Genomic DNA, 114710 nt, shown 5'->3' with positions numbered 1-114710 from the left:
AGGTGACACAGCTCTGCCATGGCGTAGATGCCGCGGCAGAGGCCTCCGAAACGTCTCGCCGCATGTTCGAAGACGGCGAAGCTGCCGCAGGGCTGCCTACTGTCATGGTGACCGGCGAGGCGCTTCGTGAAGGCCTGCCACTGCCGGACGCGCTTGTGACCGCCGGGCTTGTTAAGTCGAAAAGCGAGGCGCGCCGGCTGATCCTTGGTGGCGGGGTTCGGGTCAACAGCCGCGGCGTTGACGATGAAACCATGCGGCTCGGTTATGCGGATATGGAGGGTGGCGTCATCCGCCTATCGGTCGGTCGGAAGAAGCACGTGCTGTTGCGGCCGAAACCGTGATGCGATCGGGGGCGGGCGCCTATGTCACGTAGGCGACCGCTCCCCGATGTTACAGGGCATTATGCGCGCGGAAATGCTGCTGCAGGAAAGCCTGGGCCTTGAGGAAGCTCCACGTTTTGGCGGAGCCGGGCATGAAATCCTCGTTGTTCAGGATGTCACTCAGCGGTGATGCGAAGAGTTCGGCTGCCTCGTTACGGTCGGGCGCATGGCGGGCGCCGTCGAGGATTTCGGCGGCGGTAGAGCGGCTTGATGCCATCAGGAAAAGCTCCGGATGGCAGTAGACCGGATCGTAGGCGAGGCCGATGGCGAAGGCTGAGGAGCGCGCGATATCGGTAACGGCAACCTCCTCGGCAAGCTCACGGGCCGCCTCCTCGAAAAGATCGATCTCTTCACCTTTCGCTGGCTCCGCGTAGCCGCCGATCAGATAGAGAGCGCCGGGATTTTGCTCGGCAGTGAAGCTTCGCCTGGTGACGATCACGTGCTGGTCTGCGGTGACAAGAACGACGGTGAGTCCGAGCGGATCGGCGCGCTCGGACTGCGGGTGCTCCTCGGCAAAACCGGCATGGCGGGTCGCCACATAGGCGGAAAAGCAAGTGCTCTGCGCCGTGATGGTCAGCCTGTTATCTTCGATGCGATGCTCTGCCATGCGCAGAAGCTGTCCGTCGAAGGCGGCGGGGTGTCTGGCGAGGAAGCGATCCCAGACCGCCTTCCGCAGCACCTCGACCGGATCGGAGAGGTGGAAGCTTCCGGTAAGGCGGCAATGGATATGATCGGCCGATATCGTGAATGCCTGGTCTGCAAATATCATATGCGCAATATCTTTCTCAGCAATTCGATGGTTTCGGTAATGGATGGCCCCTTTATCGGTGGCGGCTCGGCCCGCTCGCAGAATTCCCGCCAGACGAAGAAGGTCAGCTCGGCACCATCGGTCGGGGTTTCGCCGGGGCCTTCGGCGAAGGTATGGAGCAGGCGATAGCGCTCATCCTGCCAGAAGAGGTCTTCCACCCATTGATAGATCGGGATGATATGGAAATGGATGGGGTAGCCCGGCGCGTGGCCATAGCGACCAATGTAGACGCGTTTTGCGCCGAGCACCGTGCCGAGAGCCGTCTGCGCCCTTGCGATTAGCGGGCCGAGTTCGGCGAGGGCTTCGGGCGAGAGTTCCGACAGGTCGTTGGTGAAGCTTCGCGAGCTGACCATGAGATAGCCGGGCAGGGCGGAATTGATGCGATGGTTCACCAGCCAGCCTGATGTTTCGGATACATGAAACTGTTCGGGAATTTCCAAGGACTGTTTCTCCATCGCGTGGCGCCTGCGCGGATTCGCACAGTGGCCGACGATGACAAGCTTCGGCAAGGCAAGGGGACGTGACTTTCACCTGTTGTCGAGACAGATTGCGGACGCATCGAAGGGAAATGTTTTTGACTGATATTGCATGCGCCATCTTCTGGCGGGAAGGCCGGGTTCTGCTTGTCCGGCGTGCCGGGCACAAAGAGCGCTTTCCGGATTGCTGGGATCTGGTCGGCGGCCATGTTGAAATCGGCGAAAGCCCCGAGGCGGCAATGGTGCGTGAGGCGAAAGAGGAGATCGGCCTGACCCCATTGCGGTTTCGAAAGGTCGCCAAGCATGTCGAACACGGTACCACCTACCATCTCTTTCTGGTGAGCGAATGGCAGGGCACAGATCCGATATTGCTTGGTGATGAACATACGGCGATGCAATGGGTCACGCCTGGGGAGGCCGAGGCCCTTCACGATATGGGGCATCCGCAATGGTGTTCGATCTTCCGCGAGCTTCAGGGACAGTCTCTGCCTGGCGACATGGATTGACAGCTGAAGCCGTCGTCCAGGGCGCGGAAATACATATAAATAAAACTATATTTAAAATGTGGGCCGGGTCCCCTAATGAACCCGACCCGCATTCTCTCATAGGCTCGTTGCCAAGTTCCAGTTATAGACGCAGCGATCAAGGCCGATGGCGATTTCGAGGACGAGAACGTCGTGCTCGACGGCCGGACCCTTTTTCGGCTGCGTCCTGTAGCGTTCGGGAAAATCCGTGCGGCGGGAGATCGAGCAGACTTCCATCCACTTGTCGCCGTTATCCACTTCCACATCGACTGTCGTCTGCGCGTAGGCAGGCAAGCGGTCTGAGGGCACGATGCGGGTTGGCAGCGGAATGAGCGAGGCAATCATGCGGCGCACGGGCTCCAGCGAAGCGGCGTGGTAATCGTTGCCGCTGTCGGCCGTGTAGGCGCACTGGAATTCCAGCTGCCAGAATTCCTTCAGGCGCATGTGCTTGGTCGGCTGCTCCTGCTCGCGCCGGTAGGATCGACCGGCCTGCCAGACGCAGAGAGGCAGGCGCGTTCTGGAATGATTGCCGAGAATGTGCTGCATGTAGACGTAGCTGGAGGGCGTCGTTTCCGGCCGCAGTACGAGCGGTGGATCGGTTTCGGAAAGCTGTTCCTGCACCCAGATATCGGCATTGCTATAGGCATCCGAGATGAGGGCGCGCGGCGTCAGCGCCGGCGCCTCGACCCGTCTGATATCCCAGGCCGGATTTGCTGAGCGGAGGAAGGTTCGCACTTCCTCGGAGAAGAAGCGGACCATATGGTCGCGCATGTTGATTTCACGCTCCTCCCAGTGGACGAGCGAATTGACATTGAAAAGATTGAGCACGGTGCCTGTCTCCCTGACAGCCCTGAGAACTTTTCCGTCTTCTTCGAAGAACGGAAAAGCTCTGCCTATTTGCTTGACGCAATTCCGGACGCAAAACCGCTGAGCACTTTTGCTGGAATTGCTTTGCGGAGGGGCTTTACGTCCAGCAGTTCGCCGGACACCTGGGGCATCCGGACGTCACGACTGGACGCGGAGACCTCGTCCGCCAAAAGCGCGCAGAACGGCAACCTGCAGGCAGGTGCGGTCAAGACGGGAGAGGGGCGCGCTGTTGGAACTCATGGCAAGCTTCGTACTTGCAGGGCGGGCGCTTGTCAAACCGGCTTTTCGCATTGCGGCACCCGGGCCATTTATGCATTCTGGCGGCATGAGCGATCTGGATCTGGACCATATTCTTAGAGAACTTGCTGCCCGTGAGCCGATCTTCCACAGGCGGGAATTCGGCACGTCGCGGGCCGATCTCGAGCGGATGACCGATAGCAATTTCTGGGAAATCGGTGCGAGCGGGAAAGTTTATCAGCGCAGCTATGCCATCGAAACATCGCTTGCGCGCTACGCGAACGGGCCAGAACCACATGATTGGCCCTGCCGGGATTTTACCATCACGGTGCTGGCGGATGGGCTGTTCCTTCTGTCCTACATACTCGAAGAGCCGCAGCGCGTAACGCGCCATTCGACCATCTGGCGCCGGACAGACGTGGGCTGGAAAATCGTCTTCCATCAAGGGACGCCGGCGGGCTGAGCCGACGAGATGATGCTCTGCCTCTTCCAAAGCATCAGTTTTCCTGAAGCCTTTGATCAGCGCTTTGGATTTGACTGGCTGTTGTACCGACGTCACTCTCCCAACTGCTTCGGGGAGAACGGAAATGAGCGAACATCATGCAGGCGGGTGCCTGTGCGGCGCGGTGCGGTTCGAAACGCGAGAGAAGCCCGATGTCGTGGTCGGCTGCCATTGCTCGCAATGCCGGCGGCAGACGGGGCTTTATTATGCTTCGGCCGACGTGCCGGTTTCGGCACTGACTATTACCGGCGAGGAAAACCTGCGCTGGTATCAGTCGAGCGATGAGGCCAGGCGCGGTTTCTGCTCGCAATGCGGCTCGGCGCTGTTCTGGCAGAGGCTCGGCGGGCCGGCCATGTCCATCCTGGCCGGCGCTTTCGACGAGCCAAGCGGGCTCCACTTCGGCTATCATATCTTCTGTGCTGACAAGGCCGATTTCTATGAGATCCCCGATGGCGTTCCGCAATATGCAGGCCGCTCTTAGAGTTTTGCTTCACGCAATTCCGGACGCAAAGCCGATGCACGCTTCAGGCTTTGACGAAGCGGTAGGCCTCGCCCTTGCGCTCGGCATAACCGACGCCGGGATAGGACCAGTGATAGCCCAGCAGCTTGATCTTTTCCGAAGCGGCGCGGTCGAGCAGCATCCGGCGGTTTTTCAGGGCGGTTTCGGGATCGGTGTCGAAGCCGAAATGCCAGGCGGGATGTTCGAAGAAGATCACGTCATTGGTGCAGGCGTCACCCGTGATGAGGAGATTGCCGTCGCCGGCGAGTTCCAGCGAGATGTGACCCGGCGTGTGGCCTGATGTTTCGATCACCTGCATTCCGGGCAGGATTTCCTGTCCCGGCTTGACGAGAGTGAGCCTGTCTTTCACCGCGAAGAGATCGCGCTGCGCGCCGCAGGCGAAATCGTGCAGCGCTGATGGCATATGGGTCTCATAGTCCTTGTCGGTCCAGAAATTCCATTCGGTCTCGCTGACGAAATAGTCGGCATTCGGATAGAACAGCTTACCTTCGGCCACGGTCGTGGCACCCGAATGATCGGGATGGGCGTGAGTGAAGATCACCTTGGTGATGGCTTCCGGCTCGATGCCTGCTGCCTTCAGGTTGGCGGCGAGTTTGCCGGCACTGGCCTGGAAGTGGCTGCCGGAGCCGTTATCGATGAGGATCAGGTCGCTGCCGTGGCGGATGAGCGGGATATTGGCCTGAACCGGCGCGCCGGCCGCATCGCCGCCGAGCCGCGCCAGGATCGGTCGGCGCTCTTCCGGCGTCGCATCGGGAAGCAGGACTTCGGCGGGCAGAGTGATGAAGCCGTCGCTGACGACGGTGATATCGAAGGCGCCGTGCGTAAAGCGATGAAACTGCGCCGCATAGGTGCCGCGCGGCAGGGCAAGGGCCGCCGCGCCCGAGAGGGCGCCAGCCAGCAGTTGACGGCGCGTGGCCGATAGGCCGAGATTGTCCGGATTGCTCATCTGCTCGTCTCCTCTGAGATATCAGCATGAGGAGACAATAACAGGGGCGCGATGGGATTTCTCCTATAAAATCCAATATTATCAATTATTTACATTGATTTTCAGTTCTTTACGCCCGATGCCGGGGACACCATACCGGACAACCATTCCCTGACGACGGTGACAACCGCATATCAGGATTAAAAAGGCGCGCCGCAAGGGCGCGCCTTCGCATGTCTTCGAGAGAAAAACTTAATCCTTGATGAAGGCCAGCAGGTCCGGGTTGATGACTTCAGGATGCGTGGTGCACATGCCGTGCGGGAAGCCGGGATAAGTCTTCAGCGTGCCGTTCTTCAGCAGCTTGGCCGACAGCGGCGCGGAATCGGGATAGGGGACGATCTGGTCGTCATCGCCGTGCATGACGAGAACGGGCACGGTGATCTTCTGCAGATCTTCGGTGAAGTCGGTTTCGGAGAAGGCCTTGATGCAATCGTAGTGCGCCTTGGCGCCGCCCATCATGCCCTGACGCCACCAGTTTTCAATCACGCCCTGGCTGACCTTGGCGCCCGGACGGTTGAAGCCATAGAAGGGGCCGGTCGGGATATCGAGGAAGAACTGGGCGCGGTTGGCGACGAGGGCTGCGCGGAAGCCATCGAAGACTTCGAGCGGCAGGCCGCCGGGATTCTTGTCCGACTTGACCATGATGGGCGGCACGGCGCCGATGATCACGGCCTTGGCGACACGACCTTCCTTGGCGCGGGCGACATAGTGGACAACTTCGCCGCCACCGGTCGAGTGGCCGATATGGACGGCATTCTTGAGATCGAGGTGATCGGTCAGTGCGGCAACGTCGGCCGCATAGGTATCCATCTCGTTGCCTTCGAAGGTCTGGGTGGAGCGGCCGTGGCCGCGGCGGTCATGGGCGATGACGCGGAAACCCTTTTCGAGGAAGAACATCATCTGCGCGTCCCAGTCGTCGGCGCTGAGCGGCCAGCCGTGATGGAAGACGATCGGCTGGGCATCCTTCGAACCCCAATCCTTGTAGAAGATTTCAGTTCCGTCCTTGGTCTTGATGAAAGGCATCGTCTGGCTCCAATTTTCTGGTGATGTTGGACTGGTTGCGGCAAGCGTGGCTTTCGGCAGGGCGATGGCCGCAATGGCGGCGCCTCCTGCCAGAAGAACGTCCCACCGTGTGGCATCCGCCGTCAGTGCAATGCTGCGTTCACTCATGATCGCCTCCGTGTGGCATGCTTGCCTCCTTGCGGGCTTCTCCGCGCCTCTTCGACGAGAACAAGCTGACTCACTTCCGGCAGCGATACGAGTTAACCGTCGTAAATTGATGCAAAGCAAAAATGACGGCAATGCGCCATTAGACGTACTAACCTCATGAAGACAGTATGTTATCCGCAAGCTTTTTATTCTCGAAGCTGCCGGCGCTAGCGGGATTACCGCCTTCAGAAGATCAGCAAACTGGATTGCCCGAAGCGATCATTGCAGATTGCGCCAGATGACCGGCCGGTTCTCGTTGAAAGATCTGGCCTCCTTCTTCCAATGATTGAAGTGTCCGCCCTCTTGCAGCCTGGTTGCCGCGTCCCGACCGACCATCTTCGCAACCGCCGTCTCGTCCCCCATGTGGTTCAGCACCTCTAGGACCATATCGAGCAGGCCGACATAGTCGCTGGTGCCATAGGCTGAACAGAGCAGCTTCAGTCGGCTGCTGCCATTGGCAAGGTCGCGGGCCGAGGGTTCGGCTAGGTCTTCGGAGGAAAAAGAAAGCGGTGCGAACCAATAGGCGAGGTAGGCGAGGTCTCGCAGATGCGGCCCCGGACCTGCGAGGTCGAAATCGATGATCGCGACCGGGAGACCATCCCGAAAGATCATGTTGTAGGGCGCAAAATCATTGTGACAAATCACGTCATTGCGCTCGGCAAGAGGGTAGGTATAGGCCCAACTGCCGTCGGGGACGAAGTCCAGGCTTCGGGTCGCATCGTGCAACTTCCGTAACATTGCGGCGGATTCGGTGAGGGCAGCGGTATTCTCCCAGAGCGTCTCCGGGATCATCGCCGTGCCTGCCATGTAAGAGAGGATTTCTCTTCCGCTGTCATCGATACCTAGGAAACGAGGCGCATAGGCAAAACCCCACCGTTCCAGTTGCTTCAGCAGCCTGTGCACGTTCCGGCTATTCGGGCTCATTGAACGGCGTACCGTATCGGCGACCCTGACGACGCCGGCATTGATATTACCACCTGCGAGTGGCGTTTCGTCATCTGATGTCGGCATCCTTGCTCCCCCAGAGCCATGATCGCACTTGCAACCAGATAGCGGAAATAGACAGGGTTGCCCACGAACAGTTAGGCAGTCTGCTTAGGAGGGGCTGGCGTCGGCGATCCGCCGCTTGTCGAAGCCACGGAAACTGCTGTGCGCCAAGGGAGCGAGCGTGGCGGCGAGATAGGCGAGACCTGTCAGAAGCAATGCGGTTGAAAGGCCCCACGCATCGACCAATACGCCGCCGACAAGGCCGCCGAAGGGGAGGAGCGCCCAGCAGAGCGCGGCATTCAGCGATGTGACGCGGCCTATCAAAGGCTTCGGTGTGCGCTCGAAGAGCACGGCCGAGAGGATGGGATTGAGGAAGCCCGAGGCAAAGCCGCCAATGGCGAGCGTCATACAAATGAGCGCAAGCGGCGTTTCCACCGCAAAGACCAGAAAGCGCGGAAAGCCAGTCAGCAGGAATGCGACCGTGTAAACGGCAAGGCGCGGCAGGCGCTCGCCGATCATGGCGGCAATCACGGCACCGATAATCGAGGCGCCGGAGAAAACGGCGAACATGGTTCCGAGCAGGGCCGGGCCATGGCCCGAGGTCTGCGTCCAGACCGGCAACAAGACGGCGCCAAAGGCCTGATCGAGCAGATTGGTGGTTGCCACCATCAGCACGATTGCGACCAGCACCGCATCGCGGCGCAGGAAGCGCCAGCCTTCCGCGAGTTCACGGCCATAGGCGGCGATGCCGGTTGCTTCCGGCTTCGGAGCGCGCCGCAATTGGGGGATGCCGGCTGCGACGATCACGGCGGCAGCGGCGAAGGTGAGGGCGTTGACGGCTAGCGCCTGGCTTGGTCCGACAAGGGCGATCAGCGCGCCAGCGCCGGCCGCGCCTGCGGCCGATGCAAGGCGCTCGATGGCGCCAGCGACGCCGGTCACGCGTTCCAGCGGCACGGAGGCGAGTTCCGCAATGTCGGGGACCATGGATTGCTTGGCGGCATCCGAGGGGCCGCGCAGGACGCCCATGGCGAAGACGATCGGCAGCAGGATCGGCATGGTGAGCAGGTCGAGAAGATGCAGCACGGGCACGAGGCCAACGGCGACCACCGAGGCGCTGTCGCAGATGACGGCGATGCGCTTCGGGCCGAGGCGGTCGATCAGGGGGCCGCCGAGCGCCTTGGCGACGACATAGGGCAGCATCTCCATCATAGCGACGAGGCCGGTCAGCACGGGACTGCCGGTCGTGCTCAGCACCAGCCAGGGGATGGCGACACTGGAGAGCCGCGTGCCTGAAATGGAAAGCGTTTCGGCGACCGCGAGCGCGATGAAGGGACTGCGGCGGCTCATGGCTCGCTCTCTTCCTCGCCATGCGGCAGGCGGCCCGGATAGGGAAAGGCGTGCAGCATGACAGTGAAAGGCACTGTGCCTGATGGCAGTGGCTCGCCGAGGGGCGGGGCCTCGCGCATCGCTTCCATGAGGAGGTCGTTCAGCCGCTTCGTCAGGGCTTCGGCCTTTTCAGAAGTCAGCGGAATGATGATGTCGCTTGCTGTGCTGGCCTTCCGCCATGCGAGCGGCAGCTCGGCATATTCCTCGACTGCCTTCTGCATCTGATCGACCTGCAGGGAGAGGATCGCCTGCGTGAAGGCGACGTCCATATCGAAAGCCTCGCCTTCGGTTTCCGCCGGCTGCACCGAGGTGATCTCGTGGCATGCCCTCCACCAGCGGTCACGACGGGATGGCCCCGGCGCATCCTCGATGAAACCATACTGGGCAAGCTGGCGCAGGTGATAGCTCGTCGCGCCGCTGTTGAGCCCGAGCCGTGTCGCGAGCTGCGTTGCCGTTGCGGGACCATCGATGCGCAGCATACCGAGCATACGTAGGCGCACCGGATGGGCGAGCGCCTTCAGCGCCGTGACGTCGGGAACGACCCGGCTGACGTTGCGGAATGTAGATGACGCAGGTGTAGGAACAGGTGTTTTCATAGCGGCTGCTTAGTACCGCAAATGAATCTTTGCAAAGATTTCTTTGCATATGTGTCTGTAGACTGTCAGCCCGCCGACGTTACTGTCTTGCGGCCTTCCAGCACGACCTTGAGAAGCGCATGGGCTGACAGCAGCGGGGACGCTTCGCAGTCGGCGAGGATCAGCAGGCCGGTGGCGGCACCTTCGGGTGTTATGTCCAGACGCCGGCCGGGAATGACGGCGACTGGTTTGCCCGATGTCAGAAAGGCGCGGATCGTGGCTGCGACGCCCTCGGCGGACCAGAGCGGGCCGGAAAGGCCGATGCAGAAGGCGGCGTCGAAATCCTCTGTCACGATCTGGTCGAGGCGCAGCGTATCGGCGAGATCGTCACGTGCGGCGCGGTCGGTGAGGAAGCGTCCGACAGTAGGCTCCTTATGGACGCTCTGATGGACGGTCTGGCGCAACTCGCTGGTCAGATCGGCGAAGCCGCCTGATGGTGTCGCGAGGACGACTTCTGCCGGTGCATCCTTGAAAAGATAGTAGGCGGGTGCGAGGCGCGCGATCCTGACCTCGCTGTTATCTCCATCCGTCGCGAGAATGATCAGAAAACGGATGGGTATTTGGACGTCCATGGGCATGCTCCTCTTGGGGAGCAATGATGCACGGACAACGAGAAGCGGACGAGTTGATCGTTGTAAATCGGTGTAAAAGGGTTTAGCCGGCCGCGCCCGAAAGCTGCGCCGGTTCATGGCCGAGGGCTTCGAGATCGACGTTGATGCGGCGTTCCCAGCCGATCGCGCCATCCTGCCTTGCGGCGACGCGTGCCGCCTCGAGGATGGCTGAAGCGGCGTCCAGCCCTTCCGGGCTCTGTCCCTTTGCGGTGACCATTGCCTTCACCCGCAGGAGTTCGGGCAGGCACCAGCGTTCGCCGGAGGCGTCGCCATGCTCCAAGGCGCTGTCGATCACCGCATGGGCTTCCGCATGTTGACCGAGGCCGGACAGGGCCTGCGCCTCGATGGACTGGAAGTAGGTGCGGAAGAGGTTGAAGCCGGCACGATCGAGGATGTCCATCGCCGGGCGCAGCTTTGCGAGGCAGAGCCGGTATTCGCCGTCCCGCAGACGTAGTTCCGCTTCGAAGCCGTCGGCATAGGTGTGCCACACATCGAGCGACAGGGCCTTGGTATGGTCACGCAGAAGCCGGATCGCGGCAGCCGCTTCGCCGTCGTTCCCGGAGAGAAGCGCCAGCGGGCAGACGGCTTCGGCGAGAAGATTGCTGATCGAATGGTTATGGCCGATATCGCAGGCGTAGCGCATTGTCTCTTCGACCTCCTTCAGCGCGGCCTTCTCGTCGCCCAATATCCAGAGGCAGCGGGCGATGATGATACGCGCCGTCACGCGCTGGTCGAACTGAAAGCGGACGGAATGGCGGGCCTGCGACACATGCTCGTAGTCGGCAAGCATCGCCAGAAGCTCCTGGCGGGCCTCGCCATGTCGGCCGAGCCAGTGGAGCGTAGCAGCCTTCATGCGCCTGCCGATGATGACATCGGTCGGATCGGCGGAGGACGGAGCAAGGGCTGCGAAGCGTTCCGCCAGCTCCAGTCCCTGGCGAGGCTCGGCGCGGTTCAGCACATCGACCCAAAGCGCCCAGATGGCGCGCAGCTGGTGATCGACATCGCCGAGTTCCTCGGCGATCCGCCAGGCCGTCGTCCAGGCGGCAACGCCGTCTTCGGGTGCATTGGTGGCACGAAGCTGCGGCCAGCCGAGCGCGGCATAGAGTTTCATGCGGCTTTTCTCGTCAAGGCCGGGGCGCGCATCGAGGAAGGTTATTGCATGGGTGAGGGCCGCCAGGCACTCGTCAAGCAATGACAGGCGAAAGAAAAGCGGCAGGGCGGCGACCGTCAGGCGTACGCCGAGCAGCGCATCGCCGCCTGATGGACCGAAGGCCCAGTCCAGGGCTGCGCGCAGGCCCGGCACCTGCTGGGCGAAATCATCAGGCCATTCCTCCGGCGAGGCGGCATAGAGATCCTGTTCGGCGCTTTCGAGCGCACTAGAGAGATAGGCGGAGAAGCGGGCCATGACATCGGGCAGTTCGCCAGAGGCCGCAAGCTTTTCGCCGGCGTAGAGGCGGGTCGTATCAAGCAGGCGGTAGAGCGTTTCGTCGGTCGCGGTCTCGACCACGACCAGCGATTTGGCGACGAGGACGGCCAGCAAATCCCCGGGTTCGGTGCCGGAGAGGACCGCGGCTGCGGCCCCGCTGCTGAAGCGGCCGCGGAAGACGGAGAGTTCGCGCAGCGCCTGCTGCTCCTCCGGCGACAGGATGAGGTAGCTCCAATCGAGCGTGGCGCGCAGCGTCTGGTGGCGGGGCAGCGCCGTGCGCCGGCCGCGCGTCAATACCCGGAAGCAGTCGGACAACGAGCGGGAGAGGGCGGCGATGCCCATCGCCTCCAGCCGGCCGGCGGCAAGCTCGATTGCCAGCGCAATGCCATCGAGCCTGGTGCAGATATCGACGACATCGGCGGCGTCCTCGTCCGTCAGCTCGTAGCCGCCGAGGCAGGCATCGGCGCGTTTGACGAAAAGCTGGACGGCGGGCGAGGCCAGGGCAGCCTCCGCTGTCACGGCAGACAAGGGCAGGTCGAGCGGCAGCAGGCGGTGGACGCGTTCGCCTTCGGCGCGCAGCGGCTCGCGGCTGGTGGCGAGGATATGCAGATCGGGCGCTTCCGCCAGCAGGTCTTCGGCGAGCTTGGCGATATCGGCCACCACATGCTCGCAGCTGTCGAGCACGAGCAGAAGATTGCGCGGCTGCAAATGGGCGGCGATCTCCACTGCGATATCGTCGCTGCGCGAGAGGATGCCGAGTGCAGACGCCACGACCGTCGGCACGAGATTTCCGGTCGCGACTTCCGACAGGTCGATCCAGACGATCTCGCCATCGAAGCTGCCGCGCGCAATCACGGCGCGCGCAACGGTGGATTTGCCGATGCCGCCAGGGCCGGCGATTGTCACGAGACGGCCCTTGGTCAGCTGTCCGGTCACGGCCGCGATCGTCTGTTCACGGCCGAAGATGCGGGCGGGCAGGCGTTCGGGGCGAAATTTCTGGAGTGTCGGCCGAGCGACGGGCGCTGCGCCATTGCTGCGGCGATTAACGGGCGCGATGAAGGTATAGCCGCGGCCGGGCACGTTGGCGATGAATTGCGGTTCACGCTTGATGTCGCCCAGCGCCTTGCGCAGCGCCGAGACGTGGACGCGCAGATTGGCCTCGTCCACGAACGTATCCGGCCAGACCTGCCTGACGATCTCCGCATTGGTCTTCAGCTCGCCCGGATGATTGAGCAAAAACAGCAGGATATCGACGGCGCGGCTGCCGAGAGGCACCGCAGACCCTTCCCGCAACAGGCTGCGCCTGGCGGGCACTATCGAAAATGCACCGAACTGAAGCTCTTCTTCCAAGCATGCTCCCTGCGTGATGGCCGCAGGTTGGCTAAATGCCTGCTCCCTGTCAAATGAAACGCGGTGACAGGGCTGGAATTGCGACGAGATTTCAGACGTTTAAGGCCGTGCTATTTTAGCGGGCTCAAGCTTGCCCGCGCTCAGCGAGGATGGCGTTCAGGCGGGAGACATCCTCTCGCAGCGCAGTCAGTTCCGTCAGCACACGCATATCGATCTTCTGATGCAGCGACAGAACCTCAAGCTCGGCCTTCAGATTCACCTCATAATCCTTGGCGGCCTCGAAACGATCGCGTTCGGCCTGCCGGTTCTGCGACATCATGATGATCGGCGCTTGGATAGCCGCAAGCATGGAAAGGATGAGGTTCAGGAAGACGAAGGGATAGGGGTCGAAGGCGCGGGAAAAAAGGATGACCGTGTTGATGATGGTCCAGACGACGAGAAAGGCGAGAAAGGCCAGGATGAAGGACCAGGAACCGCCGACACGGGCGATGCCATCGGCCAACCGCTCGCCGAAGGAGGATTCGGCGGCAATGGCGGCGTTGACGTCGGTGGAGATGATCTTGCGCTCATGTGCCTTGGCCAGCACGCGCTTTTCGATGTCACCCAGTTCTTCGGCCGGCTTGCCGAAATGCAGGTGGACGAAATTCGGAAGATTATACATGGCATTGTCCCGGGAGTGGATCGAATTGGCGCGCAGTATTCCGCCGTCGCCGCAAATTGCAATGCGTATCGGCGTCGCGCAAGACAAACAGAGGGATAGGCAGAGCGATGGGGTCACCCTTCATCAAATTTTCGCCGCAGATCGCTACGGCTTTTGAAGCGGCTTATTGCGGTGCACGAAGGGGCGGATTAAATGAATGACATGACACAGGAAAACGCTCTCTCCCAGACCTTCAACATCGCCATCGCCCAACTGAACCCCACGGTGGGCGATGTCGCCGGAAACCTTGCCAAGGTGCGTGAGGCGCGCGCCGATGCGGCGCGGCAGGGCGCGCATCTCTTGATGATGACCGAGCTTTTCATCTCCGGTTACCCACCGGAAGATCTGGTTCTGAAGCCGGCCTTCATCCGCGCTTGCTGGACGGCGGTCGAAAGCCTTGCGGCCGATACCGCCGATGGCGGACCGGGCATCGTCATTGGATTTCCACGCCAGGACGAGACGGGCCGCTACAATTCCATCGCCGTGCTCGACGGCGGCAAGGTGATTGCCGTGCGCGACAAGATCGATCTGCCGAATTACGGCGAGTTCGATGAGAAGCGCGTCTTCGACCAGGGCGCGATGCCTGGACCCGTGAATTTCCGCGGCGTGCGCATCGGCATTCCGATCTGCGAAGATATCTGGGGCGATCTCGGTGTATCCGAGACGCTCGCCGAAAGCGGCGCGGAAATCCTGCTCGTGCCGAATGGCTCGCCCTATTATCGCGGCAAGGTCGATATCCGCCATCAGGTGGTGCTGAAGCAGGTGATCGAGACCGGCCTGCCGATGGTCTATGCCGCCCAGCTCGGCGGCCAGGACGAGCTCGTCTTCGACGGCGCAAGCTTTGCCTTCAATGCCGACAAGTCGCTCGCCTTCCAGCTCAGCCAGTTCGAGACGGCCCTTGCGGTGACGACCTGGAAGCGGACAGAAAACGGCTGGCACTGCTCGGAAGGGCCGATGGCGCGCATACCCGAGAGCGAGGAGGCCGATTACCGCGCCTGCCTGCTCGGTTTCCGCGACTATGTGAACAAGAACGGCTTCAAGAATGTCGTGCTCGGCCTCTCGGGCGGCATCGATTCGGCGATCTGCGCGGCAATCGCCGTCGATGCGCTCGGCGAGGAACGGGTGCGCACGGTCATGCTGCCGTATCGCTATACGTCCGAAGACTCGCTGAAGGATGCGGCCGATTGCGCCAAGGCGCTCGGTTGCCGCTACGATATCGTGCCGATCGAGGGACCAGTGACGGGCTTTTCCTCGGCGCTGTCGAGCCTCTTCGAGGGCACGAACAGCGGTATCACCGAGGAGAACCTGCAGAGCCGTGCACGCGGCACCATCCTGATGGCGATCTCCAACAAGTTCGGCTCGATGGTGGTCACGACAGGCAACAAGTCGGAAATGTCGGTCGGTTATGCGACGCTCTACGGCGACATGAACGGCGGCTTCAACCCGATCAAGGACCTTTACAAGATGCAGGTCTATGCGCTGGCACGCTGGCGCAACGAGAATGTGCCGCCGGATGCGCTCGGCCCCTCGGGCGTGGTCATTCCGGAAAACATCATCGACAAGGCGCCGTCGGCCGAGCTTCGCCCCGACCAGAAGGATCAGGATTCGCTGCCGCCTTATCCTGTTCTGGACGACATCCTCGAATGCCTTGTCGAGCGGGAGATGGCGGTCGAGGAGATCGTGGCGCGCGGCCATGATGTCGAGACGGTCCACCGCATCGAGCATCTGCTCTATCTCGCCGAATACAAGCGCCGCCAGTCGGCGCCGGGCGTGAAGATCACCAAGAAGAATTTCGGCCGCGACCGGCGCTACCCGATCACCAACCGGTTCCGGGATCGATAGAAAACTCATCTGGGAGAGGACGAGATGCGCAGCTCTGTCGAAATCTACAACGTCAGGAGAGGCGAAAGCCGCGTCGTCTGGCAGACCGAGGCGCTGGTGGAGGCGCCGAATTTCTCACGCGACGGCGCCTATCTGCTGATCAATGGCAACGGGCTGCTCTACCGCCTGCGGCTCGACGGCAGCGATCTCGTGGAGAAGGTCGATACCGGCTTTGCTGTCCATTGCAACAATGACCACGGCATTTCACCTGATGGCGAAGAGATCGTCATTTCCGACAAGACCGAGTTCGGCAAGTCGGCGATCTACATCCTGCCGATCGAGGGCGGCAAGCCGCGGCTGATCACCAAGAACCTGCCGTCCTACTGGCATGGCTGGTCACCTGATGGGCGCGAGCTTGCCTATTGCGGCATCCGCAACGACGTCTTCGATATCTACACGATCTCGGTCAAAGGCGGCGAGGAGAAACGGCTGACGCATGGAGAAGGCCGCAATGATGGGCCTGACTGGTCGGCCGACGGGCAGTGGATCTATTTCAACTCCAGCCGCACCGGCCTGATGCAGATCTGGCGCATCCACCCCGATGGCACAGGTCTCCAGCAGGTGACATCAGACAATTACGGCAACTGGTTCGCCCATCCGTCGCCCAACAATGACAAGGTGCTGATCCTCTCCTACGACCCCGATATCTTCGACCATCCGCGCGATCTTAGTGTCAGGCTCAGGATGATGGACATGGACGGCGGCAACCTGACGGAGCTGTTCGAGCTCTTCGGCGGGCAGGGCACGATCAACGTGCCGAACTGGTCGCCGGATGGCGAGGAATTCGCTTATGTGCGGTATTTTCCGGCCAAGGCCTGATCATCATCATTGAAGATGACGCGGCGGGGCTTGCCCCGCCGCGACTGATGCGGCCACTCAGGCTGCGACGGCTGCCTTGCGGCGGTCGCGGACGGCCTTGGCCAGATCCTCGAGCACCTCGACGGACGTATCCCAGCCGATGCAGCCATCGGTGATGGACTGGCCGTAGACGAGCGGCTTGCCGGGAACGAGATCCTGGCGGCCGGCGACGAGGTTGCTCTCGATCATCATGCCCTTGATGTGGTGGTTGCCGGCAAGAATCTGGCCGGCGACGTCATGGACGACCTTCGGCTGGTTCATCGGATCCTTGTTGCTGTTCGCGTGGCTGGCATCGATCAGCATGCGCGGGTCGACGCCGAGCTTGACGGCTTCGACGATGACAGCCTGCACGTCAGCTGCCTCATAGTTCGGCCGTTTGCCGCCACGCAGGATGATGTGGCAGTCCTCGTTGCCGCGCGTCGAGGCAATCGCTGCCTGTCCGTCCTTGGTCACAGCCGGGAAATGGTGCGGCTGGGAGGCGGCCATGATCGCATCGAGTGCGATGCGCGCGCTACCATCCGTGCCATTCTTGAAGCCAATCGGGCAGGAGAGACCCGAGGCGAGCTGGCGGTGGATCTGACTTTCGGTCGTGCGCGCGCCGATGGCGCCGTAGCTGACGAGATCGGCAATATATTGCGGCGTGATCGTATCGAGGAATTCGCAACCGGCCGGCAGGCCCATGGCGTTGATGTCGAGCAGCAGGCGCCGCGCGAGGCGCAGGCCTTCCTCGATGCGGTAGCTGCCGTCAAGATGCGGATCGTTCATCAGGCCCTTCCAGCCGACGGTGGTGCGGGGCTTTTCGAAATAGACGCGCATGACGATTTCGAGATCGCCAGACAAGCGTCGTCGCTGCTCGACGAGACGGGATGCGTATTCGCGGGCGGCTGCCGGATCGTGGATCGAGCAGGGGCCGATGATGACGAGCTGCCGGTCGTCCTGACCGGTCAGGATATTGTGGATCGTGTCGCGCGTGCTGGTTACTGTCTTGGTAACGGAGGCGTCACGCGGGATTTCCGAAAGGATATCGGCAGGCTTGGTCAGCGGGGTGATCTCGACGATGCGCAGATCATCAATAGTGTCAGTCACGGTATGCTCTCCTGTTTGGTCATACCGTGGCGGAACAAAAAAGCCGCCAGGTTGACTAGCGGCTGTTCGGGTTGTCGTCGCGTTAGTTTCGGTTACGCACAGACCCGCATCCGCTGGAAGTAGCGGTACGAATAAAATCGCGATGCGTAAACGGACGAAATCGACATGCGGCTTATGTAGCCATGCCGATCGGAATTGTCACGTAGAATCTGTGAGGAAAAACGACAGATCCGTGAAGTTTTCAGCGGCTCTCCGCTATTGCCTGTCCCTGGGCCTCTTCCGGTTCTGCCGTCTCGGCATGTCTGTTCTTGTGGCGGCGTGTCGTCAGCTCCTCGCCGGCATTGGCAGGCAGGCGCAGGAAAGTGATGCAGGCAAGTGCTGATATCGCCGCCACGATGAAGAAGGCGATATGAAAATCCGAGACCAAAAGCTTGCCGCCGTGGAAGCTCGAGGAGATTTCCAGGATCGTGCCGGCGACGGCAACACCCATGGCCATGGAGATGCGCTGCGCCACCGCATTGATGGCGGTCGCCTGACTGCTGTCGGCCTCGTCCACATCGCCGAAGGCCATGGCGTTGACCCCGGAAAAGGCCATGGAGCGCAGGAGGCCGCCGACAAGAAGATAGCCCATGATGACATACATCGGCGTTTCGGCAGTGAAGAAGCCGTTCACGCCGAGGAAGATCGCCGCGAGGAAGGTCGTCAGCGCAATGACGTTGCGGAAGCCGAAGGCGTTATACGTGCGGGTGGCTGCAAATTTCGAGCCCATGGAGCCAAGAGCGCTGATGAACGTTATCGAGCCTGACTGCAGCGGCGTCAGGCCGAAGCCGAGTTGCAGCATCAGCGGCATGAGGAAGGGCAGCGCGCCGAGCCCCATGCGGAAATTCGAGGCGCCGAGGATTGCCGCCCGGAACATCGGGTAACGAAACATCTTGGGATCGAGCAGCGGATGCGGGGTGCGCCTGGCATGCACGAGATAGAGAATGCCGGAGAGGACGCCGACGGCCACAGTGACATAGCCGTAGATGACGGGAACGGCGGGCAGGCTGATGACCGAGAGCCCGAAGACGAAACCGGCAAAGCCGATGCCCGACAGGAAGAAGCCCGGAAAATCCATCGGCTTCGGGCTGCGCGGCTCGACGGCCGGCAGGAAACGGGTGACGAGGACGATGCCGATAATGCCTATCGGCACATTGATCCAGAAGATCCAGTGCCAGCTGAGATAGGTCGTCAGGAAGCCGCCGATCGGCGGCCCCATGATCGGGCCGATCAGCGCGGGAATGGTCAGCCATGCCATGGCATTCACCAACTGGTGACGTGGCGTGCCGCGCACCAGGAGCAATCGCCCGACCGGCGTCATCATCGAGCCGCCGGCACCCTGGATGAGGCGGGAAATGACGAAGGCGGCGATAGAATTGGAGAATGCGCAGGCGACCGAGCCAACCATGAAAACGAAGATCGCTAGGCGGAAGATGTTTCGTGCACCGAAGCGATCCGACATCCAGCCGCTGATCGGAATGAAGATTGCGAGCGCCACGAGGTAGCTCGTTACCGCAAGTTTCAGCGCGATCGGCGAAGTGCCTATATCGGCAGCAATCGCCGGCAGGCTGGTGGCGATCACGGTCGAATCCATCTGTTCCATGAACAGGGCGACTGCAAGGATCATTGGTGTTAGGCGGGACACGGGCAACCGGAAGGCAATGAGAGGGGATTCGGCGCCAGCGGCGTCGGGTCTCGTTCTAGGCCAGCATTTTCAGCCTGTCCACGAAATGAATGTCGCATGCAGCTTGCCGCCATGCCGTTTCCGCGCCATAGATCACCCGTCAGGTGCCCGCTTTCACAAGCGGGAGAATCGGGAATCCGGTGCAAGACCGGAACGTGCCCAACGCTGTAAGGCCGACGCTTGCCGCATAGAATGCCACTGGCCGCAAGGCCGGGAAGGCGGCGGCCAAGCGGATGACGCCAAGTCAGAAGACCGGCCTGGCAAGATAGACCCAACCCGCGCGGACGGCGGGCGGTTGCGTTGTTGGGGATTTGACGATGCGACCCATTGATGATGCCGTTTGCCCGGCATCCAGCTTTTCTGCGGCCGAACGCGAGGCCGTCTATCACGCGATCATGACGCGGCGTGACGTGCGCAGCCAGTTCCTGCCCGATCCCTTGCCGGATGATCTGGTGACGCGTCTTTTGACCGCCGCGCATCACGCGCCCTCGGTCGGCTTCATGCAGCCGTGGAATTTCATTCTGGTGAAGAGCGTCGAGGTGAGGGCGCGGGTACGCGATGCCTTCCTCAAGGCGAATGAGGAAGCGACCCGCATGTTCGACGGCGAGCGGCAGGAGCAATACCGTTCGCTGAAGCTCGAAGGCATTGTCCAGGCGCCGCTCGGCATCTGCGTGACCTGCGATCCAACCCGCAGCGGCAGCGTGGTGCTGGGGCGCACACATAATCCGCGCATGGACAGCTATTCCACCGTCTGCGCCATCCAGAACCTGTGGCTTGCGGCACGAGCCGAAGGGGTGGGCATCGGCTGGGTCAGCATTTTTCGCGAGGGTGACCTGAAGGAGATCCTCGGCATTCCCAATCATATCGAGGTGGTAGCCTGGCTCTGCGCCGGCTTCGTCGACCGGCTCTATGATAAGCCGGAACTGGCGGTCAAAGGCTGGCGGCAGCGGATGGCGCTGGAAGAGCTGGTTTTCCATGACGGCTGGGGGCAGGTGGAAAGCGAGGCCGCGCCGGTCTGAGCCGGCGCGGGTGTGCATCATGCTGCCGGCTGGGTGCCGCAATCCCTGGCACAGGCCGGTGTCTTCCAATGGGCGAAGACGAGGAAGCTTGCGGCGGCGAGAAGCCAGACGCCGATCGCGCCATAGAGCATGACGCCGCCGAAGCCTGCGACGAGCGCATCATGCGCCGTCCCGGCCGGAATGTCTGGCAGGGAGGCGATGTTGCCGGCGGAGATCCGTTCGGCGAGCAGGCGCAGGTCGCCGGCATCCGTCGAGGTTGGCAAGGTGCTCTTGAGGTGGGAGAGCACGCCGCTGAACAGGATGAAGCCCATGACGGCGATGTTGATGGCGAGCGAGATCATCCGGGCGCTCATGTCGATGCCGGAAGCCATGCCGGCGCGATCGCTGGAGACAGCGCCTGTCGTCGTATTGGTGACCGGAGTGTTGGTGAAGCCAAGCCCGATGCCGGCAAGCAGCGCGCCGGGCAGCATCGTCAGCCAGCTTGGCGCGGCGGCGGCACTGCCTGATTTCATCAGCAGGAAGCCGAGCCCGATGGTGAAAAGGCCGCCGGGAATGATGATGCCCGGCCGATAGCGCAGCATGAGCCGTTCGGCGAGCGGCGGTACGACGAGCGTCGGCAGCGTATAGGCAAGCAGCGCCAGACCCGCGGCCACACTGCCATAACCGAGACCGGCTTCATACCAGATCGGCAGATAGATCATGAAGGGCCAGAAGCTGATATTCATGGCAGCCGAGCCGATGATGGCGCCCGAGAAGGCGCGGATGCCGAAGACCGAGGCATCGAACATCGGTCGCGGGTTCAGCCTCTCGGCGAAGATGAAGGCGATGAGGCTTGCCGCGGAAAGTCCGATAGTGGCAAGCGCGGCAGGGCTGGCAAAGCCGAGAGCCGGACCCTGGGTGATGAAGAAAGCGAGGCAGAAGACCGCCAGCGAAAGGGTGGCGATGCCGGCGATATCGAGCCGTCCTGCAGCGGGGTCACGCGATTCCTCAACGCCCGTTACGGCAAGGGCCACCGTCATGGCTGCCAGCACGGCATGGATGAGGAAGACCCATTGCCAGCCGGCGGCTGCTACGATCGCAACGCCTATGATCGGGCCAAAGCCGAGGCCGATCCCGAAGATGATGCCCCACCAGCCGAAGGCCATGCTGCGGGCTCTGCCCTCCGGGAATTGATGGGAGAGGACGGCCACCTGGCAGATCAGCATCACGCCGCCGCTCATACCCTGCAGAAAGCGAGCAACGATTAGCAGCGAAACATCCTGAGCAAGGCCGGCAATCAGCGAGGTGAGGCCAAAGGCGGCAATGCCGATCAGGAAGACGCGCTTGCGGCCGTAGCGATCGGCTAATGTGCCTGCGGCCATCAGCACCGTCGTCACGGCGATCGTATAGGCATTCATGATCCATTGCAGCGCGCTGAAATCGGCATGCAGCACCTTTTCCAGCGTCGGCAGGATTGCCGGTACGCTCGATATTTCAAGGCCGAACATCAGTGAGGAGAGGCAGGCCGCCATCAGGGCGACGATGCCTCTGATACGTGAGGATTGAGGTGAGGCAGAGGTCATGCTTTGGCCTTTCGACGTTGAGACTTACAAGGGTGACATCCGTTGTCGTCCATTTGCGTCAGCATAAGCAGAGCTTGATCATTACAGAATTGGATGATTGACTATTTCAGACACAACAATTTCGGATAGATCCAATGACCATGCTCGATGTCGATTCCGTTCAGGCTTTCGTGACGATCGCCGAGAACAAGAGCTTCACCCGCGCCGCCAATGAGCTCGGCAGCACGCAAGGGGCGATTAGCGTCAAGCTCAAACGGCTGGAGGAGCGGCTCGGCCATCGGCTGATCGAACGCACGCCGCGGCTGGTGCGGCTTTCGGCACAGGGGGCGGTATTTCTTGATGCCGCACGGGAATTCCTCGCCGCCCATGACCGTGCGGTCGCGGCACTTTCCTCGTCGCGCCGTCATTTCAGGCTGGGCATTGCGGCCCATGTCGCCGGCCCGGAAGTGCCGACGCTGCTTGCGCGCCTCAATGCCCATGACCCGGGGTTGACGATCGAGGTGCGGCTCGACAATTCCTGCGAGTTGCTCGCCGCCTTCGATCGCGGCGACCTGGATGCGGCGATCGTCCGTCGGGATGAGGACCGGCGCGATGGCGAGGTTCTGGCACCAGAGCATTTCGGCTGGTTTGCAACGCCGCAATTCGAATATCGCCACGGCGAACCGCTGCGTCTTGCAGCACTGTCGCCCAACTGCAAGGTGCGGGATGTCTGCACCCGGGCGCTCGATGCGGCCGGTATTCCCTGGGCGGAAGTCTTCCTCGGCGGAGGCTCTTCGGCTGTGACAGCAGCCGTTTCAGCCGGGCTTGCCGTCTCGACCTTCTCCCATCGTCTGGCGCCCGTCGGCACGATCGAGGTCAGCGAGCGCTTCGGCCTGCCAGCGCTGCCATCCTCCGAGGTCGTGCTGCATTCGACACTGACGGATGCCAAGTCGCGTGCGGCGCTGCGCACACTGGCGGCAGCCTTCCGGGAGCATCGCTCGTCAAACTGAAGATGCGATTTCGACTGCCGATATCGTGGTTATTGCTGTTGTTGGGGCTGCGGGCCTGATGTCGCCGGATTGGTGAGATCGATCTTGCCCTGATCGCCGGCCAGGAATTGCGGGCCAACCTGGCGCACCTTGTTGCTGGCGGGGTCGTAGGGACGATCCGGCACCTGCGCCTGCGGGGCGGGCGGGGCGCTCACAGCCTTCGGTGCGTCTGTATGGATCGTGGTGATCGAACCCTTCGGCTCAGGCGCCGGCGCATAGGCTGCCTGGCTCTTGCGCATTTCCTCGTAATAGGCGGTCAGATTGCAGGAGCAGGCGGATTTTTCGCCGGGTGCGCGGGTCTTGTAGGCGAAGGCATTCTTCATCGCGCCATAGGGGGTGCCCGTTGCCGTCGAGATCATGTTCGAGGCTTCGGCGCTGGAGATGTCGCGGTAATAGAGCTCCGTCTCCACATCAGGGCACATCTTGGCGCAGGTCGCGGCATCGCGGCCGAAATCGACCGAGGTGGCATTGTTGCTGATCGGGAAGAAGCCACCGTCGCAGGTGCGTACGCAGATGGTGCTGACGGGCGAAAGCATTTCCGCCCGCGGCAGGCCGTAACGCTCGCCGCCGCCAAGCGGAATGAAGGTGTCGCCGCGCATGGCCTGCTCCTCGATGGAAGGAGCCGGGGCATAGGCATCGCCTTGCGCAGGTTCGCTAAAGCTGTCGCTGTTGCAGCCATTGTCTTCGAGTGCGGCCATCAGCCCCTCGCGGGCCGGATCGGCACCACCCTGGCGCAGTTCGTTGCGGCGGTCCTGCAGGTAGCGGATATTGTCCACCATCTTGGCTTCGGACTGCTCAAGCTCCTCACAGAAGCCGGCATTTTCGCCGCCGACGACGACCATGCTGCCCGACGTGCAGCCGTAGCGGCGCAGATCGCCGCGCACCTTGCGCAATTCCAGGTTCTGTTCGGCAAGCGCGCCCGCATATTGGCGCATCTCGGCACCATTCGTGCCGATCGATTGCGGCAGATCGGCAAGACGCCCGCGCAGATCCTCGCAGATCGCATTGGTCTCAGCGGCTGCCGGAACCGCAAATGCCAGAAAGAAGAGGAGAGACAGGTTTCGGCGCTTCACGACGTCGTCCCGGAATGAGAAAGTATCTATCGGTCAATTGCGGCTTCAACCGACCGCGCTTTGTCTTAACGTATTTCCCTTAATAAGCTCGAAGTAATTCCTAGCGCATTTTTGCGATCTTATCCAGCAAGCCCTATGCTTCCACTCCCATCTCTCCCGCAGCTACGCGGGAGCCCGCTGATATCTAAATGGCTGATATGACAGGAATTTCCGACGAGATTCGTTCTCTCTCAACGACACCGGTAAAACCGGAACCCCGACACGGCCTTCACGTTTTCGTGGACGGCTGTTATGAGCCCGGTACGCGGCAGGGCGGGTGGGCCTTCGTCGCCTACCGCGATGGCGTGGAAATCGCGTCCGGTTTCGGCGGCGTAGAAAATTCCGCCAACAATGCGATGGAACTGACTTCAGTGCTCGAGGCGGCAATCTGGATCAACCGCACAGCCGAGGGCGTGGCAGCGGTCATCTGGTGCGATTCCGTCTATGCCGTCGACGGCTGCAACAGCTGGCGTCCTATCTGGAGGAACAATGGCTGGAAGAAAAGCAACCCAGGTGGCAAGGCCAGAAACCGGGCGATATCAGATGCGGGACTCTGGAAAGCCGTCGATATCGCGCTATCCCAGAATCCATTGATAGCGATTGCTTGGTGCAAGGGCCATTCCGGCATTGAAGGTAACGAACGCGCCGATGAGCTTTCGGATCAGGGACGCCGATCCATACGGCGTGCCTGATATGCCCTATGCCAACGGCCGTCGCTTCGCAGACGGCCGCAGCGCGGCTTACGCCGGCTGCGATGCCTCGACAACAGCAAGCGCTGCCATGTTGACCACGCCGCGAGACGTGACCGACGGCGCCAGGATATGGGCCGGCATTGCGGTGCCAAGCAGGATCGGGCCGACATGCAGGCCATCGGTCATCGACTTGACGACGCCGAGCGTGATGTTGGCCGCATCAAGATTCGGGAAGACCAGCAGGTTGGCTTCGTCATGCAGCGTCGTGTGTGGCATGACGCGGCGGCGCAGCTCCTCGGAGATCGCGCTTTCGCCGTGCATTTCGCCGTCGACCTCGAGATCAGGAGCCGCTTCACGCACCAGTTGCAGCGCATTGCGCATCTTGGTGGCGCTTTCGGATTCGCGCGAGCCGAAGTTCGAATGCGAGACGAGGGCAGCGCGCGGGGTGATGCCGAAGCGCTTGATTTCCTCAGCTGCCAGCACTGTCGCCTCGGCGATTTCCTCGGCCGTCGGATTGAAGGTCACATAGGTGTCGGTGAAGAAGGTCGCGCCGCGCTGCGAGATCAACAGGCTGAGCGCGGAGAAATCGCGCACATTCGGGCGCTTGCCGATGATCTGGCGCACGTCGCGGAGGTGTTTCTCGTAACGCCCTTCGAGGCCGCAGATCAGGGCATCGGCTTCGCCGCGCTTCAGCGCCAGGGCACCGATGACGGTCGTGTTGGTACGAACGATGGTGCGCGCTGCCTCCGGGATGACGCCGCGGCGACCGACCAGCTGCAGATAGAGATCGACATATTCACGGAAGCGCGGATCGTCTTCGGGGTTGATGACCTCGAAATCCGACAGAGGGCGGATGCGCAGACCGTAGCGCTTCAGGCGCGTTTCGATGACCTGTGGGCGGCCGATGATGATCGGCTCGGCAATGCCTTCTTCGATCAGAACCTGAGCGGCGCGCAGCACGCGCTCGTCTTCACCTTCCGAGAAGACGACGCGCTTGCGCTCTGCCGTCTTTGCCGCCGTGAAGATCGGCTTCATGATGAAGCCGGAGCGGAAGACGAAGCGGTTCAGATGGTCGAGATAGACATCGAAATCGGTGATCGGGCGGCGGGCGACGCCGCTTTCGGCAGCAGCCTTTGCGACAGCAGGCGCGATGCGCAGAATGAGGCGCGGATCGAAGGGCGAGGGGATGAGATAGTCGGGACCGAAGACCGGGGTTTCACCGGAATAGGCGCGGGCAGCAACATCCGACGGCTCCTCGCGGGCGAGGGCCGCGATGGCGCGCACGGCCGCCATCTTCATTTCCTCGTTGATCGTCTCGGCGCCACAGTCCAGCGCGCCCCTGAAAATATAGGGGAAGCAGAGGACGTTGTTGACCTGGTTCGGGAAGTCCGAGCGGCCGGTGCAGATCATCGCATCCGGGCGGGCAGCGCGGGCGAGGTCCGGCATGATTTCCGGCGTCGGGTTGGCAAGCGCCATGATCAGCGGCTTGTCGGCCATCTGCGCCAGCAGCTCCGGCTTCAGGACGCCGGCAGCGGACAGGCCGAGGAAGACATCGGCGCCGCCGATATTTTCGGCGAGCGTGCGCGTGTCGCTCTTCTGGGCGTAGATCGCCTTCCACTCGTCCATCAGCTCGACGCGGCCTTCATAGACGAGGCCTTCTAGATCGTGGACCCAGATGTTTTCGCGCTTGGCGCCGAGCGTCACCAGCAGGTTGAGACAGGCAAGGGCTGCCGCACCGGCGCCTGACGCGACGATCTTCACCTCATCGATCTTCTTGCCGGCGAGTTCCAGGCCGTTGAGGATGGCGGCGGCGACGATGATTGCGGTGCCGTGCTGGTCATCGTGGAAGACGGGGATCTTCATCTTTTCGCGCAGCTGCTTCTCGATGCGGAAGCATTCCGGGGCCTTGATGTCTTCAAGGTTGATGCCGCCAAAGGTCGGCTCGAGCGAGGCGACGGTAGCGACCATCTGATCGACATCTGGCGCATCCACTTCGATATCGAAGACGTCGATGCCGGCAAACTTCTTGAAGAGGACAGCCTTGCCTTCCATGACCGGCTTGGAGGCGAGCGGGCCGATGTTGCCGAGGCCGAGTACTGCGGTGCCGTTGGAGATGACGGCAACGAGATTGGCACGGGACGTATAGTCGGCGGCCTGCTCCGGATTATCACGGATGGCGAGGCAGGGCGCGGCGACACCCGGAGAATAGGCGAGCGCCAGATCGCGCTGGTTGCCGAGCGGCTTGGTCGCCTGGATTTCCAGCTTGCCGGGGCGTGGATAGCGGTGGAAGAAAAGCGCCTGCTCGTCGAGGCTACCGCCCGTCAAATTCTTTTCCGATTTGGATTTTTCCTGGTGATCCATCGCCGCCTCCAGCGTTGTTCGAAGTCTTTTGAAGACTCCTCCATACATCAATCGACCGGCCGGAACAGTACGGAAATGGCCGCAGCGGAACTTTTTGACCTGATGGTAATGGGGAGCTGACATTAAGAGCCTTCCCTGGTCAGATTGCAGCATTCTGCCGGAGCAGGTTTTCGTCAGGGCAGAAGCGATTGGCGAAGGGCATACCCCAAGTAAGTCCGAGCCGATCGCTTCTGATCCTGGCGGAAAGATGCCCGGCCCTAGCCGGTTTGCAAGCAAACCACCGGGGTTGGCTGAAACGGGCCGCCTGATCGACCGGCCGACTCCGTTTGAGCCAGCAGAATGCTGCAATCTGACCAGGCAAGGCTCTAACCGGTGGATTGAACGGCTTTGCCGGCCTTTCCTTCGGTTTGTCATCTTCCTGATACACGAGTCTGATTTTGGAAGACCAGACGAAGAACGATGGGACACGAGCGGAAAGGCTTGTGACAGACATGATGGAACCTCGGCGCTTCCGCACCCTCTTCATTTCCGATGTGCATCTCGGCTCGAAAGCCGCCAAGGCGGATTTCCTGCTGGATTTCCTGAAATACCACGAGGCAGACACGATCTACCTCGTCGGAGATATCGTCGATGGCTGGCGCCTGAAGCGTAGCTGGTACTGGCCGCAAGTCTGCAACGACGTGGTCCAGAAGCTCTTGCGCAAGGCGCGCAAGGGTACGCGCGTCGTCTATATTCCCGGCAATCACGACGAATTCCTGCGCGCCTTTCCGGGCATGCATTTCGGCGGCATCGAGGTCGTCGAGCGCATCATCCATGACGGCGCCGACGGCAAGAAGTACCTGATCCTGCATGGCGACGAATTCGACGTCGTCGTGCGCAACGCTCGTCTGCTCGCCTATCTCGGCGACTGGGCCTACGACACGGCGATCCGCATCAACATCGTGCTCGCAGCGGTCCGCCGCCACCTCGGCATGCCCTACTGGTCCTTCTCGGCCTGGGCCAAGCTGCAGGTTAAACACGCCGTCAACTTCATCGGCGAGTTCCAGCGTGTGGTTGCCGAGGAAGCCCGCAAGAGCGGCGCCGACGGCGTCATCTGTGGCCATATCCATCACGCCGTGATCGAGGATATGGACGGCATCCGCTACATCAATACCGGCGACTGGGTCGAAAGCTGCACGGCGATCGTCGAGCATGAAGACGGCACGTTCGAACTCATCACCTGGCGTGCGCTGACCAGCAACGTGCCAGCACTGACATCGGTCGAATTGCTGGAAGAGGGCGATCTCGCCCCGCAGGCTGCCTGAATAATGTGTGCGTACCGCATCGGCGGTCTCCGCCGGTGCATCATGAATTTAGCCGTTGCCATCAGGCGACAGGCCCTATTTATTTTTTAAATCGTTTCGATTTATATCCGTATCGTTTCGATCGGGCTATTTCTCGCCATAGTCGTGTTTGATGGGATGTGTTAGGCAACGCACAGTTTCCTTCAGGTCCATCATGATTCCCGCACAAAATCCCTCGATGGGTGAGGGAGCGCCGCCGCGCTTCCGGCAGCTTAGCGCGCTTTGTTACAGTGCGCCGCTGTTGGTCAACGGTATCGTCCTGCCCTTCTTCCCCGTCTGGCTTGCGACTCATCAGTTCAACGATCATCAGATCGGCACGATCCTCGCCGTACCGATGGTGGTGCGCGTTCTCGTGGCGCCGATCGTGGCGGTCTTTGCCGACCGCATGCAGGAGCGGGCGCATGTGCTCCTATGGTCGGGCATCCTCTCGCTGCTGACGGCGATTGCGCTCTACTGGACAAGCAATTTCTGGCCGGTGCTGATCGTCTTTGCGCTACAGGGCGCGACCTTCGCCCCTTATGTGCCCGTCGTCGAATCGATCGTGATTTCGGGTGTGCGCCGCTGGGGGCTTGATTACGGCTCCATGCGCGTCTGGGGCTCGATCGCTTTCATTATTTCGACGCTCACCGGCGGCGAGCTGGTCGGGCGCTGGGGTGGCGGCATGGTGCTGCCCGTGATGATCTTCGGCTTCGTGCTGACGATTACGATGGCGGTCTTCTGTCCCCGTATCGGGCCGACACGGCGGCGCGGCCAGCCGATCAATCTTCCGGCGACTACGGGCAGCGGGCTGCGCGAGCCGCATCTGCTGCTTTTGCTGCTCGGCGTTTCGATCCAGCAGGCAAGCCATGCGCTGCTCAACGCCTTTTCATCGATCTACTGGCACCAGCTCGGCTTTTCGGGCGCCGAAGTTGGCATGCTCTGGAGTGCGGGGGTGGCCTCTGAGGTGACGGTGTTCTTCCTGTCGCGGCGCCTCAACCGCCGCTTCAATGCCTGGACACTGATCCGCTTCGGCTGCGCCGTCAGCATCTGCCGCTGGGTGTTTTTCCCGACGGAGACCAGCTTTATCGGCTTCTTCATGCTGCAATGCCTGCACGGCTTCACCTATGCTTTCGTGCATACCGGCGTGCAACGGCGCATCGTCGCGACGGTGCAGGAGACGCAGGAAGCCTCGGCCCAGGGTGCCTATTTCTTCTATATCGGCATGGCCTCGGGCCTTATGACGATCGCTTCGGGCTATATCTATTCCGCGCTCGGCCTCGACAGCTATTATGTCATGGCCTGTGTCGCCGCCTTTGGGCTCGCCCTCGTCATCATCGCCTATTACCTTCAGCCCCAGAGGCTGGCTTCCGGCGGAAATACGAGAGAGCCGGCATAATTCAGGCCGGGCTCGCGGTCGCGGGCAAGCAGCAGCGGACCGTCGAGGTCGACGAAATCGGCATCCTGCGCCAAAAGCACGGCAGGCGCCATCGCCAGCGATGTGCCGACCATGCAGCCGATCATGATCGAGAAGCCAAGCCGTTGTGCTTCTTCCTTCATTTCCAGCGCTTCCGTCAGGCCACCGGTTTTATCGAGCTTGATGTTGATCGCGTCGTAACGATCGGCAAGGCTGGCAAGGTCGCCGGTGTGGTGGACGCTTTCATCGGCGCAGATGAGCACATGGCGGGCAATCTCGGCCAGCATGTCGTCGCGTCCGGCCGGCAGCGGCTGCTCTACCAGCGCGATATTGGCTTCGGCAGCAATGCGCAGATGATGTTCCAGCCGGTCTTCCGGCCAGCCCTCATTGGCATCGAGAATGATGGCGGAATCGGGCGCGGCGGCGCGCACCGCCCGGATGCGGCTCTCGTCGTCGCCGGTGCCGACCTTGACCTTCAGGAGCGGGCGCTGCGCATGCTCGCGGGCCTGGGCCGCCATGACGTCGGGTTCGCCGAGCGAGATCGTATAGGCCGTGGTCAGCGGCTTCAGCTTGCGCAGATCGAGTCGCGAGGCGACGCTCTTGCCCGTAAGCTTGGCTTCGAGATCCCACAGCGCGCAATCGACGGCGTTGCGGGCCGCTCCCGGCGGCATGGCATGCAGCAATCCAGTCCGCGAAATGCCGTCCTCGATCAGCGGGCGGGCCGCTTCGATCTGCGCCATGACGCTTTCCATCGTCTCGCCGTAGCGGCGATAGGGCACACATTCGCCCAAACCCCTGGCGCCTCCCTCCGCCAGCGTGCAGGTGATCACGTCCGCCGAGGTCTTTGCCCCGCGCGCGATGGTGAAAGTTCCCGCAATCGGGAATGAATTCATCTGGATATCAAGGTGGCGCGGCATATTTGCTCTCCTGCGAGCATGGAAATTGCGCGTTGCTTCTGTATATTAACGCGCCGGGCGGCGAATATTATGTTCGCGAGTCGGGACTGTCGCTGCAAGCATTGAAAGACACAAGTATTTTGAAGTCCGAGAAACGCAACGCCGCCTCGCTGCATGTGGACGACCGAGCCGGAGGCTCGGGCCAGCTTGTGCATCTTGAAGGCAATTGGCGCAGCGCCAACATCCATCTCGTCCTGCAGGATTTCGAGAAATTGTCGCGCAACAAGAGCGGCGACCTGACGCTCGATCTCTCCGATGTCACCGATATCGACACAGCCGGCATCTGGTTGCTTTGCCGGCTAAAGAAACAGCAGGAAGAGGCGGGGCGACCGGTTCATTTCGAGGGTACGAACGAGCATATCGACGAGCTGATCGCCACCTTCTCCAAGGAGCCTGAAAAGCAGGAGCCCGAGCAGAAGGAGAAGCTCTCGATCGTCGAGCGCATCCTCGCACCGATCGGGCGGATGACCCTCGACGTCTGGGACAATGTCGCCGCTTCCATGTATATCCTCGGTTCGGCGGTGCGCGGCGCGCAGATGAAATTCGGCCGCGGCAGCGGCGTTTCGCCGGCTTCGATCGTCAACCAGATCGACCATATGGGCGTGCGCGCCGTTCCGATCATCCTGCTGATGTCCTTCCTGATCGGCGCGATCATCGCGCAGCAGGGCGCCTTCCAGCTTCGTTATTTCGGTGCGGAAATCTTCGTCGTCGACCTCGTCGGCATCCTGCAGCTTCGTGAAATCGGCGTGCTTCTGACCGCCATCATGATCGCCGGCCGCTCTGGCAGCGCGATCACCGCCGAGATCGGCTCCATGAAGATGCGTGAAGAGGTCGACGCGCTGAAGGTGATGGGCCTCAACCCGATCGGCGTGCTGATCTTCCCGCGGCTGGTGGCGCTGACTGTTGCGTTGCCGCTTCTGACCGTGATCGCCAACTTCGCGTCGCTCGCCGGTGCCGCCGCCGTCGCCTATCTTTATTCGGGTATTACATTCGCAACCTTCCTGTCGCGCCTGCATGAGGCCGTAACGCTTTCGACCATACTGGCCGGCATGATCAAGGCGCCGTTCATGGCGCTCGTCATCGGCATCGTCGCAGCTGTCGAGGGCCTGAAGGTCGGCGGCAGTGCCGAATCGCTCGGCCAGCATGTGACGGCCTCCGTCGTGAAGGCAATTTTCGTCGTCATCCTGATGGACGGGCTTTTTGCGATGTTCTATGCAGCGATCGATTTCTGACATGGCGGACGACGTGGATCAGCAACCGATCGAAACGAGCAAAAACGGCAATCGGGATGTCGTGCTGTCGGCGCGCGACGTCACAGTCGCTTTCGGCCCCAAGGTCGTGCTCGACAAGCTCAATCTCGATATCTATCGCGGTGAGATCCTCGGCTTCGTCGGCGCTTCCGGCACCGGCAAATCTGTGCTGATGCGCACCGTGCTTCGCCTGCTGCCGCGCCGTTCCGGCACCATCAAGATTCTCGGGCAGGATTTCGACGAGCTGGACGAGCCGGAGCGCAATGCACTCGATATGCGTCTCGGCGTTCTCTTTCAGCAGGGCGCGCTCTTCTCCTCACTGACGGTGAAGGAGAATATCCAGGTGCCGATGCGCGAATATCTCGATCTGCCTGCTTCGCTGATGGATGAGCTGGCGCATCTGAAGATCCGCATGGTGGGGCTCGCAGCCGATGCGGCCGACAAATATCCGTCGGAGCTGTCGGGCGGCATGATCAAGCGTGCAGCACTCGCCCGCGCACTGGCGCTCGATCCCGAACTCGTCTTCCTCGACGAGCCGACATCGGGCCTCGATCCCATTGGTGCTGCGGAATTCGACGAGCTGATCGCCAATCTGCGCGATAGCCTGGGGTTAACCGTCTATATGGTGACCCACGACCTCGACAGCCTGTTTTCGGTCTGCGACCGTATTGCCGTGCTTGGAAAGAAGCGGGTAATGGTGGAAGGAACGATCGACGACATGCTGGCCTACGACGATCCGTGGGTTCAGGCCTACTTCAAGGGCAAGCGCGCGCGTTCGATCGTGCCGCAGGACGACGCGCCGGCGGCCCGGGCGCAGCATGACAGCGGGAAGTGACCGGAGACGATGGAAACCAAAGCCAATTACACGATCGTCGGTTTTTTCACCGTTCTGGTGATCGCAGCCGCATTCGGCTTCGTCTACTGGATGGCGGAATATGGCCGCAGCGGGCCGATGGCCGAGCTGATCGTGCGCATTCCCGGCTCCGCCAACGGTTTGAGCGTCGGTTCGCCTGTTCGATTCAACGGCATCCAGGTCGGCTCGGTGCAGTCTCTCTCCATCGATGCCGACGATCCGCAATACTCGCTAGCCTTTACCGAAGTGCGCTCGGATGCGCCGATCTATCCGTCCACCAAGGCCGCCCTTGAAATCCAGGGCCTGACCGGTGCTGCCTATATCGAGCTTTCCGGTGGCCGCAAGGAAGACAAGAACATTCTCCAGCAGGCGCTGGAAAGCGGCAAGCGCGCCGTGATCGTCGCCGACCAGTCGAGTGTCACCAACCTGCTCGCAACCGCCGACAAGATCCTCGACCGCGCTAATGACGCTGTCGGCGACGTGCAGGGCTTTGTGCGCGATGCGCGCGGGCCGCTGACCAAGACCTTGCAGAATGCAGAAACCTTCTCGGATGCGCTTGCCAAGAATTCCGGCAATATCGACAGCTTCCTGCAGAGCGTCGGCGATCTCTCCAATACGGTGCGCAACGTCTCGGGCCGGGTGGACTCGACGCTTGCGGCTGTCGAGGACCTAGTGAAGGCGGTCGATGCCAAAAAGATCAATACGATCCTGAGCAATGCCGAGAAGGTGAGCCGCGACGTGGCCGATGCCTCGAGTGATCTTAAGGGTCTGGTCGCCAAAGTCGACCAGACGGTGACGACCTACAACGAGTTCGGCAAGAAGGCGCAGGTGACGCTCGATCGCGTCGATACGCTGGTCGCCGCCATCGACGCCAACAAGGTCAAGGGTTCGGTCGACGATATCGCCCAGGCGACGAAGGATGCGCGCGCCGCCGTCGCGTCGATCCGCGACGTGACCACCACGGTCGCTGACCGCCGCAAGGATATCGACCAGACGATCCAGGACGTCCAGCAGATGGCGAACAAGCTGAACTCGGCGTCGACGCGCGTCGACGGCATCCTCATCAAGGTCGATGCGCTGCTCGGCTCCGACAATACGAATTCGCTGTTCACCGAGGCGCGCGCGACGCTCGAATCCTTCAAGAAGGTCGCCGACAACGTCAATACGCGCATCGGGCCGATCGCCGACAATCTGCAGCGGTTCTCGGGCAGTGGCCTGGGTGACGTGCAGACGCTGGTCAACGAGCTGCGCGGCACGGCGAACAATCTCAACAATGCCATCAGCAATTTCGACCAGAATCCGCAGCGGATCATTTTCGGCGGACCGACGGTCAAGCAATATGACGGGCGCACGCGGCGCTAAACAGAGGTCAGGGGTAGCGTAATATGGGTCTATCGCATGTGATGTCGCGCCGTTCCTGGATCCGTGGAACGGCGATTATTTTGCCGCTAACGGCAGCGCTTCTTGCAGGCTGCGGAACGACGGCAAAGAACGACACCTATGATCTCTCGGCAGCCACGGTCGATGGCACCGGTCCGTCGGCCAAGAGCAAGCAGATCCTGATTGCCGATCCGACGGCATTGAAGGCGCTGAACAGCGACCAGATCGTCATCCGCGTTTCGCCCTCGGAAATCCAGTATCTGTCACGCTCTCAGTGGAGCGATACGCTGCCGCGGATGGTGCAATCGAAGCTCGTCCAGGCCTTCGAGAATTCCGGCAAGCTTGGCGGCGTTGGAAAGCCGGGGCAGGGACTGGCGATCGACTATCAACTCGTGACCGACATCCGCTCCTTCGAGATCGACGCAGCGTCTGGCAACAAGGCTGTGGTGGAGATTTCCGCCAAGATCCTCAACGATCGAAACGGCACAGTGCGTGCCCAGCAGGTCTTCCGGGCCACTGCTCCGGCCGGCGGCGACAACGTGAGTTTCGTGAAGGGACTAGGCCGTGCCTTTACATCGGTCACCGACCAGATTGTTGGCTGGACGCTGACGTCGATCTAAACCTTGTCTTTATAGAGATAAGGCCCGAAACCGTCAGACGGTTTCGGGCCTTATTCGTTCCTGGCTTGTCTGGACGACTTACTTGGTCGGCTGGGCATCCGTCATCGTCGGGTTGCCGCCTGTCGCGGATGCAGTCGCGGTCGAAGCGGAGGGCAGGTAGCTGTCGAGCAGGCCGGCCATCTTGTCGTCGCGCAGGCTGGCGGTCTTTTCGCCCATGACCACACCGACGACGCGGCGGCCGTCCTTCGCTGCGGATGTCACGACATTGTAGCCCGATGCGTCGGTGAAGCCGGTCTTGATGCCGTCGACGCCGTTGTAGCGGTACATCAGGTTGTTATGGCCGCGCAGCTTCATACCGCGAAACTGGAAGCCGCGCATCGAGAAGAGCTTGAACTCTTCGGGGAAGTCTCGCATCAGCGACACGCCGAGTGTGGCCATATCGCGTGCCGTGGTGACCTGCGCCGGATCCGGCAGGCCCGACGGGTTCTTGAAGACGGTGTCCTTCATGCCGAGCTGATGGGCCTCATCCGTCATAATCGTACCGAAGGCCTGTTCGGAGCCCCCGAGCTGTTCGGCAAGGGCCACGGCCGCATCATTGGCCGACAGCACCACGATGGCTTCGACAGCCTCCTTGACCGTGACCTTGCGGCCGGCGCCGACAGCGAGCTTGAAGGGCTCCTTGCTCTCGGCATTTTCAGACATGGTGATCTTCTGATCCCAGGTCAGGCGTTTGTCATGCAGCGCCTGGAAGGTGAGATAGAGCGTCATCATCTTGGTCAGCGATGCCGGATAGTTCAGATCGTCCTGGTTGGACGCTTCCAGAACCTGGCCGGTCTGCACGTCCACGAGGAAGCTTGCCTGGCCGGCCTCGGCCTGAATGAACATGCCCAAAAGAAATGCGGACGAGAGGGCGGCGGCCATGAGCCGGGAAGTCGTCTTGGTCATCAATGTCTACGGTCTCTGTCGTGGCAAGCAATTGGCTTGGTGATGGTCTGATGGGGGACTGCCCCGTGGTGCATGCGGATCAGGGATGTTTGTGACGGATTGAAGGAGCCGGGGCAATAAAAAAGGGCCATCCACAGATGACCCCTTTTGTCTCACCATGTCAGGCTTCCATCCGACAACTCAGTTCAACCGGCCCGCCGCGTGGGCAAGCATCGTATAGACCTTGCCAGTATCCGACGTGAGGTAGGACTGCGTAACCGTGCGGTTCGGATCGGTGCGGGCGACATCGGCGAGCAGCTTTTCGAAATCACCGATATAGCGGTCGACAGCGGTGCGGAATTCCGGCTCGCGATCGTACTTGCGCTTGATCTCGTCGAAAGTCTGCTGGCCCTTCAGCGTGTAGAGGCGACGGGTGAAGACGTCGCGCTCACCGCGCTGGTAGCGGCGCCACAGATCGACCGAGGCGTCGTGGTCGATGGCGCGGGCGATATCGACCGAGAGCGAATTCAGCGATTCAACGACATGGCGCGGGTTGCGGCTGTCATTGGCGCGCTGGGCGGGAGCAGGGGCCGGAGCGGCGGCTTCCGCTGCCGGACGGGCCGGGGCGGCACGCAATGCTTCCTCGGTCTCTTCACGCGAGGCGCCGCGCAGAAGATCGCTGATCCAGCCGCCGCTGGTGGCTTCCGTGCGCGGAGCTTCCTGCCTGACCGGAGCGGGAGCCGGAGCCGGCTGGGGAGCCTGAGCGACCGGACGCTGCGGAGCTGGAGTTGGTGCGGGTGCTGCTGCCGGGGTCGGGGCGATGGTGCCGCGCAGGCCCATGGATTCGATCGACTGGCGTGCCGTCGGTGCGGGCTGCGGGGCAGGCGCCGTCGGGATCACCGGCTGGGTGACACGCTGAGCGGGCTCAGCCTGGGCAAGCGTGCGGGCAACGGGCTCGGAGAGTTCCAGACGCTGGCTGGAGCGGCCGACGATCTGCGAAATATCCTGCAGGGCCTTGATCTGCTCGGCGACGGCGCGGCGCATGGCGGACGCGCTTTCCTTGGCTTCTTCCGGCAGGTCGAAGGCGCCACGCTTCAGCTCGGCGCGGGTGGCGTCGAGTTCGCTGCGGATATCGGTTGCGGAGCGGCGGATATCTTCCGTTGCTCCCGAGAAGCGGCCGACAGCGTCGTCGATCGCATCGCGGAGCGATTCACGCAGGTTCTGTGCTGCACTGTCGGAGGCGCGTCCGGCTTCGCCGAGCATGCGCTCGACGTCCGAGAGCGAGGCCGTCAGGCCGCCACGCAGGCGGTTGGTGAGGTCGCCGGAGCGGCGCTCGACATTGGCAAAGCTGGTGTCGATCGTGGCATTGGCTTCCTCGCCGGCGCGGTTGATCGCTTCGCGCATGTTGGACGCTGCTTCCTCGGCGCGCTTCTCGGTATCCGAAAGCACACGTCCGATATCGGCAAACGAGGCCTGTACGCTCTGGCGCAATGTGCCGGTGACCTGGTTGGAGCGCTGCTCGGCACGTTCGAAGACCATCTCGATCATGCCGCCGAGGCCGCGCATGGTCTTTTCGATCTCACCCGAACGCTGCACGAGGCCGGTTGCCAAAGTCTGCAGGGCGGTCTCACGCTCTTCCAGCGTCGAGACAAGGCCGGACTGGGCGGCAGCGAGAAGCTGCGAGGCCTGGCCGAGAACCTTCGAATGGTCGTCGAAGCGGCCGATGATGCCGCCGACCTGGGCGAGCGTCTGGCCTGATATATCCGACAGGCGATCGACCTTGCCTTCGAGAAGGCGGGTCGAAGCGGAGACCATTTCGGCAGCCTTGGCTGCAGAGTCCGTGAAACGCGTGGTCGTGTCGCCGAGGCGGCTGTCGACGCCGCTCAGCTGATCGGCGGCACGCGTCATCATCATGGACATGGCCGCGCTGCTTTCCGACAGGCGCTGGACAAGGCCGTTGACGTTGTTCGTCAGGCTGTTCTCGATGGCGGCGACGGCATTGGCGACATTTTCGGCCCGGGCGGCGACGGCCTGGGTGAGCACTTCATTTTCCGCACGCAGGCGCTCGGCGCTGAGGCTTGCTGCCGCGGTGATGCGGGCTGCAGCTTCCTGGCCGGCGTCGGTGTAGCGGTCGATGATCGGCCGTGCCGTCTCATCCAGAATGCGCGTCAGCTCGGTGGAGCGGCCGGCAAGCATGGAGTTCAAGTCGCGGGTGCGCTCGTCGAGCGTTGTGCGGATCGAATTGCCGCGTGCTTCCAGCGCCTTGTCGATATCGGTGAGTGTGGTGTCGATTTCGCGGGCACGCTGCTCCAGGCTGGAGCGGATGATGCTGCTGCGGGCTTCCAGCGCACGGTCGACTTCGGCCATGCTGGATGTGATCTGGCTGCCGGCATCGGTCAGCGTCGAGCGGATCGAATTGCCATGCGCTTCCAGCGTCTGGCCGGCATCGGCGAGCGCATGATTGATGGCGCTGACCTGGCTGCTGACGATGTTTTCTGCTTCCGCCACCTTGTTGACGATGACGTTGCCGGCCTCGGAGAAGGTCTGGGCAACGGCGGCAGCCTGGCCGGCGAGGCGGCTCTGTGCCTCGGCGACGCGGTTGACGATCTGCGAGGAGCGCTCGTCCATGGCTTCGGCGAACTGCTGGCCGGTGCGGCTCAGCAGTTCCGAGGACTTGGTGGCTTCGCCATCCATGCCTTCGGCAGCTTCGGCAACGGCGTTGCGCAGGCTGGCAGCAAGACCGGCTGCCTTGCCTTCGATCGTGCGGTTGACGGCATCGAGACCGACGGTCAGAGCGCGGTCCATGGTGGAGAGACGCTCTTCGATGCGCGCGGTGCCGCGATCCATCATGTCACTCAGGGCCGAGGTCCGGCCGTCGATCGACTGGGCCATGTTCGCACTGCCGCTGTCGAGCGTTTCGGCAAGATGTGCCCGGCGGCTGTCGAGAGCCTGGGTGAGATTGGCGCTGTGGCTGTCGAGAGCATGCGTGAGGTTTGCGCTGCTGTTGTCGAGGGCCTGGGTGAGGTTGGCGCTGCCGGCATGCAGCGCATCCGTCAGGCTGGCGGCGCGGCCGTCGAAAGCTTCCGTCAGGCTGGCGGTGCGGCTGTCGAGTGCCTGGGTCAGGTTTGCGGCGCTGTTGCCGAGCGTTGCGGCGATACGCTGGGCTGTGTCGTCGCCGATCGAACCCAGACGGGAGATACTGTCATCCAACAGGCCGGAGAGATGGCTGCCTGCAGCATCAACCTTGTCGGCCACGCCGCCGACACCATCGGCAATACGAGCCTCGATGGCGGCAAGGCTGGCTTCGACGCGGGTGCCGGTCTCCGTGAAGCGGCCCGTGAGGTTGTCGACGGAGTGGTCGAGATGGCCGGAGAAATCGGCGGCCGAACGCGAGATCGTGTTGGCGGCTTCCTGGAAGCGACCGGCAATCTGGCCGGCACCTTCGCGCATGCGATCCTCAAGCGACTGTGCACTCTTATCGATCGCAGTGCGGATCGCGGCCTCGCGATCTTCCAGCGACATTTCGAGCATGCCGATGCTCGTCGCAACCGACGTGCCGATCGAGGTCGCCTGTTCGGAGAGCGTGTCGTTGATGAGGTTGTGAGCCTCGGTCAGCGTCAGCGTGATGGCATTGGTGCGGTCGTCAAGCGTGGTGCGGATGCGGTCATGCGCGGCGGCGAGCCCGCCTTCGACGTTGCTTGCGGCATCGTTGGCAAGGGCGGCCATACGCTGCTGGGCGTCGGTAAGGCCATCCTCGATGCGGCCCGTCATGCTGCCGATGATGCCTTCCATGCGGGCGCTGCCGGCATCGAGGGCTTCGGACAGGGTGGAGGTGTGCTCGGCAAGCGCGGTTTCCAGACGTGCCTGATTATCCGTATAGGCGGCGCGGATCGCTTCCGTGCGGTCGGCAAAGGCGCCGGCAACACGCTCTTCGGCATTGGCAACGGTGTCCATAATGGAGTTGCTGCGGTTTTCGAGCGCGGATTCGAAGCGGCTCTGGCCATCGTCGAGCGAAATGGCGAGCGCCATGGTCTTTTCGTCAAGCGTATCGGACAGGCGGTCGGCGCTGTTCGTGACGGCATTGACGATGGATTCGGCGCGGCTGGTGAGTGCTTCCTCGATGCGGAGCTGGCTTTCGCCGAGCGATGCGGCGATCCGGTCATGCGTGCCGGTGGCAGCATGGACGAAAGCATCAGTGCCCGCCGTCAGCGTGTCTTCCAGGCGGCTCTGGCTTTCGTTCAGCGAGATGGCAAGGGCCATTGCCTTTTCGTCGAGCGTTTCGGAAAGGCGGTCATGCGTGCCCGACACGGCGTTAAGCAACGCCTCCGAACGGGTCGACAACGTATCCTCGATGCGCGACTGCGTCTCGTTCAGCGAAATGCCGAGCGCCATGGCCTTCTCGTCGAGCGTTTCGGCGAGGCGGTCATGCGTGCCCGAGACGGCGTTGATCAACGCTTCCGAATGGGTCGAGAGCGTGTCTTCGATGCGCGACTGCGTTTCGTTCAGCGAGATGCCGAGTGCCATCGCCCTTTCATCGAGCGTGTCGGCGAGACGGTCATGCGTGCTGGAAACGGCGCTGAGCAGTGCCTCCGAACGGGTGGCAAGCGTATCGTCGATGCGGGCCTGGCCTTCATTCAGCGAGATGGCAAGCGCCATTGCCTTTTCATCGAGCGTATCGGAGAGGCGGTCATGCGTGCCGGAGACGGCATCGATGATGGCCTCCGAGCGGGTCGCAAGCGTATCCTCGATACGGGCCTGGCCTTCATTCAGCGAGATCGCAAGCGCCATTGCCTTTTCGTCAAGCGTATCGGAGAGGCGGTCATGCGTGCCGGAGATGGCACTGAGGAAAGACTCGGACCGGGCCGCGAACGTATCCTCGATACGGGTCTGGTTTTGCTTCAGCGTCTCGGAGAGGCGGTCATTGGTGCCGGAAACGGCATTGATGAGCGATTCCGAATGGGTCGAGAGCGTGTCTTCGATGCGCGACTGCGTCTCGTTCAGCGAGATCGCCAGCGCCATCGCCTTTTCGTCGAGGGTTTCGGCGAGACGGTCATGCGTGCCCGAGACAGTATTGATGATGGCTTCGGAACGGCTCGTGAGCGCCTCGTCGAAGCGGGCGTGGTGGTCTGCAAGCGCGCCGATCAGCGCTCCGCCGCGTTCGGCCATCACGCTGTCGATGCCGGTATGCGCAGTCTTCAGCGCATCGGTGATTTCGGCGGCGCGGGCGGCGAGAACGCTGCTCAGCTCTTCGGCGCGACCGCCGAATGCCCCTGTGACCCTTTCGGTGCCGCTGTCGACGGCAGTGGTGAGTTCGGTCGTGGTCGTCTGCAGCGTATCGCGGAATTCGGCTGCCCGGGCAGCGAGGTTGTTCTGCAGTTCGGAGGTGCCAGCTGCGAGCGCCAGCGAGATTTCCGACGTGGCGTTGCTCAGCGCCGAGCCGAGTTCGCCGGTACGGGTCGATAGCGCCGAGGTGATTTCCCCCGCGCGGTCGGCAAGCGTGCTATCCAGCACTTCCTGGCCGGTTGCAAAGGCGGTCGCCAGCGCCAGCGACTGCTCACTCATGGACGTGCCGAGGCGCTCGATATTGGTATTGAGGATGCCTTCAATGGAATCCGCGTTGCCCGACAGCGTTTCGTTGATGCGGGTGAGGCTTTCGATGAGCTTGGTGTCGAGCGAGCCGGAGCGCTTGTCGAAGGCATCGGTGAATTCGGCGACGCGTTCGTCGAAGGCGGTCGAAAGCTGGGCGACAGTCGTCTGCAGGCGCTCCTCGAAGAAGCCGGAGCGCACGTCGAGATCCATGACCGCATCGTCGGCCGTCGATTGCAGGCTCTGGCGGAAGCTGGCGCCCTTTTCGTCGAGTGCGGCATTCAGCCTGGAGAGCACGTCGTCGAGCGTGCCGCCGATCGTGCGTTCGCCAGAGGTCAGGCTCTGATTGATCTCGCGGGTGCGGGAAACCAGGATTTCATTGAGCTGCTGAGTGCGCTCCTGAAGGGCGGCGTTCAGGCGCTCCGTGCTCGCATCCATCGTCGAGGCGCGCGTCTCGAACTGGGTGAGCAGGCGCTCGCCATGTTCGTTGATCGTATTGGTCAGCGCGTCTAGGCGGTTGTCGAATTCATTGCCGATCGCAAGGCCGGATGCGGTCAGCGTATGGAGCAGCGTATCGGTCTTGGCGGCCAGCAGCGTGCCGAGCGACTGCATGGCGCTGTCCGATTTCTCCATGATCGCGGCAGCGCGCGTATCGATCAGCGAGGCGAAGGCTTCGCCCGAGGTCGCAAGGCGGATAGCGATCTCTTCCGTCGCGAGCGACAGTTCTTCCTTGAGCTGATCGTGAACACCGGCGATCGAGGAGCGGATGCGGTCGGCATGATTGACGATCGCTTCGCGCTCGGAGCCGAGTTCGTGGACGAGGCCGCGCACGCGCAGTTCGTTATCCGCATAGGAACGCTCCAGCGCATTCACTTCGGAATGTACGAGCGTTTCGAGTTCAGAGGCGCGCGCAATGGTGCGCTCGATGCCTTCATTCATCGCCGAGACTTCGCGGCGCACGGCCTGGCCGACCGTCATGATGCGTTCAGACGCGATGGTTTCCGGCTCTGAAAGGCGCAGCGCCACTTCAGCCATGGAGCGGGCGGCGTTGCGCATGTCCTGGGCGCGCGAGATCATGATGGCGAAGGCATAGAACATCATGACCGGCACGATGATGCCGACAATGCCGGCGATCACGCCCGGCAGGGCGGCAAGATCGGTCAGCGAGCGGATCTGGGAGATCTGCGGCGCATAGAGCATGAACATCAGCCCGAGGCCGATGATGACCCACAGGATGGAAACGAGAGCGGCCGTGCGCAGGGCAGGGCGGCTGGAGCCGTTTTCCAGCGACTTCAGAAGCGAAGCGGGAGAATTGCGGCTGGCGTCGTTAGCCGGGGCGAAGGCCGGTGCTCGCGGAGCCTGCTGATCGCCTGTACGGCCAGAGCGGCCGCGGCGGCGCTGTGCTTCTTCCTGGGACTGATTACGGGCATTGGATGGGTCAGTCACATTAGCCTCCGGGGCGTGGGGCGCGTTGCCGCGGCGAGACGGCACGTTCTCCTGGCCGAAATCGATCTGAAGCGCCTCGTCCAATGCCTTGAACGCCTTGTCCTCGATCGATTCATTGTACTTGTTATTCGCCATTCCGATATGCCTCGCAATTCCCGGCCAGTCCGGCAGCGCATCCGGGCAACCGCCTTTGCCCGGAAAGAACCTTTGCCGTGCCAGCCTTCCATCCAAGACGGACGGATAAGCATGTCATTTCAGAGTAGATAGCCGATTTTTCAAACGAAAGGTATCAAAACACTACCATTATCCACTCTGTCGGCAAAGGCGCGCGGCATGAGCCCGCCTCAACAGTATCGTAGTGACACATCTGGGCTGCCTACACAATTAATGAACCCTTGCGTTTCCATCCCTCTTAACCCGTTGTTAACACCTTTAAATTTTGGAAGCGGCCTAAAAGCCGATATTTTAGCGATATTTAAGGGACGTTAACCATATGGTTAGATTTTCGCCCCGAATGCGCCGGAATTTAACGGGATCGCCATTCTCCGACCGCACAACAGTAGCAAGCGCGGACGATATAAGACGGGAGAATTGGCAAATGGCAGCAGTGAGTATCGCATTCGAAGCACCTGACAATTCCACGGGGCCTTCGCCCTCCAAGATCAGGCCGATCGACCTTGTTCATCTTGCGCGCCAGACGATGGGCGACAAGACGGTGGAAATCGAAGTTCTCCAGATGTTTGCGCGCCAGGCGCGCGCCTGCCTGCAGGACATTGCAAGCGGCGAGTCTGCCAGGATCGGTGCTGCGGCACACCGCCTGAAGGGAGCCGCAAGCTCAGTCGGCGCCTTCCGGGTTTCGCAATCGGCGGAAGCCGTCGAAGAGAACAATGGCGACGCGACCGCCATGGCAGCGTTGGGTGCAGCCGTCGTCGACGCCGAGAATTTCATTCTGAAACTCTGCCGCGGATAAGGCAGGACAGGTTGGGCTGACCTTGAGCCTGTATGTGCGTCCATTTTGACGCACATACAGGCTCAATTTTTTCTAAATCTACGCATCAGGCTTTCCGAAAATCGATCCCGATTTTCGGGCCGATACCGTAGGCCTTCTGTTCCATAGCGGAACGGCGGGTCTTTTTGCGACTTCCCCCGTGACGCATAGAGAATGGCGCAACCCTGGCCGATCTGCGAATCTCGGGGCGATCAGGCAATGTTGACTGACGCGCCGAATTGTCGGAAGAAAATCCGCCCATCTACTACGAAAGACCGGAACCTAATCCTGATGCCCAAACTTACCATCGTCGCCTTTGACGGAACGCGCTTCGATCTCGATGTCGATCAAGGCTCCACCGTAATGGAGAATGCGGTCCGCAATTCCGTGCCCGGCATTGAGGCCGAATGCGGCGGCGCCTGCGCCTGTGCGACCTGTCACGTCTATGTCGACGAGCAGTGGACTGAGATCGTCGGCCCGCCGGAAGCGATGGAAGAGGATATGTTGGACTTCGCCTTCGACGTGCGCCCGACCTCGCGTCTTTCCTGTCAGATCAGGATGAAGGCTGCCTTGGACGGGCTCACCGTGCACGTGCCGGAACGGCAGGCTTAACTCCCAAAACCGCAACTCTTTCCAAAAAGAGAGCCTCGCACGCCGGAGGCGGGCGAGGCGAGGCGGGCGCATTACCTACGGATGAGGGAGGAACACCCGCGGCTTCGGAACGCGCCAGGAGAACACAGTCACGAAAGCCAGCTGCCTTACTGCACTTTCGAATATAGTCATATTACCGCGTTCCGGTTGAGTCCACCAGAATGAAAAATGACCGGTAAAAGGCTGGGAGTTCCACAAGCTTCGCACAAGTTTCATTGGGCAGCTAACGTTCTTTGCTCGCATTGTGGGCAAAAAGAGCTTATCTTTCGCCGCCCTTGCCCTTGAGTCTGTTGTTGAGCAGTCGCAGCATGCGATTCTGAAAATTGACCGCCTCGACGCGATCGAATCGGGCCTGTAACTTGTCGTGCTCCTCTACCCCGCGAGCCGACACATCCGAAACGAGCTCCTGCATGGCCTCGCAATTGCGCCGCGAAGGCAGCGCCTTGAGTTCACGTTCCATGACACGCGCCTGAGTGCGGGCGATCTCGGCATGGCGCTCCTCATGGCGCCTGATATCGCTCGACAGCGCATCCCAGATCATCGACAGCTCGCGGCTCGCGCCCTTGCGGTTGCTCCAGCGCGGCATGATGATCTGTGTGTGGACGGTGACCTTGACATTGCCGACACGGCAGCGGCCATTGTCCTGGATATAAGTCGCCTCGCCGCCGAAACGGATCTTGGTGGCGCCGGGATGGCGAGCGGAGGAGCCGTTCGCCGTAGGGCCACGGCGGCTCAGCTCATCGTCCAGCTCGTCGGCCGTCTTTCCCTTAATATCGAAATAGGAATAGCTTTTCGTTGCAACGACTTCGGCAGCCGCGGGGCCGCAGAGGAAAAAGGCAATCATGGAAAAGGCGATGGGAAGGCGCATATAACGCAACGCAAGCGGCATTCTGAACTGAACCTGTGTTGAAGTTTGGCGGAGCTTGGGGCATAGCCACCGCAAGAGCAATATCGGATAGCGGCTTTTTTGGCTAGCGACGGGATTAGACTGGTGAAGCAGCTCGATAGCAGTTTCTGGCGTGTGGCCCATGGCCGCGAGATCGAGCTCAACAAGCGCTCGGTGATCATGGCGATCGTCAACGTGACGCCAGATTCCTTCTCCGACGGCGGGCGCTACGACACGGTCGACAGTGCCGTCGAGCATGCGCTGCAGGCAGTAGCAGACGGCGCCGAAATCCTCGATATCGGCGGCGAGTCGACCCGGCCGGATGCGGCCTACGTCAGCCCGGCGGAGGAACAGGCGCGCGTACTGCCCGTCATAGAGGCGCTCAGCAGACGCACGCAAGCCCTGATTTCCATCGATACGTATCGCGCGGAAACGGCGCGGCGTGCCATCAGTGCCGGCGCCCATATCGTCAACGACGTCTTCGGTCTGCAGAAGGAGCCTGAAATCGCCACGCTGTCGGCTGAAACCGGGGCGGGGCTCTGCATCATGCATACGGGCCGCGACCGGCAGAAGCTTGCCGATATCATCGATGACCAGGTCTTTTTTCTCGAGCGTTCGCTGGAGATCGCTTCCGCTGCCGGTGTCCTGCGTGACCGCATCGTGCTCGATCCCGGCTTCGGCTTTGCCAAGGAGACGCCGAAGGAAAATCTGGAACTGATGGCGCGTTTCGAAGAGCTGCACCGCTTCGGCCTGCCGCTTCTGGCCGGCACGTCGCGCAAGCGCTTCCTCGGCGCCGTCACCGGCCGGGAGCCGGCGGAGCGCGATGCGGCGACGGCGGCGACGAGCGCGCTTCTCAGGCTGCAGGGGGTGGCTGTTTTCCGGGTACACAATGTCGCAATCAACAGGGATGCGCTTGCCGTAGCCGATGCTATGCTGGCCGCTCGGAACGACGCTTCTAGAGCGTGTCACGATCCATCAGATCCGGGTGCCACGCTTTAAATCTTTGTATTTCGCATGTCGTTGTCGCAAAACCGCTACGCACTTTTGCGCGACATGCTTTAGGGGGAGGCCGTCATGAGTACCTATACGATCCTGATGCAGAACTGCGCCTTCTTCGCCCGCCACGGCGTGCATGCCGAGGAGGAATTCCTCGGTCAGCGTTTCTTCGTGGATGCCGAACTGGAGGTGGAAGCGGGCAGCGCACTGGAAAACGATTCCATCGATGAGACTGTCCACTACGGCACCGCCTTCACCATCATCGAAGAGATCGTCGTCGGCAAGCGGCGTTACCTGATCGAGGCGCTGGCGTTCGATATCGCCAAGGGTCTTTGTAATAAATTCCCGCAGATCATCAGGGCCAAGATCACGGTGCGCAAGCCGAATGCGCCGATCCCTGGCGTGCTCGATTTCGTGCAGGTGACCGTTGAGCATCGTACCCGATAATCCATTCCATCTCGCAACGCTCGGCCTCGGCGGCAATATCGGCGATCCGGTCAAGTCCATGGCATCAGCGCTTGCGGTGCTGGACGCCCATCCAGACTGCCGGGTGGCGGCTGTCTCGCGGCTTTACCGCACGCCGCCCTGGGGCAAGACCGACCAGTCCCATTTCTTCAACTCCTGCGCGGCGGTGGAAACACGGCTTGCGCCGGAAGCGCTTCTTGATCTCTGCCTGTCGATCGAGCGGGAGATGAAGCGCGAGCGCATCGAGCGCTGGGGGCCACGCACACTCGATATCGATGTGCTGACTTATGAAGGCGTCGCGCAGGATGCGCCGCGACTGGAACTGCCACATCCACGCATGACCGAGCGGGGCTTCGTGCTGATGCCGCTTGCGGATATCGCGCCCGAACTCATGGTCCGGGGCAGGGCGGTGGCCGATTGGCTAGCCGACGCCGACATTGCGGGGATCGAGATCGCGGACGAAAGCCGCGACTGGTGGCGCAAGACTTAAAGGGGGCCACCAAGCGCAGGCTGCGAAACCTGAACAGCCCCAGGAGCCCTGCCATGCGTCAGAGACCGGAAAGGAATGCGTCCGTTTCGGTAATCTCCACCTGCACCGAAAAGCGGCCGCCCAGCAATTCCAGCGTAGCGTCATGCGTTTCGTCAGCACTGCTGCAGACAGCGTCTTTCAACAGAATGACGCGATAGCCGAGATCGATTGCGCCAAGTGCTGCAGCGAGCACGCAGATATCCGTCTCGCCGCCGGTAATAACGATGGCTTCGACCTTTTCCCGCGTGAGTGTTTCATGCAGCCGCCCGTCGACCCAGGGAGAATAGGTTCGCTTGTCTAGGAAGCGGGCAGGAGGCGCGAAAGGCTTCAGATCGGCAACAATATCAATAAGTTCCGGCGGCAAGCACTCGCCGGTCATCATCGGCCATTTTTCGTAGTAGTTCCTCCACATGCCGGGCATGGCATCAGCGGTCGGCGGCGGAACGAAGCGCGTGAAAACCGTTCGCTCCGCATATCGTCCCGAGAGTTCAACGATCTGCGGCGACACCGTCGCCATCCAAGGCACATGCCATGCCGTCTGTTCAGCGAACATCCTCTGCATATCGATGCAGAGATGGATCCAGTTATCGGGCATCGGACCTGCAGCTTCAGGCATTCAGGGCGAATTGATGCTGGGCAGGAAATCCTCGACCTGCTTGCGGTCAGTTGCAGAAAGCGGCTGCACCTGCTCCTGCCAGAAGCGTTCGGCCTCCGGCGGATCCTTCTCCCACTGGCGCACAGTGGTGATGTTGTCGTCGATCTTGCAGCGGCGGTGTCCGCCAAGGCGCAGATATTCCTTGGCGAGCTTCAGGCTCCTGGTTTCTGTATCCGTGTTGGTTGCGTTCATGTCCTTCGTCTCCGTGGCTGCGCAGGGACAAGCCCTGCGGTCTACGAAGAACGGCCTGTGGCGGGAAATGATCCCATGCCATCACGAAATACTAAAATAGGGAATGCGGCAGCGCCCGAGTGGTTCTCCCATCGAGACGGCAATCAAGTCGCTCTCGCAAAGAATCGCAAAAAGAGAGTCCATCATGGCAAACCAAGGCGGTTCACACGAACAGCGTGTCAAGGCAGTCCAGCAGAGCAATAAGAACAGCCGCTGACAATCAGGACCAACATTAGAAAAGGCCCGCTTCTGCGGGCTTTTTTCGAGCGCGCTATGAGCTAAAAAACAAAAGCGGCGGAAAACCGTCGCTTCAGGAAAGTCCGTTCCGAATGAATAGCTTACTGGATTGAACCAACAGCCATTTCGTCGACCTGGCGGGTCAGCGTCAGGCCGATGACCGGAACCATCTGGCTTTCGACCTTGACCGAAACGGTGACGTTCATGGTCTTGTCGTCGCGAACGCGGGCAATCATTGCGCCGTTCAGCTTGGAGCGATTGATGCCGACGACGACGGTATCGTCGGTGACGGCGCCGGAGATGATATCGAGACCCTTGCCTTCGGCGCCATCGAGGAACTTGCCCTTGTAGGTGGAACCGGACTGCGAGATGACAGCGCTCATCGGCTGCTTGAAGACGCCGACGCGGCAGGTACCGTCGAGCTTGATACCGGCGGAGGAATCATCGGCCGGCGAACCGACGAGATTGCAGGTGAATTTCGTGCCCTTGTACTTGCCGGCGACGATTTCGCCCGGCCCCTTCCAGGTGCCGGCGACGGATTCGAAGAAGGCCTTGTCGCGGGTTGCGGCAGTGGCGTTGGAAGCGACGTCTGCCACTGGAGACAATGCCGCGGCGGCCAGGCCGCATACAAAAAGAAACTTGCGCGAGTACATGGATTTTCCTTGGCAAACACCACTCGGGAACTGGTCTGAAGTTTTGCCGGAGAATGGTTAATGCTTTCTTTCCGGGACGCTGAAATGCGTGGAAATACAGGGCTTTCGCAAGGTAAGGATTCCGAGGTTGCGCCTTTAGCGCATTGAATCCGCTTGAATTTTTTGTACCCTAAGCAAGAAGGCCTAAATATGTCGAAATTCGGCTTTTTGCTCAAGGGTTACCGTTGCGTGCCGTCATCGACGGCGTCAAGTCGCCGATGAAATCGCCGATTCCCGGCCGTTTCAGCGCCCGGAAAGTCAGCGGACGGCAGAGATCCATGGCGGCAATGCCAATCCGCGCCGTCATCAGCCCATTGATGACGCCTTCGCCGAGTCGGGCCGAAAGCTTGGAAGCGAGCCCATGGCCGAGCACCTGCTGAATAAGGCTGTCGCCGACAGCAATCGAGCCGGTCACGGCAAGGTGGGCGAGCACGTCACGCATCAATCTCAGCATGCCGAGCGTGCCGGGACGGCCGCCGTACAGTTCGGCCATGGCGCGGATCAGGCGGGCAGCCTCATAGAGCACGTAGAGTAGATCGACGATGGCGCGCGGGCTGACGGCCGTGACGATCGAGACGCGCTTGGAGGAATTGACGATCAGCGCGCGTGCCCGGCGATCCAGCGGCGCAAGCAGCTCGCGCTCAGCAAGCGCAATCAGGTGCGGAGCGTCGATGACCTCGCCTTCGGTTTCCTTCAGCGTGGCGCGGCCCTTGGCGGTTTCCGGCTTGTTGCCGAGCAGGCCCATCAGGCGGGCGACGACCGCGCGCGCCTTGGCGGGCCGCGTTTCCAGAATCGCAGCATCGGCTTCAGCCTTGATGGTCTGCACCGCGGCAAGCCGCATCATGCCCGCCGTCTCCCTGATGACGATTGCAATGACGGCGAGGATGCCGATCGCGAGAACGGAAAGCGCGGCATAACCCAGCCAGTCGGCGCGGCTGAAGAGATCGCGGATCAGCCGGTCGGTCCAGAGGCCGAAGGCGAGCGACAGCAGAATGCCGAAAGCGCCGGCGGCGATGCTGGCGAAGGAGGTGCGCCGCTTGCGCGGGGTAGCGACCGGCAACGGGCTCAGATCCTGCTCAGGATTGAGGAAGGGATCTTCCTCATCCGGCGTCAGCACCACCTCGCCTGAGAAGCTAGCGGGCTTGCGGCGCTCGGCCCGTGGCGTTTCGGGCGCCGCATTCTCCTCCTCAAAGGTGAAGGCGGCGGGGGCGCGGCGCGGCTGATTGGGCTGGTCGATCGGCGGCTTGCTCATGCGAGGCGGTCTCCGAACAGGAACTGCATGGCGCGGTCGAGGCGGATATGCGGCACGGAGAGTTTGATGCCGCCGCCGGTTTCCTCGAGCTGCGGCGGGCGGAAGCGCACGACATTGACGTCGGGCAGCTCGACCGACACGTCGCCGGCCTCGATGCGCTCGAAGAGAGATTCGGGATTTTCCGGCAGATCGCCGGGGAAGATCGCTGTCTTGCGCTCACCGTCGAAGATTTCACCGGCGATCTTTTCACCGGCCATGGGTGTTCCGACAATGACGGGCAGGTCGTGGCCGTCGCGGCGCACGGTGGCTTCCCGCGTGGCGCGCACGGAGGCAAGCGCCATGACATCGATACCGGCGCCGGCCATGCCGATACGATCGATAGCGCGATCGACGAGGCGGCGCGTCAGCCGGTCCAGCCGGTCGTGGCTTTCGTGGTGCAAATGGTCCGCCTTGGTGGCGGCGACCAGAACACGGTCGATGCGCCGGCCGAGCAGCGATGACAGGATCGAATTGCTGCCGGGGCGGAAGCAGGCGAGCACATCGGTCAACGCGCGCTCGAGATCCTGCACGGCTTCGGGGCCGCGGTTCATGGCCTGCAGCGCGTCGACCAGCACGATCTGCCGGTCGAGCCTGGCAAAATGCTCGCGGAAGAAGGGTTTGACGACGACGGACTTATAGGCTTCGTAGCGGCGCTCCATCATCGCCCAGAGCGAGCCGCGCTCCGGCTTTCCGTCCGGGGGCAGCGCAAGCGGGGCGAAGGTCAGCGCAGGCGAGCCATCGAGATCACCGGGCAGCAGGAAACGGCCGGGCGGAAGCGTGGAAAGCGAGCGTTCGTCGGCCTTGCAGGCCTTCAGATAGTCGGCAAAGCTGGTGGCGAGATCGCGGGCGACCATTTCATCGGCGGAAGCGGTGATATCCGTCGCCTTCGTCAGCGCCAGCCAGGCGCTCGACAGCTCGGCGCGGATGCCGGTTGCGGCAAGGGCGATGGTTTCCTCGCTGAAGGTGCGGAAATCCTTGCCGAGCAGCGGCAGGTCGAGCAGCCATTCGCCGGGATAATCGACGATATCGATCGACAGGCGGCCGGGCGAGAACATACGCGTCCAGGAACTGGCGCTCTGATAATCGAGCGTGATGCGCAGCTCTGAAATTGCACGGGTGGAATCCGGCCAGATCCGCTCCTTCACCAGTGCGCGGATATGATCCTCGTACTGGAAGCGCGGCACGGCATCATCTGGCTGCGGCTCCAGACGGACGGCCGACACACGACCGGACTGCACCGCTTCGAAGAGCGGCAACCGGCCGCCGTGCAGAAGATTGTGGACCAGCGAAGAAATGAAGACCGTCTTGCCGGAGCGGGAAAGGCCGGTGACGCCGAGCCGGATGGTCGGATTGACGAGACCGCTGGCGCGGTCAGCAAGATTATCCAGCGCGATCAGCGCATCGTCGGCAAAGGATGTCAGGCGTGGCGGCAAATCGGAATCCCTGATGGCACTGCCCGCAATATAGGAAGGGGCCGCTGCCTGAAAAAGAAGCGGCGCGAAAGCTCAGTTGATGACGAAATCGGTGAGACGCCATGCCGAAGTCGTAGCGACGTAGTCGATGACAGCGAGACCGGCTGTCGGGAAGCCTTTCGGCACGGAGGCTGCCATAGCCTTTTGGCCGATCAGCGCCGATAGGGCCTGCTCCATTGTCGGGTTATGGCCGACGAGCATGACGCTCCCCACATCCTGCGCATCGATGATTTCGAGATAGGTATCGACCGAGGCGTTATAGAGCGTATCCACAAAGCGCATGTCGAGCGTTTCGCCCATGGCCCGGTGCACGGCCTCGGCGGTGTCGCGACAACGAAGCGCGGTCGAACTGATCAGGATGTTCGGACGGTAGCCCTTGTCGGCGGCGCGGTCGGCGACAATCTCGGCATCGCCGAAACCCTTTTTGCTCAGCGGCCGGTCGAAATCGCGCTGTCCGGGCTCGGCCCAGGCGGCTTCGGCATGACGCAGGAGGTAGATCCGATGGGGTGGAGGCAGGAGGGCGGCCATGGGCAAATCCAGCTTCGAACGGAGCCTTTTCAGTAGCGGTTGCGATCCCGCAACGTCAACCGTCCACAGGCTTCCAAGAGCGCGAAAGGGGCATCCCGACACGGCGTTTTGAGGGCCAAGCAAAAATCGCTATTCGGAATAATGATGCGAAAATAGACTGTTAGCTCAAATTTATGACAGATTTAAAAATCTGTTTACCTGTCTTATTTGGCTTGAATCGCGGATAGCGCATGGGATATACACCCGGCCAGATGAGATGTTCTTCAGGAGAATCGCGTTGAGTGAGAAGATCGATCTTAGCAATTATGTTCCCTCGGAAGACGAGGAGTTCATGAATACGAACCAGCGCGCTTATTTCAGAGCCAAGCTGGTTGCCTGGAAAAACGATATCCTTAGAGAAGCGCGCGAAACACTCGACCACCTGGCTGAGGAAAGCGCAAACCACCCTGATCTCGCAGATCGTGCATCTTCCGAAACCGACCGGGCGATCGAACTTCGCGCCCGCGACCGTCAGAGAAAGCTGATCTCCAAGATCGACGCAGCCCTGCAGCGCATCGAGGATGGCACGTATGGCTACTGCGAGGAAACCGGCGAGCCGATCGGCCTGAAACGCCTCGACGCCCGCCCGATCGCCACGCTGTCGATCGAAGCGCAGGAACGCCACGAGCGCCGCGAAAAGGTTTACCGGGACGAATAATCACTTCCGGACCGGCAATGAAAAAGCACCGCGAGACGATCGCGGTGCTTTTTGTTTTAGTGCCCTTTGCTCTGGGGCCATAAGGCTCCAGCTTTTACTTGTCGCGATTGACACTCATTTCGCCAAAGATGCGGGCGACTTCCTTTTGAAGTGCGGCATCCGCACCCGTGATCGGCGCCATGTCGGGGTCGCGGCGTGGCATTGAGCCGGGCTGAGGAGAACCGGGCTGCGGGGCAGGGCGTGCCTGCTGCGTATTGGGTACGGGAACCACGCGCTCGGCGGCCGGATTGGCCGATATCTCACCATCGAGGATGCGTTGGAAATCGCGGCGGATGGCAGCCGATTGCAAACCGCCATCTTCCGTCGCGACTGGAGCGCCGCGCGAAACGGCGGGAATGCTCTGGGCCGGCGGAGTGGACACTTCCGGTTCGATGCGCTGCTGCGGCAACATCCGTTGGCGGGCTGCATCGAGGATATCTGCGGCGCTAGCGGCATCGGGCACGGGTTGCGGAGCGGGGCGTTCGGGCTGGCGCGGCTGAAGCTGCGACATCCGCTGCGGGCCGTCGCGCTCGGCTGTGAGCGGCGGAGCAGAGACCTGTGGCGCGGGAGCCTGCTGGCTCGACATCTGCTGTGCAGGCAACTGCTGGGCAGACATGGGTGGCGCGACTGCCGGAGCGACCGAAGGTTCGGGGCGCTGGCGAACCGGCTCTGCAGGCGGGGCGATGACCGGGACGATGACCGGAGCAGGTGCCGGTGCTGGGCTGTAGGGTTCGAAATCGGGTTCGGCGCTTGCCGCCACAGATGGTGCGACGGGGGCGGCGACCGGCCTCGGCTGCGGCGCCTCCTGCGGTTCGCGGCGCGGCTGGACGGCTGCACGCTCCTGAACGACCGGGCGTTCCTCCACCGGCTGCGGGCGGAAATCGCTTGCGGTTTCGGCTTCGGCTTCCGGCAGGATGCGGCTTTCGATGACGATGTCAGTCGGGCCGCCGATCATGACGAGATGTTCGACATTGTCGCGGCGCACGAGAACCAGGCGACGGCGGGCATCGACGGCGGCGGCATCGAGCACCTGAAGGCGCGGCTGACGGTTGCGACCACCGCGCACGAAAGGTGAGGGCGCGCGGCCGCGCAGGAACCACAGAACGGCGATGAGCAGGATGAGGGCAATGCCGACGCCACCGGCGGCAAGCAGGAAGCGGCTACCGTAAGCCCCTACAACATCATCGAACATAGGCACTCACTCCATTTCGCATTATGGCACAACAGACGACTTTTCCGCTCCTTAGGCAAGAGCCGGCGGGTCTGTCCAGTCACCGGCGAACGCGATTTCGTGTTGTGCAACTATTTGGCCGGGCGCTCGCTGCGGCACCGGCGGGATTACGGGCAAATTGGCGCGTTTGCCTGTGAATTCAAGCAGTCTGACGAAACCTGCTGTTTTTGCGGGCGCAGCAAGTTGATAAGAAGGAAAGACTGCCTGATTCCTGCTTCGTAGCGATGTTACGAGCGCGGCAGGAAGGGCTTATGCGAGGAATAGATGACGAAATCGCGTCAGGTCGACGACTATAACGCGCCGCTCGTGGATCGTGGGGGGCGTTCTGGTACGGCGATACGCATCATCCTGCTGGCGATCGTGCTGATTGCGGCGGCCGCGGCCTTCGTCTTCTTCAAGGATTCGCTCGGCAACGAGCTGGTGCTCGGCTGTCTCGGCGTTCTCGCCATGGTCGGCATCTTCTTTCTCGTCTCCTCCGTCATCGGCTTCATCGAGGTCATGCCGCAGCGCCAGTCAGACAGCCTGGCGCGCGCTTTCCTGAACGGCCATCCCGACGGGACGCTGATCACTGACGAGAAGGGCCGCATCGTTTATGCCAATGCCGCCTATGGCGCATTGACCGGCGCACGCAAGGCGACCGAGGTGCAGACACTTGAAACGCTGCTTTCGCGCCACCGCGAATCGAACGAGGCGCTCTACCGGCTGGTGAACGGGTTGCGCGAGGGCCGGGAGGGGCGCGAAGAATTCCGCCTGCTGCGGGCCGTTGGCCCCGGAAGCAACGCCGGCGCGCATTGGTATCGCCTGAAAGCGCGGCTCCTGAAGCCGGAAGAGGGCGACAGCAAGCCGCTGCAGATCTGGCAGATCATCGATATCACCGCCGAGCGTGAGGACCAGGAGCGCTTCTTCAAGGAGTTGCAGAACGCGATCGATTATCTCGACCACGCTCCGGCAGGCTTCTTCTCCGCCGGGCGCAAGGGCGAGATCTTCTATCTGAACGCCACGCTTGCGGAATGGCTGGGTCTCGATCTCACCAAATTCATGCCGGGCTCGATGAACATCGGCGATCTCGTCGCGGGTGAGGGGCTGGCGCTGATCCAGTCGGTACAGGCCGAGCCGGGGCTGAAGAAGACCGTGACGCTGGACCTCGACCTGCGCAAATCGAACGGCCAGAGCCTGCCGGTGCAGATCATCCACCGCGTCACCTCCATGCGTGACGGAGCGCCCGGCGAGAGCCGGACGATCGTGCTGACGCGTGACAAGGACAGTGAGAACGGCCAGTCGGCATCAGCAGCCGCCATGCGCTTCACGCGCTTCTTCAACAACACTCCGATGGCGATCGCTTCGGTAAATGGCGATGGCAAGATTCTGCGCACCAATGCGCCTTTCCTGAAGCTTTTCTCCAATATTGTCTCGCGTGACGATCTGGAGCGCGGCGCGCTGATGGAAACGATCGTGCAGGACAGCGACCGGCCGCAGCTTGCCGCGGCACTCGCCGCCGCCAAGGATCGCCAGGGCGACATCCCACCGATCGATTCCCGCACGCCGACCGATGACGCACGCTTCTTCCGCTTCTATGTGAACGCAGTCATCGACCAGAGTGACGAGGCGCCGGAAGAGGCGGCTATCGTCTATGCGGTGGAAGTGACCGAGCAGAAGGCGCTGGAAGCGCAGATGGCGCAGACGCAGAAGATGAATGCGGTCGGCACGCTTGCCGGCGGCATCGCGCACGATTTCAACAACGTGCTGACGGCAATCCTGCTGTCTTCCGACCATCTGCTACTGCAGGCGCGACCTGCCGATGCGAGCTTCGCCGATCTGATAGAGATCAAGCGCAATGCCAACCGCGCGGCGGTGCTCGTACGCCAGCTTCTCGCCTTTTCGCGCAAGCAGACGATGCGGCCGACGGTGTTGAACCTGACCGATGTCGTCGGCGACCTGCGCATGCTGGTCGACCGGCTGATTTCCGGTACCAACGTCAAGCTCGATGTCGAATATGGCCGCGACCTCTGGCCTGTCAAAACCGATCTTTCGCAATTCGAGCAGGTGCTGATCAATCTCTGCGTCAATGCCCGCGACGCCATGCCGGATGGCGGCACGCTGACGCTGCGCACCCGTAATCTGCCGGCAGCGGAAGTTGCCGCCTTCAACTATTCCTACATGCCGCATGAAGACATGGTGTTGATCGAGGTGACCGATACCGGCACCGGCATTGCACCCGAGATCATGGACAAGATTTTCGAGCCCTTCTTCACCACCAAGGATGTGGGCAAGGGCACAGGTCTCGGCCTTGCCATGGTATACGGCATCGTCAAGCAGTCCGGCGGCTATATCCAGCCGGAATCGGAAGTCGGCAAGGGCACGACCTTCCGCATCTTCCTGCCGCGCCATATCGTCGAACCGGCAGTCGCTGCGGAAGCGGAAGCAGCCGATCAGGCCGTTGCGACCGGTGGCGCGCAGATTGTGGAACTCGTCCAGCCGAAACAGCCGGAAGACCTGACCGGCTCAGCCGTCATCCTGCTTGTTGAGGACGAAGAAGCGGTGCGGCGCGGCGGCAAGCGCATGCTGGAGACGCGTGGCTATACGGTCCATGAGGCCGGCTCCGGCGTCGAGGCCCTCGAGATCATGGAGGAGCTCGAAGGCAAGGTGGACATCGTCGTCTCCGACGTGGTGATGCCTGAAATGGACGGACCGTCGCTGCTGCGCGAGCTGCGCAAGAACTATCCGGATCTGAAGTTCATCTTCGTGTCCGGTTACGCAGAGGATGCGTTCGCCCGCAACCTACCGCCGGAAGCGAAGTTTGGCTTCCTGCCGAAGCCGTTCTCTCTGAAGCAGCTGGCTGTGGCGGTGAAAGAGACGCTGGATAGCTGATATGATAAAGGGGCGCTTTTGCGCCCCTCAAGTCATTCCGCGAGGGATCGTTGGCGGGGCCGGCCCGCCAGATGGTGGCTTACTCGCCAAGCGCCACGGCAATCTCTGCCGCAAGCCGCGCATTGTTCTCCACCAGCGCAATATTCGTCTTCAGGCTCTGACCATCGGTCAGGTCGAAAATCGTGCTCAACAGGTAAGGTGTTACCGCCTTGCCGGTGATTTCGTCACGCTCGGCGCTATCAAGCGCACGCTCGATGTAGATTTCCATTTCCTCGCGGGCGATTTCGTCAGCTTCCGGAACCGGGTTGGCAATCAGCATGCCGCCGTCAATGCCGAGCTGTTCGCGCGTCGTCTGGAAATTGGCGATCGCCGCCGGGCTGTTCAGCGTCAGCGGGCTGCGAATGCCCGATGAGCGTGACCAGAAGGCCGGGAATTCGTCGCTTTCATAGGTCACGACCGGCACGCCGCGGGTTTCCAGCACTTCCAGCGTCTTTGGAATATCGAGGATCGCCTTGGCGCCGGCGCAGACGACGATGACGCCGGTGCGGGCTAGTTCTTCGAGGTCGGCCGAGATATCGAACGTTTCTTCAGCGCCGCGATGCACGCCGCCGATGCCGCCGGTCGCAAACACCTTGATGCCGGCACGCGCCGCCGCAATCATCGTCGCGGCAACCGTCGTCGCACCGGTGCGGCGCTCGGCGATCGAAAAGGCGATATCGGCGCGCGATACCTTCATGACATCCTTTGCCTTGGCGAGCTGCTCCAGCTCGGCGGGTTCGAGGCCGATATGCAGCGTGCCGTGGATAACGGCGATGGTGGCGGGAACCGCACCCTGATCACGGATGATCGATTCGACGCTGCGCGCCATCTCGATATTGCCGGGATAGGGCATGCCATGGGTGATGATGGTCGATTCGAGTGCCACGATCGGGGCGCCGCGCTGCTTGGCGGCGGCCACTTCCTTCGAGTAGGAGATCGGCAGCAGGGGCGAGAAGGGTTTGGTCATGATCCGTATCCGTTTATCGGTGTTGCCGCTTCATTGCAGAATTCTCGCCGCCGGGACAAGCGAAAGCATGTTGCGCAGCAGTTCGGGTGAAAGATTTTCGTTCACGGCGTGCCGCGACTGGACGGTGAGGGCGGCTGCCGCCGTGCCATGGCGAACCGCCTCTTCCAGCGGCAGGCCGAGCATGAGGGCCGAGAGCGTGCCGGCTGCCAGCGAATCTCCAGCCCCCGTGACATCGGCCACTGTCTCCGAAATCGGCGGCTGCAGGACGAGCGCACGGCCATCCTTGAAGGCGACAAGCTCGCGCTTGCCACGGGTGACGACCGCACCGGTGACGCCGATGTCAGCGAGCAGGGACGGCCATGCGTCGGCATCTTCCGGCCGCAGACCGATGAGCGCCGCAGCCTCTGCCTCGTTGAGAAAAAGGTAATCGATGTCTTCGAGGCAGGGCAGGAGGCGCACCACCTTGGCCGGCGAAATGGCAATAGCCGCCACCGGCTTGCCGAGCGCCTTTGCCCTTGCGACGATCGCGGCCGCCGTTTCCTCCGGCAGGTTGGCGTCGAAGAGAATGAAATCGGTGGCGGCAAAGGCGTCGCGCACCCAGCGGATCGACAGCCGCCGCGGTACGAAGAAGCGGTAAAGCTCCATGTCCGCCAGCGCGATGACCAGATTGCCGTCCTTCTCGATGATCGCCGTGTAGCTCGGCGTCTTGCGATCGAGGAAGACGAAGGGGCGGTCGTCTATACCCGCAAAGTCGGCCGCTTCGCTCACCATCTCGCCGATCGGGTCACCACCGCGCGGCGAAATCATCGTCACGTCGAAGCCGAGGCGCGCCAGATTGCGGGCCGCATTGAAGCCGCCGCCGCCCGGTTCCTCGAACCATGTGCCTGGATTGCTGGCGCCTGGCGCCGTCTCGCCGGCAATGCGGCCGCGGCGATCGATATGGGCGCCGCCGAGAACGAGAATCTTGCCGCTCATTTCTGCTGCTCCCAGACGAATCGAATAGCGGCAAGAACGCCGGCGTTCAGCGCAGGCGGCGCACTAAGGCGTTGCTTTGCATCGATAAAACAAAAATAGAACACAGGCCGTTTTACCTTTTTCTTTCAATTATTTGCAACCCTATTGCGAAATAAGAACAAATCAGGTACAAACTTCGCATCAGCGGCGACATTGCTTGAGCAGCGTCAATAACCTAAAGGTGGATCGAATGTCTCAGAATTCATTGCGGCTCGTAGAGGACAAATCGGTGGACAAAAGCAAGGCGCTCGAAGCGGCACTCTCACAGATCGAGCGGTCGTTCGGCAAGGGCTCGATCATGAAACTCGGCTCGAACGAGAGTATCGTCGAGATCGAAACGGTTTCTACGGGTTCGCTCAGCCTCGATATCGCGCTCGGCATCGGCGGCCTGCCGAAGGGCCGTATCATCGAAATCTACGGTCCGGAAAGTTCTGGTAAAACGACGCTCGCGCTGCAGACCATTGCCGAAGCGCAGAAGAAGGGCGGCATCTGCGCCTTCGTCGACGCCGAACACGCTCTCGATCCTGTCTATGCCCGCAAGCTCGGCGTCGATCTGCAGAACCTCCTGATCTCCCAGCCAGACACCGGCGAGCAAGCGCTTGAAATCACCGATACGCTGGTGCGCTCCGGCGCCATTGACGTCCTCGTCGTCGACTCGGTCGCCGCGCTGACGCCACGCGCCGAAATCGAAGGCGAAATGGGCGACAGCCTGCCGGGCCTGCAGGCCCGCCTGATGAGCCAGGCGCTGCGCAAGCTGACGGCTTCGATCTCCAAGTCGAACACCATGGTAATCTTCATCAACCAGATCCGCATGAAGATCGGCGTCATGTTCGGCTCACCGGAAACGACGACGGGTGGTAACGCGCTCAAGTTCTATGCCTCCGTCCGCCTCGACATCCGCCGCATCGGCCAGGTCAAGGAGCGCGAAGAGGTGATCGGCAACCAGACGCGCGTCAAGGTCGTCAAGAACAAGATGGCGCCTCCCTTCAAGCAGGTCGAATTCGACATCATGTATGGCGAAGGTGTCTCCAAGACCGGCGAACTGATCGACCTCGGCGTCAAGGCCGGCATCGTCGAGAAGTCGGGCGCCTGGTTCTCCTATAACAGCCAGCGCCTCGGCCAGGGCCGCGAAAACGCCAAGATTTTCCTGCGCGACAATCCGGATCTCGCCCGCGAGATCGAGACGGGGCTGCGCCAGAACGCCGGCCTGATTGCCGACCGCTTCCTGCAGAACGGCGGCCCTGATGCCGGCGACGACGCAGGTGATGCCGCCGACATGTAATTCGCCCTGACCGCTGAGGCAATTCAGCACCGGCCGCGTTCTCTCACGAGAATGCGGCCGGTTTTGTTTGTTTGCTGGACAGTGGCAAGGTCGAACGATAAAAGCCGATGGATTTAATTTTACCTGCCTGCTGGCAGCATCGAAGGGCATGAAATGAGCGGTGTAAACGATATCCGGTCGACCTTCCTCGACTACTTCAAGAAGAACGGCCATGAGGTCGTTCCATCGAGCCCGCTCGTGCCGCGCAATGACCCGACGCTGATGTTCACCAATGCCGGCATGGTGCAGTTCAAGAACGTTTTTACCGGCTTGGAAAAGCGTCCCTATTCGACGGCAACGACCTCGCAGAAGTGCGTACGCGCCGGCGGCAAGCATAACGATCTCGACAATGTCGGCTATACTGCACGCCACCTGACCTTCTTCGAGATGCTCGGCAACTTCTCCTTCGGCGATTATTTCAAGGAGAATGCGATCGAGTTTGCCTGGAAGCTGGTCACCGAAGGCTTCGACCTTCCGAAGAACCGCCTGCTGGTGACGGTCTATTCCGAGGACGAGGAAGCCGCGACGCTGTGGAAGAAGATCGCCGGTTTTTCCGACGACAAGATCATTCGTATCCCGACCTCTGACAATTTCTGGCAGATGGGCGATACCGGCCCCTGCGGCCCGTGCTCGGAAATCTTCATCGACCAGGGCGAGAATGTCTGGGGCGGCCCTCCCGGCTCGCCGGAAGAAGATGGCGACCGGTTCCTGGAATTCTGGAACCTCGTCTTCATGCAGTTCGAGCAGACCGAGCCCGGCGTTCGCAACCCGCTGCCGCGCCCGTCGATTGATACAGGCATGGGCCTGGAGCGCATGGCTGCCGTTCTGCAGGGTGTGCAAAGCGTGTTCGACACCGACCTCTTCCGCACGCTGATCGGCACCATCGAGGATACGATGGGTGCCAAGGCAGAGGGCAGCGCCAGCCACCGCGTCATCGCCGACCATCTTCGCTCCTCGGCCTTCCTGATCGCCGATGGCGTGCTGCCATCGAATGAAGGCCGCGGCTATGTGCTGCGCCGTATCATGCGCCGCGCCATGCGCCACGCACAGCTTCTCGGCGCCAAGGAACCGCTGATGTACAAGCTGCTGCCGACGCTGGTGCAGGAGATGGGCCGCGCCTATCCGGAACTGGTGCGCGCCGAGGCGTTGATCTCCGAAACGCTGAAGCTCGAGGAAAACCGCTTCCGCAAGACGCTGGAGCGTGGCCTGTCACTTCTGTCAGACGCGACCACCGACCTTTCCAAGGGCGACATGCTGGATGGCGAGACCGCCTTCAAGCTCTACGACACCTACGGATTCCCGCTCGACCTGACGCAGGATGCGCTGCGCGCCCGCGAAATCGGCGTCGATATCTCCGGCTTCACCGATGCCATGGAGCGCCAGAAGGCCGAGGCACGTTCGCACTGGGCCGGCTCCGGTGAGAAGGCCACGGAAACCGTCTGGTTCGAGCTAAAGGAAAAACACGGCGCGACCGAATTCCTCGGTTACGACACCGAAACGGCTGAAGGCGTCGTCCAGGCGATCGTCAAGGACAGCGCCGTTGCCGACGAAGCCAAGGCCGGCGACAAGGTGCAGGTCGTCGTCAACCAGACGCCATTCTACGGCGAGTCCGGCGGCCAGATGGGCGATACGGGCGTGATCTCGTCCGACCACGGCAAGATCGAGATTTCGGATACGCAGAAGAGGGGTGAAGGCCTGTTCGTGCATCTGGGTACGGTCATTGAAGGTGTGATCAAGGCCGGTGATGCGGTCGTGCTGACGGTCGATCATGCACGTCGCTCGCGCCTGCGCGCCAACCACTCGGCAACTCATCTTCTGCATGAGGCGCTGCGTGAAGTGCTCGGCACCCACGTCGCCCAGAAGGGTTCGCTGGTCGCTCCCGAGCGCCTGCGTTTCGACGTCTCGCATCCGAAGCCGATGACGGCGGAAGAACTCAAGGTCGTCGAAGAAATGGCAAACGAGATCATTCTGCAGAATGCGCCCGTGACGACCCGCTTGATGAGCGTCGATGATGCCATCGCGGAAGGCGCCATGGCGCTGTTCGGCGAGAAGTATGGCGATGAAGTGCGTGTTGTTTCGATGGGTACGGGTCTGCATGGTGCCAAGGCCAACAGGCCCTATTCGGTCGAGCTCTGTGGCGGCACGCATGTGTCGGCGACCGGCCAGATCGGGCTCGTGCGCATCCTCGGCGAAAGCGCCGTCGGCGCCGGCGTTCGCCGTATCGAAGCGGTGACCGGTGAATCGGCGCGCGAATATCTCGCCGAACAGGACGATCGCGTGAAGACGCTTGCCGCCTCGCTGAAGGTGCAGCCGTCGGAAGTGCTGTCGCGCGTCGAGGCACTGATGGACGAGCGCCGCAAGCTCGAAAAGGAACTGGCCGATGCCAAGCGCAAGCTCGCCATGGGCGGCGGGCAGGGCGGCTCTGCCGATGCTGTGCGCGACGTCGCCGGCGTCAAGTTCCTCGGCAAGGCCGTGGCCGGCGTTGATCCGAAGGATCTCAAGGGGCTTGCCGATGACGGCAAAGCCAGCATCGGCTCCGGCGTGGTGACGCTGATCGGCGTGTCCGAAGATGGCAAGGCAAGTGCTGTCGTCGCCGTGACGCCCGATCTCGTGGATCGTTTCAGTGCCGTCGATCTGGTGCGCGTTGCCTCCGCAGCGCTCGGCGGCAAGGGTGGCGGCGGTCGTCCTGATATGGCGCAGGCCGGCGGCCCTGATGGAGCCAAGGCTGACGAGGCGCTTGAGGCTGTTGCAGCTGCGCTGGCAGGCTGAATTTCTGACATGGATTGAATGCAAAGGCGGGACATGTTCCCGCCTTTTGTTTTGGGCGAACGCCGCCTTTTACTCAACGTCATCCTCGGGCTTGTCCCGAGGATCTGCTGTGATCCGCTGTAGATCCTCGGGACAAGCCCGAGGATGACGAAAGAGCAGGCCGCTTGCGTTTCCCGGCAAGTCAGCAGGATTTGTCAAATCAGGCTATGGTTTGCTGCAGCCGATCGAATAGCACGAGGTTTGACATGGTGGGTGAAACGGCATGGGCGCTCTACGAGAACCGTCTGAGACGGGTCTCGGCCTATATCCACGATCATCTGCACGAGGATCTGGATATGGAGCGGCTGGCCGAAATCGCCTGCCTGTCGAGCTATCACTGGCACCGGATCTATCGGGCGATTTACGGCGAGACGCTGGCGGCAACCGTCAAGCGGCTGCGGCTGCATCGCGCGGCGGGCGATATCGTCCGCACGGAACTGGCGGTCGCCGAGATTGCGAAGCGATCAGGCTATCCCAATCTCCAGTCCTTCAACCGCATATTCAAATCGGTCTATGGAATGCCGCCGGCACGCTACCGGAAAGAGGGAAGCCACACGCAGTTCGAACCCTTAATCTCCGGAAAGGCGAAAGCCATGTTTGACGTAAGCCTGAAAACCATCCCGCCGCTCGAATTGGTCGGCGTTCCCCATACCGGCTCCTATATGGAGATCGGCAAGGCCTTCGAGACGCTGTTCGGTACGCTCTATGCCCGCGGGCTGGCAAAACCCGATATGCGAATGATCGGCGTCTATCTCGACGATCCCGATCTCGTGCAGCCCGAGAAGTTGCGCTCCGTCGCCTGTGTCGCGGTCGGCGAAGAGACGACCGCCAACGCACCGCTGGAGCGGCGCGTGGTGGAGGGCGGCGACTATGCCGTGCTGCATCACAAGGGGCCTTATGCCGATATGTACAAGGCCTACCAATGGCTCTACGCCCAGTGGCTGCCGGCATCCGGCCGGCAGATCCGGGATCGCGTCATGTTCGAGGAATATCTCAACAATCCGCGCGAGGTCGCGCCGACCGAGCTGCGGACGGATATCTACATGCCTCTAGCCTGATCAGCTCTTTTCTTTACGCAATTCCGCACGCAAAACCGCTGTACACTTTTGCTGGAATTGTTCTTTTTTTGTTCTTACGCAATTCCGGACGCAAAACCGCTACGCACTTTTGCTGGAATTGCTTTCAGGCCGCCTGCATGGCTTTCGCCGCTTCGTCGTCCAGCGCCGTTGCCCGCTTGTAGGCATCGCGTTCGGCGAGGCGGCCAAAATAATCGACGAAAGCCTGGCGCTTTTCGATACTGCCGAAAGCGAGACCCCAGCCGATATGCGAGCCGATATAGACGTCAGCCGCCGTGAAGCGGCTTCCGGCAATATAGGGGGAGGCGGCCGAAACCGCCTTCTCCAGCGTGCCCATGACGTCACCGAAGGAGCCGCAGCCGGCCATGCGCAGCCGCTCCTGCGGGATCTCGAAGCCGAGCGCCTTCAGCGTGACGGAAGCTTCCAGCGGCCCGGCGGCGAAGAACATCCAGCGGTAGTAATCGGCCCGCTCATCGGGCTGCGGGCCGAGCCTTGCCTGCGGAAACGTGTCCGCAAGATACGCACAGATTGCCGCGCATTCCGTCACGATCGTCTTCCCATGACGGATCGCCGGCACCTTGCCCATCGGGTTGACGGACAGATAGTCCGGGCCCTTCATCGTCCCGCCGAATGTCAGGATTTCGGTATGATATGGCACGCCGGTTTCTTCCAGCATCCACCGCGCTATCCGGCCGCGCGACATCGGGTTCGTGTAGAAGGTGATTTCCTCGGTCATCCTGCTCTCCTCTTTCCCATGCTCTTTTCGTAGCGCTGGCGCGGGAGATTTCAACCCTCGGAGAAGGGGGCGTCTTCACGGCCGCGCGAGGGATGACCTCTGTCGCCGGCGGCGCGTCAACTCCAGCAGTCCGGCCGGGAGGGCACCGCCAGCGCTGATTGTAGTGCTGGGTCTGGGTCTCAAGCAAAGCAAGATCAAGATAAAAAACAATCATATCCTGGCCCTCGCGTCGCGCGAGGAGCCTTACAAGCTGCAGAAATTCGGGGACAAAACTCTTCTTGGCCATCAGAACCTCCATGCTTAGAGCGCCGTGCGTCCATTTGGACGCACTAAGGACGCTCTAGTTTTTTGAATCTACGCATCAGGCTTTCCGAAAATCGATTCCGATTTTCGGGCCGATGCTGTAGCGAGTAGCTGAATAGGCCTTGCAACTTACGCGAAGCTTACTTTTTAAAGTAACTGCTAATTTAGAGACGGAAAGCAATTTCGCCTGACAACAAAAAACCCGGCACAAAGGCCGGGTTTTTCGATTTCTATCCGAGCAGGGCTCAGGCCATTGCGGCCTGCAGGTTCTGGTCGATCTTGTCGAGGAAAGCGGTGGTGGAGAGCCACGGCTGATCGGGGCCGATGAGCAGCGCCAGGTCCTTGGTCATGAAGCCGGCTTCGACGGTGTCGACGCAGACCTTTTCGAGCGTTGCAGCGAACTTGGCGAGTTCGGCATTGTCGTCGAGCTTGGCGCGGTGCGCGAGACCACGGGTCCAGGCGAAGATCGAAGCGATCGAGTTCGTCGAGGTTTCCTGGCCCTTCTGGTGCTGGCGGTAGTGGCGGGTAACCGTGCCGTGCGCGGCTTCGGCTTCAACCGTCTTACCATCGGGCGTCAAGAGAACGGAGGTCATCAGGCCGAGCGAGCCGAAGCCCTGGGCAACCGTGTCGGACTGGACGTCGCCGTCGTAGTTCTTGCAGGCCCAGACGTAGCCGCCGGACCACTTGAGAGCGGAAGCGACCATGTCGTCGATCAGGCGGTGTTCGTAGGTGATGCCGGCTTCCTTGAACTGATCCTTGAATTCGGTCTCGAAGACTTCTTCGAAGATGTCCTTGAAGCGGCCGTCATAGGCCTTGAGGATGGTGTTCTTGGTCGACAGGTAGACCGGCCACTTGCGCATCAGGCCGTACATCATCGAGGCGCGGGCGAATTCGCGGATCGATTCATCGAGGTTGTACATGGCCATGGCAACGCCGGCGCCCGGCGCGTTGAAGACTTCCTTCTCGATGACGGTGCCATCTTCGCCGACGAACTTGATCGTCAGCTTGCCCTTGCCGGGGAACTTGAAATCGGTTGCGCGGTACTGGTCGCCGAAAGCGTGACGGCCGACGACGATCGGCTTCGTCCAGCCCGGAACGAGGCGGGGAACGTTGCGGCAGATGATCGGCTCGCGGAAGATGACGCCGCCGAGGATGTTGCGGATCGTGCCGTTCGGGCTCTTCCACATTTCCTTGAGGTTGAATTCCTTCACGCGGGCTTCGTCCGGGGTGATGGTCGCGCACTTGATGCCGACGCCGTACTTCTTGATCGCGTTGGCGGCATCGACCGTTACCTGGTCGTTGGTGGCGTCGCGGTTTTCAACCGAAAGGTCGAAATAGTCGATGTCGAGGTCGAGATACGGATGGATCAGCTTGTCCTTGATGAGCTGCCAAATGATGCGAGTCATTTCATCGCCGTCGAGATCGGCGACGGGATTGGCGACCTTGATCTTCTTCATGTATCTGCCTCGTAAGCTTAGGAAGGGACTATGCCCCGGGTGGGTGATGTGGGTCCGGAGCGCTATAGCATTGTGAGCCGGGAACGCAAAGCAGAACGGGCAGGGACGTGACGTTTTTGCCGCCATTGCCAAGAGCGGGAAAATGGCTAACCTCCGCCACATAAGCTCCCGAGTCCCGGACATTTTGCCATGAAAAAGATCGCCGTTCTCTTCGCCGGCCTCATTGCCGCCTCGTCCGTCCTGACGGGCGTTTCGCTTGCGGCCGACGCGACCGCGCCGGTCAAGGAAATCATTGACGACACGAAGAAGAACTGGGCGAGCGATGTCAGTGACTGGATCGATATTTTCGAAGAAAGCAGGCTCGCGCGGATGTACAGCAAGGACTTCGGCGACAAATACAAGGACGCCGCCAAGAATCCGGCGGCCGACGAGGATGGCATTTCGCCCTTCGACTATGACGTAATCGTCAACGGTCAGGATGCCTGCCCGCTGCAGGACCTCTCCATCGAAAGCGGCCAGCCGACAAATGGCACGACCGAGGTGACGGTGAAGTTCAAGGCTGCGACCTGCATGGAAGGCACACCCAACAGAGACGCCTTCACGACCGTGCGTTTCGAGGTGATCGAGGAAGCGGGCAAACCCGTCATCGACGATATCATGATCCAGGGCGAAGAGGGGCAGGGGCCGATCTCGCTCAAGGAAGCCATGGTGCAAATCGCCAACGGCGAATGACCCTGATGAGGTCACCGATTGGCGACTCCGGCGAACGCCAGGGTGGCTGATGACACTTGGCAATCATCATGTTGGTGTGATTTGATTTTTGCTGGGGCGGCGGTATCTCGCTCTCGGGTTCGCCACATCCGGCGCGCATGAGGACTGGCAAGGGTGATTTCCGGCTTTGAGTTCCGAGACTGGCTGCTTGCCAATGACCCGGCGCTTTCGCGCCTGCGCATGGGCACGCGCGTCACGCTGTCGATCGTGCTCTCCTTCGCAATCTTGCTTTTGATCCACATGCTCATCGTGCCGCTGCCGATCGCGTCCTATGGTCTCGGAATCGTTCTGTCGATCGAAGGCGGGGTCGCGGTGCGCGATAAGGGCTCGACGCGCCAGCTCATCACAAGGCTGCTCGGCTGTCTTGCAAGCCTCGTCGTCGTCGGCATCGCAGCCGCGCTTGAATCACAGCGCTACCTTTCGGACTTCATCTTCCTCGTGGTGATCTTCCTGGCCTCATCTGCGCGCATTTATGGCCCGCGTGGCTTTGCTATCGGCATGTTCGCCTTCACCTCCTATTTCCTGGGTTCCTACTTCCACCCGACGATCGGGGAATTGCCTGTCGTCTTGATCGGCCCTGTTGTCTCGGCGCTTGTCAGCCATTGGGTGAGGGCGGTGCTTTTGCCCGACAATTGGCGGCGCGACCTGCTGCGCTCACTGGAGAGCGTGCGGGGCCGCATCAACCAGATCCTCTTCAAGCTTGCCGCCCTTGCAGCAGATGGAAAGGTCGATGAGGCCGACCGGCAGGAACTGCGCCAGCTGGAAGACCGGCTGAAGGAAGTGGTGCTGATGGCCGAGAGCTTCATTCCGCGTCCGCCGGGCGGCGTCTTCGATGGCGCTTCCGCACCGGCCGCGGAACTGGCGATCCGGCTGTTCGATGCGCATCTGGCGACGGAAAGCGCCATCGTGCTGAGCTATCAGAGTGCGCCGCCCTTTGCACTCGTCCATGCCGTGATCGAAGATGACAAGGCGGTGCTTTCGGCTGAGGAGAAGGCGGTCGCCGACATGGAGGGCCAGCCGCAGGGAGAGACGGCACGTGCGCTCCTCTGGCTCGCAGCTGCGCGCAGGCAGCTCGCAGAAACGATCGATGCCGGACGCAGGTCGGATTTCGCCGAGATCGCCTCGATTGAAGAGTCCAGCGCACCTGCCACCATCGATTTTTCGTTCAGAAACCCGCTGATGCGCTCGGCCCTGCAGATCACGCTGGCGGCGGCGATTGCCATGACGCTCGGGCTCGCCTTGTCGCGCGAGCGCTGGTTCTGGGCGGTGCTCGCCTCCTTCCTTGTTTTCACCAACACCAATTCGCGCGGTGACACTGCCATCAAGGCGCTGCAGCGATCGATCGGTACCTTGCTCGGAATTGCCTTCGGCCTGGTGCTCGCGACATTGCTGACCCATCATTTGGCGATTGCGCTATTGGTTTCGGTCGCCTGCGTTTTCCTTGCTTTCTACTTCCTGCAGATTTCCTATGCGACGATGACCTTCTTCATCTCGATCGTGCTTTGCCTGGTCTATGGCATGATGGGTGTCCTGACCTTCGATCTCCTGAAGCTGCGACTTGAGGAAACCGTCATCGGTGCGGTTGCGGGAACGCTGGTCGCCTTCCTCGTCCTGCCGGCGCGCACGCGCGGTGCGCTCGATACGGCGGTCGCCAAGTGGTTCGAGGCCCTGAAGGAGCTGCTATCGGCCGTATCGGACAAGAAGAGCCAGCCTGAACTCATCGTCATCTCGCAGAAGGTCGATGCCTGCTACCGCGACATAACGCTCGCCGCACGCCCGCTCGGCTCTACCTGGTCCATTGTCACCAAGCCGGGACAGATCCGCCAGACACTGGCAATCTTCCTGTCGGTCACGTACTGGTCGCGCATTCTGGCACGAAACCACACGGTCGATGCCGTCGATGACGATCTGAAACGCAGGATCGCTGCCGATATCAGCATGCTGGACGCGGTTGCGCCGCGCGGCTCAGAGTGTTTTCTCATCACCCGAAAGCAGATGCGGCCGACCGGCCGGCACCTGCCGCTCTGGCGGGAGGGCGCTCGCCTGGCGGTGGAAATGATCGGCTCGACGCTGGAGCGGCTCTACCCAACGGAGACGCAGGACTTGCCGTTTGCAGCCGGCAAAGCTATTGCGCCCGTAAATCAGGAATAGGAAGACATATAGGCACATGGCGGGCACCAACAGCGAGCGTCAACTTCTGGCCGAAGGGCCGGTCATCATTCTGGTCGAGCCACAGATGGGCGAGAATATCGGCATGGTGGCGCGCGCCATGGCGAATTTCGGCCTGGCCGATCTGCGCCTCGTCAATCCGCGCGACGGCTGGCCGAACGAGAAGGCGCAGGCCGCAGCCTCCAAGGCCGATCACGTGATCGAGGGCACGAAGGTCTTCCCCACGCTGGAAGAGGCGATTGCCGATCTCAACTTCGTCTATGCGACGACGGCACGCAGCCGCGACAATTACAAGCCGGTGCGCTCCCCTGTCTTTGCCGCCGGAAACCTGCGCAGCCGGTTCCAGGCAGGCGAGGCGACAGGCATCCTGTTCGGCCGCGAGCGCTGGGGGCTGACCAACGAGGAAGTCGCGCTTGCCGACGAGATCGTCACCTTTCCGGTCAATCCGGCTTTCGCCTCGCTCAACATCGCCCAGGCGGTGCTCTTGATGTCCTATGAATGGATGAAATCGGGCATGGAGGATCTGGAGGCGGTGCCGTTCCAGGCGCTTGAACAACGGCCCTCCACCAAGGAGCAGCTCTTCGGCCTGTTCGACCAGTTGGAAGAGGCGCTCGATTCCCGCAACTATTTCCATCCGCCCTCGAAAAAGCCGAAAATGGTCGACAACCTGCGCGCAGTCCTCTCCCGCCGGGCATTCACGGAACAGGAAATCAGCGTGCTGCGCGGCGTCATCTCCTCCCTCGACCGTTTTTCGCGCGACAGTCCGCGCAAGGGCGGTTCCACTCGATCCGCCAAGGGTGCCCCGACCGATGACAGCGCCGACGAATGAGCTGAAACCCGTCCTCGTCTTCGATTCCGGCATAGGCGGGCTGACCGTGCTGCGCGAGGCGCGCGTGCTGATGCCGGAGCGCGGCTTCATCTATATCGCCGACGATGCCGGCTTTCCCTATGGCGGCTGGGAAGAGCAGGCGCTGAAGGAGCGCATCATCAGCCTCTTCGCCAAGCTGCTCGAAGACTACGATCCGGAAGTCTGCATCATCGCCTGCAACACGGCCTTCACGCTGGTCGGTGCGGATCTGCGCGCCGCCTTTCCGCAGATGACCTTCGTCGGCACAGTGCCGGCGATCAAGCCTGCGGCCGAGCGCACGCGCTCCGGCCTCGTCTCGGTGCTTGCGACCCCCGGCACAGTGAAGCGCGCCTATACGCGCGACCTCATCCAGTCCTTTGCGCAACAATGCCATGTGCGGCTGGTCGGCTCGGAAAATCTGGCGCGCATGGCGGAGGCCTATATCCGGGGTGATGCCGTTTCCGATGAGGCAGTGACGGCCGAGATCGAGCAATGCTTCGTCGATAAGGACGGCCGCAAGACAGATATCGTGGTGCTTGCCTGCACGCATTATCCGTTCATGGCCAATCTATTCCGCAGGCTGGCGCCTTGGCCGGTGGACTGGCTGGACCCTGCGGAAGCCATTGCGCGGCGCGCCCGCACGCTGGTACCGCAGGTGGCGGACGCCGTTCACCCCGATAATTTCGACTTTGCCGTCTTTACATCAGGCAATCCCGATTTTGCCACCCGGCGGCTGATGCAGGGTTTCGGGCTCAGCGCCTGAGAAGGCACTACGCGCTTTATTTCACCTGTCTCATCGCGCAAGATCTCCGCGGGGAATCGCGAGCGGGTTTGGCGCTCAAGATGTAAAGGGATGCGCCGTGCCGCTGCAAAGACTTGTCATGCTGATCTTCTTTCTGCAACCGATAGCCTTTGGCGCCTGGTTGCCGCGGATTCCCGATATCCAGGCGAAGCTTGAACTCGGCACCGCCGATCTCGCCGTTGCCCTTCTGGGATTGCCGATCGGCACGCTGATCACCCTGCCGTTTGCCGGCCGCCTCGTCTCGCGCATCGGCGGGCGCATGGCGATCATCTATGGTTTCATCTTCTTTCTTGCCGTGGTTTCACTGCCAGCCTTCGCGCCCAGCGCCATGCTTCTATTCTTTGCCTTGATGATCGTCGGGGTCGCGCTCTCGACGGTGGAACTTGGCATGAATGTCGAGGCCGATGTGACGGAGAAGGCGACAGGGCTGATCATCATGAGTCGCTGCCATGGCTTCTGGAGCCTCGGCATCATGGTCGGCAGCCTGATCGGCGTTGGCGCCATAGCCATCGGGCTTTCACCGCACTGGTCGATCCTGATCACGGCGATCGTCATCCTGCCGGCCGGGCTGATTGCCGGCCTGCGCCTGCCGAAATTGCCGGAAAGTCACCACGAGGAGAATTCGCAGGTAAAGACCGGCTTCAAGCCGCCCAGTCTTGCCCTGCTCGGGATCTGCGCCTTCGTCTTCGGCGTGACGATGACCGAAGGTGCGATCGCCGATTGGTCTGCGGTCTACCTGCGCGATGTCATGAATGCCGAGGGCGCGCAAACCGGCCTTGGATATTCGGTTTTCGCTTTCATGGTTGCGGCAGGGCGTTTCAGCGGTGATTACATGAAAGGCCGTTTCGGCGCGGTTGCCATTGCCCGCGGCTGCGGCATCGCCTCGCTTGCCGGCATGCTCGTCGTTCTCTTTGCGCCAGCGACGCCGCTTGCCCTCATCGGCTTTGCCGCAGTCGGTGTCGGCGTTTCGGTCGGATTTCCGCTCGCGGTGACGGCCGTCGCCTCGCTGACCGATCGCCCGCCTGCGTCAAGCGTTGCGACACTTTCCTTCGCAGCCCTGAGCGGCTTTCTCATCGGGCCGCCGATTATCGGCTTTCTCGGCGAACTCCTGGGCTTGCGTGTGGGGCTTGCGGTCTTGCTGGTACCGCTTTTCGTCAGCCTGCTCTGCACCCGTTTGCTGATCCCGACGCAGAAGGAGATGGCGGGCGGCCTCGTCGAGCGCGAGGCGGTGTAAAAACCTATTTTCCAGGGCTGACTTTCCCTGTGGGTTCTTGACGGTTTGACGACAACAGTGCCTGCGAATCTGCTAGAGACGGGCCGGGAATTTGTAAGGGGAATTGGACGTGCAGGTTGGCATCGATATGGGACTGGCGTCCGGCGCTCCGGCGACGCTCGATATCGAGGAGCTGCTGGCGACACGTCTGCTCGTTCAGGGCAACTCCGGCTCCGGAAAATCGCATCTCCTCCGCCGTCTGCTGGAACAATCCGCCCAATGGGTGCAGCAGGTCATCATCGATCCCGAAGGTGATTTCGTCACGCTCTCCGACCGGTACGGCCATGTCGTCGTCGATGGCGAGCGCACCGAGGCCGAGCTTGCCGGCATTGCCAACCGTATCCGCCAGCACCGTGTATCCTGCGTTCTCACGCTGGAAGGGCTCGATATCGAGCAGCAGATGCGGGCCGCTGCCGCCTTCCTCAACGGCATGTTCGATGCCGATCGCGAATATTGGTATCCTGTTCTCGTCGTGGTCGACGAAGCGCAGATGTTTGCGCCCTCTGTCGGCGGCGACGTGTCGGAAGATGCGCGCAAGGCCTCGCTTGGCGCCATGACCAACCTGATGTGCCGCGGACGTAAACGCGGGCTTGCGGGCGTCATCGCCACGCAGCGTCTTGCCAAGCTTGCCAAGAACGTCGCGGCCGAAGCCTCGAACTTCCTGATGGGCCGCACCTTCCTCGATATCGACATGGCGCGCGCCGCAGACCTGCTCGGCATGGACCGCCGCCAGGCGGAAATGTTCCGAGATCTCAAGCGCGGTCATTTCGTGGCGCTCGGCCCGGCCTTGTCGCGCCGCCCGCTGCCGATCCAGATCGGCAATGTCGAGACCTCGGCGCGCTCTTCCAGCCCGAAACTGATGCCGCTGCCGGATGCGCCGCAGGACGTGGAAGACCTGATCTTCACGCCCGACCCGGAAGAATTCCAGCGGCCGATGGTACGGCGTACGCCGCCAGCACCACGCCCGACCACAGATATTCTGGCTGAGCTGTCGCGTTCGACGCCATCGGCTGCCCCCTTGCAGGCTTCGGAACCGCGTGTGGCCCAGCCGGAAATCTCGACAGAAGAGCGTGAGGAACGGCTTGCCGGCGTGCTCGCCGAAATCCTCGACGATCCGGGCTCCGGCTTCCGGACCGATGCGGTACTCTATCAGGAATTCCTGGTGCGGCTGCGCATGCGCCGGGTTCCCGGTCCGCCGATGTCGCTGCCGGAATTCCGACGGCGCGTTGCGGTTTCGCGCTCTGGCGTCGATCCCGAAATGGCGGCAGGCGAAGCGTGGGCGACGGCACTTTCGCTGTCGAACGGCGTCACCGACGATCTGCAGGGCGTCTTCCTGATGATGGCGAAGGCTGCGATCGGCGGCGAGGCTTGCCCTTCGGACGCTCGTATCGCCCGTGCTTACGGCACGCATTCGGCAAGGCGCGCGCGCCGGCTGCTCGGTTATTTCGAGGAGCAGGGGCTCATCGTCGTGCACACGGATTTCAGTGGCAAGCGCATCGTTGCCTTTCCGGACCTGCAGGCAGAGACAGCACCGGGCTCGGCCGATGCGCCTGATAGCGACTTTCTGAAAAGCGCGGCCGAATAAACCGCGTCACACCCAGCTCTGAATGATTTCGGGGCTGGCATGGATGCAGGTGAGCTCCAACCGCGTTGTTCCGACATTCTTGAAGCAGTGTGGCGTCTCGGCATTGACGATGACGATATCGCCGACGTTGGGCTCCAGCGTCTCTTCGCCCACGGTAAAGCGCGCCTTGCCGGAGCGGACGATCCACATTTCCGTATAGGGGTGAACATGCAGGTCCGGCCCCTGGCCAGGCTCGTTGTCGATCAGGAAGATCGAGACCGGCGCGCCGTAATCGCCGCCCTCGAAACGGATGGTGCGATTGGCGAACTGCTGCTGGCTTTCACGCGGTATGACATGGAACATGATTTTCTCCTTGGATCACGCTGCAGGTTCGCTATATTTATCTTCACGAGAAGATAATCTTCTCAATTTATCTTCTCGTCAAGATAGTTTTGGAGTGACCATGGAAAAGCGAGACCATGTCGACCGGCTGCGCGCTCTCTGGGCGGAAGAGCTGCCCGATCTCGATACGACGCCGATGAGCATTCTCGGACGCATCTACCGGATCTCTAATCTGGTGCGGCCATCCATCGAGGCGACATTCTCGGAATTCGATCTCGATCGCGGGGAGTTTGACGTGATAGCGACGATTCGGCGCGCTGGGCCGCCATACAGAATGATCCCGACGGAGCTCTACAGTCTTCTGATGATCTCCTCGGGCGGGCTGACGCACCGGCTGGACAGGCTGGAGAAATCCGGGCTCATCCGGCGCGAGCGCTCTGCCGGGGACAAGCGCAGCTTCGAGGTGGCGCTGACGGAAGATGGCATCCGCCGTGCCGAAGCCGCCTTCCGAGAAGACATGAAGCGGGAACTCGGCCATCTCGAAGGGCTGGACGAGGACGAGCGTCGGGCGCTGGCCGGGCTCTTGCGCAAACTTGCCGGTTCGCTGGAACGGGCGGGCGAGAACGGGCTTGCTGCGGCAGATTCTGTTTGACAATCCTGTGACTTATCCCTAAAGACCGCCCCAGCACCGGGCAGCAATGTCCGGTGTTTCATTTGACATGTCCCGTGGATCTTTTCCGTTCGCGAATGGAAAGATCCTGTCGGGTCTCGGAAACGAGATCAAAGGAGGGCGTGTTTCCTTCGCGCGGTTTGGCAACAAACCGTCCTAACTTTTTGAAAGGAAATACGATGAGCAAGCGCGAATCGTCTAAGTACAAGATCGACCGCCGTATGGGCGAAAACATCTGGGGCCGTCCTAAGTCCCCGGTGAACCGCCGCGAATACGGCCCGGGCCAGCACGGCCAGCGCCGCAAGGGCAAGCTTTCCGACTTCGGTGTGCAGCTGCGCGCCAAGCAGAAGCTGAAGGGTTACTACGGTGACCTGCGCGAGAAGCAGTTCCGCGCGATCTTCGCTGAAGCTGACCGCCGCAAGGGCGATACCTCGGAAAACCTGATCGGTCTTCTGGAGTCCCGTCTCGACGCGATCGTCTACCGCGCCAAGTTCGTTCCGACGGTCTTTGCTGCCCGTCAGTTCGTCAACCATGGCCACGTTACGGTCAACGGCGTGCGCGTCAACATCGGTTCTTACCGTTGCAAGGCCGGCGACGTCATCGAAGTTCGTGAACGTTCCAAGCAGCTCGTTACGGTTCTGGAATCGGTTTCGCTCGCAGAGCGTGACGTTCCTGATTACGTCGAAGTCGACCATAACAAGATGGTTGCCACTTTCGCACGCGTTCCGACGCTTGCCGACGTTCCGTACCCGGTTGTCATGGAACCGCATCTGGTCGTCGAATTCTATTCGCGTTAACACGCGAGGCGTTTTCGCATACAGAAAAGCCGCCCTCCAAGGCGGCTTTTTTGTTCTCTGGAGAGAAGCCATCATGGATTTGCAGGCAGTCCTCGACAGCATCTACAAGGAGCTGAGGCCCCGCATCGGCGAGGGCAAGGTCGCGGATTACATTCCCGAACTTGCCAAGATCGATCCGAACCAGTTCGGCATGTCGATCATTACCGTCGACGGCAAGGTCTACAGCGTCGGCGATGCCGAGGTCGCCTTCTCCATCCAGAGCATTTCCAAGGTCTTCATGTTGACGCTGGCGCTCGGCAAGGTGGGCGAGGGGCTGTGGAAGCGGGTCGGCCGCGAACCCTCGGGCTCGGCCTTCAATTCCATCGTCCAGCTCGAGCATGAGCATGGCATCCCGCGCAATCCCTTCATCAATGCCGGCGCGATCGCCGTCAGTGATGTCGTCATGGCCGGCCATGCGCCGCGTGAGGCGATCGGCGAGTTGCTGCGCTTCGTACGTTACCTCGCCGACGATGAATCCATCACCATCGACGATAAGGTGGCGCGTTCGGAAACGGCGACCGGCTATCGCAATTTCGCGCTCGCCAACTTCATGCGCTCCTACCGCAATCTCGACCATCCGGTCGATCATGTGCTCGGCGTCTATTTCCACCAGTGCGCGCTTTCGATGACCTGCGAGCAGCTGGCCCGTGCCGGTCTGTTCCTGGCTGCGCGCGGCAGCAATCCGCTGACCGGCCATTCGGTGGTGTCGCCGAAGCGGGCGCGACGCATCAATGCGCTGATGCTGACCTGCGGCCACTATGATGGCTCAGGAGATTTCGCCTATCATGTCGGCCTGCCGGGCAAGAGCGGCGTCGGCGGCGGCATCTTTGCCGTGGCGCCGGGCATCGCCTCGATTGCAGTGTGGTCGCCGGGGCTGAACAAGGTCGGCAATTCGCAGCTTGGTGCCGTGGCGCTGGAAATGCTGGCAGCCCGCACCGGCTGGTCGGTTTTCGGCGATTGAGGCTGGGTTGGCCTGCGGCTTTCTGCTAAGCAGGACGCGCGCATCAGACGGGTAAGAAGATGAATATCGCAGCCAATATTGCCGACGATCTGGAAACGGCTGAAGCCGGCATCGGCCATACGCTGTTTGCCGACGCGCCGCCTTCGGTCTCCTTCAACAAGCTGCGCAAGCGCCTGCTGCGGCAGGTGCGTCAGGCCTTCGAAGACTTCGACATGCTGAAGGACCAGAAGCGCTGGCTGATCGGCATTTCCGGCGGCAAGGATTCCTACGGGCTGCTGGCGCTGCTGCTCGACCTGCAATGGCGCGGGCTGCTGCCGGTGGAACTGATCGCCTGCAATCTCGACCAGGGTCAGCCGAACTTCCCGAAGCATGTGCTACCGGAATACCTCTCCAAGATCGGCGTCAAACACCGCATCGAATATCGCGACACCTATTCGATCGTGAAGGAGAAGGTGCCGGAGGGGGCCACCTACTGTTCGCTCTGCTCGCGCCTGCGCCGCGGCAATCTCTACCGCATTGCCAAGGAAGAGGGCTGCGATGCACTCGTGCTCGGCCATCACCGCGAGGACATTCTCGAAACCTTTTTCATGAACTTCTTCCATGGCGGCCGGCTCGCCGCCATGCCGGCGAAGCTTCTGAATGATGAAGGCAACCTGATGGTGCTGCGGCCGCTCGCCTATTGCGCCGAGGACGACATGGCGAAATTCGCGACTGCCATGCAGTTTCCGATCATTCCCTGCGATCTCTGCGGCTCGCAGGACGGTTTGCAGCGCAATGCGATGAAGGACATGCTTGCCGATATCGAGCGCCGCATGCCCGGCCGCAAGGACACGATGCTGCGCGCGCTCGCGCATGTGAACCCATCGCATCTGCTTGATCCGAAACTTTTCGACTTTTCTGCGCTGAACGTCACCCGAACGTCATAATGGACTTGCTATGAGCCTCTGCAGATCCATGCAACGAGTCCAAAATGATTTTCTCAGACAATGACATAGAGTTTCTCGGCGATTGCCTCCGGCATGTCGCCGAAGAAGAGATCATGCCGCGCTTCCGCAATGCGGCTGCGGCCAATGTTTCCGAAAAGACATCTTCCGTCGATCTCGTCACGCAGGCCGACCTGCGCTCCGAGGCCTATCTGACGGCGGCGATCCGCGAGCGCTTTCCCGGCGCCCTCATCGTCGGCGAAGAAGCTTATGAGGCGGATCGTTCCGTCGTGCCAGCGCTTGCCGATGCCGATCTTGCCTTCGTGATTGACCCGGTCGACGGCACCTTCAATTTTGCGGCCGGCCTGCCTGTCTTCGGCACCATTCTGGCCGTGACCGTCAAGGGCGAGACGGTTGCCGGCATCATTCACGATCCGGCCCTTGGCGATGCAGTCGTTTCCCTCAAGGGCGCCGGCGCCTTCCAGCAGAAGCGTGATTGCGAGCCTGTCCGCCTGAAGGTGGCGGAGCCGATCGAGCTTAACCGCATGATCGGCGCCATGGCCTGCAGCCATATGGAGGAACCGGACCGTTCGCGCGTTGCCGGCAACATGGCGAAGATCCGCATGACCTTCGCCTTCAACTGCTCGGCCTATGAATATTGGATGGTCTCGTCCGGCAAGCTGCATTTCATCGGCCATCCGAAGCTGATGCCGTGGGATCATCTTGCCGGCGTGCTGACGCATCAGGAAGCCGGCGGCCACACGGCCAAATTCGACGGAACGCCTTACAGACCGGGCGAGATTTCCGGCGGCATCATCTCGGCTCCCGACAGGGAAAGCTGGGAGATGATCCGCCGCGAAATCATCGGCCACCGATAAACCGAGGGGAAAGTGCCATGACGACTGCCGTAGACACGATGAAGCTTGCCGATCTCCTGCGGCAGGCAGCGAAAGCCGAGATCCTTCCGCGCTTTCGCCGGCTGGGCAGCAGTGACGTGCGCGCCAAGACGGAAGCGACCGACCTTGTCACCGAGGCCGATGAGCAGGCCGAAAGAATGATGAAAGTCGAGGCCGCGCGCCTCTGGCCGGAAGCGCTCTTCATCGGCGAAGAATCGGTTGCCGCCGATGCAGCACTTCTCGACAAACTCGAAGGTGCCGATCTCGCCATCGTCGTCGATCCCGTCGACGGCACGTTCAACTTCGCGTCAGGCATTCCCGCCTTCGGCGTCATGGCCTCGGTCGTATCCAAGGGCGAGACCGTTGCCGGTATCATCTATGATCCGATGGGCGACGACTGGGTCATGGCCGAGAAGGGTGGCGGCGCCTGGCTGCGCCGTCCAGACGGCGAGGCACAGCGGCTGACGGTCGCAGAGCCTGTCGCGCTCGACCAGATGGTCGGCATGGCCTCCACCGGCTACCTGCCGCAGGAGAAGCGCGCAGAGATCCTCGGCAATCTCGCGAAGGTGCGCTTCCTCACCAACTACCGCTGTGCGGCCCATGAATACCGCACCTTTGCCGGCGGGCATGTGCATTACCTGATGTACAACAAGCTGATGCCCTGGGATCATCTGGCCGGCACTTTGATCAGTCAGGAAGCCGGTGCCTATGCCGCCCGCTTCGACGGCTCGGCCTATCAGCCGCATCATGTGACCGGCGGCCTGCTGATCACGCCGGACAAGGAAAGCTGGGACATCCTGCGCCGCGAGGTCTTCACGGTCTGAGCCTGAAATCAGGCAAGGATCTGCTTCAGTGCATTCAGAAGCTTGTCGCATTCGGCATCGGTGCCGGTAGTGATGCGCAGGAAATCCTGGATGCGCTCCTTGCGGAAATGCCTGACAAGAATCGCGTGCTTGCGCAATTCTGCAGCTAGCTCCGCACCGCCGCGTTCGGCGTGGCGGGCGAAGACGAAATTAGCAGATGAGGGCAGGACCTCGAAGCCGAGTTCGCCAAGGCCCACGGTCACCCGCTCGCGGCTTGCGACGATCAGGTCGCAATGTTTCCTGAACCAGTCCTGATCTTCCCAGGCGGCAACCGCACCGGCCTGCGTCAGCCTGTCCAGCGGATAGGAATTAAAGCTGTCCTTGACCCTCTCCAGCGCGTCGATCAACGGCTGCTGACCGACGGCGAAGCCGACGCGCAGGCCCGCAAGGCCACGTGATTTCGAGAAGGTCTGTATGACGAGCAGGTTCGGATATTTCCGGACGAGCGGGATGGCACTCTCGCCGCCGAAATCCACATAGGCTTCATCGATGACGACGACCTGATCCGGATGCTCCGCAATCAGCGCCTCGATCGCTGCGAGCCGCAGCGCGGTGCCGGTCGGCGCGTTCGGATCCGGCAGAATGATCGCGCCGCAGGGCTGGCGGTAATCCTCGGTTCGTACCATCATCTTTTCGTCGAGCGGGATCTCGCGGAAATCGATGCCGTAGAGGCCGCAATAGGTCGGGTAGAAGCTGTAGGTGACGTCGGGGAAGAGCAGGGGCAGATCGTGCTTCAGCAGCGCCTGGAACGTGTGCGCCAGAACCTCATCCGAGCCGTTGCCGACGAAGACCTCGCCGGGATCGAGATCATGGCTTGCGGCGATCGCCTTGCGCAGCTTCAAACCGGTCGGCTCGGGATAGAGGCGCAGCGTGTCGTTGACCGCATCCGAGATCGCCGCCAGCGCACGCGGCGATGGGCCGTAGGGATTCTCATTGGTGTTCAGCTTGACCAGGCCGTCGATGACGGGCTGTTCGCCCGCCACGTAAGGCGTCAGGGATTGAACAATGGGGCTCCAGAAACGGCTCATCGGGATCTTCCAGTCTTAGCTCTCAAGCAGCATTACATGTGAACGGCGCCGGGTTCGATCTGTGGGCTGTCACCGGGATGGGTGAAAAGCTTGCCCTTTTCGGCCCAGAGCACCATGACGACGGTAACGGCGCCGAAGACCGCGAAGCCGCCGAAAAGCGGCTGGACGGTGCCGTTGAAGAGCTGGCCGACTCCGCCGCCGAGAAGGGCGCCGAAGGTCGTCGACACGAAGCCCGTCACGGCCGTTGCCGTGCCGGCGAGATTGCCCATCGGCTCCAGGCTGATGGCCGTGAAATTGGTAGCGATCACGGCAAACATCATCAGGAGGATCGAAAAGAGCGCATAGGAGAAGGAGAAGGCCGGCGTGCCGCCAAGCGCCGCGACGAAGCCGATTGCCGAGATGATGGTGAAAAGCAGCATGGCGGCATGCGAGATACGGCGCATGCCGAAGCTGCGCACCAGCATGCCGTTCAGGAAGTTGGCAACGGCAATGCCGCCCGCCGTTGCCGCAAAGGCGATCGGCAGCCAGTCGCCCAGGCCGTAGACCTCGCCGAAGACCTGCTGCACCGAGATCACATAGGCGCTGATGACGCCGGTGAACATGGTCAAGCCGATCATGTAGCCGCAGGTGATACGGTTGGTCAGAACCGTCTTGAAGCCGTCGCCGACAGCGGCGAAGGAGAGCGGAATACGCTCATCCGGTGGCAGGGATTCCTTCAGGCGCAGAAGCGCCCATACGAAGAGGATCGAGGCGACGATGCCGAGCAGGATGAAGATCCAGTGCCATTCGGCATAGGTAATGATCAGCTGGCCAACCGAGGGGGCAACGATCGGCACGATCATGAAGACGATCATGACATAGGACATGACGCGGGCCATCTCGCGGCCGCCGAAGCAGTCACGCACGATTGCCATGGTGGTGATGCGCACGGCCGCGCCGCCGATGCCCTGGACGAAACGCATGATCAGCAGCATTTCGAAGCTGCCGGTGGCGGCCGCCGCAAACATGCCGAGGATATAGCAGGCCAGGCCGCCGAGCAGGATGTTGCGGCGGCCGAAGGCATCCGACAGGCTGCCGAAGATGATCTGCGAGGCGCCGAAGCCTAAGAAGAACACGCCGATAACGAGCTGCGTGTCATTGCTGTTGGTCACACCAAGCGAATGGCCGATGCTGGGCAGCGCCGCCAGCATGCTGTCGATCGCCATGGCGATGCTGGCGGTCATGATGGCGATGGTCACCACGAACTCGACAAAGCCCATGCCGATGCGGGCCGAGCCCTGGTTTTCCGTGTGCGGTTTATGTGTCGGAGTCATTCGAATCCCCCTGAATGACGTAAGAACGGCCGAAAACGCGGCCGCATGAATGCGGGATGCGACGGGTTCCTACCAGGATGCCCGTCGCCTGACGTGTCTGAGAGCTTCAGTCCCGGTATGGGGCCTGATATCAGTGTCGGATATCAGTGAAGCTGGAAAGCGATGCGTCCTTCGACAGCGGCGCATGCTGCGCTCTGAACAGCCGGCCCTTTTCGGCGATCAGCACGAAAACGATGCCGATCAACGAGACGACGAAGTAGCCCACGATCATCGGCGTCGCCGTGCCGTTGAAGGACTGGCCGATCATGGCGCCGATCGATGCGCCACCGACCGTGCTCATGAAGCCGATCACCGAAGAAGCCGTGCCGGCGAGATGGCCGAGCGGCTCCATGGCGAGCGAGTTGAAGTTCGAGCCGATCCAGCCGAACTGGAACATGACCAGCGCGAAGAAGGTGATGAAGATCGGGAACGGCATCGGCTGCGGCCCGAAGACCTGCACGAGCATCCAGATGAAGCTCAACGCGCTGAAGCCTAAGAGCGAGGCATGCGACAGGCGGCGCATGCCGAACCGGCCGACGAGCTGCGAATTGATGAAGGACGAGAAGGCCATGAACAGCGCCACGCCGGCAAAGGCGACCGGAGCGTAAACGCCGAGCCCGTAAATGCCGACATAGACCTGCTGGGCGGAATTGATGAAGCCGAACAGCGCGCCGAACAGGATCGTGCTGGCAATGGTGTAACAGAGGGCGACACGGTTCGACAGGAAGATCGCAAAGCCCTGCAGGATCGAGCGCGCCGTGAACGGGCGAACATTAGCCGGATCCAACGTCTCCGGCAGGCGCAGATACATCCAGATACCAACGGCCGTCGCCATGGTGCCGATGAAGACGAAGATCATGTGCCAGGTGCTGACGAGCATGATGATCTGGCCGCTGCCGGGCGCAATAACAGGCACGACCATGAAGACCATCATGATCAGCGACATGACTTCCGCCATCTGCCGACCACCGTAGACATCGCGGACGATGGAAATAGTAATGACGCGGGTCGCGGCGGAACCAAGACCCTGGATGAAGCGCAGCGCCAGAAGACCGGCAAAGGTCGGGACGACGGCGATACCGAAGGCGGCAACAATGTAAATGCAGAGGCCGATCAGGAGCGGAATGCGGCGACCAAAGCGATCGGAAAGCGGACCGTAGAAAAGCTGCGCGAGGCCGAAGCCAAAAAGATAGGCGGAAACGACATATTGGCGATGATTTTCGTTTTCGACACCGAGACTGGCACCGATCTGCTGCAGTGCGGGCAGCATGATGTCGATTGCCAGCGAGTTGACTGCCATCATGAAAGCCGCAAGCGCGATGAATTCGAGCTTGCCCATGGGCAGCCGACCCGCGGACATGGCTTGTGATGAATCTGTCACAATGAAATTCCCATAAACAGGTCAAGGCGCTGCTTAGCGCAGCGCCTCGAACTCAAGATACAGATTTGGAAACCGGACGGACGCCCGGTGACCGATCAGGCGACGGCGGTCTTAATGGTGACGCCGTTTTCCTGGAGGTGCTGCTGCAGCTCACCGGCCTGGAACATTTCCCGGACGATGTCGCAGCCGCCGATGAACTCGCCCTTCACGTAGAGCTGGGGGATCGTCGGCCAATTGGAGTAATCCTTGATGCCCTGGCGGATTTCCGAATCGGCGAGCACGTTGATGCCCTTATAGTCCACACCGATGTAATCGAGGATCTGGACGACCTGGCCGGAGAAACCGCACTGCGGAAACTGCGGCGTGCCCTTCATGAAGAGGACGACGTCGTTGCTCTTGATCTCGTTTTCGATGAATTCGTTGATACCGCTCATGGGACCTAATCCTTTCAACAGGCGGGTTAAAGGCCCGCCGTTTCAATCGTTTTCTTTAGATAGCATGTGGAAGCCGGAATTCCAGCCGCCAAAACCAAAAAAAGACCAATCCGCGACACTCTGTGGCGCACATTGTTGCCGCTGTGTTACGGCTCTTTGCTGAGGTGAGCCCGGATCTGTTCTATCTCGGTATCGGTGAAGTGCCTGAAATCCCATTGCGAGACTTCGGTCATGACGGCGAGATCGCACCCGCTCATGCACCTGCCTCGAAGAATTGCGGGCATTGCAGCTTACGATGGGGAAGGTTTAGGCGCGGTGCTGTCGGCTGCGGCCGTACGGCGCTTGCTGACCTGCTTGCGAGCGGGCTTGAGGCTCGTCGGCGTTGCCTTGCGGGTGGTGCGGCTCGTCGTTGCAGGAGCTGCCTTACGGCGCTTGCGCTTGGTCGTGGTGCGGCCCGTCGTCTTCTTCAGGATTTCCTTCAGCACGCTATTGACGACGCCTGACATCAGTTCATTCACGAGATTGGCCACAAAATTCCCCCTCAGCCCTATCGAAACGCACCTTACTTATTGAATTCCGGAAGAGTTCGCTTAGCAAGACGGCTCGAAGGTTTTATCCGGTTTTTCGCCGTATTTTAAGGCGAACCCGTCCTCCTGGTAACGGCGCACTCAACCCGCCTGAAAGAAGAAAAACACTATGAAACTCGTCGATAAGCGGGTTGTGCTGCATTTCCCCGGATTCGAACCGCTTGATGGCGCAGCACACCGGGCGCGGTATGAGCGTACCGCAAGGCAAAGCGCATCCGTCTGGGGCTACAATGTCGCGACCGGTGCTGCGGCCGAGGGGCACTATGTTTCCTTCGATGTCGGCACCGGCGCCGATGGCTGGCAGACGCAGACACGCGTCCATGTCTTCGACCATAACGAGCTGGTGCAGCGGTTGCGCACCGGCAACACGGCAAGCCGGATCGCGGCGGGCTTTGCAAGCTTCTGGCAGGTTGTGCGCGAGGGCGGCATGGCCGGCTACTTCCGCCATGCCTGGCGCTTTGGCCTGTTCTTCCTCTTTCCCTTCCTGCTGACGGCGCTCGCAATCGTCATCACGCTGCAGATCCTGACGCTGCATTACTGGCTGGGACTTCCCGGCTGGCACGTCGGCTGGAGCGCGCCGCTGGCGGCCATCTTCTTCACCTTCGGCTTCCTGCCGTTCTCGGAGCGCTTCCACACGCTGCATCTTTTTGCCGACTGGGAAATGGCCGTGGCGCTGGCACGCATGGACAGGCCTGTTTTCAACGACTGGCTGGAACAATGCGCGACGTCGATGCGCGCAGCACTCAACGAGGAGGCCGATGAATATGTCATCTCCTCGCACAGTATGGGCTCCAGCGTCGCGGCGCATGTCGTCGGAATTCTGTTGGAGCGGGAGCCTGACGTTTTCAAGGGCAAGCGCGTGGTGTTCGCGACGCTCGGCTGCGCGATCCTGCAATGCGCGCTGATGTCGTCGGCCACGCTCTTGCGCTCGCGCGTCGGCCTGATTGCGCGTTGCCCGGATATTTTCTGGCTCGATGTGCAGTGCCTGACGGACTCGATAAACTTCTACAAGGTGCCTGTCGTCAGCGTTTCCGGCCATCCGGATGCGCCGCAGGCGAGCATGATCCATATCCGCGTGCGGCAGATGCTGACGCCTGAACATTACAAGAAGATCCGTAAGGATCAGCTGCGCGTGCACCGCCAATATGTGCTGGGGCCGGACAAGAAATCCGCCTTCGATTTCACGCTGCTGACCGCAGGCCCGATGCCGGCCTCGGTCTTTGCCTATCCCGAGCAGGACAAGCTGCCGGCCTGAGAGCTCAGCAATGAAGAGGTGAGGAGGCGTCGATCACTTTCGAGCCATCGCTTCCGTTTCAAAACAAAAACCCGGCGGAAGAAGCCTTCCAGCCGGGCCTGTTCGTTTCAGATCTTCAGTCGGCCGAAGCCAGCATTTCAATCCGGTGCCGAGGTCTGCAGGGCAAGAGCGTGCAGGATGCCGCCCATATTGCCCTTCAGCGCCTCATAGACCATCTGGTGCTGCTGCACGCGGCTCTTGCCGCGGAAGGCTTCCGCGACGACTTCGGCGGCGTAGTGATCGCCGTCGCCTGCCAGATCGCGGATCGTTACCTTGGCACCGGGAATCCCGGCCTTGATCATGTCTTCGATATCGCCGGGTTTCATGGCCATGATCGTTACTCCTTGCGCATCATTCCGCGGCGACAAGCTCGCCGCGGCCGTCCATGAAATCAGGGAACCACGATTCATGGGCATCGCGCAATTGCTGAATCGGCAGCGCAATCAGATCGTCGACGACGAGGGCATCGCCCTTGATAGTACCGAGGCGGCGGAAGGGGATACCTGAACCTTCTGCGTTGGCGCAGATGAAATCGGCAACGTCCTTCGGAACGGTCAGAACGTAGCGCGCCTGATCCTCGCCGAAGAGCTGGGCATGGGCCGCACCCTTGCCTTCGCTGAGGCTGACGTTGAGACCCTTGCCTGACGCCATCGCCATTTCAGCGAGCGCCAGGACGAGGCCGCCGGAGGAAATGTCGTGGCAGGCGGTCGCCTGACCGTTACGGATAACCGAGCGGACGAAATCGCCGTTGCGGCGTTCGGCGAAGAGATCGACCTCGGGTGCCGGGCCTTCGGTGCTGCCGACGACATCGCGCAGATAGACGGACTGGCCGAGATGGCTGCCGTCGGTGCCGATCAGCAGAACCCGGTCGCCTTCGGCAGCGCTGCCGATTCGGGCCATCTTGCGCCAGTCGGGCATCAGGCCGACGCCGGCAATGGTGGGCGTCGGCAGGATCGCGACACCATTGGTTTCGTTATAGAGCGAGACGTTGCCGGAGACGATCGGGAAGTCCAGTGCGCGGCAGGCTTCGCCGATGCCCTTCACGGCCTCGACGAACTGGCCCATGATCTCGGGCTTTTCCGGATTGCCGAAGTTCAGGTTGTCTGTGGCCGCCAGCGGCTCGGCGCCGGTCGCGGTGATGTTGCGCCAGCATTCGGCAACCGCCTGCTTGCCGCCCTCGAAGGGATTGGCCTCGACATAACGCGGGGTGACGTCAGAGGAGAAGGCCAGCGCCTTCAGCGGATGGCCTTCGACGCGCACGACACCGGCGTCGCCGCCCGGAAGCTGCAGGGAGTTGCCCTGGATCAGCGTGTCATATTGTTCGTAGACCCAGCGGCGGCTGGACTGATTGGCGGAGCCGACGAGCTTCAGCAGCGCTTCGTTGTAATCTTCCGGCGCTGCAACGAGGTTGGCGGGCAGGGGCGCACGCTTGCCGGATTCGCGCCAGGGGCGGTCGTATTCCGGAGCCTGGTCGCCGAGATCCTTGATCGGCAGGTTGGCGACTTCCTCACCCTGATGCATGACGCGGAAGCGAAGATCGTCCGTGGTCTTGCCGACGATCGCGAAATCGAGGCCCCACTTGACGAAGATCGCCTTGGCTTCCTCTTCCTTTTCCGGCTGCAGCACCATGAGCATGCGCTCCTGGCTTTCCGACAGCATCATCTCGTAGGCGGTCATACGCTCTTCGCGCACCGGCACCTTGTCGAGTTCGAGCAGGATGCCGAGGTCGCCCTTGGCGCCCATTTCGACGGCCGAGCAGGTGAGGCCGGCTGCACCCATATCCTGGATGGCGATGACGGCGCCGGTCTTCATCAGTTCGAGGCAGGCTTCGAGCAGGCACTTTTCGGTGAAGGGGTCGCCGACCTGAACGGTCGGACGCTTCTCTTCGATCGATTCATCGAATTCTGCCGATGCCATGGTTGCACCGCCGACGCCGTCACGGCCGGTCTTGGCGCCGAGATAAACGACCGGCAGGCCGACACCCTTGGCTTCCGAGAGGAAGATGGCGTTCGACTTGGCAAGGCCGGCTGCAAAGGCATTGACGAGGATGTTGCCGTTGTAGCGGGCATCGAACTCCACTTCGCCGCCGACCGTCGGCACGCCGAAGGAATTGCCGTAGCCGCCCACACCTGCCACGACGCCGGCAACGAGATGGCGTGTCTTCGGATGATCCGGCTCGCCGAAACGCAGCGCGTTCATTGCAGCGATCGGACGCGCGCCCATGGTGAAGACATCGCGCAGGATGCCACCGACACCGGTCGCCGCTCCCTGATAGGGCTCGATATAGGAGGGGTGGTTGTGGCTCTCCATCTTGAAGACGACGCAGTCGCCGTCATCGATATCGACCACACCGGCATTTTCGCCAGGTCCCTGGATGACGCGCGGTCCCTTGGTCGGCAAGGTGCGCAGCCACTTCTTGGAGGATTTGTAGGAGCAGTGCTCGTTCCACATGGCCGAAAAGATGCCGAGCTCCGTGAAGCTCGGTTCGCGGCCGATCAGATCCAGAATGCGCTGGTATTCATCCGGCTTGAGGCCGTGTGAGGCGATGAGTTCCGGCGTGATCTTGATAGTGTTTGGGATGGTCATGAGCTCTCGAAAGTCCCTGCCTTAGAGCAATCCAGCAAAAGTGCGCAGCGGTTTTGCGTCCGGAATTGCGTGAAACAAAGAGATAGACCATGACCGAGATTCGAAGAACAACGGACATGCCCTAGCGCGTTTGCCGTGTCTTTAGCTTAAGTAGGAATTGCGCGCGATAGGAAAATGCCTGCCGTCAACAGAGGGCAGGCATCAAAAGCTTCACAATGCTGTCTTTAACGGGCGAGGCCCGTCAGAATTTGTAGCCGACCATCAGTCCGGCGCGGGTCATGCCGTCGTTCGGGCCGTCGCAGAGATTGGCATTCGAGGAATGGGCGAGTTGCGCCATGACATTCCAGTTGCTGTTGAAGCGATAGCCGGCGCCGAGATATTCGTGGAACAGCACACGACAGCCGAGGTCGGGGTGGTCGTCGTCATCGCGAAGCTCGCCAGTGTGGATGACGCCGCCGAAGCCAGCTTCAGCGAAGATCTTGTCGCTGAGGTCGACCGTCCAGGTGAAACCGGCGAAGAACTGCGTGGCTTCACCCGCCGTGCCGATCGAGGTGCCGACATGGACGCGCGGATGCATGAGCTGCTGCTTCCAGCCGGTTGCCTGCTCAAAACCGAAGGGATCGAAAAGGGCCGTTATTTCGGGGAAAACGCCATCTTCATGGGAATGTCCGCCCTGTACGGAAGCGGAAGCGCCAAAGCGCAATTCGTCGAAAATCTTGTCTCCGGCTTGCGCCGCTGATGACATTCCCAAGCTGCTGGCGATTACTGCGACCGACGCGATACTCGACAGGCTTAAACGGAAATCGGATTTCATCTGCTGTCCCTTGATTCTCGCCCGACCAGCGGAATGGGAAAGAGGTAACATGCAGGTATCGACGGTAAAGCGCTCGCATCCGGATCGTGGCTTTTTCCACAATCCTGACACCAATTTGCAACAGTTCAGATCTCTCCGTCATAGGCGGAGCCGCCATTTTCCAATAGGCGTTTCAATATCATAAGACCCGACACAAGCTCGTTTCTATCCTTCGGCGAGGAGAAACCGATGCGCACGCGGTGATAGACCTTCTCGCCACGCGCGGCCTTGAACTCGTCCTCGTCATCGACAAGCACGCCATCGCGGAAGGCGGCATTCTTGAAGGTGCCGGACAGCCAGGGTTCCGGCAGTTTCAGCCACAGGAAGGGCGCATGCGGGTGGGATTCGAAATCGAATCCCCGCATGACCTCACGGGCGAGGCCCACGCGGGCCGATAGCTCCACGACACTTGCATTGCGGATCTCGTGCGCCTTGCCGCTCTGGACGAGCCGCGCACAGGTTTCGGCCAGAATGAAGGGCAGGCCGCCCGTGACCATCTTGTGCGTGACCTTGATGCGCTGGGCGAAATGTGGCGGGCAGGCGACCCAGCCGCCACGCACGCCGGCAGCAACCGATTTCGACAGGCCGTTGACCAGGAAGGTGCGATCGGGCGCGATTGCGGCAAGCAGCGGCGTAGCGTCATTCGCCATGCCGCCATAGAGATCGTCCTCGATGATCCACACGCCATGCCGTCTGGCGATATCCGCAATGGCGACGCGCCGCTCATAGGGCATGATGGCAAGGGTCGGATTGTGGACCGTCGGCATCAGGAAGATCAGCTTCGGATGCTGCTGCTGGCAGAGCCGCTCGAAATCCTCGGGAATAACGCCGTTCTCATCCGACTCGACCGTCAGCGTGCGCCGCCCGAGCAGGCGGACGCTGCGGCTGACCTGCGTATAGGTGAGGTTTTCGAAAACGATCTTGTCACCGGGTGCAGATACGGCGGCGATGACGGCAATTGCCGCCGCATGCGCGCCGAGCGTCGGAACGACATTTTCGACCTCCGGCGACCAGTCGTTGCGCGCCAGCCAGAGACGACCTGCCTCGAACCAGTTCCGCGGGAAGCTGCGTGAATAGGAGGAGATTTCCGCCAGATGCTGCTCGCCGATCTCGGCCATGATGCCGGCGATCACCTTGCCCTGACCAAGATCGGGGGCGGCGGTCGTGTCGAAGCGGAGCTTGTTTGCCGGGGCGTCTGCAATGCGGGTGCCGCTCAGCGAAAGGGTAAGGGGATCCGTCTGTTCGCTCGGGGGCGTATCGGCACGATCGAGTACATAGGTGCCGCGGCCGACTTCACCGGCGACGAGGCCACGCTCATGAACCAGCGCATAGGCTCGGCCGATTGTTCCGATTGTCACCCCGATGTCATAAGCGAGATTTCGCTGCGGCGGCAGCTTGGCTCCCGCCGGCAAAGCGCCGGAAGCAATGGCGGATTCGATATTGTCCGCAAGCCGCATATAGACTGGGCCGGAGCCCTGCGAGAGATCTGGGAGCCAATTTGTCATGGTGACAATGAATAGATTGTCACCCTCTTGCTGTCAATACTATGTGACAATCACTGGAGCGGAAACAACAGGAGCCAAGGATGTCCGTTGTACCTCAAATGAAGAACCAGATTGTATCGATTGTCTCTATCGATAGCCCACACGAAATTGTCCTCCCGAGGCAGGCGCCGGCAACGACTCGGCTCGGCCGCCTGTGGGCAGTCTTCGTTCTGTGGCAACAGAAGCGGGAGGGGCGCCTGGCGTTGCGCGGACTGACAGCGGATCAACTCAAGGATATCGGCCTGTCGCGGTCCGATGCCGCACGCGAAGTCAGCAAATCGTTTTTCTGGGATTAAGCCAAAGCTTAGCTGCAGGCGCGATTGCCGCCCGACCAGCGGGTGACATCGGCGGCGATGCGGCCGGCGACCGGCTCGGACATCATGGGGCCGAACGCCTGCATCTTGGCCGGATTGCCTTCGGCCTGCACGACGAGCAGCGGCCGGCTTTCAGGGCTGCCCTTGTGCACGACGAGAATGCGCGGACGACCGGAGAAGGAATTGAGTTCCGGTGCGAGCTTGTAGGCCGCAAAAGCCGCATCGCCCGACTTGAACCAGCAACCATTGGCGCCGAGCGCCACACGCTCCATCGTCGACAACGCACTGCGGTCCGGTCCCTTTGCAGGCGTCGAGGACTGGCAGGCAGCAACGAGTGCGGCAAGGCCGGCAAAGGCAGCAGCGTTAGCGATGGCTGCGAAAAGGCGAGGGTGCATCTATCTTGCTCTTCGGCCAGAATTCAGGCGGCGATGACGTCGAGCGCCGAGGCGAAGAGGCCGCGGCCATCCGAACCGCCATGAGCGGCTTCGATGAGATTTTCCGGATGCGGCATCATGCCGAGCACATTGCCCTTGGCGTTCATAACGCCGGCAATGTCGTTGACCGAACCATTGGGATTGGTGCCTTCGGCATAGCGGAAAACGACCTGGCCGTTGCCTTCGATGGCAGCGAGCGTTTCCGTGTCGGCAAAATAGTTGCCGTCGTGATGGGCGACCGGGCAGCGGATGATCTGGCCTTTTTCATAGGCGCGGGAAAAATCCGTCTCGGCGTTGACGACTTCGAGCTTGATCTCGCGGCAGACGAATTTCAGGGAGGCGTTGCGCATCAGCGCGCCCGGCAGAAGGCCGGCCTCGACCAGAATCTGGAAACCGTTGCAGACGCCGAGCACCTTCACGCCTTCGTTCGCCTTCTCGATGATCGCCTGCATGACCGGCATGCGAGCAGCGATCGCTCCGCAGCGCAGGTAATCGCCATAGGAGAAGCCGCCGGGAATGACGATCAGGTCGACATCAGGGATTTCCGTTTCCGTCTGCCAGATCGTCACCGGCTGGTGACCGGAAATCTTGGTGAGAGCGGCGATCATGTCCCGATCGCGGTTGAGGCCCGGAAGTTGAACGACGGCTGATTTCATAAGGTCCCCGCGTTTGGCGAAAGATATTGAACTGGAACGCTTTCGGCGAGCCATACTCCATTGTCTGAGACAAAGAAAGAATGACCCTCTGAAAACATGCGTGCTGCGTCTACACGCAGGATAATAGTGTCGCCCTTGCGGCGTGTTGCGACGATCTTGGCCGTATCGACATCCGCCGAGAGATGGACGTGGCGCCGTTCCATCTTCTTCAGGCCTTCGCGCTCGATCAGGGGCCAGTTCACGAGTGACGTACCGTGAAAAAGAATTGCAGGCGGCTGGACCGCCTTCAACGCAAGATCGATTTCGACGCTGTGGCCCTGGTTGGCGCGAATTCTGTTATTGACGAGTGCAAAGCGCTTCTTCGAGTTGTTCTCGATGATCCCGATAATATCGGCACGGGAGATGTCGTATTTCGACGTCACCGCCTTTTCGAATGCATCGAAGGATACCCAGCCCTCGGCATCAAGCGTCAGGCCTGCGGCTTCCGGCGCATGGCGCAAAACATAGCTCATGAATTTCGAGACTTCCGTCTCCAGCTTTGCTTCCATGACGCTTCATCCTGAAGGCCCGCCGCGTGGCGGGCCTATGATCGTCAGTCGATCGCGATCGCGTAGTTCTCGATGACCGTGTTTGCGAGGAGTTTCTCGCACATGGCCTTGAGGTCGGCTTCGGCCTTGGCCTTGTCGGTGCCTTCGAGCTCCAGGTCGAAGACCTTGCCCTGGCGTACATGACCGACACCGCCGAAGCCGAGGGCGCCGAGCGCGCCTTCGATGGCTTTGCCCTGAGGATCGAGAACGCCGTTTTTCAGCGTGACAGTGACGCGAGCCTTGATCACTTGTTTTCCCTGCTTTTACTTGACCAGAACGGGGCCAGTGCCGCGCACGGGCTCGTTTTCATTGATGATACCGAGACGGCGCGCAACTTCGGAATAGGCTTCCAGCAGACCGCCCATATCGCGGCGGAAGAGGTCCTTGTCCATCTTCTTGTGGGTCTCGATATCCCAGAGGCGGCAGCTGTCCGGCGAGATTTCGTCAGCCAGGATGATGCGCATCATGTCGCCTTCGAAAAGGCGGCCGCATTCGATCTTGAAATCGACGAGCTGGATGCCGACGCCGAGGAAGAGGCCGGTCATGAAGTCGTTGACGCGAATGGCAAGCGCCATGATGTCGTCGAGCTCAGCCGGATTGGCCCAGCCGAAGGCGGTGATGTGCTCTTCGGAGACCATCGGATCTTCGAGCGCATCGGACTTGTAGTAGAATTCGATGATCGAGCGCGGCAGGACCACGCCTTCCTCGATGCCGAGGCGCTTGGCGAGCGAGCCGGCGGCGACGTTGCGCACGACGATCTCAAGCGGGATCATCTCCACTTCCTTGATCAGCTGCTCGCGCATGTTGAGCCGGCGGATGAAGTGGGTGGGAATACCAATCTTGTTCAGATGGCTGAAGATATATTCAGAAATACGGTTGTTGAGGACGCCTTTGCCATCAATGACTTCGTGTTTCTTCTTGTTGAAAGCAGTGGCATCGTCCTTGAAGAACTGGATCAGCGTGCCCGGTTCAGGCCCTTCATACAGAATCTTTGCCTTGCCCTCGTAGATACGGCGGCGACGGTTCATTGTGGTTATTCTCTAGCTGTTGGCGCTCTTGGGATAGCGCGCGTGGATCGATCTCGTGGCGTCCCCTTAAAGGAAAAGAGAGAGTTTCACAATCCGCCTGTCACTCCTTCCCCGGTTTCCGGCCTTGGGCGGGAAAACCGCAATGAGAATCGAAATCTTGCCAAGGAAAGACTACCGCCTTTTTCTTTACGGTGGAATGAAGGCAAAATCTCGGAGGGGTTATACAGGTCTTTATCCGGAGGCTGTTTTGGAGATGGGCCGGCCCACGGAATGGCGGAGATCCTTCTGCAGTGCGCGAGCCTCACCCTCCGGTTGCCGCCAGCTTTCGCCACGGATGAAAGCCGGGAACTGTAGGCCGGACATCGGCCGGGCGAGCGCATAGCCCTGCAGCATGTCGCAGCCGAGCTCCTGCAGGATGCGGACGTGATCGGCGGTCTCGACACCTTCTGCGGTGACGAGAATATTCAGCGAGCGGCCGATCTCGATGATGGAACGCACGAGCTTGCGCTGCTCGGCCGATTGCGGCAGGTGCCTGATCAGCTCCCGATCGATCTTCAGTGTTTTCGGGCTCAGCCGCAGCAAGCTGACGATCGAGGCATGACCGGTGCCGAAATCATCGACCTCAATGTCGATGCCGAGCTTCTTCAGCTTTTTGAGATTGGCGGTGACCGCCTCGTCGCAATCGTCAAGCGAGATCGATTCTAGCAGTTCGAATGAGACCGTGCCGGGCTCGATCTTCAGCGAGCGCAGCTTCTTGCCAAGCTGCGGATCGGAGAGTCTCCGGCCGGAGACATTGACGGAGATGCGGGGAATAGTGAAGCCTTCGCGGATCCAGGCTTTCCGGTCGGCGATCGCCTGTTCGAGGATCAGCGCATCGATGGTCGAGACGACGTCGAGATCCTCGGCAATGTCGAGGAAGCGATCCGGCGCCAGCAGTCCGTGTTCCGGATGCTGCCAGCGGGCCAGCGTCTCGATGCCGGCGATATCGAGCGTGCGGGCATCGAACTGCGGCTGATAGAAGGGCACGAATTCGTTGCGCTCCAGGCCGATCAGGATTTCATCGGCAAGGCGCTTGGCCGTCAGGATCGTACGGCGTGCAGCATTGGAGAAGAATTCGTGGCGGTTGCGGCCGGAGCCCTTGGCCCGGTAGAGCGCGATATCAGCATTGAGCAGGAGCTGCTTTTCGTCGAGCTTGGGGCCGCTATCGATGGCGATGCCGATGCTGGCGCCGAAGCGGCAATCATGCCCCTCGTATTTGATGGGTTTGCGCAGCTCGCGGATGATGCGCTCGGCGACGGTGGCAATCTTCTTCGAGGGAGTGTCGACGATGCAGAGAACGACGAATTCATCGCCGCCGATGCGCGCGACGAAATCGGTGCCGCGAATGGAATCGCGCAGCACCCGGGCAGCATGTTTGAGCATATAATCGCCGGCGCGGTGGCCGAGCGTATCGTTGATCTGCTTGAAGCGGTCGAGATCGATATGAAGGATGGCAAGCGCCAGACCTTCCTCGCGACAATGGGCGGAGAGTTCCTCCAGCATCTTGTCGAGATAGCGACGGTTCGGCAGGCCGGTCAGATAATCATGGAACGCCAGATGCTCGATGCTTTCCTTGGCGGCTTCGAGTTCGCGGTTGCGTGCTTCTGCAAGATCCTTGGCGCGCCGCAACTCGTTGCGCAGCGCCACTTCCTCCGTCACGTCCCAATTGGCGCCGATCAGCTTGCGGCAGCCATTGCCGTCGACGAAGAAGGCCGAGCGGGCACGGATGATGCGCTCGGCGCCATCGCCTCTGATGATACGAAATTCCTGATGAAAGCCGGTCTCGTTGTTGACGTTGCTTTCGACGGTTTCGTTGACGCGATCGCGATCGTCAGGATGAACAGTGCTGAGCCAGGCATTGGCTGCGGAGAAACGATCGGCATCCTTCAGTCCGTAAATGGCAATAAGGCGGTCGTCCCATTCGACGGTCCCGTGATCGATATCGGCTTCGAAAACGCCGATATCGCTGATCTGCAAAGCGAGGTCGAGGCGGCGGGAGAGCTGCGCGAGCATCTCCTCGGTTTCCTTGCGCGCGGTGATGTCCGTGTCCGTGCCGACGACGCGCTGAGCAGCGCCGTTCTCATCCCACTCGACGGGTGCGCCGCGGCATTCGATCCAGACCCAGTGGCCGTCCTTGTGGCGCTCTCGATACTGGAAGACATGATAGTCGGGGTCGCCAGCATTCTGGCGCTCGATGGCGTTGACGACGAAATCGCGATCATCGGGATGAACGAGCTGCAGCCAGGCCTCGTAGTCGCCGTCGGCCTCCTCATCCGGCGCCATGCCGCGTATGCTCTTCCAGGTCTGCGAGTAATATTTCTTGTCGAGGCGGTAATTGTGGTCCCAGACACCGAGCCCGGAGCCAACGAGCGCATAATTCCATCGGCTTTCGCGCTCCGCAATGTCGGAATCGTCGGTGTAGCTTGCGAACCCATCGGCCGCCGGCTCGTCGCAACTGACATTGGCGGCTTTTGGCGGGTGGGTTTGCTTCACGGGCGCTCTCGCTTTTCTGGCGTCAGCGCAGTCTGCGGTCTTTCCATTAAGAAATGCTTAGAAAGCGATCGCTTAATTCACTGGAAATGCCGGATTTTTTGGCTTTCTCAGCCGGGCAAGCGGCTGAGAAACTGGGCAAAGACCATCGTGCCTTCCGGCCAGGGGCCGTGGCCGGATTCCGAGTTAATGTGACCGGACTCGCCCGCATCCACAAGGAAAGAACCCCAGCTGTTAGCGATGTCATCAGCATGCTCATAGGTGCCGAAGGGATCGTTGCGGCTGGCGACCGTAATCGAGGGGAAAGGTAACGGATCGCGCGGGTAGGGGCCGAAGGTCATGAGATGCTTCGGGCGGATATCCGGATTGGCAACATCGGGCGGCGCGACGAAGAAGGCGCCGGCTACGCGCTTTTGAAACAGCGGAATTGCGTGGATCACCGATGGCACCCCGAGGGAATGAGCGATGAGCACCACGGGGCGTGTCGAGGCATTCACCGCTTCGGCGATGCGGGCAGTCCAGTCCTCGCGCACGGGCTTGGACCATTCCGCCTGCTCGACTCGGCGCGCGGTGCTGAGTTTCGCTTCCCAACGGCTCTGCCAATGGTCGGGGCCGGAATTGGTATAGCCGGGAATGATGAGGATATCTGCGTCTGAAGCTTTCATGGTGCCGCCGATGTGAGAAAGCTTAACCGCGATGTCAAGGGAAAGAGCGACTTAGCTCAAAAAATTTGCTAACGTGGCTTTATGCCGGTTGCGTTCTCGTGTCGGCCCCTTGTTGCCGACACATTCGCCTCCGGTTCATCTTGGCTGAGGAGGAGAAAGCCATGACGACATTTCATGTCATGACGGGTGCTGGCGAGAGCTTCGCACGGCCCGTGGTCAACAGGATCAGCGTAGCCGACGTCTTCGACGCGCTCAGGCTGGGTTTCGAGGATTTCCGCGAGAAGCCTTCGCATTACGTTTTCCTGTGTCTCATGTATCCGATCGCCGGTATCTTCCTGACGATGTTGAGCTCGGGCGCCAATCTCGCACCGATGATCTTTCCGCTGATGTCGGGCTTTGTGCTGATCGGCCCGATAGCCGCGATCGGCCTCTACGAAATCAGCCGCCGGCGCGAGGCCGGACTCGATTCCTCTTGGAAACATGCACTCGATGTCCGCCATTCGCCGGCTTTGCCGTCGATCATCGCCGTCGGCCTCCTGCTGTTCGGGATATTCACCGTCTGGCTGGTCACGGCGCAAACCATCTATACAGGCCTTCTTGGCGAGGTCTTCCCGCGCTCCATGTCGCTCTTCCTGCAGCAAGTGTTCGGTACGCCGGAAGGCATGCAGCTCATCCTGTGGGGTAATCTAGTCGGCCTCGGCTTTGCGTTCGTCGTACTGGCGATCACCGTCGTGACCTTCCCGATGCTGCTCGACAGGGACTGCGGGGCGGTGGCCGCGATGGTCGCCTCGATCCGGGCAACCTTCGTCAATCCGATACCGGTATTGCTCTGGGGCCTGATCGTTGCCGCGTCGCTCGTCATCGGCACAATCCCGCTCTTTGTCGGCCTCGCACTCGTCATCCCAATCCTCGGCCATGCGACCTGGCATCTTTACCGGAAGCTGATCGCCCGCGAAGCCATGTAATGGCAACATCCCGGGGGTGTCGCGAATTTGCGCGATGCCCCGGAATTTCAACAGAGCCCGGAACCTCGGAACCTTGCTTGGAGTTTGTCTTGTGCCGACTTCGAAGGAGGATTTCAAGGTGACCATACGCCATGTGTTTGCCCACTTCGCAACCAAGATATCGGAGTGGGCGGGCAAGCCGGTGACCTTCATTCTGGCGCTTATCGCCGTCATTATCTGGGCTGCTCTCGGCCCCGTCTTCGACTACTCGGAAACCTGGCAGCTGGTGATCAACACCGGTACGACGATCATCACCTTCCTGATGGTCTTCGTGCTGCAGAATGCGCAGACACGCGATACGCGGGCCATCCAGGCAAAGCTCAACGAAATCATCCTGACGAGCCATGCCGAGAACCGCTTCATCGGCATCGAAAATCTCGACGAAGAAGACCTCAAGCACCTCGACTTGCTGGTGGCCAAGGCGGCTAAGGGCCGGGGTGAGACAGAGGTTTGTGAGATATCGGATGAGCCGGGCGATACATCGATCGGCAAGCCGGAGAAAAAGAAGCGCGCTGCGCCGGCGACTACGTCCCGGAAGCGAAAATGAAAACGGCGCCTCACGGGCGCCGTCTCATGACCTGTCTTGTGCCGATCAAGCTTCGCCGAAGACGCGGCGGAAGATCGTGTCGACATGCTTGGTGTGATAACCGAGATCGAATTTCTCGCGGAGATCCGCCTCGGAGAGTGCAGCGCGCACCTCGGCATCGGCCAGCAGTTCTTCGAGGAAATCCTTGCCCTGTTCCCAGACCTTCATGGCGTTGCGCTGCACGAGGCGATAGGCATCCTCGCGGGAGGTGCCGGCCTGCGTCAGCGCCAGGAGAACGCGCTGCGAATGGACAAGGCCGCGGAACTTGTCGAGGTTCTTCATCATGTTCTCGGGATAGACCACGAGCTTTTCGATGACGCCGGCGAGACGGTTCAGCGCGAAGTCGAGGGTAACAGTGGTATCCGGGCCGATGGCGCGCTCGACGCTCGAATGGCTGATGTCGCGCTCATGCCAGAGCGCCACGTTTTCCATCGCGGGTACGACCGACATGCGCACGAGACGCGCAAGGCCGGTCAGGTTTTCAGTCAAGACCGGGTTGCGCTTGTGCGGCATGGCCGAAGAGCCCTTCTGGCCCGGCGAGAAGAATTCTTCCGCCTCCAGCACTTCGGTGCGCTGCATGTGGCGTATTTCGATCGCGACGTTTTCGATCGACGAGCCGATGACACCGAGGGTGGCGAAGAACATGGCATGGCGGTCACGCGGGATGACCTGCGTGGAAACGGGTTCCGGAACGAGGCCGAGTGCTGCGCAGACATGCTCTTCGACAACAGGGTCGATATTGGCGAAGGTGCCGACAGCGCCGGAGATGGCCCCCGTCGCGATTTCGGCGCGGGCGGCAACGAGGCGGGCGCGGTTGCGGCTCATCTCGGCGTAGAAGCGGGCGAAGGTCAGGCCCATTGTCGTCGGCTCGGCATGGATGCCGTGGCTGCGGCCGATGCGGATCGTGTCCTTGTGTTCGAAGGCGCGCGTCTTCAGCGCTGTCAGAACACGGTCCATGTCGGCGAGCAGGATATCGGCAGCGCGCACGAGCTGTATGTTGAACGTGGTGTCGAGCACGTCGGAGGAGGTCATGCCCTGATGGACGAAGCGGGCGTCCGGGCCGACGATTTCCGCAAGATGCGTCAGGAAGGCGATGACGTCATGTTTGGTGACGGCCTCGATCTCATCGATGCGGGCAACGTCGAAAGTCGCCTTGCCGCCCTTTTCCCAGATGGTGGCGGCTGCCGACTTCGGGATCACTCCGAGGTCTGCCAGCGCGTCGCAGGCATGGGCCTCGATCTCGAACCAGATGCGGAACTTGGTTTCGGGAGACCAGATGGCGACCATATCGGGCCGGGAATAACGAGGGATCATGGACGAGCGCCTTCATTTCGTGACAGTAGCTGCGGCCCCTGTAGCAAAGACGGCCGGCAATCTCAACGCATGCGTTTGGCAAGAGCCAGGCTGGTGACAAAAAGACAGACCAGTCCGAGGGGCAAAAACAGCCCCAGGCCAAGGACAAGGAACTGATAAACCGCGCTGGCGCCGGTAAAGACAAACTGGAACATCCAGATGACCGAGCCGAACGGCGAATGCCAGCGGGAATAGAAAATCCGGTAGTCCATGGCGAAGAGAAAGGCCGTCATCAGGACCGTGCCCATCGTCAGCACCAGGAAGAATGCGGCAAAACGCGCCTCCGCCTGATGGCCGAGCGCAAGATAACGCCCGGCAAGCAAGTTAAAGGGCCAGGAGAGCAGCCCGCCGCCGAAATAAAGGATGGAGAGATCGAGCACATGGCTCGTCTCCATGCCATTGCGCAGATAGAGGCCGGCCAAGGCGGAGAGCAGCATCTGGACGCCCCATAGCGGGGCGCCGATGAAAAGTTCTGATAAGGACGGCCATGCCGCCCGCAAACGGTTCATTCTCAGGGGTGAACCGGAACGGCGATCCAGCGGCCGTTGCGGCCGTCAGGAGAGGCGCTCAGCGCCAGGATGAGGGCGATATGGACAGGCTTGCCCGATTCCGGCTGATAGACGAGGGCGCCGCCCATGCGATATTCCACAGTACAGCCGCGATCTGCCGGCAGCGACTTGTCCTCATGCACTAGCTGGCGGTTCGGCGCACCGTCCTTCTCGATGAGCTGCAGGGTGAAGCCGATGACGCGGTTGACGTCCTTGCAGCTTTCCGGCTTGGCGACTTCGGCATCGCCGAGCAGCAGCGAATAGGCGCCCCGCGGCGGGCCGTCACTTGCGATTGTCGTGTAACGGATCGTCTTCATCGGCGAGCCGAGTTCGGTCGGCGGGTTGAAGGCGGCGATCAGGCCGGGATTGGTCAGAAGGTTGTACTTGTCCATCTGCTGGCGGGCTGCCGTCAGATTCTGGCGGCGTGCCTTGGACAGATCGGCATCCTTGTCGGTCAATTCCAAATGAAAGGGCGTGCCCTCGAGATCAGCACCCGTTTCGGTATTGATGAAATAGGTCTCCGAATAGGGGATCTTGCCATCCTTCATGCCGAATTCCTGGAAGGCAAAGACCTTGCCGTCGGCGGAGAAGCCGACAGGCTGCATATTGGCGATATCGCCAGCAGAGGCCGTGGCCGCCATGCCGGTCAGCAAGACGGCGAAAAACCCGCCCATGAACATGCGCTTCGTCATCAGCGAGCTCCCTCAGCCGCGTTGCGAAGGGCGGTAATGGCCTGGCGATAGGTCTCGACCGAGCCGCCCTTGAAAATTGCCGATCCGGCGACGAGCACATTGCCGCCGGCCTTTGCCACGGCAGGCGCGGTATCGACCGTCACACCGCCGTCCACCTCAAGCTCGATCGGGCGATCACCGATGAGTGACTTCGCCGCTGCGATCTTGTCTGCCATTGCCGGAATGAATTTCTGGCCGCCGAAACCGGGGTTGACGGACATAATGAGAATGAGGTCGACATCGTCAAGCACGTTCTCGACCACCGAAAGCGGCGTTGCCGGATTGAGGGTGACGCCGACCTTCTTGCCGAGATGGCGGATCGTCTGCAGCGAGCGGTGCAGGTGCGGTCCGGCCTCTGCATGCACGGTTATGCGATCACAGCCGGCCTTTGCGAAAGCCTCCAGATAGGGATCGGCCGGCGAGATCATCAGATGGCAATCGAAGGTCGCATCCGTATAGGAGCGCAACGACTTGATGACATCGGGGCCGAAGGAGATGTTCGGCACGAAATGGCCGTCCATGACGTCGAGATGGATCCAGTCGGCGCCGGCCGCAGTGACGTTGCGTACTTCCTCGCCGAGTTTTGCAAAATCTGCCGCCAGGATCGATGGGGCGATGCGGATGGGCAGTGTCGTCATGATCTCGGTCTCCTCTCAACCGGAAGCGGCGAGCGCCTCACGGCAAATTTCAATAGGTCAATCTGTCCCATCGGCCGGCGGGACGAAAGTGTCGCCGCGCCATTCGAGAAGACGATAGGGATTTTGCGACAGTTCGTGGGCTGGCGTGAAGATGACCGGGCCGATCGGCGTATTGAACTGCGTTGCGATCAGTTTTTCGGCCACCGGCTTGCCTTCGGCCACCGCTGCCTGCACGGCCTGATCGGCAATCAGCGCGGCTGCGGCTGCCGGCAGAACATAACCTTCCGGTTCGGTTCCGGCTGCGCGCAAGGCCTCGACGGTCGCAGCCGCATCCGGCAGAAGCGCATATTCGGGAATGGCAACGGCGCGTACGCCATCAGCCAGCGCCAGCGGCTGGTTTGCAGCGCGCATCGCGTCGCCGCTCAGAATGTCGAGCGGGATATTTTCAGCCTTGGCGTCACGGGCGATGATGGCGACATCGTTCCTGTCACCGCCGATGAAGACCTTGGTGGCGCCGGCCCGCTTCAGGCGGCGCACGAGGCCGATCTGTTGTTCCTGTCCCGGCCGGTAGGTGTCGGTGAAAACAGGCTTCAAGCCATTTTCTTCCAGTGCGTTGCGCACGGCTTCCGTCAGTTCGCGGCCATGGATCGTGCCGTCCTCGATGAGGGCGATCGGAGACGCCGTCCATTGCTGCAGGATGATCTGAATGATCCTGGCGGCTTCATCGCTATCCTGCGGACCGAGGCGGAAGAGGGGCCAGCCGTTCTTCAGCGAATCCTCCATCAGGATGCGCGAGCGTACCGACACGGTGATGACGGGAATATTGGCGTCCTTCAGCTTCGGCAGGGCGCCTTCCAGCGTCTCGCTGCAGAGGAAGCCGATGGCGATCTGAACCTTTGCAGCGATCAGCGCATCGGCGATCGCCTGGCCGCTATTGTCCTGGCAGGTCTCATTGACAGGAACGACCGTATTGCCCGCCCGCTGGATCTCAAAATTCGCGCCGGCGGAAATCTGTGCGCCGAGCGAGGCGAAAGTGCCCTCTCGCGGCGCCACGACGCCGATCGTCACGCCGGCCGCGCGGCCTTCGGCCGTCAACGCCATGAGCGACAGAAGGGCGGCTATGACACGCAGGGTCATCATGAAAGGTGCAGGTCTCTCGTCTTGTCCATGCCCTTTTATCCGCACGGCGGCAATCGTCAAAGAAAAACAAGCGTGTTCTGCAGCTTTTAGAGGGTGCCATTGTAGAAAAGGTAACCGATGCCCGCCATATTGGTGAAATAATAAAAACAAGACACTGATTGTGGAGAAGCATGTGTTGAACAGGCAGCATATCGATCCCGGCCTCTATCGCGATGCCATGAGCCGCTATGCCGGCCATGTGCAGCTCGTGACGACGGCGCTCGGTGAAGCCCGCCGTGGCGTCACCATCACGGCTGCCTGCTCGGTGTCCGACAATCCGGCTTCCGTTCTCGTCTGCCTCAGCAACACCAATGCGAAGAACGAGATCTTCTGGCGAAGCGGCATCTTCGCGCTGAACTCGCTCGGCGCCCATCATCAGGGCGTTGCCGATGCCTTTTCAGGCCGCACGCATCTGGAAAACGGAGATCGTTTCTTGAGCGCCCGCTTCGAAACGCTGGCAACGGGCGCGCCCGTACTTGCCGATGCGCTTGCCGTCTTCGACTGCCGGGTGACCGACATCAAGGAAATGCCGACCCATAACGTCATCTTCGGCGAGGTCGCTGCCGTTCGTTTCACCGAGATCCACCCGGCGCTTCTTTATTTGAACCGCGGTTATCACACGATATAGGCTCGGCTGCGCAGGAAAGAGGACAGGCCATGGACAATGCCGGCATCGATGAAATGTTTCAGTCGCTTGGGCCTGTCACCATCAAGCGCATGTTCGGCGGCAAGGGCATCTACCATCTCGGCCGCATCCTGGCGCTCGAGGTGCGCGACGAAATCCTGCTGAAGGCCGATGAAGAGAGCGCACCGGAGTTTGCCGCGGCAGGCGCCAGCCAATGGTTCTACGAGGGCAAGAAGGGAACTCCGGTGAAGATGCCCTATTGGAGCATCCCCGACGAGGCCTATGACGATCCCGATGTCATGGCGCGCTGGGTGCGGCTTGCCTATGAAGCGGCGCTGCGGGCTGAATGATCAGCGCAACTCGCCAGCTGGAAGAGCTGATATCGCGACCCTGGTGAAAGCCGACAGCGGCTCAGGCAGGTCGGCAAGGCCAAACCAGCCGAAATCCGAGAGCTTGTCGGGTTCGGTGAGCTGCGGCTCGCCCGCCACATCGCGGGCGATATAGAGAAGGGAAATCCAGTGCTGGCGGTCGGCCTCGATGATCTGTTCGGTCAAGCCGATCCGCTCGACGCGGCCGATTGTCAGTCCCGTTTCTTCTTCCGCCTCGCGGCGCGCGGCCTCCTCAGCCGGCTCCATATGGTCGACCTTACCGCCGACGATATTCCAGTAGCCGGCTTCAGGCGAACGCACGCGTTTGTAGAGAAGGATTTTGCCGTCGCGCAAAATCACCAGGCCTACACCGAAGCCTGGGAAATCGATGCCGGGCTTGCCCATCGGGCAATCAGACCTTGGCGTTGCCAGCGATCAGCATGAAGGCGGGGATATCGTCACCGAATCCGACCGGCGTCGGGCCGTCGTCATGGTCGCGATGGCGGCGGCGCTCGCGATTGTCATCATTCGCCGGATATTGCCGACCGTTGCGCGCGTTGTTCTGTGGCTTCGGTTCTGCTTTGCGCTCGTTCTTCACGGTTTCGGCCCTTGCTGGTCTTGCTGGTGCTGCTTCCACGACTTCAACGCCATTATCTTCGGCGTTGATATCAGATTTATGACTCGCAGACCGGCGGTCACGGCCACGATCCTTATCCCGCTCGCGAGTCTTTGCGCGGCGGGGAGAGCGATCGCCGTCGCGGCTTTCTTCGGCCGGGGGCAGAGAGGAGAGATCGCCGCTCTGCCATTCGACCTTTTCGCCGATCAGCTTTTCGATCGCGTCGGCATGTTTCTGGTCGCGGCGGGTGACGATGGTGAAGGAAGCACCGGAGCGACCGGCGCGGCCGGTGCGGCCGATACGGTGAACGTAGTCTTCCGAATGGATCGGCACGTCGAAATTGAAGACGTGGCTGACATCGGGAATATCGAGGCCGCGGGCTGCGACGTCGGAGGCGACGAGCAACTGGATGTTGCCGTCCTTGAAGTTGGCAAGCATGGCCATGCGCGAGCGCTGGTCCATGTCGCCGTGCAGGGCGCCGACCGAGAAGCCGTGACGCTCCAGCGAACGGAAGAGATCAGCGACATCCTTCTTGCGGTTGCAGAAGATGATCGCGTTCTTCAGATCGGTCTGAGCGCGGATGAGGTCACGCAATGTGGCGCGCTTCTCGTAATCCTTGTCGTGAGAGGCGACGAAACGCTGCGTGATGGTGACCGACGCCGAGGCCGGCTTGGAGACTTCGATCCGCTCCGGGTTCTGCAGGAAGCGATCCGCGAGCTTCTGGATCTCCGGCGGCATGGTGGCCGAGAAGAACAGCGTCTGGCGGGTGAAGGGGATCAGCTTGGCAATGCGCTCGATATCGGGAATGAAGCCCATGTCGAGCATGCGGTCGGCTTCGTCGATGACGAGGATTTCGACGCCGCTCATCAGCAGCTTGCCGCGCTCGAAATGGTCGAGAAGGCGGCCGGGGGTGCAGATCAGAACATCTGCGCCGCGCTCGAGCTTGCGATCCTGATCTTCAAAGGAAACGCCGCCGATGAGGAGGGCGACGTTGAGGCGGTGGTTCTTGCCGTATTTTTCAAAATTCTCGGCAACCTGGGCGGCCAACTCGCGGGTCGGTTCCAGGATCAGCGTGCGGGGCATGCGGGCGCGGGCGCGGCCCTTTTCCAGAAGCGACAGCATAGGAAGAACGAAGGATGCCGTCTTGCCGGTGCCGGTCTGTGCGATGCCGCAGATATCTCGGCGCTCAAGCGCGAAGGGAATTGCCCCGGCCTGAATGGGAGTGGGGATGGTGTAGCCCGCATCAGTAACAGCGGAGAGCACTTTGGGGCTCAAACCAAGTTCAGCAAATGTCGTCAAAGGGAAAACTGTTTCCGTTCCGTTCGGCCGGTCTCTGGCGAGTCGGCAGGATTGCATGCCGCAATGGTTGGCGACATAGTCCTAAACGGCCGGCAAGTCAAGGAATAGCGGCTCCACCCCAGGAGCGAGGTGAAGCGTTCGTTACTGCGATCCGGCTATTTTATATAAGTGGCAAGTTTAAGGCCGGCATTCATGAAATAGATCGGATCGACGGCATGTCCATCCTGACGCACCTCATAATGCAGGTGCGTACCGGTGGAGCGGCCCGTGCTGCCGGCTAGGCCAATGACATTGTTGCGATCGACCGTGTCGCCGACCTTGACCAGTATTTCCGACATATGGCCGTAGCGCGTCGAAATGCCGTTGCCGTGATCGACCTCGACCATGTTGCCGTAGCCTCCGGTCCAGCCGGCTGCAATCACCTTGCCGGGCGCGGTAGGGCGGATCCTTTCACCCGGCGAGAAACGGAAGTCGATGCCGGAATGCAGAGCAAGCCGGCCGAGGAAGGGATCGCGCCGGTTGCCGAAAGGGCTGGTGACTTCCTTGCCGATGGCCGGATTGCGGAAGGGCAGGGATTCGGCGGTGCTGCGCACCGCTTCCAGACGGGTCAGCGCGCCATCGAGCTGCACCAGAGAATTGTTGAAATCGTCATTGCTTTCGGGCTCGACGTAAGGACCACCAACGGCACTGTCTTCTTCTTCCTTGGCGGCGATCGTCTCAGCCGGAACGGCTATATGAAAGCGGTCGAGCACGCCTTCGATCGTGTTGGCAGCGTTGCCGGCGTCGCTTGTCAGCTGGTCGATGCGGTTCTTCTGGTCCTGCTCGACGGTCTTCAGCGAGAGCGTGACCTTCGAAAAGATGCGGTCAGCGCGATCGCCGACGGTTTCTTCTGATGGAACATAGGCAAGGGTGGAATTGTCGGGGGTCTCGGCGTCGGCCGGCTTGCTGTCGCCCGCCAGCATCCTTTCGATCGCCTGTGCGCCGCCGGTCAGCGAAGCGCGTTTGTCCTTGATGTCGGGCGCATAGGATTGTGCCGGCAAATCCGCGGCAGACGCATCCTTGCCGGTCAGGCCGGAGCTTTCGGCGCGGTCGAGCAGGTTATCGAGCTTGCCGTGGCGAGAGGTCAGCGCTATCTGCTGTTCCATCAGCTTGTCGACCTTGTCCTCGACCACCTGCTGATCGAGAAGCTGGCGAGAGGTGATGCGGTCGACCTGGGCGCGCAGCGCGGCGATGCGATCCTCATAATCATGCTGCATGCGGGCCTGGCGAGCCATGGTCGCGCCGATCAGATCGTCGCGCAGCACGAGGTAGGAGGTGGCGAGCAGATAGCCGATGGAAAAGACACCGACGAAGCAGAAGACGAGAGCGGCCATCCATGGCTTTACCGTCATGTGACGCACCTTGTCGCCGCTGGCAAGAATGAGGACGTGTTCCTGCGCCTTCTTGCCGAAGACCCGACTGTGATGTCCGTTCGTCACGAAGGGTCTCCCAAAGATTCGCTTTTAGCGCCCAGCCTCATTGGGAAATGATTACATACTTTTATGGTTAACAGTCGGTTTACGCAGGCCTATTGGAGCTTGCCGCTCAACTCTGGCTGGTCGAGGTGAGTGCGCGGTAGAAGGAGGGGGGCAGGCCGGCTTCGGCGCGGGCCACATCGTTGAACGGCGCCTTCAGCGGGCCACGGAAATTGGCCCGCACCAGTTCCTGGAATGTCCTTGCAGGATCGCGCTTTTCGCGGGCGCAGAGGAAACGAAACCACTTGGCGCCGACGGCGACATGGCCCTTCTCGTCGTTGTAGATGACGTCGAGAACGGCAGCACTTTCGAGGTCACCGGTCTCGCGCATCTTGGCCTGCAGCGCAGGTGTAACATCGAGGCCGCGCGCTTCGAGAATGAGCGGCACGACGGCAAGCCGGGCCGTCAGGTCGTTGCGGGTCGAATGCGCCGCCTGCCAGAGGCCGTCATGGGCGGGCAGATCGCCATAATCGGCGCCGAGATCATTGAGCCGCTTGCGCACCATGCGGAAGTGCTTGGCCTCTTCGTAGGCCACCTGCATCCAGCCATCGAAGAAGGAATTCGGCACATGGGCGGAGGCAAATCGGGCAACGATGTCGAGCGCGAGATCGACGGCATTGAGCTCGATATGGGCGATCGCGTGGAGCAGGGCGATGCGGCCATGAACGGTATGGAGCGATCGTTTTCCGACCTGTGTCGGCGGCACCAGCAGCGGCTTTTCCGGCCGGCCGGGACGCTCGGGCAAGGGAGCATCCAGCGGCGAGCGCAGCGAGATGCGCCGGGCGAACCATCTGGTAGCGCTTTCCTGCGCGAGCCCCGTCTTGCGATCGAGATCGGCGGAGCGGATCGCATCGATCGCGCCGCCGCGCAGCGAGGTGATGGTCGTCACGCAGCGAGGTTCCTGACGGCTGCCAGCACCGTTTCGGCATGACCGGCAACCTTCACCTTCTGCCAGATGGTGGCAATCGTGCCGTCCCTGCGGATCAGGAAGGTGGTGCGCTCGACGCCCATAAAGGTGCGGCCGTACATCTTCTTTTCCTTCCAGACACCGTAGGCCTGCAGCACGGTCTTCTCTTCGTCCGAGGCGAGTGCCACCGTCAGCTTGTGTTTCTTGATGAAGCGGTCGTGGCAGGTGGCCGAATCGGGCGACATTCCGACGACGGCGGCACCGGCGGCTGCAAACTCACCGGCAAGTGCCGTGAAATCCAGCGATTCGGTCGTGCAGCCCGTCGTGTCATCCTTGGGATAGAAGAACAGAACCACCGGCTTTCCATGGAAATCCGAGAGTGAAATGCGCCCGCCGCCATCGCGCGGGAGGCTGAAATCGGGAGCAGGAGAGCCAATACCGGGAGCGGACATTCTCAAAACTTTCTTTTGCCGGGTTTAGGAGGGATACTATATCAGACGGGTTATATAGTGGATGAAACGGCGTCCCGCCCAGAGCCGTTCAAATCAGATTCAGGAGTTTCCCAAGGCGCATGTCAGCCATCCGCGGCGAAAAAGTCACGTTTCGCAAGAAGGATATCGTCGCGTTGCACAACCTGCCTTCCGCGCAAGTGGAGGATCCTCTGATCGTGCATTGCCCGCCGCCGCGCTCGCGCATGCGTGGCACCGCAAAGGTCACCGGCGGCTTTTGCGTGGTGATCCTGTTCATCCTGGCGGCGATCGTCTTCACCATCGAAAGCGGGATTATCGACGCGCCGCTGTCGCAGCAGGCGCAGTCGGCGCTGAACAGCGCGCTGGGGCCGCGCTACCGCGCCGAGGTCGGCTCCACCGTCATCCGCTTCACCTCCGGCCTGCGGCTGGCGCTCGAAGCGCGCGACGTCAACATGATCGACCAGCAGAGCGGCCAGCATCTTTCCACCACATCCTCCATGCGCATGGCGCTTGATCCGCTGCAGCTCTTCCGCGGCCGCATCGCCGTATCATCGGTCGAAGCTGACGGCATTGCCCTTGATACGTCGCTGCTTCCATCAAGCGCTCCCATCAAGCTTGACGACCTGCGCGTCGATGCGATTCCAGCGGCAATGGAGACGATCTTCTCGCATCTCGACCTGTTCGAAAGCTTCGTCGAACGCGGCGCTACCGACTCCGTGCGTATCTCCGGCATCGATATCAAGCTCGCGGATACGGCAAATGGGCCGCTTTCGCTCGTCGTCGACAGTCTCGCCTTCGAACATGCCGGGCCGAACTCGCTGCAATTGAGCGGCCAGATTTCCATCAACGGCGAGGCAGCCGACCTCAATGTGATCACCGAACAGGCGGGCGGGCACGCATCCCGGCTCGTGGCCACATTGTCGCATGCCGACCTGACGCCCTTTACACTGAAGCGCAACGAACAGGGCGAGATCCGCCAGGGCCTCAATACCTTCGGCGATCTCACCATTTCCGCAGTCAGAGCTGCCAACGGCGTCAAGCCATCGCTCAATGCGGCTCTCAAATTCGATCCAGGCCTCATCTATGTCGACGGCGATTCTCAGGAGCTGACGGACGGGCAACTCAATCTGGCCTATGACTTCGACAAGCAGACGCTGGAGATCGCCAAATCGCAGCTGCATCTCGGCGCGACCATTCTGCCGATCAGCGGCGCACTGATCGACCTCGACAAGCTCGATCCGAATGCGGGCAAGGGGTTCGGCATCGACGCGCTGATCAGCGGCGGCACGGCCGCACCCAATTCCGGCGAGCAGCCGCTGTCCTTCGATCTGCAGGCGACCGGACGCTATCTCGTCGCCGGCCGCGAATTCCAGTTCACGAATATGGTGGCTTCCTCACCGCTCGGCTCCCTCTATGGGGCGCTGCACATCCGGCTGAACGAGAAATCACCGGAGATCAGTTTTGCCGGCCAGTCGCAGCAGATGCAGACGACGGCGGTCAAGCAGCTCTGGCCTTTCTGGATGGCGTCCAAAGCGCGGGTCTGGGTGCTGGGAAACCTCTTCGGCGGCGTGGTGACCGATGCTTCCATTTCCGTCTACATTCCGCCAGGGCGCCTGGATGAGGCGGCAGGAGGACGGGGCCTGCGGCTCGACGAAAATCAGCTCCGCATCGCCTTCGACATCGACGGTACGCGCTTGAATGTCGCCGGCGAGATCCCGCCTGTGCGCGATACTGCGGCGCATTTCGACCTGACGGGCGGAAAGGCTACGATCTCACTCAAGAGCGGCACCTCCTATTTCCCATCCGGGCGTTCGGTGGCGGTGCAGCCGGGCACCTTCGTGATGCCATCAGTCTATGACAAGCCGCTGATGGCAGATGCTGACATTTCCGTTTCAGGCTCGGCGGATGCGGTGGGCGAGCTTCTGACCTACAAGCCGATCAAGGTGTTGCAGCGCGCAGGCTTTGTGCCCGACGACCTTAAGGGCACTATCGACGCCCATGTGCAGGCGCATTTCGGACTTCTGTCCTCGCAGAACCCGCCGCCTCCCGAATGGGAGGCGCAGATGAAGCTCACCGATGTCGCGCTTGCCAAGCCGTTCTCGGGGCGTGTCATCACCAATCTCGACGGCACACTCGATGCCGATCCGCAGCAGGTGAAGGTCAAGGGCAAGGCCGATATCGATGGCGTCTCCGCCGATATCGATATGCTGGAGCCCGTCGACAAATCTTCTGGCATCGAGCCGCAGCGCGTGATCACGGCAACGCTAAACGGCGATCAGCGCGACAGGCTGCTGCCCGGCCTGTCCGGCATCCTCGGCGGCAGCGTCAAGCTGGTACTGACGCGCCTCGACGAAGACCGGCAGGACGTGCAGCTCGATCTCGGCAAGGCATCGCTCGACCTCCCCTGGATCGGCTGGTCGAAGGGCACTGGTATTCCCGCCAATGCCGAATTCGAGGTTTCCGGCCCGCCCGATAATACGCAGGTCAAGAATTTCCGTCTGAAGGGGGATGGCTTCGGCGCGACCGGGGCGCTCACCATCGGCAAAAGCGGCCTGATATCGGCGGATTTCGACAGCGTGAAACTGTCTTCCCTCGATGATTTCGGGTTGTCGCTGAAGCGCAGCAAAGGCGGCTTCGATATTTCCGTATCCGGCGCCAGCGCCGATGCGCGACCGATCATCGCCCGACTGAAATCGGATTCGGACAGCGACGGCAGCGACAGCAGCAGCGTGAGCGTGCGGGCGAAACTGCAGAACATCATCGGCTTCAACGACGAGAAGATCGGTAATTTCCAGGCGCAGATCGCCATGAGTGGCAGCCGGTTGCAATCGCTGAATTTCTCGGGCATCACGGATAGCGGTGAGGCGGTCGTCAGCCAGATGCAGGGCGGCGGCGTCATCAACATCACCAGCGGCGATGCCGGCTCCGTTTCACGCTTTGCCGATCTCTACCAGCATATGCAGGGCGGGCTTCTCAATCTGGCTATCCGTCTCAATGCGGGCGGCGGCTGGGATGGCTCGCTCGATGTGCGCCGCTTCTCGATCGTCAACGAGCAGCGCCTGCGCTCGATCGTTTCCACACCTGTCGGTTCGGACCAGCGCACGCTGAACGAAGCCGTCAAACGCGATATCGATACCTCCTCGCAGCGCTTCCAGCGCGGCTTTGCCCGTGTGGTTTCGCGCGGCGGGGCAATCTCCATCGAAAACGGCGTGCTGCGCGGCGACCAGATCGGCGCCACCTTCCAGGGCGTGGTGCGCAATGCGAAGGGCAACATGGACATGACCGGTACCTTCATGCCGGCCTATGGCCTCAACCGGCTGTTTGCCGAGCTGCCGCTGATCGGCGTCATCCTCGGCAATGGTTCAGACCGAGGCCTGATCGGCATCACCTTCAAGCTGACAGGCAAATTCGACCAGCCGAGCCTGCAGATCAACCCGCTCTCGGTGATCGCGCCCGGCGTGTTCCGCCAGATCTTCGAATTCCAGTAAATCGCTAGTTCCAGTAAATCGCTGGGGGTTATCGGTGCAGAACTCCATCCTGATCCGGCCTTATACGCCCGGGGATAGCGACGCGACGATCGAGATTTTCCTGCGCGCCATCCGCGAAGTCTCGTCGCGCGATTATTCGACTGCGCAGATTAATGCCTGGGCGCAGGTGGAAGATCCCGCCAAGTGGGCCGAGCGCCGGATAAGCCGCCCGGCCTGGATCGCTGACATTGACGGCAAGCCGGTCGGCTTCTCCGACCTCGTCGCCGATGGCTGCCTGGACATGATGTTCGTGCATCCCGAATTTCAGGGGCTCGGTGTGGCGAGCCGGCTGCTGGCGCGCGTCGAGCAGGAGGCGCTGGCATCAGGTATGGAGCGGATCTACACGCATGCGAGCCTGACGGCGCGACCATTCTTCGAGCGCAAGGGGTTCGTTGTGGTCACGCGACAGACCGTCGAAAAGCGCGGGCAGAAGCTCGACAATTTCGTGATGGAGAAGTTTTCCCCGCCATTATCCTGAAACAGGCAAAGAAAAAGCCGGCGGGAAGGCCGGCTTTTCTCTTGGCATCGCTGGCGCGGTTTACGCTGCGCGGCGGATCAGGATGTGCTTCTTCTTGCCGAGCGACAGCTTGATGACGCCATCGGCGGTGATTTCGCCGCTGCCGATCATCTTGCGCTCGTCGCTGACAGCCTGGTCGTTGATGCGCACGGCGCCGCCCTGGACGTGACGGCGGGCTTCGCCGTTCGAGGCGGCAAGACCGGCGCGGACAATCAGCGACAGGAGGCCGATGCCGGCGTCGAGCTCGGAGGCCGGAACCTCGACAGACGGTAGGTTGTCGGAGAGACCGCCTTCCTCAAACGTCTTGCGGGCCGTCTCAGCTGCCTGTTCCGCGGCTTCGCGGCCATGCAAGATCGCGGTGACCTCGGTCGCCAGGATCTTCTTGACCTCGTTGATTTCGGAACCGCCAAGTGCCGAGAGGCGGGCGATCTCGTCCATCGGCAAGGTGGTGTAGAGCTTCAGGAAGCGAGAAACGTCGGCATCCTCGGTGTTGCGCCAGTACTGCCAGAAATCATAGGCCGAGAGCATGTCGGCATTCAGCCAGATGGCGCCCGTGGCCGACTTGCCCATCTTGGCACCCGACGAGGTGGTCAGCAGCGGCGAGGTCAGCGCGTAGAGCTGCTTCGTCCCCATGCGGTGACCGAGGTCGATGCCGTTGACGATGTTGCCCCACTGGTCCGAGCCGCCCATCTGCAGGCGGCAGTCGTAGCGCTTGGCAAGCTCGACGAAGTCATAGGCCTGGAGGATCATGTAGTTGAATTCCAGGAAGGACAGCGACTGTTCACGGTCGAGGCGCGTCTTGACGCTGTCAAAGGACAGCATGCGGTTGACCGAGAAATGCTTGCCGACATCGCGCAGGAACTCGAGATAGTTCAGCGAGCGCAGCCATTCGGCATTGTTGATCATCAGCGCGTCCTTCGGACCGTCGCCATAGTTCAGGTAGTTCGAGAAGACGCGCTTGATGGAGGCAATGTTGCCTTCGATCGTATCGACGGTCATCAGCTGGCGGGCTTCCTCCTTGAAGGAGGGATCGCCGACCATGCCGGTGCCGCCGCCCATCAGCGAGATGGCGCGATGGCCGGTCTTCTGCATCCAGTGCAGCATCATGATCTGGATCAGCGATCCGGCGTGCAGGCTAGGTGCGGTCGGATCAAAGCCGATATAGGCCGTCACGGTTTCCTTGGCGAAGAGATCGTCGAGGCTGCTTTCATCGGAAATTTGATGAATGAAGCCGCGCTCTTGCAGCGTGCGGAGGAAATCGGACTTGAACTCGGACATGGGCTTCGTCTCTTCAACGTCGAACGGGATTTGGGATTGACGCTTGTTGAACCGTCGCGGCGCGTTTAGCACTGTTTTTCCAAAAGTGCATCCGGGAATCGCATGAAAGGCTCGCGGCGCAATGGATATCGTCAGGACTGCGATCGGCTTGATGAGCGGCACCTCGATGGACGGCATCGATGTGGCGCTTCTGCGGACGGACGGGCGAGGCTTCATCGAGCGCGGACCGTTCCTGGGGGTGGCCTATGACGGCGGTTTTCGCGAGAGGCTGAAGCGCGCGCTGGATTTGGCCCGGCCGCTGACCGATCGCACTGCGCGGCCGCACGAACTGCGTGAAATAGAAATCGAACTGACCGAACGTCATGCAGATGCCGTTACGGCATTTCTCGGTAAATTTGGCCTTAGCAGCGGTGATGTCGATGTGCTCGGCTTTCACGGCCAGACCGTGCTGCACCGGCCGGACGACGCGCTGACGATCCAGATCGGCGACGGGCAGCTTCTGGCCGAA

General features: G+C 61.3%; 104 protein-coding genes, 2 pseudogenes and 1 riboswitch (2 of these 107 only partly in view). Of the genes and pseudogenes, 47 read left to right on the top strand and 59 right to left on the bottom strand.

Features of this window, described 5'->3' with window-relative positions; all coding sequences use genetic code 11:
• Nucleotides 1-341: pseudogene (tyrS, locus tag AB8B33_RS09380) on the top strand (tyrosine--tRNA ligase); it begins 945 nt to the left of the window's first position.
• 49 nt (nucleotides 342-390) lie between these two features.
• On the opposite strand, the gene AB8B33_RS09375 reads toward tyrS (AB8B33_RS09380), so the two are convergent.
• Nucleotides 391-1149, bottom strand: a complete 759-nt coding sequence (locus tag AB8B33_RS09375; RefSeq protein WP_439015137.1) for an NUDIX hydrolase — start codon at nucleotides 1147-1149, stop codon at nucleotides 391-393.
• Nucleotides 1146-1628, bottom strand: coding sequence for an HIT family protein (locus AB8B33_RS09370; RefSeq protein ID WP_439015136.1), 483 nt, complete (start codon nucleotides 1626-1628; stop codon nucleotides 1146-1148). The genes AB8B33_RS09375 and AB8B33_RS09370 overlap by 4 nt, the downstream gene beginning before the upstream one ends.
• Before the next feature lie 134 nt (nucleotides 1629-1762).
• Here AB8B33_RS09370 and AB8B33_RS09365 point away from each other — a divergent pair, with 134 nt between their 5' ends.
• Entirely contained in the window at nucleotides 1763-2170 is a 408-nt protein-coding gene (locus AB8B33_RS09365; RefSeq protein ID WP_439015135.1) for an NUDIX hydrolase, read from the top strand.
• Nucleotides 2171-2266: 96 nt separating this feature from the next.
• On the opposite strand, the gene AB8B33_RS09360 is transcribed toward AB8B33_RS09365, so the two are convergent.
• Nucleotides 2267-3016 carry an aminoacyl--tRNA ligase-related protein gene (locus tag AB8B33_RS09360; protein ID WP_439015134.1) on the bottom strand — a complete coding sequence of 250 codons (750 nt, stop codon included), beginning with the start codon at nucleotides 3014-3016 and terminating at the stop codon, nucleotides 2267-2269.
• 364 nt (nucleotides 3017-3380) lie between these two features.
• Here AB8B33_RS09360 and AB8B33_RS09355 point away from each other — a divergent pair, with 364 nt between their 5' ends.
• Nucleotides 3381-3755, top strand: a complete 375-nt coding sequence (locus AB8B33_RS09355) for a DUF4440 domain-containing protein (RefSeq protein WP_439015133.1) — start codon at nucleotides 3381-3383, stop codon at nucleotides 3753-3755.
• Between the two features lie 124 nt (nucleotides 3756-3879).
• Nucleotides 3880-4275 (top strand): GFA family protein, encoded by a 396-nt coding sequence (locus tag AB8B33_RS09350; RefSeq protein WP_439015132.1) that lies wholly within the window; start codon nucleotides 3880-3882, stop codon nucleotides 4273-4275.
• Nucleotides 4276-4318: 43 nt separating this feature from the next.
• Here AB8B33_RS09350 and AB8B33_RS09345 read toward each other — a convergent pair whose 3' ends face one another.
• From AB8B33_RS09345 to AB8B33_RS09310, 8 genes are all read right to left on the bottom strand, one after another.
• Nucleotides 4319-5260: an MBL fold metallo-hydrolase gene (locus AB8B33_RS09345; RefSeq protein WP_439015131.1), complete on the bottom strand. Its 942-nt coding sequence runs from the start codon at nucleotides 5258-5260 to the stop codon at nucleotides 4319-4321.
• 231 nt (nucleotides 5261-5491) lie between these two features.
• Nucleotides 5492-6322, bottom strand: a complete 831-nt coding sequence (locus AB8B33_RS09340; RefSeq protein WP_439017209.1) for an alpha/beta fold hydrolase — start codon at nucleotides 6320-6322, stop codon at nucleotides 5492-5494.
• Between the two features lie 405 nt (nucleotides 6323-6727).
• Nucleotides 6728-7519: an aminoglycoside phosphotransferase family protein gene (locus tag AB8B33_RS09335; RefSeq protein ID WP_439015130.1), complete on the bottom strand. Its 792-nt coding sequence runs from the start codon at nucleotides 7517-7519 to the stop codon at nucleotides 6728-6730.
• An 84-nt stretch (nucleotides 7520-7603) separates the two neighbouring features.
• Nucleotides 7604-8842: an MFS transporter gene (locus AB8B33_RS09330; RefSeq protein ID WP_439015129.1), complete on the bottom strand. Its 1239-nt coding sequence runs from the start codon at nucleotides 8840-8842 to the stop codon at nucleotides 7604-7606.
• Nucleotides 8839-9477, bottom strand: coding sequence for an ArsR/SmtB family transcription factor (locus AB8B33_RS09325; RefSeq protein WP_439015128.1), 639 nt, complete (start codon nucleotides 9475-9477; stop codon nucleotides 8839-8841). Before AB8B33_RS09325 ends, AB8B33_RS09330 begins: the two co-directional genes overlap by 4 nt.
• Nucleotides 9478-9542: 65 nt before the next feature.
• Entirely contained in the window at nucleotides 9543-10088 is a 546-nt protein-coding gene (locus tag AB8B33_RS09320; RefSeq protein WP_113324969.1) for a transporter, read from the bottom strand.
• An 82-nt stretch (nucleotides 10089-10170) separates the two neighbouring features.
• Nucleotides 10171-12903, bottom strand: coding sequence for an ATP-binding protein (locus tag AB8B33_RS09315; protein WP_439015127.1), 2733 nt, complete (start codon nucleotides 12901-12903; stop codon nucleotides 10171-10173).
• A gap of 124 nt (nucleotides 12904-13027) precedes the next feature.
• The gene (locus AB8B33_RS09310) at nucleotides 13028-13564 is read right to left on the bottom strand and encodes a DUF1003 domain-containing protein (protein WP_113324491.1); all 537 of its coding nucleotides are present in this window, start codon (nucleotides 13562-13564) and stop codon (nucleotides 13028-13030) included.
• Between AB8B33_RS09310 and AB8B33_RS09305 the strand changes: the two genes are divergently transcribed.
• From AB8B33_RS09305 to AB8B33_RS09295, 3 genes are read left to right on the top strand one after another with little or no spacing between them, the layout of a single operon-like run.
• The gene (locus AB8B33_RS09305) at nucleotides 13563-13721 is read left to right on the top strand and encodes a hypothetical protein (protein WP_439015126.1); all 159 of its coding nucleotides are present in this window, start codon (nucleotides 13563-13565) and stop codon (nucleotides 13719-13721) included. The genes AB8B33_RS09310 and AB8B33_RS09305 overlap by 2 nt on opposite strands.
• 44 nt (nucleotides 13722-13765) lie before the next feature.
• Nucleotides 13766-15445: an NAD+ synthase gene (locus AB8B33_RS09300; RefSeq protein WP_439017208.1), complete on the top strand. Its 1680-nt coding sequence runs from the start codon at nucleotides 13766-13768 to the stop codon at nucleotides 15443-15445.
• A 24-nt stretch (nucleotides 15446-15469) separates the two neighbouring features.
• Nucleotides 15470-16303: a TolB family protein gene (locus AB8B33_RS09295; protein WP_439015125.1), complete on the top strand. Its 834-nt coding sequence runs from the start codon at nucleotides 15470-15472 to the stop codon at nucleotides 16301-16303.
• A 57-nt stretch (nucleotides 16304-16360) separates the two neighbouring features.
• Here the strand turns inward: AB8B33_RS09295 and AB8B33_RS09290 are convergent, their stop codons facing one another.
• Nucleotides 16361-17428 (bottom strand): 3-deoxy-7-phosphoheptulonate synthase, encoded by a 1068-nt coding sequence (locus AB8B33_RS09290; RefSeq protein ID WP_439015124.1) that lies wholly within the window; start codon nucleotides 17426-17428, stop codon nucleotides 16361-16363.
• 241 nt (nucleotides 17429-17669) lie between these two features.
• Nucleotides 17670-19094, bottom strand: coding sequence for a DHA2 family efflux MFS transporter permease subunit (locus AB8B33_RS09285; protein WP_439015123.1), 1425 nt, complete (start codon nucleotides 19092-19094; stop codon nucleotides 17670-17672).
• 142 nt (nucleotides 19095-19236) lie between these two features.
• Nucleotides 19237-19426: riboswitch (cobalamin riboswitch) on the top strand.
• 42 nt (nucleotides 19427-19468) lie between these two features.
• Between AB8B33_RS09285 and bluB the strand changes: the two genes are divergently transcribed.
• Nucleotides 19469-20170: a 5,6-dimethylbenzimidazole synthase gene (gene bluB, locus AB8B33_RS09280; protein WP_439015122.1), complete on the top strand. Its 702-nt coding sequence runs from the start codon at nucleotides 19469-19471 to the stop codon at nucleotides 20168-20170.
• A 17-nt stretch (nucleotides 20171-20187) separates the two neighbouring features.
• On the opposite strand, the gene AB8B33_RS09275 is transcribed toward bluB, so the two are convergent.
• Entirely contained in the window at nucleotides 20188-21732 is a 1545-nt protein-coding gene (locus tag AB8B33_RS09275) for an MFS transporter (protein WP_439015121.1), read from the bottom strand.
• A gap of 134 nt (nucleotides 21733-21866) precedes the next feature.
• Here AB8B33_RS09275 and AB8B33_RS09270 point away from each other — a divergent pair, with 134 nt between their 5' ends.
• Nucleotides 21867-22721, top strand: coding sequence for a LysR family transcriptional regulator (locus AB8B33_RS09270; protein WP_439015120.1), 855 nt, complete (start codon nucleotides 21867-21869; stop codon nucleotides 22719-22721).
• A gap of 29 nt (nucleotides 22722-22750) precedes the next feature.
• Here the strand turns inward: AB8B33_RS09270 and AB8B33_RS09265 are convergent, their stop codons facing one another.
• Nucleotides 22751-23833, bottom strand: coding sequence for a DUF2865 domain-containing protein (locus AB8B33_RS09265; RefSeq protein ID WP_439015119.1), 1083 nt, complete (start codon nucleotides 23831-23833; stop codon nucleotides 22751-22753).
• 197 nt (nucleotides 23834-24030) lie between these two features.
• Between AB8B33_RS09265 and AB8B33_RS09260 the strand changes: the two genes are divergently transcribed.
• On the top strand, nucleotides 24031-24564 hold the full coding sequence (locus tag AB8B33_RS09260; RefSeq protein WP_439017207.1) for a ribonuclease H family protein: 534 nt from the start codon (nucleotides 24031-24033) through the stop codon (nucleotides 24562-24564).
• Between the two features lie 48 nt (nucleotides 24565-24612).
• On the opposite strand, the gene AB8B33_RS09255 is transcribed toward AB8B33_RS09260, so the two are convergent.
• Nucleotides 24613-26925 carry an NADP-dependent malic enzyme gene (locus AB8B33_RS09255; protein WP_439015118.1) on the bottom strand — a complete coding sequence of 771 codons (2313 nt, stop codon included), beginning with the start codon at nucleotides 26923-26925 and terminating at the stop codon, nucleotides 24613-24615.
• A 491-nt stretch (nucleotides 26926-27416) separates the two neighbouring features.
• On the opposite strand from AB8B33_RS09255, the gene AB8B33_RS09250 reads away from it, so the two are divergent.
• Both AB8B33_RS09250 and AB8B33_RS09245 read left to right on the top strand, forming a co-directional pair.
• Nucleotides 27417-28229 carry a UDP-2,3-diacylglucosamine diphosphatase gene (locus tag AB8B33_RS09250; RefSeq protein ID WP_439017206.1) on the top strand — a complete coding sequence of 271 codons (813 nt, stop codon included), beginning with the start codon at nucleotides 27417-27419 and terminating at the stop codon, nucleotides 28227-28229.
• A 193-nt stretch (nucleotides 28230-28422) separates the two neighbouring features.
• On the top strand, nucleotides 28423-29643 hold the full coding sequence (locus tag AB8B33_RS09245; RefSeq protein ID WP_439015117.1) for an MFS transporter: 1221 nt from the start codon (nucleotides 28423-28425) through the stop codon (nucleotides 29641-29643).
• Here the strand turns inward: AB8B33_RS09245 and dgcA are convergent.
• Nucleotides 29595-30578 carry an N-acetyl-D-Glu racemase DgcA gene (gene dgcA / locus AB8B33_RS09240; RefSeq protein WP_439015116.1) on the bottom strand — a complete coding sequence of 328 codons (984 nt, stop codon included), beginning with the start codon at nucleotides 30576-30578 and terminating at the stop codon, nucleotides 29595-29597. The two genes, AB8B33_RS09245 and dgcA, sit on opposite strands and share 49 nt — an antisense overlap.
• Before the next feature lie 101 nt (nucleotides 30579-30679).
• Here dgcA and AB8B33_RS09235 point away from each other — a divergent pair, with 101 nt between their 5' ends.
• The 4 genes from AB8B33_RS09235 to AB8B33_RS09220 are packed head-to-tail and all read left to right on the top strand — an operon-like array spanning nucleotide 30680 to nucleotide 34720.
• Nucleotides 30680-31849 (top strand): ABC transporter permease, encoded by a 1170-nt coding sequence (locus AB8B33_RS09235; protein ID WP_439017205.1) that lies wholly within the window; start codon nucleotides 30680-30682, stop codon nucleotides 31847-31849.
• Nucleotide 31850: 1 nt separating this feature from the next.
• Entirely contained in the window at nucleotides 31851-32702 is an 852-nt protein-coding gene (locus tag AB8B33_RS09230) for an ABC transporter ATP-binding protein (protein ID WP_113325372.1), read from the top strand.
• A gap of 9 nt (nucleotides 32703-32711) precedes the next feature.
• On the top strand, nucleotides 32712-34082 hold the full coding sequence (locus AB8B33_RS09225) for an MlaD family protein (protein WP_439015115.1): 1371 nt from the start codon (nucleotides 32712-32714) through the stop codon (nucleotides 34080-34082).
• Nucleotides 34083-34105: 23 nt separating this feature from the next.
• On the top strand, nucleotides 34106-34720 hold the full coding sequence (locus AB8B33_RS09220) for an ABC-type transport auxiliary lipoprotein family protein (protein ID WP_007826825.1): 615 nt from the start codon (nucleotides 34106-34108) through the stop codon (nucleotides 34718-34720).
• Nucleotides 34721-34798: 78 nt separating this feature from the next.
• Here AB8B33_RS09220 and AB8B33_RS09215 read toward each other — a convergent pair whose 3' ends face one another.
• Together AB8B33_RS09215 and AB8B33_RS09210 are read right to left on the bottom strand one after the other, a co-directional pair.
• Nucleotides 34799-35665 carry a D-alanyl-D-alanine carboxypeptidase family protein gene (locus AB8B33_RS09215; RefSeq protein ID WP_113325370.1) on the bottom strand — a complete coding sequence of 289 codons (867 nt, stop codon included), beginning with the start codon at nucleotides 35663-35665 and terminating at the stop codon, nucleotides 34799-34801.
• A 180-nt stretch (nucleotides 35666-35845) separates the two neighbouring features.
• Entirely contained in the window at nucleotides 35846-42811 is a 6966-nt protein-coding gene (locus AB8B33_RS09210) for a hypothetical protein (protein WP_439015114.1), read from the bottom strand.
• Nucleotides 42812-43274: 463 nt separating this feature from the next.
• Between AB8B33_RS09210 and AB8B33_RS09205 the strand changes: the two genes are divergently transcribed.
• Together AB8B33_RS09205 and AB8B33_RS09200 are read left to right on the top strand one after the other, a co-directional pair.
• A complete protein-coding gene (locus AB8B33_RS09205) occupies nucleotides 43275-43646 on the top strand; it encodes an Hpt domain-containing protein (protein ID WP_439015113.1) in 372 nt (123 codons plus the stop codon).
• A gap of 309 nt (nucleotides 43647-43955) precedes the next feature.
• A complete protein-coding gene (locus AB8B33_RS09200; protein ID WP_113325670.1) occupies nucleotides 43956-44276 on the top strand; it encodes a 2Fe-2S iron-sulfur cluster-binding protein in 321 nt (106 codons plus the stop codon).
• A gap of 298 nt (nucleotides 44277-44574) precedes the next feature.
• Here AB8B33_RS09200 and AB8B33_RS09195 read toward each other — a convergent pair whose 3' ends face one another.
• A complete protein-coding gene (locus tag AB8B33_RS09195) occupies nucleotides 44575-45204 on the bottom strand; it encodes a DUF922 domain-containing protein (protein WP_113325669.1) in 630 nt (209 codons plus the stop codon).
• A 102-nt stretch (nucleotides 45205-45306) separates the two neighbouring features.
• On the opposite strand from AB8B33_RS09195, the gene folP reads away from it, so the two are divergent.
• From folP to folK, 3 genes are all read left to right on the top strand, one after another.
• On the top strand, nucleotides 45307-46200 hold the full coding sequence (folP, locus tag AB8B33_RS09190) for a dihydropteroate synthase (RefSeq protein WP_439015112.1): 894 nt from the start codon (nucleotides 45307-45309) through the stop codon (nucleotides 46198-46200).
• Between the two features lie 75 nt (nucleotides 46201-46275).
• Nucleotides 46276-46644, top strand: a complete 369-nt coding sequence (gene folB, locus AB8B33_RS09185) for a dihydroneopterin aldolase (RefSeq protein WP_113325672.1) — start codon at nucleotides 46276-46278, stop codon at nucleotides 46642-46644.
• Complete coding sequence (gene folK, locus AB8B33_RS09180; protein WP_113325667.1) at nucleotides 46625-47152, top strand: 2-amino-4-hydroxy-6-hydroxymethyldihydropteridine diphosphokinase; 528 nt, start codon at nucleotides 46625-46627, stop codon at nucleotides 47150-47152. The genes folB and folK overlap by 20 nt, the downstream gene beginning before the upstream one ends.
• A gap of 58 nt (nucleotides 47153-47210) precedes the next feature.
• Here folK and AB8B33_RS09175 read toward each other — a convergent pair whose 3' ends face one another.
• From AB8B33_RS09175 to AB8B33_RS09150, 6 genes and pseudogenes are all read right to left on the bottom strand, one after another.
• Nucleotides 47211-47786 (bottom strand): cysteine hydrolase family protein, encoded by a 576-nt coding sequence (locus tag AB8B33_RS09175; RefSeq protein ID WP_439015111.1) that lies wholly within the window; start codon nucleotides 47784-47786, stop codon nucleotides 47211-47213.
• A gap of 21 nt (nucleotides 47787-47807) precedes the next feature.
• Nucleotides 47808-48026: pseudogene (locus AB8B33_RS09170) on the bottom strand (hypothetical protein); the annotation flags it as partial.
• A gap of 389 nt (nucleotides 48027-48415) precedes the next feature.
• Complete coding sequence (locus AB8B33_RS09165; protein WP_037102691.1) at nucleotides 48416-48967, bottom strand: hypothetical protein; 552 nt, start codon at nucleotides 48965-48967, stop codon at nucleotides 48416-48418.
• 211 nt (nucleotides 48968-49178) lie between these two features.
• Nucleotides 49179-50258 (bottom strand): YcjF family protein, encoded by a 1080-nt coding sequence (locus AB8B33_RS09160; RefSeq protein WP_439015110.1) that lies wholly within the window; start codon nucleotides 50256-50258, stop codon nucleotides 49179-49181.
• A complete protein-coding gene (locus tag AB8B33_RS09155; protein WP_439015109.1) occupies nucleotides 50255-51730 on the bottom strand; it encodes a YcjX family protein in 1476 nt (491 codons plus the stop codon). The genes AB8B33_RS09160 and AB8B33_RS09155 overlap by 4 nt, the downstream gene beginning before the upstream one ends.
• Nucleotides 51731-51802: 72 nt before the next feature.
• Entirely contained in the window at nucleotides 51803-52297 is a 495-nt protein-coding gene (locus tag AB8B33_RS09150) for a SixA phosphatase family protein (protein WP_439015108.1), read from the bottom strand.
• A gap of 277 nt (nucleotides 52298-52574) precedes the next feature.
• On the opposite strand from AB8B33_RS09150, the gene dksA reads away from it, so the two are divergent.
• Nucleotides 52575-52994 (top strand): RNA polymerase-binding protein DksA, encoded by a 420-nt coding sequence (gene dksA / locus AB8B33_RS09145; protein ID WP_007826301.1) that lies wholly within the window; start codon nucleotides 52575-52577, stop codon nucleotides 52992-52994.
• Between the two features lie 94 nt (nucleotides 52995-53088).
• On the opposite strand, the gene AB8B33_RS09140 is transcribed toward dksA, so the two are convergent.
• Entirely contained in the window at nucleotides 53089-54225 is a 1137-nt protein-coding gene (locus AB8B33_RS09140; protein WP_439015107.1) for a flagellar biosynthetic protein FliO, read from the bottom strand.
• A 303-nt stretch (nucleotides 54226-54528) separates the two neighbouring features.
• Here AB8B33_RS09140 and cckA point away from each other — a divergent pair, with 303 nt between their 5' ends.
• A complete protein-coding gene (cckA, locus tag AB8B33_RS09135) occupies nucleotides 54529-57132 on the top strand; it encodes a cell cycle histidine kinase CckA (RefSeq protein ID WP_310388289.1) in 2604 nt (867 codons plus the stop codon).
• A 79-nt stretch (nucleotides 57133-57211) separates the two neighbouring features.
• On the opposite strand, the gene AB8B33_RS09130 is transcribed toward cckA, so the two are convergent.
• Both AB8B33_RS09130 and AB8B33_RS09125 read right to left on the bottom strand, forming a co-directional pair.
• A complete protein-coding gene (locus AB8B33_RS09130) occupies nucleotides 57212-58138 on the bottom strand; it encodes a pseudouridine-5'-phosphate glycosidase (protein WP_007826295.1) in 927 nt (308 codons plus the stop codon).
• A gap of 30 nt (nucleotides 58139-58168) precedes the next feature.
• Entirely contained in the window at nucleotides 58169-59113 is a 945-nt protein-coding gene (locus tag AB8B33_RS09125; RefSeq protein WP_310388286.1) for a carbohydrate kinase family protein, read from the bottom strand.
• 229 nt (nucleotides 59114-59342) lie between these two features.
• On the opposite strand from AB8B33_RS09125, the gene recA reads away from it, so the two are divergent.
• From recA to AB8B33_RS09110, 3 genes are all read left to right on the top strand, one after another.
• Nucleotides 59343-60434, top strand: coding sequence for a recombinase RecA (recA, locus tag AB8B33_RS09120; protein ID WP_113322764.1), 1092 nt, complete (start codon nucleotides 59343-59345; stop codon nucleotides 60432-60434).
• A gap of 153 nt (nucleotides 60435-60587) precedes the next feature.
• On the top strand, nucleotides 60588-63242 hold the full coding sequence (gene alaS / locus AB8B33_RS09115) for an alanine--tRNA ligase (protein ID WP_113322766.1): 2655 nt from the start codon (nucleotides 60588-60590) through the stop codon (nucleotides 63240-63242).
• Nucleotides 63243-63487: 245 nt separating this feature from the next.
• Nucleotides 63488-64339, top strand: a complete 852-nt coding sequence (locus tag AB8B33_RS09110) for an AraC family transcriptional regulator (protein ID WP_439015106.1) — start codon at nucleotides 63488-63490, stop codon at nucleotides 64337-64339.
• A gap of 124 nt (nucleotides 64340-64463) precedes the next feature.
• On the opposite strand, the gene AB8B33_RS09105 is transcribed toward AB8B33_RS09110, so the two are convergent.
• Nucleotides 64464-65093, bottom strand: a complete 630-nt coding sequence (locus tag AB8B33_RS09105; RefSeq protein ID WP_439015105.1) for a glutathione S-transferase family protein — start codon at nucleotides 65091-65093, stop codon at nucleotides 64464-64466.
• A gap of 548 nt (nucleotides 65094-65641) precedes the next feature.
• Nucleotides 65642-66853 carry an NADP-dependent isocitrate dehydrogenase gene (locus AB8B33_RS09100; protein ID WP_439015104.1) on the bottom strand — a complete coding sequence of 404 codons (1212 nt, stop codon included), beginning with the start codon at nucleotides 66851-66853 and terminating at the stop codon, nucleotides 65642-65644.
• Between the two features lie 189 nt (nucleotides 66854-67042).
• On the opposite strand from AB8B33_RS09100, the gene AB8B33_RS09095 reads away from it, so the two are divergent.
• The 6 genes from AB8B33_RS09095 to AB8B33_RS09070 all read left to right on the top strand — a co-directional run bounded on the left by AB8B33_RS09095 (nucleotide 67043) and on the right by AB8B33_RS09070 (nucleotide 74300).
• On the top strand, nucleotides 67043-67585 hold the full coding sequence (locus tag AB8B33_RS09095) for a hypothetical protein (RefSeq protein WP_439015103.1): 543 nt from the start codon (nucleotides 67043-67045) through the stop codon (nucleotides 67583-67585).
• Nucleotides 67586-67738: 153 nt separating this feature from the next.
• Nucleotides 67739-69775 (top strand): FUSC family protein, encoded by a 2037-nt coding sequence (locus AB8B33_RS09090; RefSeq protein ID WP_439015102.1) that lies wholly within the window; start codon nucleotides 67739-67741, stop codon nucleotides 69773-69775.
• A 16-nt stretch (nucleotides 69776-69791) separates the two neighbouring features.
• A complete protein-coding gene (locus AB8B33_RS09085; protein WP_439015101.1) occupies nucleotides 69792-70622 on the top strand; it encodes an RNA methyltransferase in 831 nt (276 codons plus the stop codon).
• Complete coding sequence (gene murI, locus AB8B33_RS09080; RefSeq protein WP_439015100.1) at nucleotides 70603-71403, top strand: glutamate racemase; 801 nt, start codon at nucleotides 70603-70605, stop codon at nucleotides 71401-71403. The genes AB8B33_RS09085 and murI overlap by 20 nt, the downstream gene beginning before the upstream one ends.
• 97 nt (nucleotides 71404-71500) lie before the next feature.
• The gene (locus tag AB8B33_RS09075; RefSeq protein WP_439015099.1) at nucleotides 71501-72676 is read left to right on the top strand and encodes an MFS transporter; all 1176 of its coding nucleotides are present in this window, start codon (nucleotides 71501-71503) and stop codon (nucleotides 72674-72676) included.
• 109 nt (nucleotides 72677-72785) lie between these two features.
• Nucleotides 72786-74300, top strand: coding sequence for a helicase HerA domain-containing protein (locus AB8B33_RS09070; RefSeq protein ID WP_439015098.1), 1515 nt, complete (start codon nucleotides 72786-72788; stop codon nucleotides 74298-74300).
• A gap of 6 nt (nucleotides 74301-74306) precedes the next feature.
• Here AB8B33_RS09070 and AB8B33_RS09065 read toward each other — a convergent pair whose 3' ends face one another.
• On the bottom strand, nucleotides 74307-74642 hold the full coding sequence (locus tag AB8B33_RS09065) for a cupin domain-containing protein (protein WP_113184648.1): 336 nt from the start codon (nucleotides 74640-74642) through the stop codon (nucleotides 74307-74309).
• Between the two features lie 100 nt (nucleotides 74643-74742).
• On the opposite strand from AB8B33_RS09065, the gene AB8B33_RS09060 reads away from it, so the two are divergent.
• The 6 genes from AB8B33_RS09060 (at nucleotide 74743) to AB8B33_RS09035 (ending at nucleotide 79731) form a co-directional block, all read left to right on the top strand.
• Complete coding sequence (locus AB8B33_RS09060) at nucleotides 74743-75273, top strand: MarR family winged helix-turn-helix transcriptional regulator (RefSeq protein ID WP_439015097.1); 531 nt, start codon at nucleotides 74743-74745, stop codon at nucleotides 75271-75273.
• A 197-nt stretch (nucleotides 75274-75470) separates the two neighbouring features.
• Complete coding sequence (rpsD, locus tag AB8B33_RS09055) at nucleotides 75471-76088, top strand: 30S ribosomal protein S4 (RefSeq protein ID WP_113324725.1); 618 nt, start codon at nucleotides 75471-75473, stop codon at nucleotides 76086-76088.
• Between the two features lie 70 nt (nucleotides 76089-76158).
• Entirely contained in the window at nucleotides 76159-77088 is a 930-nt protein-coding gene (locus AB8B33_RS09050) for a glutaminase (RefSeq protein ID WP_439017204.1), read from the top strand.
• A gap of 59 nt (nucleotides 77089-77147) precedes the next feature.
• Nucleotides 77148-78014 (top strand): tRNA 2-thiocytidine(32) synthetase TtcA, encoded by an 867-nt coding sequence (gene ttcA, locus AB8B33_RS09045; protein ID WP_439015096.1) that lies wholly within the window; start codon nucleotides 77148-77150, stop codon nucleotides 78012-78014.
• Nucleotides 78015-78058: 44 nt separating this feature from the next.
• Complete coding sequence (locus AB8B33_RS09040) at nucleotides 78059-78889, top strand: inositol monophosphatase family protein (protein WP_439015095.1); 831 nt, start codon at nucleotides 78059-78061, stop codon at nucleotides 78887-78889.
• A gap of 17 nt (nucleotides 78890-78906) precedes the next feature.
• Entirely contained in the window at nucleotides 78907-79731 is an 825-nt protein-coding gene (locus AB8B33_RS09035; RefSeq protein ID WP_439015094.1) for an inositol monophosphatase family protein, read from the top strand.
• An 8-nt stretch (nucleotides 79732-79739) separates the two neighbouring features.
• Here the strand turns inward: AB8B33_RS09035 and hisC are convergent, their stop codons facing one another.
• The 5 genes from hisC to AB8B33_RS09010 form a co-directional block, all read right to left on the bottom strand.
• Nucleotides 79740-80798 carry a histidinol-phosphate transaminase gene (hisC, locus tag AB8B33_RS09030; protein ID WP_439015093.1) on the bottom strand — a complete coding sequence of 353 codons (1059 nt, stop codon included), beginning with the start codon at nucleotides 80796-80798 and terminating at the stop codon, nucleotides 79740-79742.
• Nucleotides 80799-80830: 32 nt separating this feature from the next.
• Entirely contained in the window at nucleotides 80831-82111 is a 1281-nt protein-coding gene (locus AB8B33_RS09025) for a multidrug effflux MFS transporter (protein ID WP_113324731.1), read from the bottom strand.
• 130 nt (nucleotides 82112-82241) lie between these two features.
• Complete coding sequence (locus AB8B33_RS09020) at nucleotides 82242-83489, bottom strand: multidrug effflux MFS transporter (protein WP_439017203.1); 1248 nt, start codon at nucleotides 83487-83489, stop codon at nucleotides 82242-82244.
• A 137-nt stretch (nucleotides 83490-83626) separates the two neighbouring features.
• On the bottom strand, nucleotides 83627-83965 hold the full coding sequence (grxD, locus tag AB8B33_RS09015; protein ID WP_007826252.1) for a Grx4 family monothiol glutaredoxin: 339 nt from the start codon (nucleotides 83963-83965) through the stop codon (nucleotides 83627-83629).
• Between the two features lie 290 nt (nucleotides 83966-84255).
• Nucleotides 84256-84495, bottom strand: coding sequence for a hypothetical protein (locus AB8B33_RS09010; RefSeq protein ID WP_439015092.1), 240 nt, complete (start codon nucleotides 84493-84495; stop codon nucleotides 84256-84258).
• Between the two features lie 166 nt (nucleotides 84496-84661).
• Between AB8B33_RS09010 and AB8B33_RS09005 the strand changes: the two genes are divergently transcribed.
• Nucleotides 84662-85807, top strand: coding sequence for a hypothetical protein (locus AB8B33_RS09005; protein WP_113325759.1), 1146 nt, complete (start codon nucleotides 84662-84664; stop codon nucleotides 85805-85807).
• Between the two features lie 137 nt (nucleotides 85808-85944).
• Here AB8B33_RS09005 and AB8B33_RS09000 read toward each other — a convergent pair whose 3' ends face one another.
• The 4 genes from AB8B33_RS09000 to AB8B33_RS08985 all read right to left on the bottom strand — a co-directional run bounded on the left by AB8B33_RS09000 (nucleotide 85945) and on the right by AB8B33_RS08985 (nucleotide 90790).
• Nucleotides 85945-86178, bottom strand: a complete 234-nt coding sequence (locus tag AB8B33_RS09000) for a BolA/IbaG family iron-sulfur metabolism protein (protein WP_007826248.1) — start codon at nucleotides 86176-86178, stop codon at nucleotides 85945-85947.
• Nucleotides 86179-86197: 19 nt separating this feature from the next.
• Entirely contained in the window at nucleotides 86198-88432 is a 2235-nt protein-coding gene (gene purL, locus AB8B33_RS08995; RefSeq protein WP_310388242.1) for a phosphoribosylformylglycinamidine synthase subunit PurL, read from the bottom strand.
• Between the two features lie 241 nt (nucleotides 88433-88673).
• On the bottom strand, nucleotides 88674-89246 hold the full coding sequence (locus tag AB8B33_RS08990) for an acyloxyacyl hydrolase (RefSeq protein WP_113321801.1): 573 nt from the start codon (nucleotides 89244-89246) through the stop codon (nucleotides 88674-88676).
• A 125-nt stretch (nucleotides 89247-89371) separates the two neighbouring features.
• Complete coding sequence (locus AB8B33_RS08985) at nucleotides 89372-90790, bottom strand: PLP-dependent aminotransferase family protein (RefSeq protein ID WP_113321800.1); 1419 nt, start codon at nucleotides 90788-90790, stop codon at nucleotides 89372-89374.
• Nucleotides 90791-90870: 80 nt separating this feature from the next.
• Between AB8B33_RS08985 and AB8B33_RS08980 the strand changes: the two genes are divergently transcribed.
• A complete protein-coding gene (locus tag AB8B33_RS08980; RefSeq protein WP_439015091.1) occupies nucleotides 90871-91125 on the top strand; it encodes a DUF1127 domain-containing protein in 255 nt (84 codons plus the stop codon).
• Nucleotides 91126-91133: 8 nt separating this feature from the next.
• On the opposite strand, the gene AB8B33_RS08975 is transcribed toward AB8B33_RS08980, so the two are convergent.
• From AB8B33_RS08975 to AB8B33_RS08945, 7 genes are all read right to left on the bottom strand, one after another.
• Nucleotides 91134-91538 (bottom strand): hypothetical protein, encoded by a 405-nt coding sequence (locus AB8B33_RS08975; RefSeq protein WP_113321798.1) that lies wholly within the window; start codon nucleotides 91536-91538, stop codon nucleotides 91134-91136.
• Nucleotides 91539-91561: 23 nt separating this feature from the next.
• The gene (purQ, locus tag AB8B33_RS08970) at nucleotides 91562-92233 is read right to left on the bottom strand and encodes a phosphoribosylformylglycinamidine synthase subunit PurQ (RefSeq protein ID WP_439015090.1); all 672 of its coding nucleotides are present in this window, start codon (nucleotides 92231-92233) and stop codon (nucleotides 91562-91564) included.
• The gene (locus AB8B33_RS08965; protein ID WP_439015089.1) at nucleotides 92230-92781 is read right to left on the bottom strand and encodes an RNA 2'-phosphotransferase; all 552 of its coding nucleotides are present in this window, start codon (nucleotides 92779-92781) and stop codon (nucleotides 92230-92232) included. Before AB8B33_RS08965 ends, purQ begins: the two co-directional genes overlap by 4 nt.
• Before the next feature lie 44 nt (nucleotides 92782-92825).
• On the bottom strand, nucleotides 92826-93068 hold the full coding sequence (gene purS / locus AB8B33_RS08960) for a phosphoribosylformylglycinamidine synthase subunit PurS (protein WP_007826230.1): 243 nt from the start codon (nucleotides 93066-93068) through the stop codon (nucleotides 92826-92828).
• A gap of 15 nt (nucleotides 93069-93083) precedes the next feature.
• Entirely contained in the window at nucleotides 93084-93848 is a 765-nt protein-coding gene (gene purC, locus AB8B33_RS08955; RefSeq protein ID WP_007826228.1) for a phosphoribosylaminoimidazolesuccinocarboxamide synthase, read from the bottom strand.
• A 231-nt stretch (nucleotides 93849-94079) separates the two neighbouring features.
• Nucleotides 94080-96380 carry an EAL domain-containing protein gene (locus tag AB8B33_RS08950; RefSeq protein ID WP_113321795.1) on the bottom strand — a complete coding sequence of 767 codons (2301 nt, stop codon included), beginning with the start codon at nucleotides 96378-96380 and terminating at the stop codon, nucleotides 94080-94082.
• A gap of 107 nt (nucleotides 96381-96487) precedes the next feature.
• The gene (locus AB8B33_RS08945) at nucleotides 96488-97042 is read right to left on the bottom strand and encodes an RBBP9/YdeN family alpha/beta hydrolase (RefSeq protein ID WP_007826223.1); all 555 of its coding nucleotides are present in this window, start codon (nucleotides 97040-97042) and stop codon (nucleotides 96488-96490) included.
• A 161-nt stretch (nucleotides 97043-97203) separates the two neighbouring features.
• Between AB8B33_RS08945 and AB8B33_RS08940 the strand changes: the two genes are divergently transcribed.
• Together AB8B33_RS08940 and AB8B33_RS08935 are read left to right on the top strand one after the other, a co-directional pair.
• Nucleotides 97204-98007: a DUF2189 domain-containing protein gene (locus tag AB8B33_RS08940; protein WP_310388226.1), complete on the top strand. Its 804-nt coding sequence runs from the start codon at nucleotides 97204-97206 to the stop codon at nucleotides 98005-98007.
• Between the two features lie 124 nt (nucleotides 98008-98131).
• Nucleotides 98132-98593 carry a low affinity iron permease family protein gene (locus AB8B33_RS08935; RefSeq protein WP_113321803.1) on the top strand — a complete coding sequence of 154 codons (462 nt, stop codon included), beginning with the start codon at nucleotides 98132-98134 and terminating at the stop codon, nucleotides 98591-98593.
• A 45-nt stretch (nucleotides 98594-98638) separates the two neighbouring features.
• Here AB8B33_RS08935 and purB read toward each other — a convergent pair whose 3' ends face one another.
• The 5 genes from purB to AB8B33_RS08910 all read right to left on the bottom strand — a co-directional run bounded on the left by purB (nucleotide 98639) and on the right by AB8B33_RS08910 (nucleotide 103042).
• The gene (gene purB, locus AB8B33_RS08930) at nucleotides 98639-99946 is read right to left on the bottom strand and encodes an adenylosuccinate lyase (protein WP_025668863.1); all 1308 of its coding nucleotides are present in this window, start codon (nucleotides 99944-99946) and stop codon (nucleotides 98639-98641) included.
• 62 nt (nucleotides 99947-100008) lie between these two features.
• The gene (locus AB8B33_RS08925) at nucleotides 100009-100494 is read right to left on the bottom strand and encodes a hypothetical protein (protein WP_439015088.1); all 486 of its coding nucleotides are present in this window, start codon (nucleotides 100492-100494) and stop codon (nucleotides 100009-100011) included.
• Nucleotides 100495-100496: 2 nt separating this feature from the next.
• Nucleotides 100497-101225, bottom strand: coding sequence for a DUF2259 domain-containing protein (locus AB8B33_RS08920; RefSeq protein ID WP_310388221.1), 729 nt, complete (start codon nucleotides 101223-101225; stop codon nucleotides 100497-100499).
• Nucleotides 101225-101902 carry a ribulose-phosphate 3-epimerase gene (gene rpe, locus AB8B33_RS08915; RefSeq protein WP_113321791.1) on the bottom strand — a complete coding sequence of 226 codons (678 nt, stop codon included), beginning with the start codon at nucleotides 101900-101902 and terminating at the stop codon, nucleotides 101225-101227. Before rpe ends, AB8B33_RS08920 begins: the two co-directional genes overlap by 1 nt.
• Nucleotides 101903-101959: 57 nt before the next feature.
• Complete coding sequence (locus AB8B33_RS08910; RefSeq protein WP_439015087.1) at nucleotides 101960-103042, bottom strand: branched-chain amino acid ABC transporter substrate-binding protein; 1083 nt, start codon at nucleotides 103040-103042, stop codon at nucleotides 101960-101962.
• Between the two features lie 172 nt (nucleotides 103043-103214).
• Between AB8B33_RS08910 and AB8B33_RS08905 the strand changes: the two genes are divergently transcribed.
• The gene (locus tag AB8B33_RS08905) at nucleotides 103215-103709 is read left to right on the top strand and encodes a flavin reductase family protein (RefSeq protein WP_113185176.1); all 495 of its coding nucleotides are present in this window, start codon (nucleotides 103215-103217) and stop codon (nucleotides 103707-103709) included.
• A 29-nt stretch (nucleotides 103710-103738) separates the two neighbouring features.
• Entirely contained in the window at nucleotides 103739-104056 is a 318-nt protein-coding gene (locus AB8B33_RS08900; protein ID WP_113321788.1) for a TfoX/Sxy family protein, read from the top strand.
• Here AB8B33_RS08900 and AB8B33_RS08895 read toward each other — a convergent pair whose 3' ends face one another.
• The 5 genes from AB8B33_RS08895 to AB8B33_RS08875 all read right to left on the bottom strand — a co-directional run bounded on the left by AB8B33_RS08895 (nucleotide 104057) and on the right by AB8B33_RS08875 (nucleotide 108862).
• The gene (locus tag AB8B33_RS08895) at nucleotides 104057-104479 is read right to left on the bottom strand and encodes an NUDIX domain-containing protein (protein ID WP_439015086.1); all 423 of its coding nucleotides are present in this window, start codon (nucleotides 104477-104479) and stop codon (nucleotides 104057-104059) included.
• Between the two features lie 7 nt (nucleotides 104480-104486).
• Entirely contained in the window at nucleotides 104487-106046 is a 1560-nt protein-coding gene (locus AB8B33_RS08890; protein ID WP_439015085.1) for a DEAD/DEAH box helicase, read from the bottom strand.
• A 98-nt stretch (nucleotides 106047-106144) separates the two neighbouring features.
• Nucleotides 106145-107467, bottom strand: coding sequence for a peptidoglycan DD-metalloendopeptidase family protein (locus AB8B33_RS08885; RefSeq protein WP_439015084.1), 1323 nt, complete (start codon nucleotides 107465-107467; stop codon nucleotides 106145-106147).
• A 106-nt stretch (nucleotides 107468-107573) separates the two neighbouring features.
• Nucleotides 107574-108392 (bottom strand): ferritin-like domain-containing protein, encoded by an 819-nt coding sequence (locus AB8B33_RS08880; protein ID WP_439015083.1) that lies wholly within the window; start codon nucleotides 108390-108392, stop codon nucleotides 107574-107576.
• Complete coding sequence (locus AB8B33_RS08875; protein WP_439015082.1) at nucleotides 108389-108862, bottom strand: peroxiredoxin; 474 nt, start codon at nucleotides 108860-108862, stop codon at nucleotides 108389-108391. The genes AB8B33_RS08880 and AB8B33_RS08875 overlap by 4 nt, the downstream gene beginning before the upstream one ends.
• Nucleotides 108863-108981: 119 nt before the next feature.
• Here AB8B33_RS08875 and AB8B33_RS08870 point away from each other — a divergent pair, with 119 nt between their 5' ends.
• A complete protein-coding gene (locus tag AB8B33_RS08870; RefSeq protein ID WP_439015081.1) occupies nucleotides 108982-112368 on the top strand; it encodes a hypothetical protein in 3387 nt (1128 codons plus the stop codon).
• A gap of 34 nt (nucleotides 112369-112402) precedes the next feature.
• Nucleotides 112403-112885, top strand: a complete 483-nt coding sequence (locus AB8B33_RS08865; RefSeq protein ID WP_439015080.1) for a GNAT family N-acetyltransferase — start codon at nucleotides 112403-112405, stop codon at nucleotides 112883-112885.
• Between the two features lie 60 nt (nucleotides 112886-112945).
• Here the strand turns inward: AB8B33_RS08865 and tyrS (AB8B33_RS08860) are convergent, their stop codons facing one another.
• Nucleotides 112946-114202 carry a tyrosine--tRNA ligase gene (tyrS, locus tag AB8B33_RS08860; RefSeq protein ID WP_439015079.1) on the bottom strand — a complete coding sequence of 419 codons (1257 nt, stop codon included), beginning with the start codon at nucleotides 114200-114202 and terminating at the stop codon, nucleotides 112946-112948.
• Nucleotides 114203-114323: 121 nt separating this feature from the next.
• Between tyrS (AB8B33_RS08860) and AB8B33_RS08855 the strand changes: the two genes are divergently transcribed.
• On the top strand, nucleotides 114324-114710 hold the 5' portion of the coding sequence (locus AB8B33_RS08855) for an anhydro-N-acetylmuramic acid kinase (protein ID WP_439015078.1). Its footprint extends 738 nt past the window's final position; 387 of the gene's 1125 nt are visible here — the first part of the coding sequence; the start codon lies at nucleotides 114324-114326; its stop codon lies off the right edge, out of view.

This window comes from Rhizobium sp. 768_B6_N1_8, assembly GCF_051811225.1.
GTDB lineage: Bacteria > Pseudomonadota > Alphaproteobacteria > Rhizobiales > Rhizobiaceae > Rhizobium.
This window is presented reverse-complemented; position numbering and strand designations above follow the sequence as displayed.

Coding starts and splice junctions, on each gene's coding strand:
- AB8B33_RS08980 (WP_439015091.1), top strand. CDS start 90,871: ATGTCCGTTGTACCTCAAATGAAGAACCAGATTGTATCGATTGTCTCT.
- AB8B33_RS08895 (WP_439015086.1), bottom strand. CDS start 104,479: ATGGGCAAGCCCGGCATCGATTTCCCAGGCTTCGGTGTAGGCCTGGTG.
- AB8B33_RS09000 (WP_007826248.1), bottom strand. CDS start 86,178: ATGGCCATGAAACCCGGCGATATCGAAGACATGATCAAGGCCGGGATT.
- AB8B33_RS09310 (WP_113324491.1), bottom strand. CDS start 13,564: ATGTATAATCTTCCGAATTTCGTCCACCTGCATTTCGGCAAGCCGGCC.
- dgcA (WP_439015116.1), bottom strand. CDS start 30,578: ATGCCGCGCCACCTTGATATCCAGATGAATTCATTCCCGATTGCGGGA.
- AB8B33_RS09245 (WP_439015117.1), top strand. CDS start 28,423: ATGATTCCCGCACAAAATCCCTCGATGGGTGAGGGAGCGCCGCCGCGC.
- AB8B33_RS09210 (WP_439015114.1), bottom strand. CDS start 42,811: ATGGCGAATAACAAGTACAATGAATCGATCGAGGACAAGGCGTTCAAG.
- AB8B33_RS09025 (WP_113324731.1), bottom strand. CDS start 82,111: ATGACTCCGACACATAAACCGCACACGGAAAACCAGGGCTCGGCCCGC.
- bluB (WP_439015122.1), top strand. CDS start 19,469: ATGCGACCCATTGATGATGCCGTTTGCCCGGCATCCAGCTTTTCTGCG.
- AB8B33_RS09285 (WP_439015123.1), bottom strand. CDS start 19,094: ATGATCCTTGCAGTCGCCCTGTTCATGGAACAGATGGATTCGACCGTG.
- AB8B33_RS09195 (WP_113325669.1), bottom strand. CDS start 45,204: ATGCCGCTTGCGTTGCGTTATATGCGCCTTCCCATCGCCTTTTCCATG.
- AB8B33_RS09320 (WP_113324969.1), bottom strand. CDS start 10,088: ATGGACGTCCAAATACCCATCCGTTTTCTGATCATTCTCGCGACGGAT.
- cckA (WP_310388289.1), top strand. CDS start 54,529: ATGACGAAATCGCGTCAGGTCGACGACTATAACGCGCCGCTCGTGGAT.
- purL (WP_310388242.1), bottom strand. CDS start 88,432: ATGACCATCCCAAACACTATCAAGATCACGCCGGAACTCATCGCCTCA.
- rpe (WP_113321791.1), bottom strand. CDS start 101,902: ATGACGACACTGCCCATCCGCATCGCCCCATCGATCCTGGCGGCAGAT.
- AB8B33_RS08890 (WP_439015085.1), bottom strand. CDS start 106,046: ATGCAATCCTGCCGACTCGCCAGAGACCGGCCGAACGGAACGGAAACA.
- AB8B33_RS08965 (WP_439015089.1), bottom strand. CDS start 92,781: ATGGAAGCAAAGCTGGAGACGGAAGTCTCGAAATTCATGAGCTATGTT.
- ttcA (WP_439015096.1), top strand. CDS start 77,148: ATGAATATCGCAGCCAATATTGCCGACGATCTGGAAACGGCTGAAGCC.
- AB8B33_RS08945 (WP_007826223.1), bottom strand. CDS start 97,042: ATGAAAGCTTCAGACGCAGATATCCTCATCATTCCCGGCTATACCAAT.
- purC (WP_007826228.1), bottom strand. CDS start 93,848: ATGAACCGTCGCCGCCGTATCTACGAGGGCAAGGCAAAGATTCTGTAT.
- AB8B33_RS08910 (WP_439015087.1), bottom strand. CDS start 103,042: ATGATGACCCTGCGTGTCATAGCCGCCCTTCTGTCGCTCATGGCGTTG.
- AB8B33_RS08975 (WP_113321798.1), bottom strand. CDS start 91,538: ATGCACCCTCGCCTTTTCGCAGCCATCGCTAACGCTGCTGCCTTTGCC.
- AB8B33_RS08925 (WP_439015088.1), bottom strand. CDS start 100,494: ATGAACCGTTTGCGGGCGGCATGGCCGTCCTTATCAGAACTTTTCATC.
- AB8B33_RS09085 (WP_439015101.1), top strand. CDS start 69,792: ATGGCGGGCACCAACAGCGAGCGTCAACTTCTGGCCGAAGGGCCGGTC.
- AB8B33_RS09275 (WP_439015121.1), bottom strand. CDS start 21,732: ATGACCTCTGCCTCACCTCAATCCTCACGTATCAGAGGCATCGTCGCC.
- AB8B33_RS09125 (WP_310388286.1), bottom strand. CDS start 59,113: ATGAGCGGCAAGATTCTCGTTCTCGGCGGCGCCCATATCGATCGCCGC.
- AB8B33_RS09205 (WP_439015113.1), top strand. CDS start 43,275: ATGGCAGCAGTGAGTATCGCATTCGAAGCACCTGACAATTCCACGGGG.
- AB8B33_RS09375 (WP_439015137.1), bottom strand. CDS start 1,149: ATGATATTTGCAGACCAGGCATTCACGATATCGGCCGATCATATCCAT.
- AB8B33_RS08985 (WP_113321800.1), bottom strand. CDS start 90,790: ATGACAAATTGGCTCCCAGATCTCTCGCAGGGCTCCGGCCCAGTCTAT.
- AB8B33_RS09215 (WP_113325370.1), bottom strand. CDS start 35,665: ATGACCAAGACGACTTCCCGGCTCATGGCCGCCGCCCTCTCGTCCGCA.
- AB8B33_RS08920 (WP_310388221.1), bottom strand. CDS start 101,225: ATGACGAAGCGCATGTTCATGGGCGGGTTTTTCGCCGTCTTGCTGACC.
- AB8B33_RS08900 (WP_113321788.1), top strand. CDS start 103,739: ATGGACAATGCCGGCATCGATGAAATGTTTCAGTCGCTTGGGCCTGTC.
- AB8B33_RS08875 (WP_439015082.1), bottom strand. CDS start 108,862: ATGTCCGCTCCCGGTATTGGCTCTCCTGCTCCCGATTTCAGCCTCCCG.
- AB8B33_RS09230 (WP_113325372.1), top strand. CDS start 31,851: ATGGCGGACGACGTGGATCAGCAACCGATCGAAACGAGCAAAAACGGC.
- recA (WP_113322764.1), top strand. CDS start 59,343: ATGTCTCAGAATTCATTGCGGCTCGTAGAGGACAAATCGGTGGACAAA.
- AB8B33_RS09100 (WP_439015104.1), bottom strand. CDS start 66,853: ATGAAGAAGATCAAGGTCGCCAATCCCGTCGCCGATCTCGACGGCGAT.
- AB8B33_RS09175 (WP_439015111.1), bottom strand. CDS start 47,786: ATGCCCGATAACTGGATCCATCTCTGCATCGATATGCAGAGGATGTTC.
- AB8B33_RS09150 (WP_439015108.1), bottom strand. CDS start 52,297: ATGGCCGCCCTCCTGCCTCCACCCCATCGGATCTACCTCCTGCGTCAT.
- AB8B33_RS09005 (WP_113325759.1), top strand. CDS start 84,662: ATGAAACTCGTCGATAAGCGGGTTGTGCTGCATTTCCCCGGATTCGAA.
- rpsD (WP_113324725.1), top strand. CDS start 75,471: ATGAGCAAGCGCGAATCGTCTAAGTACAAGATCGACCGCCGTATGGGC.
- AB8B33_RS09140 (WP_439015107.1), bottom strand. CDS start 54,225: ATGTTCGATGATGTTGTAGGGGCTTACGGTAGCCGCTTCCTGCTTGCC.
- AB8B33_RS09325 (WP_439015128.1), bottom strand. CDS start 9,477: ATGAAAACACCTGTTCCTACACCTGCGTCATCTACATTCCGCAACGTC.
- AB8B33_RS09160 (WP_439015110.1), bottom strand. CDS start 50,258: ATGAGCAAGCCGCCGATCGACCAGCCCAATCAGCCGCGCCGCGCCCCC.
- AB8B33_RS09035 (WP_439015094.1), top strand. CDS start 78,907: ATGACGACTGCCGTAGACACGATGAAGCTTGCCGATCTCCTGCGGCAG.
- AB8B33_RS09340 (WP_439017209.1), bottom strand. CDS start 6,322: ATGCCTTTCATCAAGACCAAGGACGGAACTGAAATCTTCTACAAGGAT.
- AB8B33_RS09165 (WP_037102691.1), bottom strand. CDS start 48,967: ATGTACTCGCGCAAGTTTCTTTTTGTATGCGGCCTGGCCGCCGCGGCA.
- tyrS (WP_439015079.1), bottom strand. CDS start 114,202: ATGTCCGAGTTCAAGTCCGATTTCCTCCGCACGCTGCAAGAGCGCGGC.
- AB8B33_RS09270 (WP_439015120.1), top strand. CDS start 21,867: ATGACCATGCTCGATGTCGATTCCGTTCAGGCTTTCGTGACGATCGCC.
- AB8B33_RS09095 (WP_439015103.1), top strand. CDS start 67,043: ATGAAAAAGATCGCCGTTCTCTTCGCCGGCCTCATTGCCGCCTCGTCC.
- grxD (WP_007826252.1), bottom strand. CDS start 83,965: ATGAGCGGTATCAACGAATTCATCGAAAACGAGATCAAGAGCAACGAC.
- AB8B33_RS08870 (WP_439015081.1), top strand. CDS start 108,982: ATGTCAGCCATCCGCGGCGAAAAAGTCACGTTTCGCAAGAAGGATATC.
- AB8B33_RS09040 (WP_439015095.1), top strand. CDS start 78,059: ATGATTTTCTCAGACAATGACATAGAGTTTCTCGGCGATTGCCTCCGG.
- AB8B33_RS09110 (WP_439015106.1), top strand. CDS start 63,488: ATGGTGGGTGAAACGGCATGGGCGCTCTACGAGAACCGTCTGAGACGG.
- AB8B33_RS09020 (WP_439017203.1), bottom strand. CDS start 83,489: ATGGGCAAGCTCGAATTCATCGCGCTTGCGGCTTTCATGATGGCAGTC.
- AB8B33_RS09200 (WP_113325670.1), top strand. CDS start 43,956: ATGCCCAAACTTACCATCGTCGCCTTTGACGGAACGCGCTTCGATCTC.
- murI (WP_439015100.1), top strand. CDS start 70,603: ATGACAGCGCCGACGAATGAGCTGAAACCCGTCCTCGTCTTCGATTCC.
- purB (WP_025668863.1), bottom strand. CDS start 99,946: ATGATCCCTCGTTATTCCCGGCCCGATATGGTCGCCATCTGGTCTCCC.
- hisC (WP_439015093.1), bottom strand. CDS start 80,798: ATGAGCCGTTTCTGGAGCCCCATTGTTCAATCCCTGACGCCTTACGTG.
- AB8B33_RS09305 (WP_439015126.1), top strand. CDS start 13,563: ATGGCATTGTCCCGGGAGTGGATCGAATTGGCGCGCAGTATTCCGCCG.
- AB8B33_RS08990 (WP_113321801.1), bottom strand. CDS start 89,246: ATGAAATCCGATTTCCGTTTAAGCCTGTCGAGTATCGCGTCGGTCGCA.
- AB8B33_RS09345 (WP_439015131.1), bottom strand. CDS start 5,260: ATGAGCAATCCGGACAATCTCGGCCTATCGGCCACGCGCCGTCAACTG.
- AB8B33_RS09220 (WP_007826825.1), top strand. CDS start 34,106: ATGGGTCTATCGCATGTGATGTCGCGCCGTTCCTGGATCCGTGGAACG.
- AB8B33_RS09330 (WP_439015129.1), bottom strand. CDS start 8,842: ATGAGCCGCCGCAGTCCCTTCATCGCGCTCGCGGTCGCCGAAACGCTT.
- AB8B33_RS09250 (WP_439017206.1), top strand. CDS start 27,417: ATGATGGAACCTCGGCGCTTCCGCACCCTCTTCATTTCCGATGTGCAT.
- alaS (WP_113322766.1), top strand. CDS start 60,588: ATGAGCGGTGTAAACGATATCCGGTCGACCTTCCTCGACTACTTCAAG.
- purQ (WP_439015090.1), bottom strand. CDS start 92,233: ATGAAATCAGCCGTCGTTCAACTTCCGGGCCTCAACCGCGATCGGGAC.
- AB8B33_RS09225 (WP_439015115.1), top strand. CDS start 32,712: ATGGAAACCAAAGCCAATTACACGATCGTCGGTTTTTTCACCGTTCTG.
- AB8B33_RS09255 (WP_439015118.1), bottom strand. CDS start 26,925: ATGGATCACCAGGAAAAATCCAAATCGGAAAAGAATTTGACGGGCGGT.
- AB8B33_RS09335 (WP_439015130.1), bottom strand. CDS start 7,519: ATGCCGACATCAGATGACGAAACGCCACTCGCAGGTGGTAATATCAAT.
- AB8B33_RS09105 (WP_439015105.1), bottom strand. CDS start 65,093: ATGACCGAGGAAATCACCTTCTACACGAACCCGATGTCGCGCGGCCGG.
- AB8B33_RS09295 (WP_439015125.1), top strand. CDS start 15,470: ATGCGCAGCTCTGTCGAAATCTACAACGTCAGGAGAGGCGAAAGCCGC.
- AB8B33_RS09350 (WP_439015132.1), top strand. CDS start 3,880: ATGAGCGAACATCATGCAGGCGGGTGCCTGTGCGGCGCGGTGCGGTTC.
- AB8B33_RS08940 (WP_310388226.1), top strand. CDS start 97,204: ATGACGACATTTCATGTCATGACGGGTGCTGGCGAGAGCTTCGCACGG.
- AB8B33_RS09060 (WP_439015097.1), top strand. CDS start 74,743: ATGGAAAAGCGAGACCATGTCGACCGGCTGCGCGCTCTCTGGGCGGAA.
- folB (WP_113325672.1), top strand. CDS start 46,276: ATGAGTACCTATACGATCCTGATGCAGAACTGCGCCTTCTTCGCCCGC.
- AB8B33_RS09355 (WP_439015133.1), top strand. CDS start 3,381: ATGAGCGATCTGGATCTGGACCATATTCTTAGAGAACTTGCTGCCCGT.
- AB8B33_RS09130 (WP_007826295.1), bottom strand. CDS start 58,138: ATGACCAAACCCTTCTCGCCCCTGCTGCCGATCTCCTACTCGAAGGAA.
- AB8B33_RS09260 (WP_439017207.1), top strand. CDS start 24,031: ATGACAGGAATTTCCGACGAGATTCGTTCTCTCTCAACGACACCGGTA.
- AB8B33_RS09300 (WP_439017208.1), top strand. CDS start 13,766: ATGACACAGGAAAACGCTCTCTCCCAGACCTTCAACATCGCCATCGCC.
- AB8B33_RS09065 (WP_113184648.1), bottom strand. CDS start 74,642: ATGTTCCATGTCATACCGCGTGAAAGCCAGCAGCAGTTCGCCAATCGC.